The organism is Streptomyces sp. NPDC005963 (assembly GCF_040638655.1).
Classification (GTDB): Bacteria; Actinomycetota; Actinomycetes; order Streptomycetales; family Streptomycetaceae; genus Streptomyces.
Genome location: NZ_JBEXVD010000026.1, coordinates 1 through 115,343 on the forward strand (window position 1 = coordinate 1; position 115,343 = coordinate 115,343).

98 protein-coding genes, 5 tRNA genes, 3 pseudogenes and 1 riboswitch are annotated in these 115,343 nt (G+C 69.6%); of the genes and pseudogenes, 22 read left to right on the plus strand and 84 right to left on the minus strand.

Annotation, left to right across the window (positions count from 1 at the left end; translation table 11 throughout):
* Positions 1-105: 105 nt before the first annotated feature.
* The 10 genes from ABZ348_RS27570 to ABZ348_RS27615 all read right to left on the minus strand — a co-directional run bounded on the left by ABZ348_RS27570 (position 106) and on the right by ABZ348_RS27615 (position 14,029).
* On the minus strand, positions 106-1,407 hold the full coding sequence (locus ABZ348_RS27570; protein WP_358937504.1) for a site-2 protease family protein: 1,302 nt from the start codon (positions 1,405-1,407) through the stop codon (positions 106-108).
* Positions 1,404-2,654: a 1-deoxy-D-xylulose-5-phosphate reductoisomerase gene (gene dxr / locus ABZ348_RS27575; RefSeq protein ID WP_358937506.1), complete on the minus strand. Its 1,251-nt coding sequence runs from the start codon at positions 2,652-2,654 to the stop codon at positions 1,404-1,406. The genes ABZ348_RS27570 and dxr overlap by 4 nt, the downstream gene beginning before the upstream one ends.
* Before the next feature lie 52 nt (positions 2,655-2,706).
* Positions 2,707-4,653, minus strand: coding sequence for an acyl-CoA dehydrogenase family protein (locus tag ABZ348_RS27580; protein ID WP_358937507.1), 1,947 nt, complete (start codon positions 4,651-4,653; stop codon positions 2,707-2,709).
* 277 nt (positions 4,654-4,930) lie between these two features.
* Complete coding sequence (locus ABZ348_RS27585; protein WP_358937508.1) at positions 4,931-6,085, minus strand: serine hydrolase domain-containing protein; 1,155 nt, start codon at positions 6,083-6,085, stop codon at positions 4,931-4,933.
* A gap of 395 nt (positions 6,086-6,480) precedes the next feature.
* On the minus strand, positions 6,481-6,732 hold the full coding sequence (locus tag ABZ348_RS27590; RefSeq protein WP_358937510.1) for a hypothetical protein: 252 nt from the start codon (positions 6,730-6,732) through the stop codon (positions 6,481-6,483).
* Positions 6,729-6,977, minus strand: a complete 249-nt coding sequence (locus ABZ348_RS27595) for a hypothetical protein (protein ID WP_358878664.1) — start codon at positions 6,975-6,977, stop codon at positions 6,729-6,731. The genes ABZ348_RS27590 and ABZ348_RS27595 overlap by 4 nt, the downstream gene beginning before the upstream one ends.
* A 397-nt stretch (positions 6,978-7,374) precedes the next feature.
* Positions 7,375-8,820, minus strand: a complete 1,446-nt coding sequence (locus ABZ348_RS27600; protein ID WP_358937512.1) for an aldehyde dehydrogenase family protein — start codon at positions 8,818-8,820, stop codon at positions 7,375-7,377.
* A gap of 184 nt (positions 8,821-9,004) precedes the next feature.
* Entirely contained in the window at positions 9,005-10,027 is a 1,023-nt protein-coding gene (locus ABZ348_RS27605; RefSeq protein ID WP_358937514.1) for an EamA family transporter, read from the minus strand.
* 138 nt (positions 10,028-10,165) lie between these two features.
* Complete coding sequence (locus ABZ348_RS27610) at positions 10,166-11,728, minus strand: PucR family transcriptional regulator (protein WP_358937516.1); 1,563 nt, start codon at positions 11,726-11,728, stop codon at positions 10,166-10,168.
* A gap of 144 nt (positions 11,729-11,872) precedes the next feature.
* Positions 11,873-14,029 (minus strand): ATP-binding protein, encoded by a 2,157-nt coding sequence (locus ABZ348_RS27615; RefSeq protein ID WP_358937518.1) that lies wholly within the window; start codon positions 14,027-14,029, stop codon positions 11,873-11,875.
* Positions 14,030-14,376: 347 nt separating this feature from the next.
* Here ABZ348_RS27615 and gabT point away from each other — a divergent pair, with 347 nt between their 5' ends.
* Positions 14,377-15,711, plus strand: a complete 1,335-nt coding sequence (gene gabT / locus ABZ348_RS27620; RefSeq protein ID WP_358937520.1) for a 4-aminobutyrate--2-oxoglutarate transaminase — start codon at positions 14,377-14,379, stop codon at positions 15,709-15,711.
* A 385-nt stretch (positions 15,712-16,096) separates the two neighbouring features.
* Complete coding sequence (locus ABZ348_RS27625; protein ID WP_358937522.1) at positions 16,097-16,663, plus strand: phosphatase PAP2 family protein; 567 nt, start codon at positions 16,097-16,099, stop codon at positions 16,661-16,663.
* Here the strand turns inward: ABZ348_RS27625 and ABZ348_RS27630 are convergent.
* The 8 genes from ABZ348_RS27630 to ABZ348_RS27665 all read right to left on the minus strand — a co-directional run bounded on the left by ABZ348_RS27630 (position 16,632) and on the right by ABZ348_RS27665 (position 26,530).
* Positions 16,632-18,425 carry a glycoside hydrolase family 18 protein gene (locus ABZ348_RS27630; protein WP_358937524.1) on the minus strand — a complete coding sequence of 598 codons (1,794 nt, stop codon included), beginning with the start codon at positions 18,423-18,425 and terminating at the stop codon, positions 16,632-16,634. The two genes, ABZ348_RS27625 and ABZ348_RS27630, sit on opposite strands and share 32 nt — an antisense overlap.
* A 97-nt stretch (positions 18,426-18,522) precedes the next feature.
* A complete protein-coding gene (locus ABZ348_RS27635; protein ID WP_358937526.1) occupies positions 18,523-18,984 on the minus strand; it encodes a hypothetical protein in 462 nt (153 codons plus the stop codon).
* A 333-nt stretch (positions 18,985-19,317) separates the two neighbouring features.
* Positions 19,318-20,730, minus strand: coding sequence for an FAD-dependent oxidoreductase (locus ABZ348_RS27640; protein WP_358937528.1), 1,413 nt, complete (start codon positions 20,728-20,730; stop codon positions 19,318-19,320).
* Positions 20,731-20,766: 36 nt separating this feature from the next.
* A complete protein-coding gene (locus ABZ348_RS27645; protein ID WP_358937530.1) occupies positions 20,767-21,564 on the minus strand; it encodes an ABC transporter permease in 798 nt (265 codons plus the stop codon).
* Positions 21,564-22,484, minus strand: a complete 921-nt coding sequence (locus ABZ348_RS27650) for an ABC transporter permease (protein ID WP_358937532.1) — start codon at positions 22,482-22,484, stop codon at positions 21,564-21,566. Before ABZ348_RS27650 ends, ABZ348_RS27645 begins: the two co-directional genes overlap by 1 nt.
* Positions 22,481-23,632 (minus strand): ABC transporter ATP-binding protein, encoded by a 1,152-nt coding sequence (locus ABZ348_RS27655; RefSeq protein WP_358937534.1) that lies wholly within the window; start codon positions 23,630-23,632, stop codon positions 22,481-22,483. The genes ABZ348_RS27650 and ABZ348_RS27655 overlap by 4 nt, the downstream gene beginning before the upstream one ends.
* 74 nt (positions 23,633-23,706) lie before the next feature.
* A complete protein-coding gene (locus ABZ348_RS27660) occupies positions 23,707-24,963 on the minus strand; it encodes a spermidine/putrescine ABC transporter substrate-binding protein (protein WP_358937536.1) in 1,257 nt (418 codons plus the stop codon).
* A gap of 55 nt (positions 24,964-25,018) precedes the next feature.
* Complete coding sequence (locus ABZ348_RS27665; RefSeq protein WP_358937538.1) at positions 25,019-26,530, minus strand: gamma-aminobutyraldehyde dehydrogenase; 1,512 nt, start codon at positions 26,528-26,530, stop codon at positions 25,019-25,021.
* Positions 26,531-26,841: 311 nt separating this feature from the next.
* Between ABZ348_RS27665 and ABZ348_RS27670 the strand changes: the two genes are divergently transcribed.
* Positions 26,842-27,444, plus strand: coding sequence for an NADAR family protein (locus tag ABZ348_RS27670; protein ID WP_358937540.1), 603 nt, complete (start codon positions 26,842-26,844; stop codon positions 27,442-27,444).
* A gap of 221 nt (positions 27,445-27,665) precedes the next feature.
* Here the strand turns inward: ABZ348_RS27670 and ABZ348_RS27675 are convergent, their stop codons facing one another.
* A complete protein-coding gene (locus tag ABZ348_RS27675) occupies positions 27,666-28,268 on the minus strand; it encodes a DUF4190 domain-containing protein (protein ID WP_358937542.1) in 603 nt (200 codons plus the stop codon).
* Between the two features lie 113 nt (positions 28,269-28,381).
* Here ABZ348_RS27675 and ABZ348_RS27680 point away from each other — a divergent pair, with 113 nt between their 5' ends.
* Both ABZ348_RS27680 and ABZ348_RS27685 read left to right on the plus strand, forming a co-directional pair.
* Positions 28,382-29,407: an adenosine deaminase gene (locus tag ABZ348_RS27680; protein WP_358937544.1), complete on the plus strand. Its 1,026-nt coding sequence runs from the start codon at positions 28,382-28,384 to the stop codon at positions 29,405-29,407.
* Positions 29,408-29,530: 123 nt separating this feature from the next.
* Positions 29,531-30,256, plus strand: coding sequence for a glycerophosphodiester phosphodiesterase (locus tag ABZ348_RS27685; RefSeq protein WP_358937546.1), 726 nt, complete (start codon positions 29,531-29,533; stop codon positions 30,254-30,256).
* A 25-nt stretch (positions 30,257-30,281) separates the two neighbouring features.
* Here ABZ348_RS27685 and ABZ348_RS27690 read toward each other — a convergent pair whose 3' ends face one another.
* Both ABZ348_RS27690 and ABZ348_RS27695 read right to left on the minus strand, forming a co-directional pair.
* Positions 30,282-31,454, minus strand: coding sequence for a spermidine/putrescine ABC transporter substrate-binding protein (locus ABZ348_RS27690; protein WP_358937547.1), 1,173 nt, complete (start codon positions 31,452-31,454; stop codon positions 30,282-30,284).
* Between the two features lie 259 nt (positions 31,455-31,713).
* Entirely contained in the window at positions 31,714-33,153 is a 1,440-nt protein-coding gene (locus ABZ348_RS27695; RefSeq protein ID WP_358937549.1) for a gamma-aminobutyraldehyde dehydrogenase, read from the minus strand.
* Positions 33,154-33,335: 182 nt separating this feature from the next.
* On the opposite strand from ABZ348_RS27695, the gene ABZ348_RS27700 reads away from it, so the two are divergent.
* From ABZ348_RS27700 to ABZ348_RS27720, 5 genes are all read left to right on the plus strand, one after another.
* Positions 33,336-33,827, plus strand: a complete 492-nt coding sequence (locus ABZ348_RS27700) for an Lrp/AsnC family transcriptional regulator (protein ID WP_358937551.1) — start codon at positions 33,336-33,338, stop codon at positions 33,825-33,827.
* On the plus strand, positions 33,812-35,200 hold the full coding sequence (locus tag ABZ348_RS27705) for an aspartate aminotransferase family protein (RefSeq protein ID WP_358937553.1): 1,389 nt from the start codon (positions 33,812-33,814) through the stop codon (positions 35,198-35,200). The genes ABZ348_RS27700 and ABZ348_RS27705 overlap by 16 nt, the downstream gene beginning before the upstream one ends.
* 194 nt (positions 35,201-35,394) lie before the next feature.
* Positions 35,395-36,123 (plus strand): ATP-binding cassette domain-containing protein, encoded by a 729-nt coding sequence (locus tag ABZ348_RS27710; protein ID WP_358937555.1) that lies wholly within the window; start codon positions 35,395-35,397, stop codon positions 36,121-36,123.
* Complete coding sequence (locus ABZ348_RS27715; protein WP_358937557.1) at positions 36,105-37,256, plus strand: hypothetical protein; 1,152 nt, start codon at positions 36,105-36,107, stop codon at positions 37,254-37,256. The genes ABZ348_RS27710 and ABZ348_RS27715 overlap by 19 nt, the downstream gene beginning before the upstream one ends.
* 277 nt (positions 37,257-37,533) lie before the next feature.
* Positions 37,534-38,028 carry a nuclear transport factor 2 family protein gene (locus ABZ348_RS27720; RefSeq protein ID WP_358937559.1) on the plus strand — a complete coding sequence of 165 codons (495 nt, stop codon included), beginning with the start codon at positions 37,534-37,536 and terminating at the stop codon, positions 38,026-38,028.
* Between the two features lie 52 nt (positions 38,029-38,080).
* Here ABZ348_RS27720 and ABZ348_RS27725 read toward each other — a convergent pair whose 3' ends face one another.
* From ABZ348_RS27725 to rpsB, 9 genes are all read right to left on the minus strand, one after another.
* Positions 38,081-39,115, minus strand: a complete 1,035-nt coding sequence (locus ABZ348_RS27725; protein WP_358937561.1) for an ABC transporter ATP-binding protein — start codon at positions 39,113-39,115, stop codon at positions 38,081-38,083.
* Positions 39,115-40,809: an iron ABC transporter permease gene (locus ABZ348_RS27730; protein WP_358937563.1), complete on the minus strand. Its 1,695-nt coding sequence runs from the start codon at positions 40,807-40,809 to the stop codon at positions 39,115-39,117. Before ABZ348_RS27730 ends, ABZ348_RS27725 begins: the two co-directional genes overlap by 1 nt.
* Complete coding sequence (locus ABZ348_RS27735) at positions 40,785-41,882, minus strand: thiamine ABC transporter substrate-binding protein (protein ID WP_358937564.1); 1,098 nt, start codon at positions 41,880-41,882, stop codon at positions 40,785-40,787. Before ABZ348_RS27735 ends, ABZ348_RS27730 begins: the two co-directional genes overlap by 25 nt.
* A gap of 93 nt (positions 41,883-41,975) precedes the next feature.
* Positions 41,976-42,085: riboswitch (TPP riboswitch) on the minus strand.
* A 107-nt stretch (positions 42,086-42,192) separates the two neighbouring features.
* Entirely contained in the window at positions 42,193-43,302 is a 1,110-nt protein-coding gene (gene rlmN, locus ABZ348_RS27740; RefSeq protein ID WP_358937566.1) for a 23S rRNA (adenine(2503)-C(2))-methyltransferase RlmN, read from the minus strand.
* Between the two features lie 338 nt (positions 43,303-43,640).
* Positions 43,641-44,798: a phosphatidate cytidylyltransferase gene (locus ABZ348_RS27745; protein WP_358937568.1), complete on the minus strand. Its 1,158-nt coding sequence runs from the start codon at positions 44,796-44,798 to the stop codon at positions 43,641-43,643.
* Positions 44,798-45,355 carry a ribosome recycling factor gene (gene frr, locus ABZ348_RS27750; RefSeq protein WP_358937570.1) on the minus strand — a complete coding sequence of 186 codons (558 nt, stop codon included), beginning with the start codon at positions 45,353-45,355 and terminating at the stop codon, positions 44,798-44,800. The genes ABZ348_RS27745 and frr overlap by 1 nt, the downstream gene beginning before the upstream one ends.
* A gap of 151 nt (positions 45,356-45,506) precedes the next feature.
* Positions 45,507-46,301 (minus strand): UMP kinase, encoded by a 795-nt coding sequence (gene pyrH, locus ABZ348_RS27755; RefSeq protein ID WP_358937572.1) that lies wholly within the window; start codon positions 46,299-46,301, stop codon positions 45,507-45,509.
* Positions 46,302-46,493: 192 nt separating this feature from the next.
* Positions 46,494-47,339, minus strand: a complete 846-nt coding sequence (gene tsf, locus ABZ348_RS27760; protein WP_358937574.1) for a translation elongation factor Ts — start codon at positions 47,337-47,339, stop codon at positions 46,494-46,496.
* Between the two features lie 145 nt (positions 47,340-47,484).
* Positions 47,485-48,417 (minus strand): 30S ribosomal protein S2, encoded by a 933-nt coding sequence (gene rpsB / locus ABZ348_RS27765; protein ID WP_358937576.1) that lies wholly within the window; start codon positions 48,415-48,417, stop codon positions 47,485-47,487.
* Positions 48,418-48,646: 229 nt separating this feature from the next.
* On the opposite strand from rpsB, the pseudogene ABZ348_RS27770 reads away from it, so the two are divergent.
* A pseudogene (locus ABZ348_RS27770) lies at positions 48,647-49,294 on the plus strand (peptidoglycan DD-metalloendopeptidase family protein); the annotation flags it as partial.
* A gap of 384 nt (positions 49,295-49,678) precedes the next feature.
* Here the strand turns inward: ABZ348_RS27770 and ABZ348_RS27775 are convergent.
* From ABZ348_RS27775 to ABZ348_RS27885, 23 genes and pseudogenes are all read right to left on the minus strand, one after another.
* Positions 49,679-50,236, minus strand: a complete 558-nt coding sequence (locus tag ABZ348_RS27775; protein ID WP_358937678.1) for a helix-turn-helix domain-containing protein — start codon at positions 50,234-50,236, stop codon at positions 49,679-49,681.
* 71 nt (positions 50,237-50,307) lie between these two features.
* The gene (whiG, locus tag ABZ348_RS27780) at positions 50,308-51,144 is read right to left on the minus strand and encodes an RNA polymerase sigma factor WhiG (protein WP_358937578.1); all 837 of its coding nucleotides are present in this window, start codon (positions 51,142-51,144) and stop codon (positions 50,308-50,310) included.
* A 250-nt stretch (positions 51,145-51,394) separates the two neighbouring features.
* The gene (gene dprA / locus ABZ348_RS27785; protein WP_358937580.1) at positions 51,395-52,576 is read right to left on the minus strand and encodes a DNA-processing protein DprA; all 1,182 of its coding nucleotides are present in this window, start codon (positions 52,574-52,576) and stop codon (positions 51,395-51,397) included.
* Positions 52,577-53,054: 478 nt separating this feature from the next.
* On the minus strand, positions 53,055-54,671 hold the full coding sequence (locus ABZ348_RS27790; protein ID WP_358937582.1) for a YifB family Mg chelatase-like AAA ATPase: 1,617 nt from the start codon (positions 54,669-54,671) through the stop codon (positions 53,055-53,057).
* Positions 54,671-55,033, minus strand: coding sequence for a YraN family protein (locus ABZ348_RS27795; protein ID WP_358937584.1), 363 nt, complete (start codon positions 55,031-55,033; stop codon positions 54,671-54,673). The genes ABZ348_RS27790 and ABZ348_RS27795 overlap by 1 nt, the downstream gene beginning before the upstream one ends.
* 85 nt (positions 55,034-55,118) lie before the next feature.
* Complete coding sequence (locus ABZ348_RS27800) at positions 55,119-55,427, minus strand: DUF2469 domain-containing protein (protein ID WP_003965949.1); 309 nt, start codon at positions 55,425-55,427, stop codon at positions 55,119-55,121.
* 55 nt (positions 55,428-55,482) lie between these two features.
* A complete protein-coding gene (locus tag ABZ348_RS27805; protein WP_358937680.1) occupies positions 55,483-55,971 on the minus strand; it encodes an NUDIX hydrolase in 489 nt (162 codons plus the stop codon).
* A gap of 187 nt (positions 55,972-56,158) precedes the next feature.
* Positions 56,159-56,893 (minus strand): signal peptidase I, encoded by a 735-nt coding sequence (gene lepB / locus ABZ348_RS27810; RefSeq protein WP_358937586.1) that lies wholly within the window; start codon positions 56,891-56,893, stop codon positions 56,159-56,161.
* A 94-nt stretch (positions 56,894-56,987) separates the two neighbouring features.
* A complete protein-coding gene (gene lepB, locus ABZ348_RS27815; RefSeq protein ID WP_358937682.1) occupies positions 56,988-57,935 on the minus strand; it encodes a signal peptidase I in 948 nt (315 codons plus the stop codon).
* A pseudogene (gene lepB, locus ABZ348_RS27820) lies at positions 57,895-58,916 on the minus strand (signal peptidase I). Before lepB (ABZ348_RS27820) ends, lepB (ABZ348_RS27815) begins: the two are co-directional and overlap by 41 nt.
* Positions 58,909-59,817 carry a signal peptidase I gene (gene lepB / locus ABZ348_RS27825; protein ID WP_358937588.1) on the minus strand — a complete coding sequence of 303 codons (909 nt, stop codon included), beginning with the start codon at positions 59,815-59,817 and terminating at the stop codon, positions 58,909-58,911. The pseudogene lepB (ABZ348_RS27820) and the gene lepB (ABZ348_RS27825) overlap by 8 nt, the downstream one beginning before the upstream one ends.
* Positions 59,818-59,965: 148 nt before the next feature.
* On the minus strand, positions 59,966-60,316 hold the full coding sequence (rplS, locus tag ABZ348_RS27830; RefSeq protein WP_329023743.1) for a 50S ribosomal protein L19: 351 nt from the start codon (positions 60,314-60,316) through the stop codon (positions 59,966-59,968).
* Positions 60,317-60,446: 130 nt separating this feature from the next.
* Positions 60,447-61,268 carry a tRNA (guanosine(37)-N1)-methyltransferase TrmD gene (gene trmD / locus ABZ348_RS27835; protein WP_358937590.1) on the minus strand — a complete coding sequence of 274 codons (822 nt, stop codon included), beginning with the start codon at positions 61,266-61,268 and terminating at the stop codon, positions 60,447-60,449.
* Positions 61,268-61,873 carry a ribosome maturation factor RimM gene (gene rimM / locus ABZ348_RS27840; protein WP_358937592.1) on the minus strand — a complete coding sequence of 202 codons (606 nt, stop codon included), beginning with the start codon at positions 61,871-61,873 and terminating at the stop codon, positions 61,268-61,270. The genes trmD and rimM overlap by 1 nt, the downstream gene beginning before the upstream one ends.
* Positions 61,874-62,093: 220 nt before the next feature.
* Positions 62,094-62,333 carry an RNA-binding protein gene (locus ABZ348_RS27845; protein WP_005311361.1) on the minus strand — a complete coding sequence of 80 codons (240 nt, stop codon included), beginning with the start codon at positions 62,331-62,333 and terminating at the stop codon, positions 62,094-62,096.
* A 2-nt stretch (positions 62,334-62,335) separates the two neighbouring features.
* A complete protein-coding gene (gene rpsP, locus ABZ348_RS27850; protein ID WP_358937593.1) occupies positions 62,336-62,785 on the minus strand; it encodes a 30S ribosomal protein S16 in 450 nt (149 codons plus the stop codon).
* Between the two features lie 203 nt (positions 62,786-62,988).
* Positions 62,989-63,582 carry a hypothetical protein gene (locus tag ABZ348_RS27855; protein ID WP_358937595.1) on the minus strand — a complete coding sequence of 198 codons (594 nt, stop codon included), beginning with the start codon at positions 63,580-63,582 and terminating at the stop codon, positions 62,989-62,991.
* Between the two features lie 362 nt (positions 63,583-63,944).
* Positions 63,945-65,363, minus strand: a complete 1,419-nt coding sequence (proS, locus tag ABZ348_RS27860) for a proline--tRNA ligase (protein WP_358937597.1) — start codon at positions 65,361-65,363, stop codon at positions 63,945-63,947.
* Between the two features lie 159 nt (positions 65,364-65,522).
* Positions 65,523-67,070, minus strand: a complete 1,548-nt coding sequence (gene ffh / locus ABZ348_RS27865; protein ID WP_358937599.1) for a signal recognition particle protein — start codon at positions 67,068-67,070, stop codon at positions 65,523-65,525.
* A 166-nt stretch (positions 67,071-67,236) separates the two neighbouring features.
* Positions 67,237-69,699 (minus strand): [protein-PII] uridylyltransferase, encoded by a 2,463-nt coding sequence (locus tag ABZ348_RS27870; RefSeq protein WP_358937601.1) that lies wholly within the window; start codon positions 69,697-69,699, stop codon positions 67,237-67,239.
* Between the two features lie 50 nt (positions 69,700-69,749).
* On the minus strand, positions 69,750-70,088 hold the full coding sequence (locus ABZ348_RS27875; RefSeq protein ID WP_358937603.1) for a P-II family nitrogen regulator: 339 nt from the start codon (positions 70,086-70,088) through the stop codon (positions 69,750-69,752).
* On the minus strand, positions 70,085-71,440 hold the full coding sequence (locus ABZ348_RS27880; protein WP_358937605.1) for an ammonium transporter: 1,356 nt from the start codon (positions 71,438-71,440) through the stop codon (positions 70,085-70,087). The genes ABZ348_RS27875 and ABZ348_RS27880 overlap by 4 nt, the downstream gene beginning before the upstream one ends.
* A 323-nt stretch (positions 71,441-71,763) precedes the next feature.
* Positions 71,764-73,236, minus strand: coding sequence for a hypothetical protein (locus ABZ348_RS27885; RefSeq protein WP_358937684.1), 1,473 nt, complete (start codon positions 73,234-73,236; stop codon positions 71,764-71,766).
* Positions 73,237-73,712: 476 nt separating this feature from the next.
* Here ABZ348_RS27885 and ABZ348_RS27890 point away from each other — a divergent pair, with 476 nt between their 5' ends.
* Complete coding sequence (locus tag ABZ348_RS27890) at positions 73,713-74,438, plus strand: bifunctional DNA primase/polymerase (protein ID WP_358937607.1); 726 nt, start codon at positions 73,713-73,715, stop codon at positions 74,436-74,438.
* A gap of 213 nt (positions 74,439-74,651) precedes the next feature.
* Here ABZ348_RS27890 and ftsY read toward each other — a convergent pair whose 3' ends face one another.
* The gene (gene ftsY, locus ABZ348_RS27895) at positions 74,652-75,866 is read right to left on the minus strand and encodes a signal recognition particle-docking protein FtsY (RefSeq protein WP_358937609.1); all 1,215 of its coding nucleotides are present in this window, start codon (positions 75,864-75,866) and stop codon (positions 74,652-74,654) included.
* 155 nt (positions 75,867-76,021) lie between these two features.
* On the opposite strand from ftsY, the gene ABZ348_RS27900 reads away from it, so the two are divergent.
* The gene (locus ABZ348_RS27900) at positions 76,022-77,251 is read left to right on the plus strand and encodes a GNAT family N-acetyltransferase (protein ID WP_358937611.1); all 1,230 of its coding nucleotides are present in this window, start codon (positions 76,022-76,024) and stop codon (positions 77,249-77,251) included.
* A 134-nt stretch (positions 77,252-77,385) separates the two neighbouring features.
* Here ABZ348_RS27900 and ABZ348_RS27905 read toward each other — a convergent pair whose 3' ends face one another.
* The 4 genes from ABZ348_RS27905 to ABZ348_RS27920 form a co-directional block, all read right to left on the minus strand.
* Positions 77,386-78,804 (minus strand): sugar porter family MFS transporter, encoded by a 1,419-nt coding sequence (locus tag ABZ348_RS27905; RefSeq protein ID WP_358937613.1) that lies wholly within the window; start codon positions 78,802-78,804, stop codon positions 77,386-77,388.
* A 230-nt stretch (positions 78,805-79,034) separates the two neighbouring features.
* Positions 79,035-82,706 carry an AAA family ATPase gene (locus ABZ348_RS27910; protein WP_358937615.1) on the minus strand — a complete coding sequence of 1,224 codons (3,672 nt, stop codon included), beginning with the start codon at positions 82,704-82,706 and terminating at the stop codon, positions 79,035-79,037.
* Positions 82,707-82,927: 221 nt separating this feature from the next.
* Positions 82,928-83,146: a hypothetical protein gene (locus ABZ348_RS27915; protein ID WP_358937617.1), complete on the minus strand. Its 219-nt coding sequence runs from the start codon at positions 83,144-83,146 to the stop codon at positions 82,928-82,930.
* Between the two features lie 390 nt (positions 83,147-83,536).
* Positions 83,537-83,818 (minus strand): acylphosphatase, encoded by a 282-nt coding sequence (locus ABZ348_RS27920; RefSeq protein ID WP_358937619.1) that lies wholly within the window; start codon positions 83,816-83,818, stop codon positions 83,537-83,539.
* A 187-nt stretch (positions 83,819-84,005) separates the two neighbouring features.
* Between ABZ348_RS27920 and ABZ348_RS27925 the strand changes: the two genes are divergently transcribed.
* Positions 84,006-84,857 (plus strand): CAP domain-containing protein, encoded by an 852-nt coding sequence (locus tag ABZ348_RS27925; protein WP_358937621.1) that lies wholly within the window; start codon positions 84,006-84,008, stop codon positions 84,855-84,857.
* A 183-nt stretch (positions 84,858-85,040) separates the two neighbouring features.
* Here ABZ348_RS27925 and mutM read toward each other — a convergent pair whose 3' ends face one another.
* The 8 genes from mutM to recG all read right to left on the minus strand — a co-directional run bounded on the left by mutM (position 85,041) and on the right by recG (position 92,739).
* Positions 85,041-85,910, minus strand: a complete 870-nt coding sequence (mutM, locus tag ABZ348_RS27930; protein WP_358937622.1) for a bifunctional DNA-formamidopyrimidine glycosylase/DNA-(apurinic or apyrimidinic site) lyase — start codon at positions 85,908-85,910, stop codon at positions 85,041-85,043.
* 143 nt (positions 85,911-86,053) lie between these two features.
* On the minus strand, positions 86,054-86,935 hold the full coding sequence (gene rnc, locus ABZ348_RS27935; RefSeq protein WP_358937624.1) for a ribonuclease III: 882 nt from the start codon (positions 86,933-86,935) through the stop codon (positions 86,054-86,056).
* A 19-nt stretch (positions 86,936-86,954) separates the two neighbouring features.
* Positions 86,955-87,128 carry a 50S ribosomal protein L32 gene (gene rpmF / locus ABZ348_RS27940; protein WP_250923301.1) on the minus strand — a complete coding sequence of 58 codons (174 nt, stop codon included), beginning with the start codon at positions 87,126-87,128 and terminating at the stop codon, positions 86,955-86,957.
* 2 nt (positions 87,129-87,130) lie between these two features.
* A complete protein-coding gene (locus ABZ348_RS27945; RefSeq protein WP_358937686.1) occupies positions 87,131-87,769 on the minus strand; it encodes a YceD family protein in 639 nt (212 codons plus the stop codon).
* Positions 87,770-87,962: 193 nt separating this feature from the next.
* Entirely contained in the window at positions 87,963-89,099 is a 1,137-nt protein-coding gene (locus ABZ348_RS27950) for a cell division initiation protein (protein ID WP_358937626.1), read from the minus strand.
* 162 nt (positions 89,100-89,261) lie between these two features.
* On the minus strand, positions 89,262-89,753 hold the full coding sequence (gene coaD / locus ABZ348_RS27955) for a pantetheine-phosphate adenylyltransferase (protein ID WP_358937627.1): 492 nt from the start codon (positions 89,751-89,753) through the stop codon (positions 89,262-89,264).
* A gap of 26 nt (positions 89,754-89,779) precedes the next feature.
* Positions 89,780-90,382: a 16S rRNA (guanine(966)-N(2))-methyltransferase RsmD gene (gene rsmD / locus ABZ348_RS27960; RefSeq protein WP_358937629.1), complete on the minus strand. Its 603-nt coding sequence runs from the start codon at positions 90,380-90,382 to the stop codon at positions 89,780-89,782.
* 101 nt (positions 90,383-90,483) lie between these two features.
* Positions 90,484-92,739 carry an ATP-dependent DNA helicase RecG gene (gene recG, locus ABZ348_RS27965; RefSeq protein WP_358937631.1) on the minus strand — a complete coding sequence of 752 codons (2,256 nt, stop codon included), beginning with the start codon at positions 92,737-92,739 and terminating at the stop codon, positions 90,484-90,486.
* Between the two features lie 179 nt (positions 92,740-92,918).
* Here recG and ABZ348_RS27970 point away from each other — a divergent pair, with 179 nt between their 5' ends.
* Positions 92,919-94,751 carry an HSP90 family protein gene (locus ABZ348_RS27970; RefSeq protein WP_358937633.1) on the plus strand — a complete coding sequence of 611 codons (1,833 nt, stop codon included), beginning with the start codon at positions 92,919-92,921 and terminating at the stop codon, positions 94,749-94,751.
* Positions 94,748-97,708: a tetratricopeptide repeat protein gene (locus tag ABZ348_RS27975; RefSeq protein ID WP_358937635.1), complete on the plus strand. Its 2,961-nt coding sequence runs from the start codon at positions 94,748-94,750 to the stop codon at positions 97,706-97,708. Before ABZ348_RS27970 ends, ABZ348_RS27975 begins: the two co-directional genes overlap by 4 nt.
* Positions 97,709-97,840: 132 nt before the next feature.
* Here the strand turns inward: ABZ348_RS27975 and ABZ348_RS27980 are convergent, their stop codons facing one another.
* On the minus strand, positions 97,841-99,484 hold the full coding sequence (locus ABZ348_RS27980) for a DAK2 domain-containing protein (RefSeq protein ID WP_358937637.1): 1,644 nt from the start codon (positions 99,482-99,484) through the stop codon (positions 97,841-97,843).
* A 256-nt stretch (positions 99,485-99,740) separates the two neighbouring features.
* On the opposite strand from ABZ348_RS27980, the gene rpmB reads away from it, so the two are divergent.
* The gene (gene rpmB / locus ABZ348_RS27985; protein ID WP_078877327.1) at positions 99,741-99,926 is read left to right on the plus strand and encodes a 50S ribosomal protein L28; all 186 of its coding nucleotides are present in this window, start codon (positions 99,741-99,743) and stop codon (positions 99,924-99,926) included.
* A 101-nt stretch (positions 99,927-100,027) separates the two neighbouring features.
* On the opposite strand, the gene thiD is transcribed toward rpmB, so the two are convergent.
* Complete coding sequence (thiD, locus tag ABZ348_RS27990; protein WP_358937639.1) at positions 100,028-100,813, minus strand: bifunctional hydroxymethylpyrimidine kinase/phosphomethylpyrimidine kinase; 786 nt, start codon at positions 100,811-100,813, stop codon at positions 100,028-100,030.
* Entirely contained in the window at positions 100,810-101,778 is a 969-nt protein-coding gene (locus ABZ348_RS27995; RefSeq protein WP_358937641.1) for a thiamine-phosphate kinase, read from the minus strand. Before ABZ348_RS27995 ends, thiD begins: the two co-directional genes overlap by 4 nt.
* Positions 101,779-102,113: 335 nt before the next feature.
* On the opposite strand from ABZ348_RS27995, the gene ABZ348_RS28000 reads away from it, so the two are divergent.
* Together ABZ348_RS28000 and ABZ348_RS28005 are read left to right on the plus strand one after the other, a co-directional pair.
* Complete coding sequence (locus ABZ348_RS28000; RefSeq protein ID WP_250923311.1) at positions 102,114-102,347, plus strand: Lrp/AsnC ligand binding domain-containing protein; 234 nt, start codon at positions 102,114-102,116, stop codon at positions 102,345-102,347.
* Between the two features lie 205 nt (positions 102,348-102,552).
* A pseudogene (locus tag ABZ348_RS28005) lies at positions 102,553-102,630 on the plus strand (DUF3515 domain-containing protein); the annotation flags it as partial.
* A gap of 283 nt (positions 102,631-102,913) precedes the next feature.
* On the opposite strand, the gene ABZ348_RS28010 reads toward ABZ348_RS28005, so the two are convergent.
* Genes ABZ348_RS28010 through ABZ348_RS28020 form a run of 3 tightly spaced genes read right to left on the minus strand, consistent with a single transcriptional unit; the run spans position 102,914 to position 105,904 of the window.
* Positions 102,914-104,086, minus strand: coding sequence for a D-alanine--D-alanine ligase family protein (locus tag ABZ348_RS28010; RefSeq protein ID WP_358937643.1), 1,173 nt, complete (start codon positions 104,084-104,086; stop codon positions 102,914-102,916).
* A 58-nt stretch (positions 104,087-104,144) separates the two neighbouring features.
* The gene (locus ABZ348_RS28015; RefSeq protein ID WP_358937645.1) at positions 104,145-105,155 is read right to left on the minus strand and encodes an NAD(P)H-dependent glycerol-3-phosphate dehydrogenase; all 1,011 of its coding nucleotides are present in this window, start codon (positions 105,153-105,155) and stop codon (positions 104,145-104,147) included.
* Positions 105,152-105,904: a lysophospholipid acyltransferase family protein gene (locus ABZ348_RS28020; protein ID WP_358937647.1), complete on the minus strand. Its 753-nt coding sequence runs from the start codon at positions 105,902-105,904 to the stop codon at positions 105,152-105,154. The genes ABZ348_RS28015 and ABZ348_RS28020 overlap by 4 nt, the downstream gene beginning before the upstream one ends.
* 139 nt (positions 105,905-106,043) lie before the next feature.
* Here ABZ348_RS28020 and cofC point away from each other — a divergent pair, with 139 nt between their 5' ends.
* Both cofC and ABZ348_RS28030 read left to right on the plus strand, forming a co-directional pair.
* Positions 106,044-106,745 carry a 2-phospho-L-lactate guanylyltransferase gene (cofC, locus tag ABZ348_RS28025; protein ID WP_358937649.1) on the plus strand — a complete coding sequence of 234 codons (702 nt, stop codon included), beginning with the start codon at positions 106,044-106,046 and terminating at the stop codon, positions 106,743-106,745.
* A gap of 158 nt (positions 106,746-106,903) precedes the next feature.
* Positions 106,904-107,107, plus strand: a complete 204-nt coding sequence (locus ABZ348_RS28030) for a hypothetical protein (protein WP_358937651.1) — start codon at positions 106,904-106,906, stop codon at positions 107,105-107,107.
* Positions 107,108-107,261: 154 nt separating this feature from the next.
* Here the strand turns inward: ABZ348_RS28030 and ABZ348_RS28035 are convergent, their stop codons facing one another.
* From ABZ348_RS28035 to leuC, 4 genes are all read right to left on the minus strand, one after another.
* Positions 107,262-107,912 (minus strand): HU family DNA-binding protein, encoded by a 651-nt coding sequence (locus ABZ348_RS28035; protein WP_358937653.1) that lies wholly within the window; start codon positions 107,910-107,912, stop codon positions 107,262-107,264.
* 154 nt (positions 107,913-108,066) lie between these two features.
* On the minus strand, positions 108,067-108,294 hold the full coding sequence (locus tag ABZ348_RS28040; protein WP_329023673.1) for a hypothetical protein: 228 nt from the start codon (positions 108,292-108,294) through the stop codon (positions 108,067-108,069).
* Positions 108,295-108,398: 104 nt separating this feature from the next.
* A complete protein-coding gene (gene leuD, locus ABZ348_RS28045; protein WP_358937654.1) occupies positions 108,399-108,992 on the minus strand; it encodes a 3-isopropylmalate dehydratase small subunit in 594 nt (197 codons plus the stop codon).
* Between the two features lie 6 nt (positions 108,993-108,998).
* A complete protein-coding gene (gene leuC / locus ABZ348_RS28050) occupies positions 108,999-110,432 on the minus strand; it encodes a 3-isopropylmalate dehydratase large subunit (protein WP_358937656.1) in 1,434 nt (477 codons plus the stop codon).
* A 141-nt stretch (positions 110,433-110,573) separates the two neighbouring features.
* Between leuC and ndgR the strand changes: the two genes are divergently transcribed.
* Positions 110,574-111,290: an IclR family transcriptional regulator NdgR gene (gene ndgR, locus ABZ348_RS28055; RefSeq protein ID WP_358937658.1), complete on the plus strand. Its 717-nt coding sequence runs from the start codon at positions 110,574-110,576 to the stop codon at positions 111,288-111,290.
* 272 nt (positions 111,291-111,562) lie between these two features.
* On the opposite strand, the gene ABZ348_RS28060 is transcribed toward ndgR, so the two are convergent.
* The 8 genes from ABZ348_RS28060 to ABZ348_RS28095 all read right to left on the minus strand — a co-directional run bounded on the left by ABZ348_RS28060 (position 111,563) and on the right by ABZ348_RS28095 (position 115,185).
* Positions 111,563-111,635: transfer RNA gene (locus tag ABZ348_RS28060), tRNA-Glu, on the minus strand.
* A 15-nt stretch (positions 111,636-111,650) separates the two neighbouring features.
* Positions 111,651-111,722, minus strand: a tRNA-Gln gene (locus ABZ348_RS28065).
* Positions 111,723-111,734: 12 nt separating this feature from the next.
* Positions 111,735-111,807 (minus strand) — tRNA-Glu (locus tag ABZ348_RS28070).
* A gap of 85 nt (positions 111,808-111,892) precedes the next feature.
* A tRNA-Glu gene (locus ABZ348_RS28075) sits at positions 111,893-111,965 on the minus strand.
* A gap of 21 nt (positions 111,966-111,986) precedes the next feature.
* Positions 111,987-112,058: transfer RNA gene (locus ABZ348_RS28080), tRNA-Gln, on the minus strand.
* A gap of 88 nt (positions 112,059-112,146) precedes the next feature.
* On the minus strand, positions 112,147-112,866 hold the full coding sequence (locus ABZ348_RS28085; RefSeq protein WP_358937659.1) for an HAD family hydrolase: 720 nt from the start codon (positions 112,864-112,866) through the stop codon (positions 112,147-112,149).
* Between the two features lie 65 nt (positions 112,867-112,931).
* Complete coding sequence (gene gltX / locus ABZ348_RS28090; RefSeq protein ID WP_358937661.1) at positions 112,932-114,407, minus strand: glutamate--tRNA ligase; 1,476 nt, start codon at positions 114,405-114,407, stop codon at positions 112,932-112,934.
* On the minus strand, positions 114,400-115,185 hold the full coding sequence (locus tag ABZ348_RS28095) for a fumarylacetoacetate hydrolase family protein (RefSeq protein WP_358937662.1): 786 nt from the start codon (positions 115,183-115,185) through the stop codon (positions 114,400-114,402). The genes gltX and ABZ348_RS28095 overlap by 8 nt, the downstream gene beginning before the upstream one ends.
* Positions 115,186-115,343: the final 158 nt, after the last annotated feature.

Below are 115,343 nucleotides of genomic sequence, written 5' to 3' on the forward strand. Positions count from 1 at the left end.
CCTCCGCACAACTCGCCGTCGGTTCGGTCATCGGCGGACTGCTCGCCGCCGCGATCATCCTGCTGCTCTCTGCAAAGTGCACCCGGCCGCCCCACACTCACACGGTCAGCTGATCTTCACCGGGTTGACGATGTCGGCGACGAGGACCAGCAGGGTGAAGCAGATGAAGACGCCCGCGACCACATAGGCGGCCGGCATCAGCTTGGCCACGTCGAACGGTCCGGGGTCGGGGCGACGGAAGACCTTCGCCACATTGCGGCGGACGGACTCCCACAGGGCGCCCGCGATGTGTCCGCCGTCCAGCGGCAGCAGCGGCAGCATGTTGAACAGGAACAGGGAGAGGTTGAAGCCGGAGAGCAGCATCATGAACGTGGCGACGATGTTCTCGGTGGGTACATCGAGGTTCATCACCTCGCCGCTGATGCGGGCCGCACCGACCACTCCGACCGGGGAGTCGTCCTTGCGCTCGGCGTCGCCGAAGGCCGCGCCCCAGAGGTCGGGCACCTTCGCCGGCAGGGCGATGATCGACTCCACGCCGTTCTCCAGCATGTCGCCCATGCGGTCGACGGACTGGCCGAAGCCCAGCGGCAGGATCTCGGTCTGGGCGGCGAAGCCGAGGTAGCCGGCCGGAACGAAGGCGTCGGGGACGACTTCGCCGTCGGCGTCCTTCTTGGCCACCATGTTCTTGATGAGCGTGGCTTCGAGTACCTGCTCGGTGCCGTCGCGCTCGACGGTGATGCTCGCGGGGCCGATCGTCTGGCGGATGCGGTCGGAGAGCTCGGGCCAGCCGGAGACGGCCTCGCCGTTGAAGGCGACGATCTTGTCGCCCGTTTGGAGGCCGGCCTGCTTCGCGGGGGACACCGGGTCGCCCGCCGCGCAGGTGTCGCGCTCCTCGCTCTGCTTGATGACGCAGTTCTGGACCCCGGCGACCTTGGTGGTCTGGGTGGCGAAACCGAAGGTCATCGCCACCCCGAGGAAGATCGCGACGGCGAGGACCAGGTTCATGAACGGGCCGGCGAACATCACGATGACGCGCTTCCACGGCTTGCGCGTGTAGAAGAGGCGGTCTTCGTCGCCGGGCTTGAGTTCCTCGTACGCGGCGGTCCTGGCGTCCTCGATCATGCCGCGCCACGGGGAGGTCGACCGGGCCTCGATCCGTCCGTCCTTCCCCGGCGGGAACATGCCGATCATGCGGATGTAGCCGCCCATGGGGATGGCCTTGATGCCGTACTCGGTCTCGCCGCGGTGCCGGGAGAAGATCGTGGGGCCGAAGCCGACCATGTACTGCGGCACCCGGATGCCGAACAGCTTGGCCGTGGAGAGGTGGCCCAGCTCATGCCAGGCGATGGAGAACAACAACCCCACGGCGAACAGCGCAATGCCGAGAATGGTCAACAACATCGTCATGCGCGAGCCTCCGCTGTGGCCTTGACCGCGAGCTCCCGGGCCCTGGTCCGGGCCCAGCTCTCCGCTTGCAGGACGTCGGACACCGTGAGCGAAGTTCCCCGGACGGGCACTCCGTGTTCGGTGACGACACGGGTGACCGTATCCATGATGGCGTTGAAAGGCAGCCGACCGGCGAGGAACGCCTCGACGCACTCCTCGTTGGCGGCGTTGAACACGGCCGGCGCGGTGCCGCCCAGCTCCCCCACGTGACGGGCCAGACCCACCGACGGGAACGCCTCGGTGTCCAGAGGGAAGAACTCCCAGCTCGACGCCTGGGTCCAGTCGAAGGAGGGCGCCGCATCGGGCACCCGCTCGGGCCAGCCGATGCCGAGGGCGATGGGGCCGCGCATATCGGGCGGGGTCGCCTGCGCCAGTGTGGAGCCGTCGTTGAACTCCACCATCGAGTGCACGTACGACTGGGGGTGGACGACGACCTCGATGCGGTCGAAGGGGATGTCGTAGAGCAGGTGCGCCTCGATGACCTCCAGGCCCTTGTTCACGAGGGTCGCGCTATTGATGGTGATCACGGGGCCCATGGCCCAGGTGGGGTGCGCGAGCGCGTCCTCACGGGTCACGTCGGCGAGCTCGGCCCGGGTGCGGCCCCGGAACGGGCCGCCGGAGGCGGTCACGACCAGCTTGCGGACCTCGGAGCGCTTGCCCGCCGCCAGGGCTTGGAACAGCGCGGCGTGCTCGGAGTCGACGGGGATGATCTGCCCCGGCGCGGCCAGCTCCTTCACCAGGGGCCCGCCGACGATGAGCGACTCCTTGTTGGCGAGCGCGAGGGTGCGGCCGGCCCGCAGCGCGGCCAGGGTGGGCGCGAGGCCGATGGAGCCGGTGATGCCGTTGAGCACGGTGTGGCACTCGAAGGCCGCGAGTTCGGTGGCCGCGTCCGGACCGGCGAGGATCTCGGGCAGCGGTGTGGCGCCGTAGCGTGCGGACAGTTCCGCGCGCAGGGCGGGCACGACGTCCTCCCGGGCGACGGCGACGGCACGCACCCCCAGCCGGTGGGCCTGCTCGGCGAGCAGGGCGACCTTGCCGCCCGCGGCGGAGAGCGCCGTGACCCGGAAGCGGTCCGGGTTGCGCAGGACGAGGTCGATGGCCTGGGTGCCGATCGATCCGGTGCAGCCGAGGATGACGATGTCTCTACGACCGGTGGCCGGGTCGAAGACGGTGTGTGGATCGGCGAGGGGGGATGGGCTGTCGCTCATCCCCCCATTGTGGCCGTAATCGCCGGCCCGCTTAACAGGGGTGCAGCAACCGTCAGCGGATGGGCCGGTGGACGTTCTCCCGCTCGGACGGGCCGGGGGTGGCGTCCGCGATCCAGGGGCCGTCGCCGCTGGGGTCGACGATGCCCGCTTCCAGCCACTCGTACCGTCCGGCGAGGACCCCGTCCACCACCCGGCGGTCGATGTCGTCGGTGTTGGACCACAGTCGGGTGAAGAGTTCCTCGATCCGCAGTCGGGACTGGCGGCAGAACGCGTCGGCGAGCTGGTACGCCTCGCGGCCGTGGTCGCCGGAGGCTCGCAGCATCTCCGCCCGTACGCAGGCCGCGGAGATCGCGAAGAGTTCCGCACCGATGTCGACGATCCGAGCGAGGAAGCCCTGTTTGGTCTCCATCCGACCCTGCCAGCGGGACATGCCGAGGAAGGTGGAGCGGGCGAGCTTACGGGCGGAGCGCTCGGCGTAGCGCAGGTGTACGGCGAGGTCGGGATGGCCGGCGGGGTGGAACTCCCCGTACGACCGGGGGCTGTGGCCGGGGCCCGTGACGAGCTTGGGGAGCCAGCGGGCGTAGAAGGCGGTGGCCTGGGCACCGGCCCTGGCCTTGTCGCCGAGGGACTTGTCCGGATCGATGAGGTCGCCGGCGACCTTGAGGTGGGCGTCGACGGCCTCACGGGCGATCAACAGGTGCATGATCTCGGTGGAGCCCTCGAAGATGCGGTTGATCCGCAGGTCGCGCAGCATCTGTTCGGTCGGTACCGCGCGTTCGCCGCGCGCCGCGAGGGAGTCCGCGGTCTCGAAGCCCCGGCCGCCGCGGATCTGGACCAGTTCGTCGGCGATCAGACAGGCCATCTCGGAGCCGAACAGCTTGGCGAGCGCTGCTTCGATACGGATGTCGTTGCGGTCCTCGTCGGCGAGCTGGGAGGCGAGGTCGACGACCGCTTCGAGCGCGAACGTGGTCGCCGCGATGAACGAGATCTTCGCGCCCACCGCCTCGTGCCGGGCGACCGGCTTGCCCCACTGCTCACGGGCCGCCGACCACTCACGGGCGATCTTGAGGCACCACTTCCCGGCGCCCGCGCACATGGCCGGGAGGGAGAGCCGACCGGTGTTGAGGGTGGTCAACGCGATCTTGAGCCCGGCGCCCTCGGGCCCGATGCGATGGGCGGCGGGCACGCGGACCTGGTGGAAGCGCGTGACGCCGTTCTCCAGCCCGCGCAGGCCCATGAAGGCGTTGCGGTTCTCCACGGTGATGCCCGGACTGTCGGCCTCCACCACGAAGGCCGTGATGCCGCCGGGGTGCCCATCGGACTTCGGCACCCGGGCCATCACCACCAGCAGATCGGCGACGACCCCGTTGGTGGTCCACAGCTTGACTCCGTCGAGGACGTACTCGTCGCCGTCCGGGACCGCGCTCGTCGCCAGCCGTGCCGGGTCGGATCCCACATCGGGTTCGGTGAGTAGGAACGCCGAGATGTCGGTACGGGCGAGTCTCGGCAGGAACGCGTCCTTCTGCTCCTCGGTGCCGAAGATCTTGAGCGGCTGTGGCACTCCGATCGACTGGTGTGCGGAGAGCAGGGCCCCGATGGCGGGGCTGGCGGTGCCGATGAGGGCGAGGGCCCGGTTGTAGTAGAGCTGGGTGAGCCCGAGGCCGCCGTACTTGGTGTCGATCTTCATCCCGAGCGCGCCGAGTTCGCGCAGACCGTTGATGACGTCATCGGGGATCCGGGCCTCGCGCTCGATCAGCGCGCTGTCGATCCGGGTCTCGCAGAACGTGCGCAGACGGGCGAGGAACTCCTCGCCGCGCCGGGTGGCCTCCCCCGACGGCGTCGGATGGGGGTGGATCAGATCGAGCCGCAACCGGCCCAGAAACAGTTCCTTGGCGAAACTCGGCTTGCGCCAGTCCTGTTCACGCGCGGCCTCGGCGACCTGCCGGGCCTCACGCTCGGTGACCTTGGGGGTGCCGTCCTTCTCCAGTGGTGCGGTCATGAGGTCCACCTCGCCGCGAGTCGGGTTGGGGCGCCGGTCGGGGCGGGGTGCACTACCAACCGGTACTACTCGTCCGTACTACCCGATAATTGCAGTGCCCACCATCCTGGTGCCGCACCCGGGGGAACACCGGTGACGGAGGGTGAGAATGACCGGCTCGCGGAGCGTCGGCATATCCGTCCGCAGCGCCGCCCCGGTTCCGGACCATGGCCTCGACGGACCGGAAGCGGGGCGGCAAGTCGGCTGGACCGGGCCGGCGGCCTGAAAGGGCGGGGCTCTAGCGGAACGCGGGAAAGGCGAAGCGCTGGCCGACGGCCAGCCCCTGCGCACCGGCGTCGGTCCCGGTCACCGAGTAGACGACCGTACGGGAGAGCCCACGGGTGGCGGCGATCGCCGTGTTGTAGCCGGGGCGGGCACCGGTCTTGCCCCAGATCTCCACCCCGTCGACCGTGAACCGCTCAAGCCCGGCGCTTCTGGTGGCACCGGCGATGCCCTGGGGAACGGTGAACATCTCCTTCAGCTGCTGCTGCGGCACGACCTCGCCGCGGAAGAGCGCGGTCAGCAAGCGCTCCAGATCGTCCAGGGTCGAGATCATGTCCCCCGCCGCCCAGCGGTCCGCCACATTCCAGTCGGTGACGTCCACCCGCTGTCCGTCGACCAGTTGATAGCCCCTGTTGTGCGGCCCGTGGATGCGGGGATCGGTACCGGGAAACGAGGAGTTCCGCATCCCCGCCGGCCGAAAGACATGGCGTGCGGCACCCTCCTCGTACGACCGTCCGGTGACCTTCTCCACCAGCATGGCGAGGATGGTGTAGTTGACGTTCAGATAGTGCTGTCGGGTACCGGGCGCGAACTCCGGGCCCCTGGCGATCCCCGCGGCCACCACCGCTTCCGGGTCCACGGTGTCGAACCGGTGCGCGTACTGCTCCGCCCAGGACCCACCGGCGACGGCCGGGGGCTGGATCCCACTGGTGTGGTTGAGCAACTGCCGTACGGAGACGGGCTGGAACTCGGGCGTCAGCAGCCCCGGTAGGTAGCGCTGCACCGGCCGGTCGAGGTTGATCTTGCCGTCGGCGGCGAGCCGGAGCACCAGGGCCGCGGTCACCACCTTGGTCACCGATCCGGCGCGGAACCGGCCGTGGGTGAGGGCAGGGCTGTGGTGGCGCACCTCCCGCACTCCGGCGCTGCCCTCCCAACGCCCGTCCCGCCCACCGGCACGTACCACCGCGCTGGTCGCCTCACCGTCCGGTAGTCCCCGCAGGGCGGCTTGGAGCGCCTGCGCCTGCGGATGTTCGGCCGCCCGGGCCTGCGAGACTCCGGGCACCTGGCTGGCGGCCGGGCCCGCGAGGACGGGCCCGGCCGTGACCCCGAGAACGACGACGGCGGAGACGGCGGTGAGCAGGGCACGCCGGTGCAACGGACTGGGTTTCACAGGGAAGGACCCTTCCAGGAGAGGGATGGGGGATGCCTCCCATCCTGGAGACGACCGTGGAACGCCGGATCCTCATCACGGAGGACACCGCCCCCGTCGTCGACTCGGGGTCAACCCCGTTGTTCCCAGGGCTGATCGATCGCCGACCCCGATGCACGGGCCCACCAAGGGTCAGATGTCCGTCGCCCGCAGGGGGCAATGACGGTCCGCGCCCCGGCCAGCACGGCGTGATCACGGCTACGGTCGGCGACTGCGCCAAGCACAGGAGAATCCAGTGGCGGCGGTAAGAGATTCAGTAGGGAAGAGACACATGAAACGGGAGTAGCCCGGCGCTTCCGCCAACCCGATACGCCCATCGGCGAACCGGTCGAGACCGTCCAAGGCCACCAACCGTGTCAGGGCGGAGGGACCATGCGGACCACCGTGACTTGCAGAACGCTCTGTGCTACGTAGTACCGGATGAAGATCCCGACGACGGTGGCTTCCCTCCGGTCCCTCTCACGGCTCACAGCCCGCGATCCGTGGCCGTAGGGGTCTCGGCCCAACGTGCGCCCTATGGCTGCCCGAAACGCTGCTGCCGAGGGTGAGGGCATCTGCTTCAGCGTTGCTTCTGCCACCGGCGCATACGCGATCTCGTAGCGACTCATGCAGCCCCACGCCCTTCGGCCTCCAAGCGGGCGAAGACCTCCTCGTCCTCCGGACCAGAGGCGAGGTTGAGAATCCAGTGCCGCAGCACATCGGCGACGCTCTCCACCGTGGCCGCGCCCAGTTCCTCGTCAAAGCGCCGCCGTTGGTCCTCTGGCAGTGCGCTGCGGACGCCCTCGACCGTGGCGGGCACCTTTACTCGTTCCTCGTTGTGGATGGTCCATCTCGACGTGCTGTGCTCAGACATGGCGGGAACGAGTCCTCTCCTTGGGCGAGTCCTCCCAGGCTATTGCTGGAAGAGAGCACTAACGGAGGCTTAGCAGCGCCAAGAACGGTGTGTTGGGGCACCAGTTGAGTCCGGGCGCACCTCGTGCGCCGGGATGTGCAGCACCCTGCCCAGCGATTCCGCCGTTCCCGGAAACGCAAGGCGAGCGGCGAATTCCCCGTCCTTGCTGGGGAGAAGGCGCTGGCCTTCGCCCCAGCGGCCGAGTCGCTGTCGTTGACCGACGACGCCAGCGAGACGAGCGCTCTGACCCACTACCGCAAGGACGACCCGACCGCCGTCGACAGTCTGGGCCCCACGCGAAGAACGGCCGGAGCCCCCGCACAGTGGGCTCCGGCCGTTGGGTGTTACGGGCGGAAAACTACAGTGTGAGACCCGTCAGGACCAGTACTCGTTCGTAGGTGTAGTCGTCCATCGCATAGGCGACGCCCTCGCGGCCGACGCCGGACTGCTTGGCTCCGCCGTAGGGCATCTGGTCGGCACGGTACGAGGGGACGTCGCCGATGATCACGCCGCCGACCTCCAGCGCGCGGTGGGCGCGGAAGGCGGTCTGGACGTCGTGGGTGAAGACGCCCGCCTGGAGGCCGTACGGGGAGTCGTTGACGGCGGCGAACGCCTCGGCCTCGCCTTCGACCTTGCTGACGGTCAGCACCGGGCCGAAGACTTCCTCGCAGGCGATGGTGGTGTGCGGGGGCACATCGGCGAGGACGGTCGGGGCGTAGGTGGCGCCGTCGCGCTTGCCGCCGGCGAGGAGCTTGGCGCCGGCCTGGACGGCCTCGTCCACCCAGGACTCCACGCGCTTGGCAGCGTCCTCGCTGACGAGGGGGCCGACGTCGGTGGCGTCGTCGGCGGGGTCGCCGGTGACCTGGGCCTCGACCGCGGCGACGAGCTTGGGCAGCAGGCGGTCGTAGACGGAGGCGTCCGCGATCACGCGCTGCACGGAGATGCAGGACTGGCCGCCCTGGTAGTTGGAGAAGGTGGCCATGCGGGTGGCCGCCCAGTCCAGGTCCTGCTCGGACGTCCAGTCGTCAAGGACGACAGCGGCGCCGTTGCCGCCGAGTTCGAGCGTGCAGTGCTTGCGCGGCACGGAGTCCATGATCGCGTAGCCGACGGGGCCGGAGCCGGTGAAGGAGATCACGGGCAGCCGCTCGTCCTGGACCAGCGCGGGCATCCGGTCGTTGGGGACCGGGAGCACCGACCAGGAGCCGACGGGCAGTTCGGTCTCGGCGAGCAGTTCACCGAGGATCAGCGAGGAGATCGGGGTGGCCGGGGCGGGCTTGAGGATGATCGGGGCGCCGACCGCGATCGCGGGGGCGACCTTGTGGGCGCTGAGGTTCAACGGGAAGTTGAACGGCGCGATGCCGAGGACCACGCCCTTGGGGATGCGACGGGTGAGGGCGAGACGCCCCGTACCGCCGGCGTCGGTGTCGAGGCGCTGGGCCTGGCCGCCGTTGAAACGGCGGGCTTCCTCGGCGGCGAACCGGAAGACGGACACGGCACGGCCGACCTCGCCGCGGGCCCACTTGATGGGCTTGCCGTTCTCGGCGGAGATCAGCTGGGCGATCTCCTCGGTGCGCTCGGCGAGGCGCTTGGAGACGTGGTCGAGGGCCGCGGCGCGCACATAGGCCGGTGTGGCGGCGAACTCGTCGCGTACCGCGTGGGCGGCGGCGACGGCTTCTTCGACCTGGGCCTCGGTGGGTACGGAGACCCGGCCGACGAGACGTCCGTCCCACGAGTTGGTGACGTCGAAGGAGGTCTCGCCGGTGGCCTCGCGGCCGGCGAGCCAGAAGGCGTGGGTGGAGGTCATGTCCCGGCCCTTCCGAGGTGGGGTGAGTGTGACTGTTGGGCGGTGCCCGCCCCACGGTAGGGCCGCACGGCTGAATGGTGGTTTGTACGGGGTGGAGTGGTCACAGATGGTGTTCCTGCCGCTTTGGTGCGTCGGATCGGGTCCGTGCGCCGTTCGGGGGCATCTGCGCGCCGTGACCGCCTGCTCAGCGGCGACGCTCGGTGCTCACGATGAGGCAGACTCCCGCGACGACGACGGCTCCGCCCACCGCGATCGACCAGGTCAGTTCCTCCTGGAGGAAGACCGCTCCGAGCAGTACGGCCACCACCGGATTGACGTACGCATAGGTGGCCACCAGGGACAGGGGCGCGGTGTGCAGCAGCCAGGCGTACGCCGTGAACGCCACCAGCGAGCCGAAGAGCACGAGATATCCCAGGGCGATCCACGACTCGGTGGAGACGTCGCCGAACGCGAATCCCCGGTGTTCTCCGCGGCCGAAGCCGACCAGGGCGCAGCCGATGCCGCCCGCGACCATCTCGTACGCGCTCGCCGTGAACGGGTTGGCGGGCATGGGGATGCGGGCGGAGGCGAAGGAGCCCACGGACCAGCTGACGGTGGCGCCCAGGACCGCGACCACGCCCCACAGTCGGATGTCTCCGCTGAGTCCGGGCAGTGTCAGGACCACCAGTCCGACCAGGCCGAACAGGACTCCGCCGTACGCGCCGAGCCCGGGGCGTTCGCCGGAGAAGCGGCGCAGCACCACCACCCAGGCGGGTACGACGGCGACCAGGAGCGCGGCCAGGCCGGAGGGGATGGCGGTCTCGGCGAGGACGACCAGCCCATTGCCGCCGAGGAGCAGCATCAGTCCGAGCAGGGTGACGGAGCCGAGTTGGGCCGGGGTGAGTTTGAGCGCGGCGGGGCCCTGCCGCCAGGCGACCAGGGCGGCGAGGACCAGCCCTGCGAGGACGAAGCGTCCGCCGGCCGAGAGGAAGGCGGGCATGGTCTCGACGACCACGGCGATGCCGAGGTAGGTGGAGCCCCAGACGACGTACACGATGGCGAGTGCGGCCCAGACCGCGCCGGATATGCGCCGCGGGCCGGGCGGCGGTGGCTCGGTGACCGGTGGGGCGGGTGTTTCCAGCGGTCCGATCGCCGCGAGGGGCGGAAACGATTCGGCGGAGTTGGCGGTTCCGTCCGAGGGCGTGTCGGCGGGAGGGAGGTCTCTCATCTGTCCTTCTGGGGTCCCCGGACGGCGGTCCGGGCCACTCCCCTCCGCTGCGTCGACGCGACTTTAGGGATTGCGGCCCCACCTGCCAAGATTTTTGCCCGACTTCGGGCATCCCGACGGAAGGATCTGCTGCGGTGACTACTCGCCGGTGGGGCCGGTGGTCGTCTTCAGGGCGAGCCAGAGCTCCATCCGGACGTCCGGGTCGTCCAGCGAGCGTCTGAGGATCTCCTCGACCCGGCGCATGCGGTAACGCAGGGTGTGGCGGTGCACTCCGAGGTCCGCCGCCGCCGCGTCCCACTGTCCGTGGCGGGACAGCCAGGCCCGCAGGGAGGCCACGAGGTCACCGCGGCCGGTGGCGTCGTGTTCGTACAGGGCGCGGAGCATCCCGTCGGCGAAGGCGCGTACGGCGTCGTCCGCCAGCAGGGGGACGATGGACCCCGCCGCTAGGTCCTCATGCTCGACGAGGGCACGGCCTCGTCTGCGGGCGACGGAGATGGACTGTTCGGCTTCTTTGAACGCGTTCGGCGCGGCGATCGGCCCGGTGGGCGCGGAGAGGCCGATGACGAGCCCGGCGTCATCCGCCTCCTGCTCGGAGTGCAGCGCGAGGCAGTCGGCGACGACCGCTCCCCCATCGGCGGCGAGCACCACGAGTCGGCCGTCGTCGTCGGACACGGTGATGAGCGTTTCGCCCGCGCGTGAGGCCGCTGCTTCCAGGGCTTCGGCGAGTGCGTGGAGTGGCGGCTCGGGGGCATCGACCGGGGCGGACGGTTCGGCGAGCAGCACGCGGAAGGGGGCGTCGAGCAGGGTGCCGTAGAGGTCGGCGGCGACCGCTCGGGCGTGGTCGGGTTCACCGGAGAGCAGCATCCGCAGGACGGCTGCGCCCAGTCGCTGTTCGGCGCGCTGGAGCGAGCGGGAGCGTTCGGTGGAGAGGGTGAGGAGCGCGATGGCGGAGTGGACCGCATAGCGTTCGGCGGTGCCGAGGGCAGCGGCTGTGCCCACGGCGAGGGCTCCGCGCACCCGGCGGCCGGTGCCCAGGGACTGGAGTTCCACCCGGTCGTCGCCGGTGTCGGCGGCGATGGTGCTGGCCGGTGCCGAGCGTTCGCGGAGCCGTTCCACATCGGGGGTGAGCCGGCCGGCCCTGCGCACCGCCCACTCGGGTGCGGCGGCGACGACGGCGCCCGAGGCGTCGTAGAGGGCCGCCCAGCCGTTGACGTGGGCGGCGAGTCGGGCGACGACCGCGCTGGGGCCTTCGGCGAGGGCGGCGCGGGTCAGCTCCCGCTGGACTTCGAACCCGGCGGTCACCGCGCGGTACTGGTCGGCCGCGATCGCCGCCGAGACCGCTTTGCTGATCGCGAGGAAGGGGGTGCGGCGGGGTACGGCGAGCAGGGGGAAGTCCTCGGCCCGGGCGGCGTCGAGGAGGGCGTCGGGGATGTCGTCGTAGAACACGCCGATGCCGAAGCCGAGTCCGACGACGCCCGCCGCGGCGAGTCTGCGCACGTAACGGCGCATGACGTCGGGGTCCCGGGCGTCCAGGGTCATGGCGGTGACGAGGAGGAGTTCGCCGCCGTCGAGATAGGGGACGGGATCGGCCAGCTCGCTCACGTGCGCCCATCGCACCGGGGTGTCGAGCCGCTCCTCGCCCGCGCGCACGGTGAGCTTGAGCGCCGAGTGTTGGACGAGTGAGGCGAGCGTGGGCGGCATGGCACCTTCAGAACTGGTCAGGACTGTTCACGGGCCGGCCGGGGCATCCGGGGGATTTCGCCGTGCCGTATGAACTGATTACCTCAATTCTGCCAGCTCGTAGTGGTTCAGGGCGGTCGGGGTAATCCGTACAGGGGAGTTCCGCTATGTACGGAGATCGACGAGCAGGGGCGGGGTGTGCTCGCCGTTGACGTTCGCCAGGGAGAGGACCGCGTGTCCGGCGGGCACCGCATGGGCGAGGTCGGATGCGGACCAGCGGGCCCGTTCCACCTCCCGTACGGTGATCGCCTCTGCGGTGGTCGCCTTCCCGGTGACCAGGCGGCGCATGGCGTGCATCGCCTTGGTGAGGGGCTCGTCCGAGATGATCTGGCGATTGGTGACATCACGGGTCTGCACCCACTCGGTGCCCCAGGTCTCCGCGAACCGGCCGCCGTCCCAGGGGGCGAGCCCCGCGAAGGCCATCCGGCAGCCCACGGCGCCCAGGAGGGGGCCGCGCAGCGGATCGGGCACGTCCTCCAGGGTGCGCAGGGTCAGCACCACCCCGGCATGGGCGGAGCGCAGCCGTTGCACGGCCCGTACCGAATCCGCGGTCACCGTGTACGTCGCGTCGTCGAGGACGAGCGCGGCGAACAGCGAGCGGTCCGAGCGGCTGAGGGCGGCTTCGGTGAACTGGGCGAGCAGCAGGCGCGCGATGATCCGCGACGCCTCGGCGTGGCCGCGTTCGGGCAGGTCGATGCGGACCCGCAGCGGATGTTCGATGGCCTTCAGGGAGAACTGGCGGCTGTTGTCGTCGGTGCGGAAGGAGGTCGCGAACGCGGGTCGGTCCAGGAAGGCGATCCGTTCGGCGAGCAGCACCCCGATGTCATCGCCGCCGCGGGCGGACTGGCGTTCGCGCGCGTCCAGCTCGCGCAGTTGTGCCGCCGCCCTCCCGCCCTGCGACTGGAGCGCCTGGCGCAGGGCGTCGAGCGCGGCGGGGGCGCCGCTGAGGAGCTCGCGCAGTTCGGGAACGGCCGGGAAGTGGCCGTGGACGGATTGGTAGGGGCCGATCAGCTGGGCCAGTGCGGTGGCGGCGCGTCGGCCGTCACTGCCGGGCAGGGTGGCGGCCAGATCTCCGACCAGGGCTTCGGCGAGCATCCGGGCGGCTTCGTCGGGGTCGGTGGAGCCGCCGTAGAGGTCCAGGTCGTGTCGGGAGTCGCTGCGTCCGATGGCGATGACCAGGTCGAAGGCGTCGTCGGGGGCGAGCAGTGCGCCCTGGGCGGTGACGGCGACCACGGCGGCGCGATTGGCGAGGGCCAGCAGTCCGAGGGACTCGACGACCGGGCGGATCAGCCGCACGCTCTTGCCGCAGCCGGACGGGCCGACGGCCAGCAGGGAGGTGCCGAGCAGTGAGGGGTCGAGTGCGACGCCCGTGGTGCGCCGGGCGTAGGGGTTGCGCCGGTCGTCGGCGGCGGTGCCGATCCGCACCTGTGCGGTGACGAGGTCATGGGTGGCGGTGCGTACGGGCAGGTCCCGCAGGCCGGAGGGGTGGCCGCAGGCCGCGGCGCCCTGGCGACGGACGGTGTCGGTGAAGGCGGGCAGCAGTTCGGGACGGGCCTGGACGCCTTGCCAGGCCCGTCGGATGCGGGCGTAGTCCACATCGCCGAGCGCACCCGCGCGGGCTGCTTCGGTGAGGGTCTGCGCGGCGTCGACGAGACCGGCCGCGCGGAGTTCCGGCCACTCGGCGGGGTCGGGCCCGGTCTGCGAGGGCCGTGCGGTCGGGGTGCCGGGCTTCTTGGCGCGGCGGGCGTAGCGGCGCCATATCTCGGGGACGTGCCCGAGGCGGGCGAAGAACACCAGCAGTCCGCCGCCGACGAGCGCGTAGTAGGTGTAGCTGGCGGTGGCCCACAGGGGCGGGTCGGAGCGCCAGGATTCGGGGGTGAGGACGAGCAGCGGCCAGATCCAGTAGCGGCCGAGGTAGCCGTTCCACAGCAGGGACCAGAGCAGCCAGCCGGTGAGGAGGGCAATCAGTGCACCGGCGAACAATCGTCGGGCGGGGACTTCGTCGGGCTCCTCGTCGGGGCGGGCGCGGTGGCCGAACCGCCAGACGCCGGGGTCGGCGGCGGGGCGGGGGGTGCGCAGCCAGTCGGTGACGGCCGGGCGCGTGGTGGGGGCGTGCCCCGGGAGGGCGGGGATGCCGGGAGCGGGCGGGAAGCTCGGTGGCCCGGCGGGTCGGGGTACGGAAGGCGGGTGTGGCGGCGGTCCGGATCTGGGCGCGGGACCGCGCTCCGTGCCGCGTGCGTCGAATGTGCCTTCGGAATCCATGAACTGCTGCCCCCTGACCAGCCAGGCCCGCTCTGTGCACGGTCAATCTAGTGCCCTGGCGCGGGGAGTTCACCGATTCACCCCGTGGCGGAAGGGGATCGGAGGGGAGGAGTGCGCCCGGGTCCATGGCGAGGGCGGCTCGGGCCGCCCGCCCCTGCGTGTGCGGACCTGCCCGGAGGCGCTGGGCTGCTCCCCGTCCTGCTGTGGGGGCGGGGCCTGGGCGCGGTATGTCCGGGGCGGACAAGGACTCATCCCCAACACTCCCGAACGGCACATGCCGCCACGACCGGCCCGCCCCTAGCCTGCGGGGAAGAACTGAAGCGTCCACAGCACCCCCAGGAGCCCCTATGACCGCGATCCCGCAGGAGCGCCGCATCGTCACCGCCATTCCCGGACCCAAGTCGGTGGAGCTCCAGGCTCGCCGTACCGCAGTGGTCGCTGGTGGCGTGGGTTCGGTGCTGCCCGTCTTCACCGCTCGTGCGGGAGGCGGAATCATCGAGGACGTCGACGGCAACCGTCTGATCGACTTCGGTTCCGGCATCGCCGTCACAAGCGTCGGCGCCAGCGCCGAGGCCGTCGTACGCCGTGCGTCCGCCCAGCTCGCGGACTTCACCCACACCTGTTTCATGGTCACCCCGTACGAGGGCTACGTGGCCGTCGCCGAGGCGCTGGCCGAGCTCACCCCGGGTGACCACGCCAAGAAGTCCGCGCTGTTCAACTCGGGTGCCGAGGCCGTCGAGAACGCGGTGAAGATCGCCCGCAGCTACACCAAGCGCCAGGCCGTCGTCGTCTTCGACCACGGCTACCACGGCCGCACCAATCTGACGATGGCGCTGACCGCGAAGAACATGCCGTACAAGCAGGGCTTCGGGCCGTTCGCCCCCGAGGTCTACCGAGTGCCCGTCGCGTACGGCTACCGCTGGCCCACCGGTGCCGCGAACGCGGGCGCCGAGGCGTCCGCGCAGGCCATCGACCAGATCAGCAAGCAGATCGGCGCGGAGAACGTCGCGGCGATCATCATCGAGCCGGTGCTGGGCGAGGGCGGGTTCATCGAGCCGGCCAAGGGCTTCCTGCCGGCGATCGCGGAGTTCGCCAAGGAGAACGGGATCGTCTTCGTCGCCGACGAGATCCAGTCGGGCTTCTGCCGCACCGGCCAGTGGTTCGCCTGTGAGGACGAGGGCCTCGTCCCGGACCTGATCACGACCGCCAAGGGCATCGCGGGCGGTCTGCCGCTGGCCGCGGTGACCGGTCGCGCCGAGATCATGGACGCGGCGCACGCAGGTGGCCTCGGCGGCACCTACGGCGGCAACCCGGTGGCCTGTGCCGGTGCGCTCGGGTCGATCGAGACGATGAAGGAGCTGGACCTCAACGCCAAGGCGCGGCGCATCGAGGAGGTCATGAAGGGCCGTCTCGCCGCGATGCAGGAGAAGTTCGACATCATCGGCGAGATCCGCGGCCGTGGCGCGATGATCGCGATCGAGCTGGTCCAGGACCGGGACACCAAGGAGCCGCACGCGGCGGCTGCCACGGCGCTCGCCAAGGCGTGCCACGCCGAGGGCGTACTGGTGCTGACCTGCGGTACGTACGGCAACGTGCTGCGCTTCCTGCCGCCGCTGGTGATCGGCGAGGACCTGCTGAACGAGGGCCTGGACGTCATCGAGCAGGCGTTCACGCGCATCTGACGGCCGGAGGGCGACCCTCCGTGACGTCCGTGACCGGCGGTAACAACCCCGGTCTGACCAGGCGGAACGGTCGGGGCCTGTGAAGAACATGTGGGGGCCCGATGGCGGCATGGAGATGTGGCTGTCGGTCCCCCCTGTCACTGCCGTACGGTTTCTGCAGATGAGAGAAACACCCCGCCCGCAGGGGACTGCGGGCGAGTCCGATGCGGAGCCTCCCCAGCACCACATCGGCCGTGCCTTTGCGCACACCACCGGAGCCTCTGGCTCCGGAACTCCTCACCGATCGGATGGCCGCTCGCCCCAAACCCCCCGGGGCGCGCGGCGGCCCGATCAGACCGGCTGCCTCGGAACTACCCCCCCTGTTCCGAGGCGGCCGGCTTTTCTGTTGCTCGCGCTCTGTCTGCTGACGTTCGCGGCGGTGACCTGGCAGGTGGCGATCGACGGGCCGCTGCGCGCCCTGGACGAGCGCATCTCGTCACGGATCGCGGGCCACGGGCCATCCGCCTTCACCGAACTCCTCGCCGACCTGGGCAATCTCGCCGTGGCCCTGCCCGTACTGGGTGCCTCGCTGGCGTATGCGTACGGGCGTGAGCGCCTGCGGCGATGGCGGGAGGCGGTCGGCGTCGTCCTCGCCATGGCGGCGGTGCCCGCCTGTGTCGTACCGCTAAAGGCGCTGCTGGACCGTCCGGGACCACTGACGGACGCCACCGGCTACTACCCCTCCGGACACGCGGCGACGGCCCTCGTCGCCTACTGCGGCGCAGCCCTCCTCCTGGCTCCTCTCCTGCGCCGACGATGGGCGATGCCCGCCGCCCTGGTGCTCACCCTGGCGACGGGCATCGGTCTGGTCCTACGGGGCTACCACTGGCCGCTGGACGTGATCGGCAGTTGGGCCCTGTGCGGCGCGCTGCTGGTGGTGGTCACCAGGTGTACGCGTCGAAGTTCCGGCTGAACTGCCACTGGTTGTAGCGGTCCCAGTTGATCGACCAGGTCATCAGGCCGCGCAGGGCGGGCCAGGTGCCGTGGGTCTGGTATGAGCCGCAGTTGGTCTTCTTGGTGAGGCAGTCGAGCGTCTTGTTCACCTCGGCGGGCGCCGTGTGTCCGTTGCCCGCCTGGGTGGACGCCGGCATGCCGATCGCGATCTGATCGGCCCGCAGCGGCGGGAAGATCCGCGACTGGTTGCCCGCCACCGGGAAGCCGGTGAGCATCATGTCGGCCATCGCGATGTGGAAGTCGGCGTTGCCCATGGTGTGGTACTGGTTGTCGAGACCCATGATCGGCCCCGAGTTGTAGTGCTGGACGTGCAGCAGGGTGAGGTCGTCGCGCAGCGCGTGGATCACCGGGAGGTACGAGCCCGCCCGCGGGTCCTGGCCGCCCCACGGGCCCGAGCCGTAGAACTGGTAGCCCAGTTGGACGAAGAAGGTCTCCGGGGCCATCGTCAGGATGAACTTGGTGCCGTACTTGGCCTTGAGCGTCTTCACCGCCTGGATCAGGTTGGTGACCACCGGTGTGGTCGGGGAACGGAAGTCCGTGTCGCCGGTGTTCAGCGACAGGGAGTGGCCCTCGAAGTCGATGTCGAGACCGTCGAGGCCGTACTCGTCGATGATCTTCGATACGGAGGTGACGAACGCGTCCCGCGCTCCGGTGGAGGAGAGTTGGACCTGGCCGTTCTGGCCGCCGATGGAGATCAGCACCTTCTTGCCCGCCGCCTGCTTGGCCTGGATGGCGGCCTTGAACTCGGCCACCGACTCCACGTTGGGGCACTCCGTCACCGGGCAGAGGCTGAACCGGATGTCACCCGAGGTCACCGAGGTCGGTTCGCCGAACGCCAGGTTGATGACGTCCCAGGAGTCGGGCACGTCCGCCATCCGGGTGTAGCCGGAGCCGTTGGCGAAGCTGGAGTGCAGATAGCCCACCAGGGCGTGGGGGGGCAGCTGGGTTCCCGGCGTGCCGCCGCTGGTGGTTTCCGCGGTGACCGCGGCCGACTTGGCCGACTCGCCGGCGCTGTTGGTGGCCGTCACCTGGAAGCTGTAGGACGTGGAGGCCGTCAGCCCGGTCACCACGGTGGAGGTGCCGGTCACCGGGATGACCCGGGTGCCCTGGTAGACGTTGTATCCGGTGGCGCCGGACACGGCGGTCCAGCTCAGCGGGATGGAGGTGGAGGTCGGCGATCCCGCGCTGAGCCCGGTTGGGGTCGCCGGGATCTCGATCGGCGCGCCGCCGGGCCCGAAGAGCGAAAGGTCGTCGGCGTAGTAGGCGGGCGTGCCGTACCAGCCGTGGGTGTAGAGGGTGACCGAGGTGGTCGAGGGACCGGTGCGGAAGGTCGTGGACAGCTTCTGCCAGGTGCTGGCCGAAGGCGTCCAGTTGTAGGCGTCCGTGGTGCCCGTGCCCGAGACGCCCAGGTAGACGTAGCCGCCCTGCACCCAACCGCTCACGGTGTAGGCGGAGTTCGGCTTGACGGTGACCGTCTGGGTGCACTTCGCATTGTCGCTGCCCGCGGGGGTGGCCTTCAGTGCGGAGGTGCCGCCGCGGACCGGTGTGGTCACGGCGGCGCCGCTGCCCGCCGAGCAGTTCCACCCGGTGAGTCCGGCCTCGAAGCCGCCGTTGACGGCGAGTTCCTGATCCGCCGCCTGTGCGGTGGTGGCGGTGGCGACGAGTCCGCCGAGGGCTAGCACGGCCGCAGTGAGAGCGGCCGTGAGTCTGGTGCGCTTCACAACTACCTCCGGTACATGGGGGGTTGGGAGGTCAAGTCGCCGTCAATTTGGTCCAGACCAATAAGGTTGTCAAGGGTTCTCACAGACACCGGGTCCCTCACTCGCCCTCATGACGCGCCAGCGCAGCCGCCGCCTCGTGCATGGCCAGCTCCAACAGCAGAGGATCGTTGAGGTTCCCCGAACCGTTCGGCACGATCAGCCACCGGGTGCCCCCGCCACTGGCCCGCCCCGGATGGGGCACCACGATCCAGGTGCCCTGACCTGCACCGCGAATGCCGGTGCCGAGCCAGCGGCCGGCCGTACCCGCGGGGACGAAGAAGCCCATCCGCGCATCGCCGAAGTCCGCCAGCACCGGCCCGGGCCGATCAACCAGCCGCTGGAGCACGTCCAAGGTGGGATAGCCCAGCCGGGCCGGCAGGATCAGCACGTCCCACCGCACTCCCGCCGGCAGGAGCGCCACCCCGAGCGGGTGACGCTCCCACTCCCATCGACAGGCGTCCGGATTCGGCGCCACCGACGCCAGCCACTCCACCGCTGTCTTGACCCCCGAGGCAGTCATCGCCCGGCCTCCCACCCTCGATCCACGCGTGGCGTCCATCGCCTGCACACGGGGAGAGCGGGGTCGGCCCCGACTATGACGCGACTTTGGCTACTCATTGGTAGTGAACTGGGTCACGTCATGATCACGCCGATGCGCCCCGGTGCTCGGGACGGGGTCGGGACGAGGTCGGGGCGAGGTCGGGATCGGGCCGGGATCGGGCCGGGGTCCGTCGGGGTGGGCCGCGCACAAGACCGTGGCCCCGCTTCCCGGACAGCGCGATCCGGGAATCGGGGCCACGGCCCGATCAGTGGGCCGACGTCCAGCAGGTGCTCCTGGACGTCCAGCCGGTGTTCAGCTGTCGAAGCCCAGCCCCAGGCGGTCCATCGTCTTCAGCCAGACGTTCCGACGGCCGCCGTTGGCGTCCGCCTTCGCCAGCGACCACTTGGTGATGCCGATGCCCGCCCAGGCGACCGGCTCGGGCGGGAACGGCAGCGGCTTGCTGCGGACCATCTCCAACTCGGTGCGCTCGGTGCGCTCCCCTGCCAGCAGGTCGAGCATCACGTCCGCGCCGAAGCGGGTCGCGCCCACGCCCAGGCCCGTGTAGCCGGCCGCATAGGCGACCCGACCGCCGTGGGCCGTGCCGAAGAACGCCGAGAAGCGCGAACAGGTGTCGATGGCACCGCCCCAGGCATGGCTGAAACGGAGCCCTTCGAGCTGGGGGAAGTAACGGAAGAAGTGCTCCGCGAGCTTGAGGTAGGTCTCCGGGCGGTGGTCCAAGGCTGAGCTGACTTTGCCGCCGAACGGATAGATCGCGTCGTAGCCGCCCCAGAGGATGCGGTGATCGGCGGTGATCCGGAAGTAGTGGAACTGGTTGGCGACGTCACCGAGGCCCTGACGGCCGTCCCAGCCGATCTCCGCCAGTTGGGCCGGGCTGAGCGGCTCGGTCATCAGTGCGTAGTCGTAGACCGGAACGGTGTACGGGCGCACACGCTTGACCAGGGAGGGGAACACATTGGTGCCCAGCGCGACCCGGCCCGCGAAGATCCGGCCGTAGGGGGTGCGCACGGCCATGCCCGCACCGGCCGTGGCGATGTCGGTCCCGGGGGTGTTCTCGTAGATCCGCACCCCCAGCTCCCGGCAGGCGCGCTTGAGGCCCCAGGCGAGCTTGGCGGGATGGAGCATGGCCGTGCCCCGCTTGTCCCACAGCCCGCCGAGGAAGATCGGCGAGTTCACCTCGGCGCGCACGGCGTCCTGGTCGAGGAGGGTGAGTCCCTCGACGCCGAGCCGCTGGGTCTCCTCGTACATCTCGGCCAATTCGGCCACCTGGTATGGCTCGGTGGCGACGTCGAGGCTGCCGGTGCGCTCGAAGTCGCAGTCGATGGAGTACCGGGCGACGGCCTCCTCGATGCCGTCCAGATTGCGGGCGCCGAGTTCCTCCAGCCGGTCGATCTCCCCGGGCCAGCGCGCCAGCCCGTTGCTCAGGCCGTGGGTGAGCGATGCGGCACAGAAGCCGCCGTTGCGGCCCGAGGCGGCCCAGCCCACCTCGCGGCCTTCGATCAGGACCACCTCGGTCGAGGGGTCGCGCTCCTTGGCGAGCAGCGCGGTCCACAGTCCGCTGTAGCCGCCGCCGACGACCAGCAGGTCGCAGCGTTCGTCACCGGTGAGCGCGGGCAGCGCCGCCGGCTTGTCCGGGTCGTCCAGCCAGTAGGGCACCGGCTGGGCGTCGGACAGGGATGAGGCAAAGGTCATGGCAGCTGGGGCCATGGTTTCCACTCCTTCGAGGACCCGTGGGTACGGGCCTTACTTGGATCGTGCGCTGTGCTTGCGCCTGCTGCTGATCAGCTGGGCGACGACCACGATCAGTACGGCGACGATGAACATGGCCGTACCGATGACATTGATCTGAACGGGTGTGCCGCGCTGTGCCGAGCCCCATACGAACATGGGGAAGGTGACGGTGCTACCCGAGTTGAAATTGGTGATGATGAAATCGTCGAAGGACAGTGCGAAGGCGAGCATCGCGCCCGCGGCGATTCCCGGAGCCGCAATCGGGAGGGTGACCCTCAAGAAGGTCTGCACCGGTCCCGCATAGAGGTCCCGCGCGGCTTCTTCGAGGCGTGGGTCCATCGAAAGGACCCGGGCTTTCACGGCCACCACGACGAAGCTGAGGCAGAACATGGTGTGCGCGATGAGGATGGTCCAGAAACCCAGCTGGGCGCCGAGGTTCAGGAAGAGCGTGAGCAGCGAGGCCGCCATCACGACTTCGGGCATCGCCATCGGCAGGAAGATCAGCGAGTTGATCGTGCCGCGGGCCTTGAAACGATATCTGACCAGGGCGAAGGCGATCATCGCGCCGAGGACGGTCGCCCCGATCGTCGCGAAGAAGGCGATCTGGAGGGAGAGCACGAGCGAGCCGCACATATCGGCGACGCCGCAGGGGTCCCGCCACGCCTCGGTGGAGAATTCGCGCCAGGAGTAATTGAACTTGCCGGCCGGATTGTTGAACGAGAACACCATGACGACGATGTTCGGCAGGATCAGATACGCGAGCGTCAGCAGGCCCGCGATCACGACGATATTGCGCCGTAGCCAACGCATCAGACCAGGTCCTCCGTTCCAGCCCGGCGAATGTAGATCGTGACCACGATCAGGACGACCGCCATGAGGATGAATGACAGCGCCGCCGCAGTCGGATAGTCGAGCACCCGCAGGAACTGCGACTGGATGACGTTTCCGACCATCTTGGTGTCGGTGGAGCCGAGCAGTTCGGCATTGATGTAGTCACCGCTGGCCGGAATGAAGGTCAGCATGGTCCCGGAGACCACACCCGGCATGGAGAGCGGGAAGGTGACCTTGCGGAAGGCGGTCGACGGCCGCGCGTAGAGGTCCCCGGCTGCCTCGTGGAGCCTGGTGTCGATCCGTTCCAGGGAGGTGTAGAGCGGAAGGATCATGAAGGGCAGGAAGTTGTACGTCAGACCGGTGACGACGGCGAGCGGAGTGGCGAGCACCCGGCTCCCGTCGGTCATCCCGAGCCAGTTGGTGATGTCCAGGAAGCCGATGGTGTTGAGGGTCTCCACCACCGGGCCGCTGTCCGCGAGGATCGTCTTCCACGCCAGGGTGCGGATCAGGAAGCTGGTGAAGAAGGGCGCGATCACCAGGACCAGGATCAGATTGCGCCAGCGGCCGGCCTTGAAGGCGATGAGGTACGCCAGCGGATAGCCGAGCAGCAGGCACAGGATCGTGGCGGTGCCCGCGTACAGCATCGAGCGGACGAAGTGCGGCCAGTACTCGGTCAGCGCGTCCCAGTAGGTCGGGAAGTGCCAGGTGACCTTGAAGCCCTCTTCCAGCGACCCCGTCTGGACCGAGGTCGACGCCTGGTAGACCAGGGGCAGCGCGAAGAAGACGAGCAGCCAGAGGATGCCGGGGAGCAGCAGCCAGTACGGCACCAGTTTGCGGCGCAGCGACGGCTTGTGGACCACTCCCGCTTCGGCCGCGGCGGCGGTGGCGGTTGCGGTCATGAGGTCTCCCCCACCGTCTCCACGCCCGCGTCGATGTCCTGCGCCGCGTCAAGACCGAAGGTGTGGTCCGGGTTCCAGTGCAGCACCACCTGCGCGCCGGGGACCAGCCGCGGGTCGCGCTCGATGTTCTGGATGTACACCTCAAGATCCGGACAGACGGGGCTGTCGATCACGAACTGGGTGGAGACGCCGATGAAGCTGGAGTCGGCGATGGTGCCGGTGAGGCGGTTTCGGCCGGCGCCGATCCCGTCCGCCTCGTCGGCGTGGGTGAGGGAGATCTTCTCCGGGCGGATGCCGACGAGGATCTTGCCGCCGGTGCTGGGCGAGGTGGCGCAGCGGTCGGCGGACAGGCGCAGGGTGGCGTCCGCGGCGGTGACGACCACGTCGCCCGCGCCCGACGAGGCCACGGTGGCCTCGATCAGGTTGGAGGTGCCGAGGAAGTTGGCGACGAACGTGGTCTGGGGGTTCTCGTACAGCTCTGCGGGCGCGCCGAGTTGCTCCACCCGTCCGCCGTTCATCACCGCGACGGTGTCGGCCATGGTCATGGCCTCCTCCTGGTCGTGGGTGACGTGGACGAAGGTGATGCCGACCTCGGTCTGGATGCGCTTGAGCTCCAGTTGCATCTGGCGGCGCAGCTTGAGGTCGAGCGCTCCGAGGGGCTCGTCGAGCAGCAGGACCTGCGGATGGTTGATCAGGGCGCGGGCCACGGCGACGCGCTGCTGCTGGCCGCCGGAGAGCTGGTGCGGCTTGCGCTGGGCGAAGTCGCCGAGCTGGACCAGGTCCAGCATGTCGCCGACCTGCTTCTTCACGGACTTGATGCCGCGCCGGCGCAGCCCGAAGGCGACGTTCTCCGCGATGGACAGGTGCGGGAAGAGCGCGTAGCTCTGGAACACCGTGTTCACGGGCCGCTTGTACGGGGGCAGTCCGGTGACGTCGCGGTCGCCGAGGAACACGCTTCCGGTACTGGGGTCCTCCAGACCGGCGATCATCCGCAGGGTGGTGGTCTTTCCGCAGCCGGATGCGCCGAGCAGTGCGAAGAACGAACCCTGGGGAACGGTCAGATCGAGGGGATGGACGGCCTGGAAGGAGCCGTAGTTCTTGCTGATCCCGGAGAGGCGGACATCTCCGCCCGCAGTTGTGTCAGTCATGGGTCGCGTTCCCAGGGGTTGCGGTCAGACGAGGACGGGGGCGCTGGGTGGTTCGGCGCATGGGCGGGGCGGGCTCAGGCACCGATGAGCTTGGCGAACTTCTCTTCGTACGCCTTCTCTTCCTCTGCGCTCAGCGAGCGGAAGGCGTGGGACTTGGCGGCCATGGCCTTGTCCGGAATGATCAGGGTGTTGCTGGCCAGGGCGGGGTCGATCTTGGCCAGTTCGGGGGCGACGCCCTCGACGGGGCACACGTAGTTGATGTACGCGGCGAGCTGGGCCGCCACCGGCGGCTCGTAGTAGTAGTCGATGAGCCGGGTCGCGTTCTTCTGGTGCCGGGCACCGGCGGGAACCAGCAGATTGTCGCTGGAGGTGATGTATCCGGCCGCCGGGATCGCGTACTTGATGTCGGGGTTGCCCGCTTGCAGTTGGATGACGTCCCCGGCCCAGGCGAGACAGGCGGCGAGATCGCCCTTGTCCAGGTCGGACGTGTAGTCGTTGCCGGTGAAGCGACGGACCTGCTTCTTGTCGACGCCCTTCTGAAGCCGGCCGATCGCGGCGTCGTAGTCGGCGTCGGAGAACTTCCCCGGGTCCTTGCCGAGGTCGAGCAGGGTCATCCCGATGGTGTCGCGCATCTCGGTGAGGAAGCCCACGCGACCCTTGAGGGTGGGGTCGTCGAGGAGTTGCGTGACGGAGTCGACCTTCTTGCCACCGGTCGCCTTCGCGTTGTAGGCGATGACGGTGGAGATGCCGGTCCAGGGGTACGAGTACGCCCGCCCGGGGTCCCAGTCGGGGCTGCGGAACTGGGCGGAGAGGTTGGCGTACGCGTTCGGCAGCAGCGAGGCGTCCAGCTTCTGCGCCCAGCCGAGGCGGATCATCCGGCCCGCGAGCCAGTCGGTGACGCTGATCAGATCGCGGCCCGTGGGTTGGCCGGCCGCGAGCTGGGGCTGGATCTTGCCGAAGAACTCGACGTTGTCGTTGATGTCCTCGGTGTACTTGACCTTGATGCCGGTCCGCTTGGTGAACTCGACCAGCGTGGGACGGCTCTTCTCGTCCTCGCTGACGTCCATGTACTCGGTCCAGTTGGAGAAGCTGAGCGTCTTCTCCTTGTCCGAGTGGTCGTTCGACGACTGCGCCCCGCCCTCGCGTTTCGCGGGAGGGATGCCACAGCCGCTCAGCGCGGCCAGCGCGCCCACGCCGAGCGCCCCGACGCCGCCCGCACGCAGCACCGAACGGCGGGTGAGGGCACCCCGGCCGCTGGTGAGGGTGCGCCGCATCGCGGCGAGTTGGGCGCCGGACGGGTCCGTGGAACCTTCGGACTGGTATCGGTCCATGAAGCTGTGCCCTTTCGGGATGGGGGCCGCCCCCGCGCACGGGGGCGGCGATCGGCTATCTGTCCCCGAAGATCGTGCGGTGCCAGTCCTTCGCGGCCACCGCGGTGTTGTCGTACATGACGTGCTTGACCTGCGTGTACTCCTCGAAGGAGTACGTCGACATGTCCTTGCCGTATCCCGATGCCTTGTAGCCGCCGTGCGGCATCTCGCTGATGATCGGGATGTGGTCGTTCACCCAGACGCAGCCCGCCTTGATCTCACGGGTGGCGCGGCCGGCCCGGTAGACGTCGCGCGTCCAGGCGGAGGCGGCGAGTCCGTACGGGGTGTCGTTGGCGAGCGCGATGCCCTCCTCGTCCGAGTCGAAGGGCAGGATCACCAGGACCGGGCCGAAGATCTCGGACTGGACGACCTCGCTGTCCTGGGCGGCGCCCGCGATCAGGGTGGGGAGGTAGAAGGCACCCTCGGGACGGCCCTTGGGCACGGCACCGCCGGTGACGACCCTGGCGTAGGAGCGGGCGCGCTCCACGAAGCCGGCGACCCGGTCGCGGTGGGTGTGCGAGACCAGGGGGCCGAGGTCGGTGGACGGGTCGAAGGGGTCACCGACGCGCACGCTCGCCATCACATCGGCGATGCCGGCGGTGAGCTGCTCGTACAGGGGGCGCTGGACGTAGACGCGGGTGGCCGCGGTGCAGTCCTGACCGGAGTTGATCAGCGATCCGGCGACGGCGCCCTGGATGGCGGCCTCCGGGTCGGCGTCGTCGAAGACGACGAAGGGAGCCTTGCCACCGAGTTCGAGGTGCAGCCGCTTGACGGTGGAGGTGGCGATCTCGGCGACGCGCTTGCCCACGGCCGTGGAGCCGGTGAAGGAGGTCATGGCCACGTCGGGGTGGCCCACCAGATGCTCTCCCGCGCCGAGGCCGGCGCCGGAGACGATGTTGATGACACCGTCGGGAATGCCGGCTTCGGTCGCAGCCTGGGCGAACATCAGCGAGGTCAGCGGGGTGATCTCGGCGGGCTTGAGGACGATGGTGTTCCCGGCCGCGACGGCCGGGAGGATCTTCCAGGCAGCCATCTGGAGCGGGTAGTTCCAGGGGGCGATGGAGCCGATGACCCCGATCGCCTCACGGCGTACGTACGAGGTGTGGTCACCGCTGTACTCGCCGGCCGACTGGCCCTGGAGGTGGCGGGCCGCGCCCGCGAAGAAGGCGGTGTTGTCCACGGTGCCGGGCACGTCGAACTCGGTGCTGAGCTTGATGGGCTTGCCGCACTGGAGGGATTCGGCCCGTGCGAAGTCATCGGCCTGTGCGGCCAGCACGGAGGCGAAGGCGTGCAGGGCGTCGGAGCGCTCGCCGGGGGTGGCGCCGGCCCACTGGGGGAACGCCTCGCGGGCGGCGGCGACGGCTGCGTCCACATCGCCGGTGCCGGCCAGCTCGTAGCTGAGGACGGTCTCACCGGTGGCCGGGTCGACGATGTCCTGCGTACGCCCCGAGGTGCCGGGCCGTAGCTGTCCGGCGATGTACTGCGCGCCGCTGGCGAAACGGTCCTGCATCTGGTCGCGGTTGCCCATGACGTCTCCGTAGTCCCAGTTCGATGCGTATCGCCCTGGATGTTGACTGATTGGTGCCCGGACGGTGCCGGGCGGTGCCGTGATCGTGCCGGAAGGGTGGTGGGGGCCGTGGGGCTGTGGACGTCAAGATTCCGGCGCTTGACGTCGTTGTCCCAGCGTGAATGGAGTGCCGATCCTGACAGAGCACCCTTAAGCCAACAAGTGATTCCGTTGTTGCCTTTTGGTTACGCGACGGAATCGGTCGACCATCTGTCGCGTCTACGGGCAATTCCCCGTACGGAGTGTCAGTGGTGGATGCAAGACTCGCGTGCATGGCGATGGATGAGCTGATGCAGCAGGTCAGCAGGGGTGAGCGAGTCACGTACCTGCACTTCTGGGGCCACCGGCCGCGCGCAGACGGATCGATCGGCGCGGGCTGTCTCAGTCAGTGGTGGCCCTCGCCGTTCACGGTCGACGGCGTGCACTACGCGACGGCGGAGCACTGGATGATGGCGGAGAAGGCCAGGCTGTTCGATGACCCGGAGGCCGAGCGGCGGGCCCTCGACGCCGGGAGTCCGGCGGAGGCCAAGAAGGCGGGCCGGCTGGTGCGCGGCTTCGACGAGACCGTGTGGAAGCGGGAGCGGTTCGGCATTGTGCGCCGCGGCAGCGTGCACAAGTTCGGTCTGCTCCCGGAGCTCCGGGCCTTTCTGCTGGCCACCGGGGACCGCGTACTGGTGGAGGCGAGTCCACGGGACCGGATCTGGGGGATCGGGCTGACGGCCGGCGATGAGCGCGCGGCGGACCCGAGCCGTTGGCGGGGGCTGAACCTCCTGGGGTTCGCGCTGATGGAGGCCCGGGAGGAGCTTCGGCGCGAGACGGGTGCGAGAGGGCAGCCCGTGCAGGAGGAGGGCCCCGGGGGTCGAGGCGGCGGGTGATGCCTGGGGATGGTGCCCGGCGGGGTCGCGTTGAGGTGCCGCGGCCCGACCTCGCGCACCGACCCGAGAGCCGCGAAGCCGGAGCAGGCCCAGCGGTCCGGAGCGAGTCGGAGAGGCCCGACGCACGGCCGGGGCGTCTCCGACTCGGGGCCCTAGGGAGTGTCAGCAAAGTAGCGTCGTCCGCCCGGAGGGCGGGTCTGGCGGGACTTTGCGGACACGACCTAGATCTGCTCGCTGGCGATCCCCCACACGATCAGCGCCAGATAGAGCACGCCGAACACGATGCCGATCGACCCCAGGATGATCCCGGACAGCGCCATGCCGCCGTTGTTCGCCTCGCCCTGTCGTACGCGCTTGCGGCCGATGACGCCGAAGACGATGGCCATGATGCCCAGGATGATCGAGACCACGCCGTAGAGACAGAACAGCAGCGTGGCCACGATGCCGAGCACCATGGCGGTGGTGCCCAGCCCGTTCTGCTGGGGGAGCAGCGGCTGGTGTCCCGGGTGTCCGTACGCCGGATAGCCGGGGAATGGCGCATAGGCCGCCGGCCCCTGCTGCGGGGCGCTCGGAGCCGCCGGGTAGCCGTAGGGGCCGGCGGGAGCCGGGCCGCCGGGTGCCACGGGAGGCGGCGGCACCGACTCCGCGGGCGGTTGGGGCACGGCACCGGGCATGGCGGCGATCGTGGGCTGGTCGTGCACGTGCGGCGAGGGGTAGGGAGGTGTGGACTGCCCCGGTCCCGCGTGCGGCGCGGCCGGAGCTGGCGGCGCCCACGGGTCGTGCGGTTCCTGTTCGCCCATCGGCTGGGACGGGTGATTGGTCATGGTTCTCCCCCCGGTTGTCCTCCGGTCATGCTAAAGCCTCGGCCGTCCGGAGGAACCGGCCGCCTACGATGATCCCTGCCCCTACTGCGCCCGATCGCCCCGGAGGACCCTCGATGACCGATCTGCACACCTTCATCGCGGGGATGCCCAAGGCGGAGCTGCACGTGCACCACGTCGGATCGGCGTCCCCCAGGATCGTCGCCGAGCTCGCCGCGCAGCACCCGGACTCCCAGGTGCCGACCGATCCGGAGGCGCTCGCCGACTACTTCACCTTCACGGACTTCGCGCACTTCATCGACGTCTATCTGTCGGTGGTCGATCTGATCCGTACGCCCGAGGACGTCCGGCTGCTCACCTTCGAGGTGGCCCGGGACATGGCACGGCAGAACATCCGCTACGCCGAGCTGACGATCACCCCCTTCAGTTCGACCCGTCGCGGCATCGACGAGCGGGCGTTCATGGACGCGATCGAGGACGCCCGCATCGCCGCCGAGCGGGAGTTGGGCGTGGTGCTGCGGTGGTGCTTCGACATTCCTGGAGAAGCGGGGCTGGAGGCGGCCGACGAAACGACCCGGCTCGCCGTGGACCTGCGTCCGGAGGGGTTGGTCTCCTTCGGGCTGGGCGGGCCGGAGATCGGCGTGTCACGGGCCCAGTTCACCTCGCACTTCGACCGGGCGATCGCAGCCGGTCTGCGGTCGGTCCCCCACGCCGGGGAGACGACGGGTCCGCAGACGATCTGGGACGCGATCCGTCATCTGGGGGCGGAGCGCATCGGGCACGGCACCAGCGCCGTCCAGGACCCCGCACTGATCGCCCATCTCGCCGAGCACCGCATTCCGCTGGAGGTGTGCCCCACCTCGAACATCGCGACGCGTGCCGTTCTCGACCTCGAACAGCACCCCATCAGGCAGATGGTGGAGGCCGGAGTGTTGGTGACGGTCAACAGCGACGACCCGCCGATGTTCGGCACCGACCTCAACACCGAGTACGCGGTCGCGGCCCGACTCCTCGACCTCGATGAGCGCGGCGTGGCGGGACTCGCGAAGAACGCCGTGGAGGCGTCCTTCCTCGACCCTGCCGGGAAGTCCAGGATCAGCGACGAGATCGACGCCTACACCACGGCCTGGCTGGCACCCTGAGCGCAGCCGCCGCCGGGGCCGCACCCACGGGCGGGACAGGTCCGTACGACCGCGGGGCTGCGCGGGGTCCAAGCCGTGGACGTCCGCTCCGACGCGTAGGGGGCGTGCGGTGACAATGGGCCCATGCCTACCGTCACCGCCGTCGGTCACCGCGGCGATCCCTACCGCGCCCGTGAGAACACCCTCCCCTCGCTCCGCTCCGCCGTGGCCAGGGGAGCCGACGCGGTGGAGATCGATGTGCGCGTCACCCGGGACGGCGTGCCCGTCCTGCTGCACGACGCCTCGTTGAAGCGCCTGTGGAACCACGACCGCCCGCTCGCGGACCTCACGTACGACGAGGTGGCCCGGCTGACCGGGCGGGGAGTGCCCACCTTGGACGAAGCCCTGCACGCACTCGCTGACCGTCGCGTGATGATCGATCTGCCGGGCGCCACACCGGATTCGGTACGGGCGGTGGTGGGCGCGGTCGCCGAAGTCGGAGCCGCGGACCGCGCGTACTACTGTGCCGGCCCGACCACCATGCTCGCGGTGCGCACGGCCGACCCGTCCGCCGAGATCGCCCTGACCTGGACTTCGCTGGCGCCTCCCCGTCCGGTCCTGCTGGACGCCGTGCGCCCCCGTACGCTCAACTACCGCTTCGGCCTGATCAGCCGGGGGCTGGTGGACCGCGTCCACGCGGACGGGCTGTTGGTGTCGGCCTGGACCGCCGACACCCGGCGCACGATGCGCAGACTGCTCGCCGCCGGGGTCGACTCCATCACCAGCAATCGCATCGGCACCCTGCGTTCGATGGTGACGGCCGCGGACGGCGGGGCAACGCCGAACTACCCACGGCGCACGACGCCTTGATGCGGGCCTCTTGGAGCGGGGCCTCCTACAGTCCGGCGATGGTGTTCCAGCGCTGGGCCAGCCGGACGCGCTCGGCGGAGGTGATGTCCCGGGCGATGGCGAGTCTGCCGCGCATCTCGTCGTCGGGGAAGATCAGCGGGTCTTCGGCGAGGGCCGCGGTCTCCTCGTCCTTGGACGACGCAAGGACCTCGCGTGCGGCGGGCACCGGGCAGACGTAGTTGACCCAACTCGCGAGCTCGGCGGCGACCTCGGGCTGGTAGTAGTGGTCGATGAGCACCTCGGCGTTGCTCTTGTGCCGGGCGAGGTTGGGGATCATCAGGCTCTCGGCCCAGAGTTCGCCGCCCTCCTCGGGCACGACGAAGGCGATATCGGGATTGTCCGCCTGGAGTTGGATCACGTCCCCCGAGTACGCCTGGCACGCGAGCACGTCCCCGCTGTCGAGGTCCTTGATGTAGTCGTTCCCGGTGAAACGGCGGATGTGACGGCGCTTGACCATGCGTTCCACCCGGTCGCACATGGTGTGGAAGTCGTCCTCGGTCCATCGGGTGACGTCCACGCCCTCCCCCTGCATCAGGAGGGCGAAGGACTCGTCGAGCCCGGAGAGCAGGGTGACCCGCCCGCGAAGGTCATCCGCCCACAGGTCGCCCGTGCTCCGCAGTTCCCGACCGAGCTTCTTGCGGTTGTAGGCGATGCCGGTGATCCCGGACTGCCAGGGCACGCTGTGCAGCCGGCCCTTGTCGAAGGCGGGCGAGCGCAGTTGGGGGTCCAGGTACCGGGTGACGTTCGGCTGCTTCGCCCGGTCCATCTCCTGGACCCAGCCGAGGCGTACGAAGCGGGCGGCCATCCAGTCACTGATGACGACGAGGTCCCGGCCGGTCTCCTGGTGGTTCATCAGCGCCGGACTGACCTTGCCGAAGAACTCGTCGTTGTCGTTGATCTCCTCGGTGTAGCGGACCGAGATCCCGGTGCGCTCGGTGAAGGAGTCCAACGTGGGCCGACGGGACTCGTTCTTCTCGTCGGTGTCGATGTACAGCGGCCAGTTGGCGAAGTGGACCCGACGGTCCTGCGCGGATCGATCCCGACCGGCGCGCTCACCGGGCTGTACGTAGGCGGCGGGCACCCCGCATCCGGTGAGGGCAGCACCGCCGGCGAGAGCGGCACCCGCGCCGAAGGCGCGCAGCAGGGACCGCCGTGACATGGGATTCATCCGTAGCGCTGACACCTGCGCAGGATGTCCGGCCCGACCTCGGGTGGGCAATGGACGGTCCGTCGACCCTTGGCGCCGGGGCCGGACACCTTGTCGATCATTCGTACCGCCTCCGGACAGGGGATACGACCGTGCCCCGCGCCGGAGCGGTCCGGGCGGGGCACGAGAAACGGACGGCCCCTGCCCGGACGCCGGGCGTCCGGGCAGCTCAGCCGTGAGCCACTGCCGTCAGATTGTGCGATGCGTGCGATCAGCCGTCGAGGGACGTCATCACGTGCTTGATCCGCGTGTAGTCCTCGAAGCCGTAGGCGGACAGGTCCTTGCCGTAGCCCGACTTCTTGTAACCGCCGTGGGGCATCTCGGCCACGAGCGGGATGTGGGTGTTGATCCAGACGCAGCCGAAGTCGAGCGCCTTCGACATCCGCATGGCACGCGCGTGGTCCTTGGTCCACACGGAGGACGCCAGCGCGTACTCGACGTCGTTGGCCCAGGTGAGCGCCTGGGCCTCGTCGGTGAAGGACTGGACGGTGATGACGGGCCCGAAGACCTCGTTCTGGATGATCTCGTCGTCCTGCTTGAGGCCGGAGACGACGGTGGGGGCGTAGAAGTACCCCTTGTCTCCGACGCGCTGTCCGCCCGCCTCGACCTTGGCGTGGGCCGGCAGCCGGTCGATGAACCCGGAGACCTGGGCGAGCTGGTTGGCGTTGTTGAGGGGGCCGTAGAGCACGTCCTCCTCGTCGGGCGCGCCGGTCTTGGTCTCGGAGGCCGTCTTGGCGAGGGCGGCCACGAACTCGTCGTGGATGGACTCGTGGACGAGCACGCGGGTCGCGGCCGTACAGTCCTGGCCCGCGTTGAAGTAGCCGGCGACCGCGATGTCCTCGACGGCCTTGGCGATGTCGGTGTCCTCGAAGACCACGACGGGGGCCTTGCCGCCCAGCTCCAGGTGGACGCGCTTGACGTCCTTGGCCGCGGCCTCGGCCACCTGCATGCCCGCGCGTACCGAACCGGTGATGGAGGCCATCGCCGGGGTGGGGTGCTCGACCATCGCACGGCCGGTGTCGCGGTCGCCGCAGATGACGTTGAAGACGCCCTTGGGGACGATGGCGCCGATGATCTCGGCGAGGAGCACGGTGGACGCGGGGGTGGTGTCCGACGGCTTGAGGACGACGGTGTTGCCCGCGGCGAGCGCCGGGGCGAACTTCCACACGGCCATCATCATCGGGTAGTTCCAGGGGGCGACCTGCGCACAGACGCCGACCGGCTCGCGGCGGACGATGGAGGTGAAGCCCTCCATGTACTCACCGGCGGAGCGGCCTTCGAGCATCCGTGCCGCGCCGGCGAAGAAGCGGATCTGATCCACCATCGGCGGGATCTCTTCGGTGCGGACGAGCTCCAGCGGCTTGCCCGTGTTCTCGGACTCGGCCGCGATCAGGTCCTCGGCCCGCTCCTCGACCGCGTCCGCGATCTTGAGCAGGACGCGCTGCCGCTCGGCCGGGGTCGCGTCGCGCCAGGCGGGGAAGGCGGCCTCGGCGGCGTCCATGGCGGAATCGACGTCAGCCTGCCCGGAGAGCGGGGACGCGGCGTAGACGTCACCGGTGGCGGGGTTGATGACATCAATCGTCCGGCCGTCGGCAGCGTCCCGGAACTCCCCGTTGATGTAGTTGCGCAGACGTCGCAGCTCGGTGGTCACTGTTGCCACCCCTCCTGTCAGATCTCCGATGGGTGAGTCAAGCTCAGCCTAGACGCACCAGTAACGTTTTCCATAGCCCCAACGCTCCCAATCTACGGAATCGGTGAGATCGGCAGCACATATCAACGAATTTCATCGGTCGGGGCTTGCGAGAGCGACGGGTCCCGGTGCATGGTGAGCTGGTGGCCAGTCGAAGCGCAGACTCCAGGAACGGCAGCGGATCGTCCCCGACGATCGACGCCGTCTCCCTCGCGATCATCGAGCAGCTCCAAGAGGACGGGCGTCGACCGTACGCCGCGATCGGCAAGGCCGTGGGCCTTTCCGAAGCGGCCGTGCGACAGCGCGTCCAGAAACTGCTCGATCAGGGCGTGATGCAGATCGTCGCCGTGACGGACCCGCTCACCGTGGGCTTCCGTCGCCAGGCGATGGTCGGCATCCAGGTCGAGGGCGACCTCGATCCGGTGGCGGAAGCGCTGACCGGCATGGACGAATGCGAGTACGTGGTGATGACCGCGGGCTCCTTCGACCTCATGGTGGAGGTCGTCTGCGAGGACGACGACCACCTGCTCGAAGTGATCAACAAGCGGATTCGTGCACTCCCCGGTGTGCGGTCCACCGAGAGCTTCGTCTACCTCAAGCTCAAGAAGCAGACCTACATGTGGGGAACCCGATAGCCGTGAGCCAGGAACGCAGCGACCTCTCCAAGTCCGCCTACGACCACCTGTGGATGCACTTCACCCGCATGTCGTCGTACGAGAACAACCCCGTCCCCACCATCGTCCGCGGTGAGGGCACCTACATCTACGACGACCAGGGCAAGCGCTACATCGACGGGCTCGCCGGCCTCTTCGTCGTCAACGCCGGGCACGGCCGCATAGAGCTGGCCGAGACCGCGTACAAGCAGGCCCAGGAGCTGGCGTTCTTCCCGGTGTGGTCCTACGCCCACCCGAAGGCCGTCGAGCTGGCCGAGCGCCTCGCCCACGAGGCCCCCGGCGACCTGAACAAGGTCTTCTTCACCACCGGTGGCGGCGAGGCCGTCGAGACCGCCTGGAAGCTCGCCAAGCAGTACTGGAAGCTGCGCGGTCACCACACCAAGTACAAGGTCATCTCGCGTGCGGTCGCCTACCACGGCACCCCGCAGGGCGCCCTGTCCATCACCGGTCTGCCCGCGCTGAAGGCCCCCTTCGAGCCGCTGGTCCCCGGCGCGCACAAGGTTCCCAACACCAACATCTACCGCGCCCCGATCCACGGCGACGACCCCGAGGCCTTCGGCCGCTGGGCCGCCGACCAGATCGAGCAGGAGATCCTCTTCGAGGGCCCCGAGACCGTGGCCGCGGTGTTCCTGGAGCCCGTGCAGAACGCGGGCGGCTGCTTCCCGCCCCCGCCCGGATACTTCCAGCGGGTGCGCGAGATCTGCGACCAGTACGACGTGCTGCTCGTATCCGACGAGGTCATCTGTGCCTTCGGCCGGCTCGGCACCACCTTCGCCTGTGACAAGTTCGGCTATGTGCCGGACATGATCACCTGCGCCAAGGGCATGACCTCGGGCTACTCCCCGATCGGCGCCTGCATCGTCTCGGACAAGATCGCCGAGCCGTTCTACAAGGGCGACAACACCTTCCTGCACGGCTACACCTTCGGCGGCCACCCGGTCTCCGCGGCCGTCGGCATCGCCAACCTCGACATCTTCGAGCGCGAGGGCCTCAACCAGCACGTCCTCGACAACGAGGGCAACTTCAAGGCCACGCTGGAGAAGCTCTACGACCTGCCGATCGTCGGCGACGTCCGTGGAAACGGCTTCTTCTACGGCATCGAACTGGTGAAGGACAAGGCCACCAAGGAGACCTTCACCGACGAGGAGACCGAGCGCGTCCTGTACGGCTTCCTCTCGAAGGCGCTGTACGACAACGGTCTGTACTGCCGGGCCGACGACCGCGGCGACCCGGTCATCCAGCTCGCGCCGCCGCTGATCGCGGACCAGACGACGTTCGACGAGATCGAGCAGGTGCTGCGGACCGTCCTCACCGAGGCGTGGACCAAGCTCTGATCACGACCGCCACGGTCTGATCTCGGCCCAGCAACACGGCCCGGGTACGCCCATCCGAGTGGATGGCGCGCACCCGGGCCGTGTGCTTCCCACCTGCCCGCATCCGGCTGCCTAGCGTGCGAGTGACCGATCGGCCTTGGCTTCGTTCCGCCGTACGAGGGACGACAAATCTGATCAGAACCGAGGTGTACGCCATGGTGGCCCCGCCGGACAACGACGTGATCTGGGCACGCGCCCTCCACCACTCCCACAACGGATCGCCCGCGCTCACCGGTGTCTCACTCGGGGTGCGCAAGGGAGAGGTCCTCGCCGTGTGCGGTCCCCGCGGCAGCGGAAAGACCACACTGCTGCGCTGTCTGTCGGGGCAGACCCTCGCCGACGAGGGCGAGGTCTGGTTCGACGGGTCCCCCGTCCACACCCTGCCCCCGCTCCAACGGGAACGGCTGCGCCGCGACCGCTTCGCCTGGGTCGGCCCCGAACCCGGTCTCGTCCCGGAGCTGACCGTCTGGGAGAACGCCGCCCTGCCCCTGCTGCTGCGCGGCACCCCACGGCGCAGCGCCAAGGCGACCGCGCTGGAGTGGCTGGAACGCCTCGACATCGGGCAGCTGAGCCGACACCGCCCGCACGCCCTCAACCAGGCGCAACGGCAACGCGCCACGGCCGCACGCGCGCTTGCCGCCACCCCGGGCGTCCTCTTCGCCGACGAACCCACCGCGTCCCTGCACCGCACGGACCACGCCCATCTCCTGCGCACAGTGCTCGCAGCCGCCCGCTCCCACCGGATCACGGTGGTGCTCGCCACCCACGACCCCGAGGTGGCGGCACTCGCCGACCGGACCGCGCTCCTGCTGGACGGCCGCCGCGTGACCTCGCTGACCGACATCGCACCGGAAGGCCGGGCCGAGTGCTCGCTCTCCGTCTAGCCCGCGGCTCCCACCCCCTGGTACTCCTGCGGCGACTGCTGGTGGCCGCGGCGTCCGCTGGGGTCGGCTTCCTGCTGCTGTGCGCGCTGACCCATGCGCTGGCACACCCCGGGAACTCCGCGGCCTCCCTGCTGCGCCTGTCCTGGTGCGTGATCCCGCTCGCCGCCACCGTCCAGTTCGCGACGGCCGTGGCCCGCACCGACCCCGGCACCCGACCGCGCACCGGACTGTCCGCCATCGGTCTGGGTCCCGGCCGGATGGCTCTGCTCGCCGCCGCGTCCACCGCGGTCGCGGCCACCCTCGGTAGTGCGGTCGCCCTCCTGTTCTTCCTCCACCTGCGGGGCGACCTCACCGGTCTGCCCTTCGACGGCGCCGCAGCCGAACTGCTCGCCGCCGATCAACCGCTGCCGTTCGCGGCCACACTGACCCTCCTGACGCTCGCCCCGCTGACCGCCACGGCCGCGGCGGCGCTCACCCTGCGCCCCCGCGAGGACGAACCGGCACCCGATGAGCTCCCGGCACCGCCCGCCGTGCCGGGTGGACTGCCCTGGGGCTGTGCGCTGACCGCGGTGGGGCTCGCGATCGGTACATACGCCGCCCACACGGACGGCGGCGCGTCGGTCCAACTGCCCGGGGAACTCGACAGCAACCCGGTGGGCGTCCTCATCGGCTGGGCGCTGACCGCGGTGGGACTTGCGGTCTCCGGGCCGGCCCTGACCCACTTCAGCGGACGGCTGCTGCAAATCCTGCGGCCAGGCGCGGTACGACTGCTCGCGGGACGGATCCTGATGGCGGAGTCGCATCGGATCGGGCGGCCTCTGGGGGTGGTGTGCGCGGTGGCGTCGGCGGTGATCGCGGCCTGGACGCTCGCGGGTGAGGGGCCACGGCCCTTCGGCCCCCTGACCGGGCTCGGCGCCGCACTGGTGATCGCCTGTACGTCGGCGACGCTGCTCATCGCCGCGGTCGACGTCCGCCGCACCCGGACGCAGGCCATGGGCGAGTTGCGGGTGCTGGGGGCTCCTGCGGGCTCCCTGCGGCTGGCCGCCCTGCTGCGGGTGACGGCGCTGCTGGTGGTGTTCGCCCCTCTGACCTGGGCGGTGGCAACGCTGGCGGCGGCCCCGCTGACGGGCTGACAGGTGCCGGGCCGGGCGGCTGATGTCCGCATCTCCAATGAGGACCGGCCCGGGCTCCTCGGCTCGGAGCCTCGCATCGCGGGCGTACGACCGGAGCGGTGCGGGCGGTCCTGTGCCCGGGCCACAGGGGCCCTCGGGTCCCTCGTCCGGGCCGGCATTACCTCCGACGTCATCGACGTTTCACCGTGACCGCAGCAGGATTCCTGCCGTAGCCCCTCGCTGCCGTAGCTGATGCCCCCCGTATCCCGTATCCCGTATCCCGTGGAAGGACCCCGCCATGACCACCGCACCCGCTGCCCCTACCGCACCCGCGCCCGCCCGGCTCCCCGATGGCGAGGAGGAGACCCGGGCCGTCGTGTCCGCACTCTTGACCCGCCTCCAGGAAGGATCGCCGGACCGGATCGCGGAACTGTTCGCTCCGGAGGTCGACTGGGTGATCGCCGAGAACCCGGCGGTGCCCTGGATCCGACCGCGACGCACCCGGGCCGATGTCGCGGACCACTTCCGGGAGTTGGCCGATGGCCAGCAGCCCGACCCCGCGGGCACCTCCATCGACGCCATCACCGTCACCGCTGACCGGGCCCTGCTCAGCGGACGGCTCGCCGGCACGGTCCGGGCGACGGGGAAGTCGTTCCGCTCACCGTTCACGCTGGGGCTGACGGTCCGCGGCGGACTGATCACCGGCTACCGCGTGGTGGAGGACGCCCTCGCCATCGCGGAAGCCTGCACCCCGTCACCGGACACACGACGCCACGCACCGAACGCGAACTGACGGCCGCTCAAAGCCGTCCGACACCAGCGGAACCGCCCCGCCTAACGGCACCTCACCCCAGGACCACCACCTCGTCCACCGCGAAGGTGACCCCCACCTCCGCGCCCTCGTCGGGAACGTCCCGCAGCGCCACCTCCGCCTCCAACGGGGGGCCTCCCTCGGGACGCAGCCGTACCGCCACCCGGCTGCCGCGGAACGTCCGACCCTCCACACGACAGCGCACACCGTCCTCGGGCGCCCCGATGCGCACCCCCGCAGGTCGCACCAACAGCCGCTGCTCGCCCTGTGCCGAGCCGTCAGGAACGGGGACCTTCCCCCACGACGTACGGGCGACCGTGCCGCTGACGGTGGCCGGGACGACATTGTCGAAGCCGAGGAACCGGGCGACGAACTCATCGGCCGGGCGCTGCCAGACCTCCAGCGGCGCACCCGTCTGGGCGATGCGCCCTTCGTGCATGACCACCACCCGGTCGGCGAGCGCGAACGCCTCGCCCTGGTCGTGGGTGACGGCGAGGACGGTGGTGCCCAACCGCCCGAACAGCTCCCGCAGTTCGATGACGAGCCGCTCCCGCAATCCCCGGTCCAACTGCCCGAGAGGCTCGTCCAGCATCAACAGCCGCGGCTCGGGGGCGAGCGCCCTGGCCAGGGCGACCCGCTGCTGCTCACCACCGGAGAGGGAGGAGATCGCCCGCCGCTGGGCGCCGGGCAGTCCCACCAGCTCCAGCAACTCGGTGACCCGTCGCTGTTGTTCGGCCTTCGTGGCGCCGTGCATCCGCAGCCCGAAGGCCAGGTTGCCGCCGACGTCCCGTTGCGGAAAGAGCTGGTGGTCCTGGAACATCAGCCCGACACCGCGTCGGTGCACCGGGACGCCACCCTGGTCGGCTCCCGAAAGGAGCACCCGCCCGGCATCGGCGTGCTGGAGTCCGGCGACCACACGCAACAGCGTCGACTTCCCGCTGCCGCTGGGACCGAGGACACAGACGATCTCGTGCGCGACGACGTCCAGACGTACCGCGTCGAGCACGGCGCGCGAGCCGAAGCGGACGGTCACGTCATCGAGGCGGAGCAGCGGATCGGTCGGGGCCATCAGAATTCTCCGGAGGTGTTGCGGACCCGGGTCCGCTCCAGCAGTAGCAGCGCGGTCGCGCACACGGCCATCAGGATCGTGCTCAGCGCCATGGCCTGGCCGTAGTTCAGCTCTCCTGGCCGTCCGATCAGCCGTGCCACCGCGACGGGCAGGGTGGGGTGGTCGGGCCGGGCGATGAACACGGTGGCTCCGAACTCGCCCAGGGAGACGGCGAACGCGAAGCCGGCAGCGATCAGCACCGCCCGCCGCACCATGGGGAAGTCGACCTCGCGCCACACCCGGAGCGGAGAGGCACCGAGCACCGCCGCCGCCTCGCGCAGCCGCCCGTCGACGGCCCGGAGGACCGGCAGCATGATCCGTACCACGAAGGGGACTCCGACCAGGGCCTGGGCCAGCGGCACCAGGATCCAGGAAGCTCTGAGGTCCAGGGGCGGCTCGTCCAGGGTGATCAGGAAGCCGAAGCCGACGGTCACCGCGGAGACACCGAGCGGCAGCATCAGCAGTGCGTCGAAGCCCCGGACCAGCCGACCCGCCCGTCTGGTGAGCGCGGCAGCCGCGAGTCCGCCGATGAGTACGGCGATGCCGGTCGCGGCCAGCGCGTACTGGAGCGAGTTCCAGACCGCTTCGATCGGCGGAACGAGGAAGGCGGACCCGCTGTCGTCGAGGTCGCCCAACGCCCGGTAGTAGTCGAATCCATAGCCGCCCGGGGTATCGAGGGAGCGTTCCACCAGCACCGCGAGCGGGGCGATGAGCAAGAGGGCGACGGTGGTGAGCACCACGCCGAGCAGGGTCCACTGGCCCCTGCCGCGCGGCGGCCTGGCGGTGCGTGCCGGATCCACCAGCCGCAAGGTGCTCTCTCGGCGGCGCAGGGTCCGGGCGTGCACGGCGAGGACGGCACCGACCGCGACGAACTGCACCATCGTGAGCACCGCCGCCGTTCTCAGGTCCAGCAGCTGCGCGGTCTGCCGGTAGATCTCCACTTCCAGCGTGGCGTAGGAGGGTCCGCCGAGGATCTGTACGACGCCGAAGGAGGTGAAGGTGAAGAGGAAGACCATCAGGGCCGCTGCGGCCAGGGCGGGCGTCAGTGCGGGCAGGGTCACCTGCCGCCAGGCCGCGATGCGCCCGGCTCCCAGCACCCGCGCGGCCTCCTCCTGCCGGGGGTCGAGCTGGGACCAGAGCCCGCCGACGGTCCTGACGACGACGGCGTAGTTGAAGAAGACGTGGGCGAGCAGGATGGCCCAGACGGTGGCGTCCAGCCGAACGCCCCACAGTTCGTCCAGCGGTCCGCCGCGGCCCACCAGGGCGAGGAAGGCGGTGCCGACGACGACCGTGGGCAGCACGAACGGCACGGTCACCGCCGCTCGCAGCAGCCGTTTGCCGGGGAATTCCAGCCGGGCGAACACATAGGCCCCGGGCAGCGCGACGAGCAGGGTGAGCGCGGTGGAGGCGAGCGCCTGCCAGGTGGTGAACCAGAGCACCCGCTGGAGGTCGTCACGGCCGATGACCTCGCCGATCCGGGCGAACTGCCACGCTCCGCCGTCCCTGAGCCCCCGGCCGACGATGGCGGCGACCGGGTAGGCGAAGAAGACGGCGAAGAAGGTGACGGGCAGGGCCATCAGACCGAGCCGCGCGGCGGTGGCCCGCAGCTCGGTCCGACGGCCGGTCCGTGCTACTTCACGACGAGCGAGGACCACGTCTGGATCCACTGCTCCCGGTTCTTGGCGATGGTGTCGGGTGCGACGGTCTTCGGAGCGTCGATGACCTCGCCGAAGGTGGTGAACAGCTCGGGGAGCTTGGCGCCCTTGAGGACCGGATTGACGAACATGTTCAGCGGCATGTCCTCCTGGAACGTCTTGGAGACCATGAAGTCCAGCAGCGCCTTGCCGCCCGCCTCGTTCTTGGCGCCGTTCAGCAGCCCGGCGAACTCGATCTGACGGAAGCAGGTGCCGGTGGCGACACCGGTAGGGGCCGTCGTGGGCTGGGGCTTGGAGTAGAGGACCTCCACCGGCGGGCTTGAGGCGTAGGAGACGACGAGCGGACGATCGGCCTTCGCCTTCTTGCCACCGGCCGAGCCGGAGAACTCTTCGTTGTACGCCTGGTCCCAGCCGTCGACGACCTTGACGCCATTGGCCTTGAGCTTCTTCCAGTACCCGGTCCACTGGTCTTCGCCGTACTGGGCGACCGTGCCGAGGAGGAAGCCGAGGCCGGGCGACGAGGTGGCCGCGTTCTCGACGACGAGCAGGTTCTTGTACTCGGGCTTGACCAGGTCGTCGAAGGTGACCGGGGGCGCCAGCTTCTTGTCGGCGAAGTACTTCTTGTCGTAGTTGACGCAGATGTCCCCGGTGTCGACCGGGGTGACGCGGTGCTCGCCCTTGTCCAGTTGGACTTCGGCGCTCACCTGGTCCAGGCCCTTGGCCCGGTATCCGGTGAACAGCCCCTTGTCTAGGGCGCGGGAGAGCAGGGTGTTGTCGACGCCGAAGAAGACGTCGCCCTGCGGGGAGCCCTTGGTGAGGATCTCCTTGTTGAGCGCGGTACCGGCGTCCCCGCTCTTGAGGATCTTCACCTTGTATCCGGACTGCTTGGTGAAGTCGGCCAGTACGGCGTCGGACACGGCGAACGAATCGTGGGTGACCAGGGTGACCGTCTTGGACGGCTTGCCCGAGGACCCGGCGTCCTCGGTGTCCCCGTCGGTGCCGCAGGCGGCGAGCGCGGTGACGCCCAGCGCCGCGGCCAGCGCGGTGACCGTGGCCTTCTTGATGGTGTTCACTGAGAATTCCTCCTGGGGGTGGCCAGGAAGAGACGCGGCCCCACCCGCTCCCCGCGCACGAGGCGCACGAGGAATTCGGGCAGGGCGCAACAGCTTGAGTGGTGTCCGAACTCCCTACCCAGAATGACCTGGGCGAGGTTCAGAGGGTCTGCGGTCTTCTCAAACCGCACTCTCAGCGCTGTGGCGCTCCCCTGTCGGATATATGCAGATGTACGAGGCACACCTTACAAGGTCCACACCCCTCGACGGCAGGGGTCCTCGACGGCAGAGGCCCCGGGGCCGACAAAACCCCTGAACCCCCACAAGGCACTCAGCGCTCGGCTGCCGCCAGCTGACCGCACGCGCCGTCGATCTCCTGCCCCCGGGTGTCCCGGACGGTCACGGGCACCCCGTGCGCGGCGATCGCGTTGACGAAGGCCCGCTCGTCCTCGGGCCGCGAAGCGGTCCACTTGGAGCCCGGGGTCGGGTTCAGCGGGATCAGATTGACGTGGACCCGCTTGTTCTTCAGCAACCGGCCGAGGAGGTCACCGCGCCACGCCTGGTCGTTGATGTCCCGGATCAGCGCGTACTCGATGGAGACCCGACGGCCGGACTTCTCCGCGTACTCCCAAGCGGCGTCGAGGACCTCACGGACCTTCCAGCGGGTGTTGACGGGAACGAGGGTGTCGCGCAGTTCGTCGTCGGGCGCGTGCAGCGAGACGGCGAGACGGCACTTGAAGCCCTCGTCGGCGAAGCGCAGCATCGCCGGCACCAGACCGACGGTCGACACGGTGATCCCGCGCTGGGAGATGCCGAGCCCGTCCGGCTCCGGATCCGTGAGCCGACGGATCGCGCCGACGACCCGCTTGTAGTTGGCGAGCGGCTCGCCCATCCCCATGAACACGATGTTGGACAGCCGCGCCGGACCGCCGGGGACCTCCCCGTCCCGCAGGGCGCGCATTCCGTCCACGATCTGGTGGACGATCTCGGCCGTGGACAGATTGCGATCGAGGCCGGCCTGTCCTGTCGCGCAGAACGGACAGTTCATGCCACAGCCGGCCTGTGAGGAGATGCACATGGTCACCCGGTCCGGGTAGCGCATCAGCACCGACTCCACCAGCGTCCCGTCGTGCAGCCGCCACAGGGTCTTGCGGGTGGTGTCCTCGTCACAGGAGATGTGGCGCACGACGGACATCAGATCGGGCAGCAGTTCGGAGGCGAGCTTCTCCCGCGCGGCGGCGGGGATGTCGGTCCACTGGGCCGGGTCGTGCGCGTACCGGGCGAAGTAGTGCTGCGAGAGCTGCTTGGCACGGAACGGCTTCTCACCGATGGCCGCGACGGCTTCCTTCCGCTCGGCGGGCGAGAGGTCGGCGAGGTGCCGCGGGGGCTTCTTGGCTCCGCGAGGTGCAACGAAAGTGAGCTCTCCCGGGGCGGGGGCCATGAGCGGTAACTCCTCAGTGAGACGAGACCGGGCAGCCTCCGCGGGGGCGGAGCCGACAACGGTGTGGTGCGACCCGCCCAGGGGCCGCAACGGGCCGCCCCGGGGCTGCGGGGCCGAAAGGGCGCGCCGCTGCTTGAGCGGCACGCCCTTCCAGGGTAACGGGTACGCAGCCGACCGCTCCGCCGTCGCCGGATCGCCCCTCCCCGTCACTCCGCTCACTCCGCGTGGCACGGCCACGAGTGCCGCGCCCCAGGAACACAGCGGCCACGAGTCGAAGCCGTCGGCGCTGCCGTACGACCCGTCCCGTGGCCTGGGCGGTACCCCTGGAGCGCCTGGGCTCAGCCCGAGCCGACGAAGAGGACCAGGAGCAACCACACCACCGGAGCCGTCGGCAACAGCGAATCGAGCCGGTCCATGATCCCGCCGTGCCCCGGCAGGAGCGTGCCCATGTCCTTGATGCCGAGGTCCCTCTTGATCATCGACTCGCCGAGGTCACCGAGGGTGGCGCTGACCGCGACCGCGAGCCCCAGCAGCAGCCCCTGCCACCAGGCACCGCCGTCGACCAGGAACTGCATGCACAGCGCACCGGCGACCATCGCGAAGCCGACCGCGCCCAGCAGGCCCTCGCGGGTCTTGCCGGGACTGATGCGCGGCGCCAGCTTGTTCTTGCCGAACCGCCAGCCCACGGCGTACGCACCGGTGTCGCTGACGATGGTGAGCACCAGGAAGGTCAGGACCCGCTTGGCGCCGTCGTCGGCGGTGAGCATCAGCGCGACGAAGGTCGCGAGGAAGGGGACGTAGAAGGCGGCGAAGACCCCCGCGGTCACGTCCTTGAGGTAGCCGTCGGGCGGCTCGGTCATCCGCCAGACGAGGACGGCGAGCGCCGTGAGCGCCATGGCGACCCAGGCGCCCTCCGCCCCGCGCACATAGCCGGCGACGACCATCGCAGCGCCACCGATCGCAAGCGGCACCAGCGGCGCCTTGATCTGCTTGCGCTCGTCCAGGCGCGTGGTCAGCTCCCACAGCCCGACCACCACGGCGACGACGACGACCCCGACGAACACGGCCTTGACGACGAAGAGCGACGCCACGATCACGGCACCGAGCGCAACCCCGACCCCTATGGCCGCCCGCAGGTCACGGCCGGCCCGCTTCTTCTCCCTGGCGGCCTGACGACCCGCCCGCTGTGCGCGCGGTCCCTCGGGCGCCGACTCGGGCTGCGGAGTGGGCATGGGCTCCTGCGGCTTCTCCTCGCGGAACAGAGGGCCACTCAGCCGAGCGGCCCTCCGGTCGCGCTCATCGCGGGATGCGTGATCGTCGGGGTCTTCGGCGTCTCTACCTGCATCGGGAAAGTCCGGCACGATGGGCATGGGCCGAGTCTGCTGTGCGTCACGCTCATCGTATGCAGGACCCGCCGGGGCAAGGCCCTGGTCGGACGGCGGCCACTGCCCGACGTAACTGGCCCCCGCCGGGGCCCCCCAGGAAGAGTCGTTCATCAGACTTCGAGCAGCTCGGCTTCCTTGTGCTTCAGCAGCTCGTCCACCTGGGCCACGTACTTGGCGGTGGTGTCGTCGAGCTCCTTCTCCCCGCGGCGCCCCTCGTCCTCGCCGACCTCGCCGTCCTTGACGAGCTTGTCGATGGCTTCCTTGGCCTTGCGGCGCACGGAGCGGATCGAGATCTTCGAGTCCTCGGCCTTGCTCTTCGCGACCTTGATGTAGTCACGACGGCGCTCTTCGGTCAGCTCCGGGAACACCACACGGATGATGTTGCCGTCGTTGCTCGGGTTGACCCCGAGGTCGGAGTCGCGGATCGCCTGCTCGATGTTGCGCAGCGCGCTCTTGTCGAACGGGGTCACCACCGCCATGCGCGGCTCCGGCACCGAGAACGAGGCCAGCTGGTTGATCGGGGTCAGTGCACCGTAGTAGTCGGCCACGATCTTGTTGAACATCGCCGGGTGCGCACGGCCGGTACGGATCGCCGCGAAGTCCTCCTTGGCGACCACGACGGCCTTCTCCATCTTCTCCTCGGCTTCGAGGAGGGTCTCTTCGATCACCACGTGCTCCTGCGTGTCTTGAGTGGGCCCGGCGTACGGAATTTCGGGCGGGCGGAACCTGTCTGGCGTCTATCCCCTGCACGGTGTCCGACCGGCAGGGCTTTGTCTATCCCCGGACGGCCTCGGCCGGTCGTCCCCGGACACCCGCGGGTCAGGTTCGGGTGCCCTGATCGCTCACCAGCGTGCCGATCTTCTCACCCCGGACGGCCCGCGCGATATTGCCCTCGGTGAGCAGTTCGAAGACCAGGATGGGGAGGGAGTTGTCGCGGCAGAGCGTGATGGCGGTGGCGTCGGCGACCTTGAGGTCCCGGGTGATCACCTCGCCGTACTCCAGCGCGTCGAACTTCACCGCGTCGGGGTTGGCCTTGGGGTCGGAGTCATAGACCCCGTCAACCCCGTTCTTCCCCATCAGCAGGGCTTCGGCGTCGATCTCCAGAGCACGCTGCGCCGCGGTGGTGTCCGTGGAGAAGTACGGCATTCCCATACCGGCGCCGAAAATCACGACGCGGCCCTTCTCTAGGTGGCGCACGGCCCGCAGCGGGATGTAGGGCTCCGCGACCTGGCCCATGGTGATCGCGGTCTGGACCCGCGAGTCGATGCCCTCCTTCTCCAGGAAGTCCTGGAGGGCGAGGCAGTTCATCACGGTGCCGAGCATGCCCATGTAGTCGGAACGGGCCCGGTCCATCCCGCGCACCTGGAGTTCGGCGCCACGGAAGAAGTTGCCGCCACCGATCACGATGGCGATCTGGGCACCGTCACGGACGACGGCGGCGATCTCACGGGCGATGGCGTGGACGACATCGGGATCGACACCGAGCCCTCCGCCGCCCGAGAACGCTTCACCGGAGAGCTTCAGCATGAAGCGTCCGGCCTTGTTCACTTCGTGATTCCCGTCGTGATCGCTGTTGTCGCCGGCAGCCTGGTTGGCGTCCGCGCCCTTGTTCATGGAGATCTCCTCGTGCACATACGAAGAAGGCCATTGCCGCCTGGGTGCTGGTGTCCCTGTCGGCAATGGCCTCCTCGTCAGATCTGCGGTCGTCCGGCGCCTCGGCGCAGCACTGCCGCCTGACTATCGCGGCCGATGACTGCGTGAGAAACCCTAGCGGGCTCCCGGACCGATCGCGTACTCGCCGTCTGCTCAGGCGCCGACGCGAATGCGGGCGAAGCGCTTCAGCGTGACACCGGCCTCGTCCAGGATCTTCTGGACGGACTTCTTGTTGTCCTTGGCGAACGGCTGCTCAAGGAGGGTGACCTCCTTGAAGAAGCCGTTGACCCGACCCTCGACGATCTTGGGAAGGGCGGCCTCGGGCTTGCCCTCCTCACGCGAGGTGGCCTCGGCGACGCGACGCTCGTTCTCGACGACGTCGGCCGGGACCTCGTCACGGCTGAGGTACTTGGGCGAGAAGGCGGCGATGTGCTGCGCGACGTCCTTGGCGACGACGGCGGCCTCGTCACCGGCCTTGTCCAGCTCGACCAGCACGCCGACCTGCGGCGGGAGGTCGGGCATGGTGCGGTGCATGTAGACGCCCACGAACGCGCCGGTGAACTGCGCGAAACGGTCGAGGACGATCTTCTCGCCGAGGTTGGCGTTGGCCTCGTCGACGTACGCCTGAACGGTCTTGCCGGCCTCGATCTCGGAGGCGAGCAGGGCGTCGAGGTCCGCCGGGGAGGTCGCGGCGACGTGCGCGGCGAGCGTGTTGGCGACCGTCTGGAACTTGTCACCCTTGGCAACGAAGTCCGTCTCGCACTTCAGCTCAAGCAGCACGCCGGAGGTCTGGTCCTCGGAGATGAGGGAGACGACCGCGCCGTTCTCGGCGCTGCGGCTCTCGCGCTTGGCAACGCCCTTCTGCCCCTTGACGCGGAGCAGCTCGACGGCCTTGTCGACACTGCCCTCGGCCTCGTCCAGCGCCTTCTTGCAGTCCATCATGCCGGCGCCGGTCAGCTCACGGAGCTTCTTGATGTCAGCGGCGGTGTAGTTCGCCATGTCCTTGAGTCTCTTCTCGAAAGTCAAAAGTCGAAGATCTGCCGAAGATCTCACGACGATCAGTCGAAGATCTACGGGTGTACGGCGGGGGCCGGTGCACCTGGCACCGTCCCCCGCCGTCTCACCTACCGAAGCTGTTCGGCGATCAGGCCTGCTGCTCGGCGTCCGCGGCCGGAGCCTCGGCGACCGGAGCCTCAGCCTCGGCTGCCGGGGCAGCCTCGGCCTCTGCGGCCGGGGCCTCGTCGGCGGCGGGGGCCTCAGCAGCGGCCTCGGCCGGCTTCTCGGCGTCGTCGGACTTCTTGTCGCCCTCGAGCAGGTCGCGCTCCCACTCGGCGAGGGGCTCGCCGACGGCCTTGTCGCCCGGCTTGGAGTCACCGGTCGCGACGCCGGAACGGGCGATGAGACCCTCGGCGACGGCGTCGGCGATCACGCGGGTGAGCAGGGTGACGGAGCGGATCGCGTCGTCGTTGCCCGGGATCTTGTAGTCGACCTCGTCGGGGTCGCAGTTGGTGTCGAGGATCGCGACGACCGGGATGTGGAGCTTGCGCGCCTCACCGACGGCGATGTGCTCCTTCTTGGTGTCGACGATCCAGACGGCGCTGGGCACCTTCTGCATCTCGCGGATGCCGCCGAGGGTCTTCTCCAGCTTGGCCTTCTCGCGGGAGAGGACCAGCAGCTCCTTCTTGGTGAGGCCGGAGGCGGCCACATCGTCGAAGTCGATCTGCTCAAGCTCCTTGAGGCGCTGGAGCCGCTTGTAGACGGTGGAGAAGTTGGTCAGCATGCCACCGAGCCAACGCTGGTTGACGTACGGCATGCCCACGCGGGTCGCCTGCTCGGCGATCGCCTCCTGGGCCTGCTTCTTGGTGCCGACGAACATGATGGAGCCGCCGTGGGCGACGGTCTCCTTGACGAACTCGTAGGCGCGGTCGATGTACGACAGCGACTGGAGCAGGTCGATGATGTAGATGCCGTTGCGCTCGGTGAAGATGAAGCGCTTCATCTTCGGGTTCCAGCGACGGGTCTGGTGACCGAAGTGGACGCCGCTTTCCAGCAGCTCCCGCATCGTGACGACGGCCATGGCCGTATCTCCTTGATTCTCGGTTGTGTCCTGACGCCCCGACGCGCCGTGCCACAGGGACCGAGGAGCGCGGCCACCGAAACCGTGAAAGGTGAGGGGTGGCGGGGCGTGCGAAGTCGACCCGGTGACCCGGGTCGCCGATAGAAGTGTACGGGACCCGTACGGTGCCGGGTGACGTCGTTGTCCACAACCGGCGGGTACTCCACAAATGCCGTCCATGATCCACTCCATGGGGGCGTCCTGGGAGACGGTCTCGTCCATGAACCGCCGTCTGTTGGTCCCGCTGCTGACCCTCCTGCTCTCGACCGCACTGCTGCCGATCGGCCCCTGGCCTTCGTCGTCGGCCAGGGCCGCCGGGGTCACTGCCCGTGCAGCGGCCGGGGCTGCCATGGAGCAGGAGGCGGCGGGGGCGCGCTTCAGGGAGGCATCCGAGGGTGCCCGGAGCTGGCCGGTGGGCCCACCGCGTCCCCTGGTCGTACGGGGGTGGGAGCCGCCCTCCTCCCCGTACGGACCGGGCCACCGGGGCGTGGACCTCGCCGCACCGCCGGGCACGGAAGTGCGCGCGGCGGCGGCCGGTCGGATCGCGTTCGCGGGTGGGGTGGCGGGCCGGGGGGTGCTGTCGATCGTCCTGACGGGGTCGTCGGACCCTCCGCTGCGCACGACGTACGAACCGGTCGACGCACTGGTGCCGGTGGGCACGGTGGTGGCGGCCGGCCAACCGGTGGGCCGGACGGCCGGCGGTGGATCACACTGCCGAAGGGGCTGTCTGCACTGGGGTCTGCGGCGCGGGCCCCAGTACCTGGACCCGCTGGGCCTGCTGCCGCCGCATCTGCTCGGGAACCCCGGCCCGCGCCTGCTCCCCGTCATCGGCCTGCCACCACTGGGAGGGGAGGTCACCCTCCCGGCGGAACTCACCCGTCCGCGGCAGAGCTCCTCCCTGCCACCACTCGGGGTCCCGGTGCCCAGTGGTGCCGCCCTGGCCCTGTACGGGGTCGTGGGCCGGCGCTCGCATCCGCGCCCGCCCCTTGGACGACGACCGTTCGAAGGGGGCGTCCAGCGGACAGGGAGGCCCTGTGCCGGGCTCTTGCTCCTGAGACGTCCGAGCAGGGCAACGGGCACCCTCAGCCGGGGCGGCCGGGGCAGCGGGCCCAGTACGGCTCTGGGTGCGGAAGGTCGGATACGGGCGATTAGCCCTCGGCTGGGGACGCCTTCGCGCGGGCCCGACGCAGAGCGCACCAGACACGAGCAGGTCCCCGACGGATCAGGTCTGAACGCCGCGCAGGGCCATGGAAACGGCTGCATCCGCGATGACGTCCGGTTCCTCGGCAGCGCCCAACTCGATGCGCCGCACCGCCGCGTCGACCACTCCCTGGAGCAGCATCGCCGCGAGGCGCGGCTGACGGTGGCCGAGCTCGCCCAACGCCTCACCGATCATCGTGATCAAGCCCCCGTGCGCGGCGCGGATCTTCTCCCGGGCTCCGGCGTCCAGCTCACTGGCCGAAATGGCCACCACCGCCCGGTGCCGCCGATCGCCGACGAGGACGAGTTGCTGGCGTACGTACGCCTCGATCTTCCCTTCGGCCGTGTCCGCTCGGGCCATTGCGCCTTCGACCTCGGCGGCCCAGACGGGGAAGTCAACGGCACAGAGCTCTTCCACGACCGCCGCCCGGGAGCGGAAGTACTCGTACACCGATGAGCGGGCAAGGCCCGTGCGCTCGGCGAGGGCGGGGAAGGTCAGCGCCTCCGTACCGCCTTCGGACAGGAGGGAACGCGCGGCGTCGAGCAGAGCGTCGCGCTGCATGGTCCGGTGCTCGGCCACGGAGGCCGCTCGAATCCTGGGCACGTCTCCACTTTACGGATATCGCGCAAGAGGCAGGCACGATTCAGCGTTCAACGGCCCACGTCGGCGAGCTTGGCCCGCAGCTGGAGCACCGATTTGGTGTGGATCTGGCTGACCCTGCTTTCGGTCACGCCGAGGACGTTCCCGATCTCGGCGAGGGTCAGGCCCTCGTAGTAGTAGAGGGTCACCACGGTCTTCTCCCGATCGGGGAGGGTGTTGATCGCGCGGGCGAGCAGCCGCCGCAGTTCGCGGTCCTCGGCGACCTCGACGGGATTGTCAGCGGCCGTGTCCTCCAGGGTGTCCATCAGACTCAGCCGGTCGCCGCCCTCTCCGCCGACATGGAGCAGCTCTTCGAGGGCCACGACGTTCGCCAGGGACAATTGGCTGAAAACGGCATGCAGTTCCTCGACGCCGATGCCCATCTCGGTGGCCACCTCAAGCTCCGAGGGGGTCCGTCTGAACTGGGCCTCCAAGGTGGCGTAGGCGCGTTCCACGGCTCGCGCCTTCTGCCGGACCGAGCGCGGAATCCAATCCAGCGCACGGAGCTCGTCGATCATCGCCCCACGGATACGGGTGATGGCGTAGGTCTCGAACTTGATGGACCGCTCGATGTCGAACTTCTCGATCGCGTCGATCAACCCGAAGACTCCGGACGAGACGAAATCCGCCTGCTCCACATTGGACGGCAGCCCGACGCTGACCCGGCCCGCGACGTACTTCACGAGTGGCGAGTAGTGCAGGATCAACTGCTCACGCAGCCGCTCGTCCCCCGTGGACTTGTACGACCGCCACAACTCCTCCAAGGAGGAGGGAGCGGGGGGCCGGACGGCGCCACGGGCAGCGCGGGGTACTGCCGCGCGGTCAGACCCGGAGGTGTGCTGTGGCATGGCGTTGCCTTGAGCCGTTCTGCTGTGAGGGGAGTCGGTGAGGGATCGACGAGCGTCTGGGCCAGGAGGGTGAGCGTAGCGTGACTGAACGGTCGCGGTGGGCGAAGGTCTGGTGAACGACCCGCTACGGGGTATCCATCGTCGGCCACACCTTCGAACCGGCACCGAGACATCCCACACCGGCCCTCCGGCGCCACCCACGGGCCCGCAAAAGGTCCTCGACATCACCTTTTCACCCGAATGACCCAGGTCAAGAACCGCCTCGCCGCGCGTTCGACCTGCGGATCGCTTGATCCGTCAACTGCCAGCAGTCGCCATGGCGTTCGACGAAACCCAGGGCGTGAAGCCCGTAGAGCTTGCTGAGCGTCTCCTCCGGGACGGTCCCCGCGATCCGGGCGAGTCGCGCACAGTCAACCGCGCCGCGCGCCGGCAGTGCTTCGAGCACCCGAACGCTGACTGCGTCCAGCAGGTCCCGCGGAAGCACCGGCCCGCGCCGCACGGGTGCGAGCTCACCCATCTCCCCCACCAGCTCAACGATTTCATCGGCATCCGTGACCAGTACGCCCTCACCCCGTAGGAGTTCGTGCACTCCTGCCGAGAGACCACTGGTGGCAGGGCCGGGGATCCCCATGGTGTGGCGCCCCAAGCGCTGCGCGCAGCGGGCGGTGACCAGGGAGCCGCTGCGGTACTGCGCCTCGACCACCACGGTGCCTCGGGTGAGCGCCGCGATGACTCGGTTGCGCTGGATGAATCGGCCCGGGGTGGGATGATCGCCGGGCGGCAACTCGCCGACGAGCAGGCCCTGTTCTGCGATGCGTCCGAGCAACTCGGCATGGCCTCGCGGATAGACCGTGTCCACACCGCAGGCGAGGACGGCGACGGTGGCGCCGTCCGCACCCAACGCCCCCCGGTGCGCTGCACCGTCCACCCCGAAGGCAGCCCCGGAGACCACGACCCAGCCGCGCTCGGCGAGTCCGGAGCCCAGGACCGCCGCCATATGGGCGCCGTAGGGCGTGCAGGCCCTCGCCCCGACGATCGCCACCGACCGCAGCGCCCAAGCCCGCAGATCGGAAGGCCCCCGGACCCAGAGCCCCACGGGTCTGGCGTCCCCGAGATCGTCGAGCTGGGTCGGCCACTCCTGATCGCCCGGGCAGATGAACCGACCGCCGACCTCGGCGATCGCAGCCAGGTCACCGTACGGATCGGCTTCCTTTGCCCTTGTCCGGCACACGGCCAAGCGGCGCGGCGTGGCCCCCGGTAACGCCGCGGCGCCCGACTCGGGTCCGGTGAGTTTCGCCAGGACCTCGGCCGCCCCGAGGTCCCGGAGCCATCTGCCGCCCCGCTCGTCGCCGGGCTCGATCACCCGAGTGAGCGTTGCACGTGCCACCCGATCGAGTTCGCCCGCATCCGACATCGTTTGCTCTCCGTTCATCCACACGGTTCATCCACACGATTGCGCCGCGGAGGGTCCCGACCCCACGCTCCTCGGCCTTGACCTGCCCTCGGTGCGTCGCCCCCGCATCCATCGCCCCTCCGGGGCTCACCCCAGCGGGCTGCTGGGATCCCGACTGGCCCTCTGGCCGTGAGGAACGGGGAGGCGGGTCATGGACGGCGAGCGGCGGCTGCTGAGCCCTACTCCGCCGGCGATCACCCCGGAACGCCGCACGTACCGCCGGAGCTCGGCCCCTTCGTCCTCCCTTGCGCGGGCCGATCACCGGCTCGCCGCCCATACGACGGCTGGCAGCCGCCACCCCGCGGGCAGCAGGATCGCCACCGCACAGCACGGAGTTCGGTCCCATCCCCACCCCGCGACACCGGCCCCGCCCGGGTGGCGGTCCGGCTCGCGGCGCCCTCAGAGGCCCCGGTCCCAAGGCCCGACCCGCCCGGCGGATCCCACTCTCCCGGCATCCTCAGAAGCCCCCGATCCCGACCCGCTGCGGTGTTCCCCGGGCCACTCCGGTACGCAAGGCCAGCGCAAGATCGACATCGGTTCTCTCCGGCCGATCCCGACCCGCCAGATCCGCCAAGGTCCAAGCAACCCGCAGCACTCGGTCCAGCCCACGCGCCGTGAGCAAACCGCGCTCCATGTCCCTTTCGGCCGCCACCAGTGCCCCGGGATCCGCCCGCCAGCGGGTCCGCAGCTCATGCCCCGGTACCTCGCTGTTCACCCGCCAAGGGGTACCGGTCAACCGCGATCGGGCCCGTCCCCTCGCGGCGAGGACCCTGGCCGCCACCAGAGCGGTGGGCTCGCCCCCACCCCCCGGACCCAGCAGATCGCTCCGGCTGACGGGGCCGACTCCGACCCGTAGGTCGATGCGGTCGAGGAGGGGCCCCGACAGCCGAGCCTGGTAGCGGCGGACGACCGAGGGCGAGCACTCGCACCCCGCGCCGAGCACCGTATGCCGCCCGCAAGGACAAGGATTCGCCGCGAGGACGAGCAGGAAACGCGCCGGAAGCCGCACCACTCCTCCGCTGCGCGCCACCACCACATGGCCCGACTCCAGCGGCTGCCGCAGTGCGTCCAACGACTTCGCGGAGAACTCCGGCGCCTCGTCCAGGAAGAGGACTCCGCGATGCGCCAAGGAAACCGCTCCCGGCCTCGGGAGACCGTTCCCCCCGCCGACGAGGGAGGGCATGGTCGCCGAATGATGGGGCGCGCAGTAGGGGGCGGTGCGCACCAACGGTTGACCCGGCGGCAGGATGCCCGCCACCGAGTGGACCGCCGTGACCTCCAACGCCTCTTCCTGGGTCAGCGGGGGCAGCACTCCCGGCAAACGCTCGGCCAGCATCGTCTTCCCGGCGCCCGGGGGGCCATGGAGCATCAGATGGTGCCCACCCGCCGCAGCCACCTCCAGCGCCGTGCGCGCCAGGTGCTGGCCCGCCACATCAGCAAGGTCGGCGCCACCGCCAGGAGAGGCCCCGAGCCCGGTGCCCATGCCCGCCCCAGGCACCATCAGTCCGGCCAGCGAACTGTCCGGGCTCCCTTCGGGCGCCGGGGCTTCGTCCGGGACCGGCTCGTCGTTGAGAACGGCGATCAACTGGCGCAGGCTCCGCACCCCCAGTACGGACACGCCCGGCACCAGGGCGGCTTCACCTGCTGTCTGCTCCGGGACGACGACCTGCCGGTATCCCGCCGCAGCAGCCGCGAGCACCGCGGGCAGCACCCCGCGCACCGGCCGGACCCTGCCGTCCAGACCGAGTTCGCCGATCAGCACCAGATCGGCCATGGCCCCGGGATCGATGCGCCCCGAAGCCCCAAGCACGGCCGTGGCGATCGCCAGGTCGAACCCACTGCCCCCCTTGGGCACGGACGCCGGGCTCAGGCCCACCGTCAGCTTCATCTGCGGCCACTCGGCGCCCGAGTTGACCATGGCAGCACGCACCCGGTCCCGACTCTCCACCAGGCTCTTGTCGGGCAGTCCCACCAGCGCGAAGGCGGGCACGCCCCGTTCCAGATCCGCCTGGACCTCCACCAACACGCCCTCGACACCCACGAGCGCCACGGAACAGGCCCGTGCGAACGCCATCAGGCCACCCCGCGGACGTGCTCGACCAAGGGCGCGCCCTTACGGGGCACGAGCACCGCCACCACATCGATCCGCACCCCACCCGGTGGAGCGCCCCCCTGCTGCTGGAGCCAGCACTCGGCAAGGTGTTTCAGCCGCTCGCACTTCGTGGGAGTGATCGCCGCCAACGGCTGGCCGAACGGCCCGGGCCTGCGGGTCTTCACCTCGCAAATGACCAGGGCATCACCATCGTGGGCCACGATGTCGATCTCTCCGACCCGCCCACAGCGCCAGCTCCTCGCCAGCACCGTCATTCCGGCTTCCGTCAGCAGCCGCGCCGCCAACTCCTCGCCGTACCGTCCCAGCGCCCCCGTACCGTTCATGGTCGGCACCACCTCCGGCACCGACTCTGACGGTTCGCTCCCCTAGGTGTGGATCTTGGTGGACAACCGGTCCGTTGTGGATAACTCAGCCACCCGGAAGTTCGAGATCGCTCTTGTTCAGCTCCTCGATGTTGACGTCCTTGAACGTCAGGACGCGGACCTGCTTCACAAATCTCGCCGGGCGGTACATGTCCCACACCCAGGCGTCCGCCATCGACACCTCGAAGAACACCTCGCCCTGGACCGAGTGCACCTGCATCTCGTAGTCGTTGGTGAGGTAGAAGCGACGCTCGGTCTCGATCACGTATTTGAACAGTCCGACGACGTCTCGATACTCCCGGTAGAGCTTCAGCTCCATCTCGGTCTCGTACTTTTCGAGGTCCTCGGCGCTCATGGCATGTTCCCCTTCAGCCTTACGTCCCCCTATTGTGCGCCAGTCCCACGGGCCCCTAGACGATTTCGGGGGCCAGGACGACCGGCGTGGTCGGAGGACCCTCGGCGAGCAGCGTGCGCAGCAGCTCGGCGAGCTTGGTCGGGTACACCGTCTCACGCGTTGACGACAGTTCGGCGGAGGTCCACCACCTCAGACCCGCGACGCTGCGCTGCTCCAGTGCGGTGAGTGCGCGCGGGCCCGTCACCGTCTGGGCGGTGCGTGCCAGGAAGTACCACTCGTCCTGGTCCCACTGCCGGCCGTCGAAGGGGAAGGAGCAGTACCGCTGCCAGAGCTGCGGCCCCCACTGCACATCGGTGATCCCCGTCTCCTCGGCCAGTTCGCGCAGTGCGGCCTCCTCCCGGGTCTCGTCGCCTTCCAGTCCGCCGCCCGGGGTGAACCACCAGGAGTCGGAAGGGTCGTCGGGTTCACGGCCGTGCATCAGCAGGATGCGGTCCTGGGGGTCGAGCAGGACCACCCGGGCCACCTTCCTCGGGTGTGGGCCCATCGCAGGAGGCACATCGTCGCCGGTTCGGCCCTGAGCCGTCCCGGCGCTCTCGCGGCCAACGTCCGAGGGGGTGGCCAGCCGGGAGGCGCCGTCGGGCGCACCGCCCTCCTGAGTCCCCTTCCCGGGGTCGTGCGCACCATCCCCTTCCCGGGGTGACCGCCACTGTTCCCGACCTCCCCGCATCTCCTCATCGGGCATCCGTCGGCACCTTCCTCCGTCCGGAGAACGCTCGCGCCACGGGTCCCCAGGCGGCACCGGCCAGGATCAGAGCGGCGCCGACCAGGATCGATCCGACGATCAGCCGCACCGGTCCGGGGTGTGACACCCCGCCGGGCAGTTGTGCGAAGCTCTGCGGTCGCTCCAGCACTCCCCCGCCCAGGGGCCATGCCACCGCGTCCAGCCGTGCCTCCACCGCCGTGCGGGCGACCGACCCCTGACCGGGGTCCTCAAGATGGGTGCGGGAGTCCAGCGAACCCATCCGCTCGTCGCCCAGCAGGAAGAGTTGCCCCCGGGGCACCTCTGCGGTGAAGTTGGCGGGCGATGCGGGCCCGCCGGCAGACAGATACGGTTCCTCGATCGAAACGCCGTTGACGGTGAGCTTGCCCCCGTCGCCGCAGCAGGTGACCTCGTCACCGCCGACGGCAACCACTCTCTTGACCATGGGCAGATCACCCCACCCCGCGTCCCGGAAGACGACGATGTCACCGCGTCTCACCTCGTCGCCGTCGATCCGTTGCGCGAGCACCCGGTCCCCGATGTCGACCGTAGGAGCCATGGAGTCCGTGGGCACGGTGTACGGCCGGTAGACGACGGCGCCCCAGGCGAAGCCTCCGAGGAAGAGCACACAGCCGACGGCCACGGCCACGCTCGACAGCACACTGCCGAGCCGACCGCGGCCGTCTTCCGTTCGTATCGTTCCCATGCCCCTCCTCACCCCCGACCGACCACCGGATGACACAGCGGGCTGACTGCTCCCCGCGGTGATCCCTGACCGATCCGTGAACTGGGACGGAACCCTATCGGGGGGTGGACCCGGCGGTCAGCCGCTTCCTGCGCCACAACACGATCGGCACGGCACCGAGCGCTCCCATCGCAAGGGGAGCGGTCGACACGGCCACGGAAGCGGCGGCGTTCAGGCCCGGCTGATCGAAAGTGGACGGCACGGGAAGCGTCGCCCAGCGGTTGACGGGCCACGCCACGACCACGGCCCGACCGACGACCTTGTCGACGGGGACGAAGCCCTCGTTGACGTCCTCCATGTGGTACCGGGAGTCCTTGGAGTTCTGGCGGTGGTCGCCCATCACCCAGATCCGGTCCTCGGGCACCTTGAACGGCCCGAACGGCTGGTCGTCACAGGCCGTGTTGCCGGGGTAGATGTACGGCTCGTCGAGTGCCTTGCCATTGATTTTGACCGGTCCGCCCTTGCGGCACTCAATCGTGTCACCCCCGATCGCGATGGTCCGCTTGATCAGGTCCTTCTCCTCCGCCGACGGCATCAGGCCGATGAAGCTGAGGAACTTCTGCAACACGTTCGGCTCGGGCGTGGGCTCGCCCTCCAGCCAGCCGCCGGGGTCGTGGAAGACCACGACCTCGCCGCGCTCCGGCTCGGAGCCGAACCAGGGGGTGAGCTTGTCCACCAGCACCCGGTCACCGCGCTGGAGGGTGTTCTGCATCGAGTCCGAGGGAATCGAGAACGCCTGCACCAGGAAGGTCTTGATCAGCAGCGCGAGAATCAGCGCGATGCCCACCAGGAGGGGCAGTTCCTTCCAGAAGGAGCGCTGCTTCTTCTTTCCCCGGTCGTCGTCTCCGGCATCACCGGCATCACCGGGAGGATCGTCGAACGAGCCGGAGCCGTCCTGCGGGGACTCCCCGTCGGGATCGCCCGTCACCGGCGGGGATGGCTCGGCGGGCCTCCCCGGCCTGTCATCCGGCTGCTCGTGTCCGGACCGTGCGCCGACCGCCACGTCCCCCACATCCACTCCTCACTCCGTTGCCGACCGCCTGCCCCGAAGAAGGAGCAGACCTACTACTCCCATAACGAGCGGAAGTTCCGCAGGGCGCGGGAGCGGGACCATTCCCTTGTGATCCTGGGACGACACACTATTCGACGCGCGCATCGCCGCCGTCGCCCCGTCCGCCGCGTTGGGGACGGACGCGTAGGTCTCGGGCTCCTCCAGCCTGCGCCAGTGCTTGACCGGCCAGGCGATCACCACGGCTCGGCCGACCACCTCCTTCTCGGAGACCGTGCCGCTGTGCTCCTGATCGAGGTGGGCGCGCGAGTCGGCCGAATTTGATCGGTGGTCACCCATGACGAAGAGGCGCCCCGGGGGAACCTTGACCTCGAAGGTCAGCGCAGACGGCACATTGCCCGGATTGAGGTAAGGCTCGACGAGGGGTACGCCGTTCACGGTGACGCGGCCCTTCTCGTCGCAGCACAGCACGGTGTCGCCGCCGATGCCGACGACCCGCTTGATCAGGTCCTGTTCCTCGTCCGACGGCAGCAGACCGATGAAGGTGAGTCCCTGTTTGATCTGTTTGACCCCGATCGGGTCGTTCTTCTTGCTGGTGGTGTGCTCCTCCTGGAGCCAACCGCCCGGGTCCTTGAAGACGACCACGTCGCCGCGGCGGGGCTTGGATCCGAACCAGGGGGTGAGCTTGTCCACCAGCACCCGGTCCTGGATCTTGATCGTCTGTTCCATCGAACCGGAGGGGATCACGAACGCCTGCACCAGGAAGGTCTTGAGGACCAGGGCGATCACCAGGGCCACCACGATGAGGAGCGGGATCTCCTGAAGGGCGGAGCGCCGTCGTTTGCGGCGCACCTTCTTGGCCAGTTTGCGTCGCTCCGCCCGCCCCGGCCCCTGCCTGGTCTCACTGGGCGACCGCGTCCCCGTGGGCAGTCGGGTGTCGGTCCGGGGCGCCGCGTGCCGCCCCCGGTTACCCATCTATGCCGCCGGGCCGACCCGAACTGACGGGTGTCTCCGTCCGGTCGCTCAGCCCCCGGGGGCGACCGGACCCATATGACGCGGGCGCCTCCGGTACGCGGGCGAAGGCCGAGGTCCGTTCCACGGACGTCCAGTGCCCGACGGGCCAGACGATCCAGTCGGCCCGTCCCACGACCTTCTCCACCGGGACCATGCCCCCGCCCGGGCTGCCGAGATGATCACGGGAGTCACTGGAGTCGCTCCGGTGATCCCCCATCACCCAGAGGGTCCCCTCCGGGACGACGATGTCGAACGCAACCTCGGAGGCCGTATCGCCGGGATGCAGATAGTCCTCATCAACTGCCGTGCCGTTCACCTGGACCCTGCCCCCTTTGTCACAGCAGACCACCCGGTCACCACCCACACCGACCACACGCTTCACGTAGTCCGTGTCGGCCGGGTCGGCGAGGCCGATCGCCGTGAGCACGCCCCGTGCCGCGGTGCTGACCGGATTCTCTTCCAAGTCTTCCCGAACGAACGAGCCCCTACCGTCGAAGACGATCACATCTCCGCGCTCGGGTTCCGCCCCGAAACGGTACGCCAACTTGTTGGCGAGGACACGATCACCAGGGCGGAGCGTCGGCGTCATGGAACCGCTGGGGATCTGGAAGGGCTGGGCCACGAAGTGGCTGAGCAGCAGCACCACACTGACGAGGGCCACCGTCAGGAGAGCGGTTCGACGCCAGGAGAACGCGCCGAAGCGCACCCGACGGGAAGCTCCGACCTCTGATCCGTCGGCTCCAGCGGCGTCGGTCGCCCCGAGCTTCCCCTCGCCGCCCACCGACTGTGACCCCTGCGCCGACTCGCCCGTTCCGGGGTCGTGGGAGGGGTCGCGCTCGGTGTGCTTCGCTTCGGTGTCCATCGAGGGCGAAGCCTATCCGGCCCCGCTGTGGAGACGGATGGAGAGCGAGTGGGGGCACGTGAACAGCGCTGTGACCGGGGAAAACGCAAAACCGGGCCACCGCAGTGCGGTGGCCCGGTTGCCGTCGGCGCCCGGCAGGCGCGACGGCTTAGTTGTCGCGCTTCTCCTTGATCTTCGCGGCCTTGCCGCGCAGCTCACGGAGGTAGTACAGCTTGGCGCGGCGGACGTCACCGCGCGTGACCAGCTCGATCTTCTCGAAGATCGGGCTGTGCACCGGGAAGGTGCGCTCGACACCGACGGAGAAGGAGACCTTGCGAACGGTGAAGGTCTCGCTGACGCCGGCACCCTGGCGACGAATGACGACACCCTTGAACTGCTGGATACGGGAGCGGTTGCCCTCGATGACGCGAACGTGGACGTTCACGGTGTCACCGGGACGGAAGGCCGGAACGTCGGTCCGCAGCGAGGCGGAGTTGACGACGTCGAGCACGTGCGACATGTTCGTCTGCTTTCTTCGCGATGCCACAGGTCATCAGCGGGAGAGAGGATGAGATTCGGAGGGCCGCTGCGTCGAAGCGGGCGTCGTGTCCCCCTGTGGCAGGGGCGCACGCCGGACGTACGGCAGCTGCCTATTCTTCCATGGCTCCTGGCCTGCGCCAAAATCCGCCGTCGGCCACCGGCGCCCAGCCCAGGATGGAGAGGATCTCCCGGTCCTTCTTGTCGAACTCCGCCGGGTCACGGCGTTCGAGCAGATCGGGACGGTTGAGGGCGGTGCGGCGCAATGCCTCGTCCCGCCGCCAGCGGGCGATCTTGCCGTGGTGCCCACTGACCAGTACGTCCGGGATGCTGCGGTCCCGCCAGGTCGGGGGCTTGGTGTAGACGGGCCCCTCCAGCAGGTTGGCCATGGCACCGGGTGCGAAGGAGTCGTCGCGATGGGACTCGGCGTTGCCGAGGACACCCGGCAACAGCCGGGCCACCGCCTCGGTCATCACGAGCACGGCCGCTTCGCCACCCGCGAGGACGTAGTCCCCGATGGAGACCTCGTACACCGGCATCCGGGTGGCGTACTCGTCGATGACCCTGCGGTCGATTCCCTCGTAGCGCGCCGGGGTGAAGATCAACCAGGGGCGGGTGGAGAGCTCCACGGCGACTTCCTGGGTGAACGGCCGGCCGCTGGGCGTGGGGACCACCAGGACGGGTCCCTGTGCTCCGGCCTCAAAGCCGTCGGCCAGGGCGTCGTCGAGTGCCTCGCCCCAGGGCTCGGTCTTCATGACCATGCCCGGACCGCCGCCGTAGGGGGTGTCGTCGACCGTGTTGTGTCGGTCGTGGGTCCATCGGCGCAGATCGTGCACCCGGACGTCGAGCTGACCGCGGGCGCGGGCCTTGCCGACGAGGGAGACGTTCAGGGGTTCCAGGTACTCGGGAAAGATCGTGATGACGTCGAGCCGCATCAGACATCGCCCTCGGCGGCACGGTGGCCATCGCCCGGGGATTCCTCGCGGCCCGGCCCGGCGGCTGCGTCGTCACGGGCGGAGGCGATCTCCGCGCGGTCGTCGATCAACCCGGGGGGCGGGTCGATCACGGCGCGCTGCTCGTCGAGGTCGATCTCGACGACGATCTCCTCCACGAAGGGGATCATCGTCTCGCTGCCGTCCTCGCGCTCCACGATCAGCAGGTCCTGAGAAGCGAGATGGCTGATCTCCGTGATGCGGCCCACCTCGGTGCCGTCGACGGTGACCACATCGAGGTCGATGAGCTGGTGGTCGTAGAACTCGTCCGGGTCCTCGGGCTGCTCCTCGGGGTCCACGTCCGCGATCAGCAGGGTGTTCCGCAGTGCCTCGGCTCCGGTTCGATCCCGTACGCCGGCGAATCGCAGCAACAGCCGTCCGCTGTGCACCCGGCCGGTTTCGATCGTCAGCGGTCCGATACCGGCCGGCTCGGTGGCCAGTACCGCCCCGGGGGCGAGCCGCTGTTCCGGCTCGTCCGTACGCACCTCGACGGTGACCTCGCCCTTGATGCCGTGGGCGCGGCCGATCCGGGCGACTACCAACTGCACTTCGCACTCTCTCCTGTCACGGTCCTCAGAAGAGCACCAACTGACGTCTACGGACATCGACGGACACCCGTGGTGATGCGCCACTGCCCGTGGGACTGCGGTACGGCCGGGATCCAGTCGGTGGTCACCGCGTGGATCCGAACGACCGCGGGGGTCGGTACGACTACGGGCCGGGAACGGCCAGGAGGCCATCCCCGGCCCGAGCCGGTGTTTCACTGGATCAGCGGACCTGGTCCACGTCGACAAGGTCGACACGGATGCCACGGCCGCCGATGGCGCCCACGACGGTACGGAGGGCGCGGGCGGTACGGCCGTTCCGGCCGATCACCTTACCGAGATCATCGGGGTGAACCCGGACCTCAAGCACCCGTCCGCGGCGCAGGTTGCGCGAGGCGACCTGCACATCGTCGGGGTTGTCGACGATGCCCTTCACGAGGTGCTCAAGAGCCTCCTCGAGCATGCTCAGGCCTCAGTCGACTCAGCGGCGGACGCAGAGGTGTCTGCTGCCTCGTCCGCCTTCTTGTCGCTCTTCTTCGCCTTCGGCGTGATGGCCTCGCCCTTGGGCTCGCCGCCCTCAAGGGCCTTGGCGAACTCGTCGAACGCGGCGCGCTTGTTCGCCTTGGGCTCGGCCACGAGCAGCGGCGCCGGGGCCGGCAGGCCCTTGTGCTTCTGCCAGTCACCCGTGAGCTTCAGGATCGCGAGGACGGGCTCGGTCGGCTGCGCGCCGACGGAGAGCCAGTACTGCGCGCGCTCCGAGTCGACCTCGATGCGGGAGGGGTTCTGCACCGGGTGGTACAGGCCGATCTCCTCGATGGCCCGGCCGTCACGGCGGGTACGGGAGTCGGCGACGACGATGCGGTAGTGAGGCGAACGGATCTTGCCCAGACGCTTCAGCTTGATCTTGACTGCCACGGAAGTGGTGTCTCCTGGTCTTGACGTGGTTGGGCACAACAAGATGCCACGTGGGGTTGCGGCACTCAGGTGCCCGATGGACGCGTCAGCCGGAGGAGAGAGGGGTCCTGGTCGGCCGTCGAGTACAGCTGTTCATTGTGCCACACGCCGACTGCGCGCTTCCCCCGGACCTGCACCGCCCCCGTCGGACGGCCGGACCGGGGTCAGCTCGCTGCGGCGACCGGCTCGGGAATGCGGAAGGGCTTGCCGCAGCCGCCGCACACGATGGGCGCCTGGGCGAGGACCGACGGCACCACGCGGACGTTGCGACCGCAGTCGCAGACCGCCTTGACCCGCACACCGCCACCGGACGACCCGTGCCGGGCTGCCGGGCCACGGAACGAGCGCTTGGTGTCGGACGTGGTGGCGACCGTGTGCGCCTTGAGTGCGCGCTGTAGTCGCTCGATCGTCGGGCGGTAGCGGCGCTTGGCCTCGGGGTTGAGCACGACCAGCGAGAAGCCGCTGCTGGGATGCGGCTCATCCGCGTGGTCGAGGCCCATCTCCTCGGCGATCGCAAGGAATCGACGGTTGTGATACCGGCCGGCGCGTGAGGTGTCGCGGACGCCTCGCGCAGCGGCAATGCCGTGGACTGCTTCGTGAAGCAGTCGCTCGAAGGAGAGTTCGGCGCCGCAGGCGGACGAGGACTCTCCGATCAGGGACTCGGGCGCGGCAAGATCTGGCAACTCAGGGTGGTGCCGCTGAATATCGGCCCATGCCTGTGCCAGCTCTGCGGCGAGAACAGGTGGTGTCGTGCTCACGTCGTGATAACGAGCCTGACGGCCCCCGGGTTCCATTACGGGGCATCTCAAATAATTTGCACGTACCAGTCAGTTGGCGATGATGCGTCCTGACGGGGCGGGTGCGCCGAATCTACGGGGAAGCGGCACAGCTCGCCCCAAGGTGGCACGTAGCGCCTCCGTGCATGTGCCGCCCCCGGCGTACGGTTTTGGGCCGAACGCCGGGGCGCACAGGAAAATCTTTCGCCCACGGGCATCCCGGCAGGGCGGTTTCCAGCCGCCCCGCCGGCACCGGCACCGGGAGCGGCAGTGGGGACGGTACCGGGCGCCGGGCGTCCGGGAGCCGTCCACTCGGGCGAGGCAGTGCACCAACGCACGTACGGTCAGTACGCCCGCCCGACGATGGCCAGGGCGCCGGGTGCGTCGTCCTCGGTGGGCACCGACCCGTCCTCGGCGATCAGACAGCGGACCGAAACCCCCCGCTCGGCGAGGGCCGCCTCGCCGTCCGGGCCCAGCACCGCCCACGGGATCCGCGCCCACCCACCGGCCAGGGCCGCCTGCGCCGCGTCCTCGACCGCGGTGACATCGCTGGTACGGGCCTCCCTCCGCTCCCGCGACTGGCGCAGCAGCATCGCCTGGTCCTCTTCGAGCAGTGCGGGAATCCGCGCGGCCAGGGTGTCGGCATCGATACCCACCTGCTCCTTGCCGCCGGGAATGCGGCGGGCGAGCACCGCGGTTCCCGCGGCGAGATCGCGCGGCCCCACTTCGACCCGTACGGGAACGCCCTTCAGCTCCCAGTCCACCGCGCGCCGGCCGAAGGGGGTGTCGATCCGGTCGTCGACCTCGACGCGCACGCCGGCCGCCCGGAGCCGAGCGCCGATCTCATGGACCGCGGCGACCGATTCATCGCCCTTGATGGCCATGACGACGACCTGCACGGCCGCGAGCCTCGGTGGAACGCGCAGTCCGGCGTCGTCACCGTGGGACATGATCAGTCCGCCGATCATCCGGGTGGAGGCTCCCCACGACGTCTGCCAGACGAACTCCTGCTGGCCCTCCTTCGAGAGGTACCGGGTGTGGAAGGCGCGCGCGAAGTTGGTGCCGAGTTCATGGCTGGTGCCCAGTTGGAGGGCCTTTCCGTCACCCATCATCCCTTCGAGGGTGAGGGTGTTGATGGCCCCGGCGAACCGCTCCCTCGGCGTCTTGCGGCCGAGGACCACGTCGATGCCGAGGACGTTCACCATGAAGTCCGCGTACACCTCACGGTGGATGTGGGAGGCGTAGTCGCGCGCTTCCTCACGGGTGGCGTGGGCGGTGTGGCCCTCCTGCCAGAGGAACTCGGTCGTACGGAGGAAGACGCGCGGGCGCATCTCCCAGCGGACGACGTTGGCCCACTGGTTGATCAGCAACGGCAGATCGCGGTAGCTCTGCACCCACTTGGCGAAGTAGTCGTTGATGATCGTCTCGGAGGTGGGGCGGACGACGACCGGTTCGTCGAGCTCCTTGCCGCCGCCGTGGGTGACCACCGCCAGTTCGGGGGCGAAGCCTTCGACGTGCTCGGCCTCCCGGGTCAGATAGGACTGCGGGATGAAGAGGGGGAAGTAGGCGTTCTGGGCGCCGGCAGCCTTGATCCGGGCGTCGAGTTCCTGCTGCGTCCGCTCCCACAGGCCGTAGCCGTACGGTCGGATGACCATGGTGCCGCGCACCGGGCCGTTGTCCGCCAATTCGGCTTTGGTGATGAGGTCTTGGTACCAGCGCGGAAAGTCGTCCGCCTGCGGGGTGAGTACGGGTGCCTTGGCCATGGCGCGCATCGTACGGCGACGGGCGCCGCTCTGCGGTGTGCACCGCGCCCGCTCCGGGTGCCGGACGAGCCGCGGTGGGTGATCGGGGCCGGGTGCGGAAACGGCGGCGGCACCCGCTCACGGAGAGCCGGGTGCCGCCGATCGGTGCGTCGGACCGGGTCAGCCCATGAACTTCTTGAACTCGTCGGGCAGTTCGAAGTCCTGGCCGTCCGCGGCCGGCAGGCCGAAGGCGCCGCCCTGTGCGGCCTGCTCGCGCTTCACCGCGGCGGCCTCTTCATCGGCCTTGCGCTTCATCGGGTTGCCGCTGCGGCGCTTGCCCTTGGCCTGCTTCTGCTGCTTGCGCTGGCGTCCCGCGCCGCCGCCCATGCCCGGGATGCCGGGCATTCCCGGCATCCCGCCGCCCTGGGCCATGCGCGACATCATCTTGCGGGCTTCGAAGAACCGCTCGACGAGGGACTTGACCGCGCTGACCTCGACACCCGAGCCCTTGGCGATCCGGGCCCGGCGAGATCCGTTGATGATGGTCGGGTCGTGACGCTCACCCGGGGTCATCGACTTGATGATGGCGGCCGTGCGGTCCACGTCGCGCTCGTCGATGTTGTTGATCTGGTCCTTCATCTGGGCCATGCCCGGCAGCATCCCGAGCAGCTTGCTGATGCTGCCCATCTTCCTGACCTGCTCCATCTGCGCCAGGAAGTCGTCGAGCGTGAAGTCCTTGCCCTTGCTGCTCGCCAGTTTGGAGGCCATCTTGGCGGCCTCTTCCTGGCTGAAGGTCTTCTCGGCCTGCTCGATCAGGCTCAGGACGTCACCCATGCCGAGGATGCGGGACGCCATCCGGTCGGGGTGGAACGCGTCGAAGTCGTCCAGCTTCTCGCCGTTGGAGGCGAACATGATCTGGCGGCCCGTGACATGGGCGATGGAGAGCGCGGCGCCACCGCGGGCGTCGCCGTCGAGCTTGGAGAGGACGACGCCGTCGAATCCGACGCCGTCGCGGAATGCCTCGGCGGTGTTGACCGCGTCCTGGCCGATCATCGCGTCGACGACGAAGAGGATCTCATCGGGGCTGACCGCGTCCCGGATGTCCGCGGCCTGCTGCATCAGCTCCTGGTCGATGCCGAGGCGGCCTGCGGTGTCGACGATGACGACGTCGTACTGCTTGGCGCGGGCGTGCTCCAGGGAGTCCTTGGCGACCTGGACCGGGTCGCCCACCCCGTTGCCCGGCTCGGGGGCGTACACCGCGACACCGGCGCGCTCGGCGACGACCGAGAGCTGGTTCACGGCGTTCGGGCGCTGGAGGTCACAGGCGACCAGCAGCGGGGAGTGGCCCTGCTCCTTGAGCCAGCGGCCGAGCTTTCCGGCGAGGGTCGTCTTACCCGCACCCTGGAGACCGGCGAGCATGATGACCGTCGGCGCGGTCTTGGCGAAACGCAGCCGACGGGTCTCGCCACCCAGGATGGAGACCAGTTCCTGGTTGACGATCTTGATGAACTGCTGGCTCGGGTTGAGCGCCTTGGAGACGTCGGCGCCCCGGGCGCGTTCCTTGACGCTCGCGATGAAGGCCCGTACGACGGGGAGGGCGACATCCGCTTCGAGCAGGGCGATGCGGATTTCCCGGGCCGCGCCGTCGATGTCCGCCTCGCTGAGGCGACCCTTGCCCCTCAGGGTTTTGAAGGTATTCGCCAAGCGGTCGGAAAGAGTGTCGAACACGGCGCTCGTCGGTCCTCAGAGTCGGGGGCAGTGGGAATCGTCCTCCAGAGTATCCGGCCCGGCCGGATGTGTGCCCTCGCCCGTCCTCGGCTCCGGACCTCATCGGCGCGCACCCCACCGCGTCCAGGGCGACGGCCCGCTCTCCCGGCGCGACCGCCGGCCGGTCTCAGCCGAGCTTCCGCTCGATGGAACGTGCCAGGTCGGCGGCGGCCGACGACGACAGCGGCAGGCCGTCCAGGTCGGTGACGTAGAAGGCGTCCACCGCGTTGGCGCCCAGCGTCGACACATGGGCACTGCGTACCCGTACGCCTCCTGCACCCCCTTCGTCGAACGCGACGCCGATCCGGTGGAGCAGCCCCGGGGCGTCCTGGGCCCGGACCTCGATCACCGTGGCGTGGTGGGAGGCGGCGGGTGCGACCCTCACCCGCGGGGGCGGCGCCGACGCTCCCCGCCGACGGGGACGGGCCGCGGCCTCGCGTTCGGCCAGCGCGGCGGCGATGTCCAGCTGCCCCTGGAGCGCTCGTACGAGATCACTGCGCAGCCGGCTTTCCTGGGGCAGTGAGCCGTACGCCGCCGCCACCCGCCAGATGAGGACGAGCGCGCTCGCTCCGCCCCCGCCGGCCCGTGGGTCAACGGTCCTCAGCTCTGCGGATCGGACGGTGAGTCGGTGCAGGGCCAACAGTCCGGCGACCGCCGGCAGGACTCCCGGGCGGTCGGGCAGAGCGATCGACAACCGTGCACCGACAGGTTCCAACCCGCCTTCCGGGGAGGCGTGCGCGCCCGGTTCGGGCTGGGTCCGCAGGGACAGGACGGGTCCACCGCCGTGCAGGGCATCGGCGGCGAGGCGCTCATGCTCGGCCGTGGCAGCGGTGGGCGTCGGGCTCTCGCCCCCGTCCGTGCCGATGAGGGCGGCGGCCACCCGTGCCGCGAGGTCGCCGACCAGGGAACCACGCCAGTGGGACCAGGCGGCGGGACCGGTGGCCAGCGCATCCGCCTCGGTGAGCGCGTGCAGCAGTTCCAGGACGGTGGTGGAACCGACGGCCTCGGCCACCGAACGCACGGTCGCCGGGTCCGCCAGATCGCGTCGGGTGGCGGTCTGTACGAGGAGGAGGTGGTGCTCGACGAGCGTGGCGACGATCTCCGCATCGGCCCGGTCGAATCCGATCCGCAGGGCGGTGTCCCGGGCGATGGTGGCGCCGACCGTCGAGTGGTCGCCCGGCCAGCCCTTGCCGATGTCGTGGAGGAGCGCGGCGATCATCAGGAGATCGGGCCGGCTGACCTTGCGGGCGAAGGCCGAGGCCCGGACGGCGGTCTCCACGAGATGGCGGTCGACGGTCCAGGTGTGGACGGCGTTGCGCTGGGGGCGGCAGCGGACCCGCTCCCAGTCGGGCAGGAGTCGGGTGATCAGCCCCTCGGCGTCCAGCGCCTCCCAGACCGGAACAACAGCCTCCGCCGCGCCCAGCAGCGTGATGAACTCCTCGCGCGCCTCCGCGGGCCAGGGCAGCGGGAGCGGCGGGCACTCGGCGGCGAGGCGACGGACCGCATGTGGGGAGAGCGGCAGCCCGGCCTGGGCCGCCGCAGCCGCGGCCCGCAGGGGCAGTACGGGGTCGCGCTCGGGCCGGACGGTTCGGGCGAGCACCGCTTCCCCGTCCTGTTCGACGACTCCTTCGGCCAGCGGGGTGCGCTCGGGTTCCGTACGCCGCCGCGGGCGCAGCCGGGGGCGGGCTCGCCTGGCCCCCAGCACCCGGTGCACCTCCCGCCAGGTGACGTCAGACGCGTACGACATGGTCTGGGCGGCTTCGTACACCTGGCGCAGCAGCGCATCCGCATCCAGGAGGCCGAGCGCGGCGGCGACCTGGTCCTGTTCCTGGAGGGCGAGTCGGTCGGTGGCGCGCCCGGTGGTCAGATGGAGGGCGTCACGGGTGTCCAGGAGGGTGCGGCGGGCGCGGTCGAGCCCCTGTCGGGGTGCATCGGCGACCCAGGAGGCGGCAATGGCGCGCAGGACGGTGGAGTCGCGCAGTCCGCCGCGGGCCTCCTTGAGATCGGGTTCCAGGAGATAGCGCAGCTCACCCTGGCGGTCGGCGCGTTCACGGCTGAGTTCATGCAGGTCCGGCAGCCGGGACGGAGCCCGGTTGCGCCAGTCGGCGAGGACCGAAGTGCGCAGGGTGGCGACGAGTCCGACGTCACCCGCGACGGCCCGGGCGTCCAGGAGGCCGAGTTGGACCTTGAGGTCCTCGGTCGCCGTCTTCAGCGCCTGTCCGGGGGTGCGTACGGAGTGGTCCAGGGCGAGCCCGAGGTCCCACACCGGATACCAGAGGCGGTCCGCGAGGGCGGCGAGCGCGCCGGGGTCGGCGCTGCCGTCGTGGAGGAGCAGCAGATCGAGATCGCTGCGGGGGGAGAGTTCACCGCGGCCGTAGCCGCCGGTGGCCACGAGGGCGGCGGTACGAACGCCGGTGGCCCGGCGGGCAGTGTCGAACAGCGCGGAGAGCCATCGGTCGGTGAGGTCCGCGAGGGCTGCGCGGCGCACCGGCCCGGTCTGCTCCCCGTCGTTGAGGAGGTGCAGCCGGGCCGCCGCGTAGCCACGGGGTCCCGAGTCTTCCGCTTCGGTGCTCACTGCCGTGCTCGACACCCGTTCAGCCTTTCGTCCTTTTCTGGTCGGCAGCTCCGGTCAGACACTCCCTAGAGCGCGTCCGGGCCGCGTTCGCCGGTGCGCACCCTGACCGCGGTCTCGACCGGGACGCTCCACACCTTTCCGTCGCCGATCTTGTTGGTGCGGGCGGCCTTGACGATGACGTCGATGAGCTGTTCGGCGTCGTCGTCCTCGACCAGGACTTCGATGCGGATCTTGGGCACCAGGTCGACGGTGTACTCGGCGCCCCGGTAGACCTCGGTGTGGCCGCGCTGGCGTCCGTAGCCGCTGGCTTCGGTGACGGTGAGCCCCTGGACCCCGAAGGCGGAGAGCGCCTCCTTGATCTCGTCGAGCCGGTGGGGCTTCACGACGGCCGTGATGAGCTTCATGCGTCCACCTTCTTGTTCGGGGTCGCGGTGATGACCTCGGTGGGTACGGCCAGGGGCTTGCGGGAGGCGGTGCCGCCGCCGGCGCCGCTGAAGTCGTATGCGGATTCGGCGTGCTCGACCTGGTCGATTCCGGAGATCTCGGTGTCCTCGTCGACCCGCATCCCGATCGTCCGGTCGAGGAGGAAGGCGAGCAGGGCGGAGACGACCAGAGAGTAGGCCAGTACGGAGAAGACGCCGATGGCCTGCTTGCCCAACTGCTCCACGCCACCGCCGTAGAAGAGGCCCTTGGCGTCGGACTGGACGCCTCCGGTGGCGAAGAAGCCGACGAGGAGGGAGCCGACGACACCGCCGACGAGGTGCACGCCGATGACGTCGAGGGAGTCGTCGTAGCCGAGCTTGAACTTCAGTCCGACGGCCATGGCGCACAGGACTCCGGCGATGGCTCCGATGGCGATGGCGCCCAGCGGGGAGCACGAGCCGCCGGCCGGGGTGATGGCGACGAGTCCGGCGACGGCACCGGAGGCCGCGCCGAGCGTGGTGCATGCACCGTGCCGGACCTTCTCGTACGCCAGCCAGGCAAGCATCGCGGCGGCCGTGGCGACCTGGGTGTTGACGAACATCACCGCGCCGACGCCATCGTTGTTCCCGAGCCACGACCCGGCGTTGAAGCCGAACCAGCCGAACCACAGGAGGGCCACGCCCAGCATCACCAGGGGCAGGCTGTGCGGACGCATCGGGTCCTTCTTGAAGCCGATGCGCTTGCCGATGACGAGGATCACGCCGAGGGCGGCGGCTCCGGCGTTGATGTGGACGGCGGTGCCGCCCGCGAAGTCGATGACCCCCATCTCGAAGAGCCATCCGCCGGAGCCCCACACCCAGTGGGCGACGGGGAAGTAGACGACGGTGGCCCACAGGGCGATGAACAGCGCCCAGGCGCCGAACTTGACCCGGTCCGCGAGTGCACCGCTGATCAGGGCGGGGGTGATGACGGCGAACATGAGCTGGAAGACGGCGAAGACGTAGACGGGGATCGTGTAGCCGTCCCAGAGCTCGGTGAGGCCGATTCCGCTGAGTCCGACGTACTCGGACGACCATCCGATCAACGAACCGGAGTCGGTGCCGAAGGCGAGGCTGAAGCCGTAGAGCACCCACAGCAGGGTGACGATGCCGAGGCTGATGAAGCTCATCATCAGCATGTTGAGGGTGGATTTCACACGGACCATGCCTCCGTAGAAGAAGGCAAGGCCGGGGGTCATCAGCATGACCAGGGCGGAGCAGATCAGCAGGAAGCCGGTGTTGGCGGCTGACAGTGCCGGAGCTTCTGCGGCAAGCGTCGAGATGCCAGGGGGCATCGGCGTCTCCTCGTCGTCGTGCGGCCTCGTGCGGCGTGCGGGCAGCGCCGGAACGGTTCGGCGGCGGGCCGGTGGTTATGCGCCAGACAGTGGCCGGGTGCGGTTTCCACCGATGCAGCCCGATGTTTCGCCGGGGTGACGATGAGGTGGGGTGTGTTACGCCGTGGTGAACGCCTCACCACGCGCAGCGCACGTGCCCGGACGCTCACAGGCGCCACGGGCGGTTACGCAGGGGAGGGGGAAGACCGGTCGCGACGCCGCCTGATTGGCCGGGCCCGATGGGCCGACGCCGCGCTGATCCAGGCTGATCCGAAAGAAGGACCCTAGACCGCCTCCGCCGTCTCGGGCAGCTGAGCGGTGAGCAGATCGGTGAAGTGGACCACCTCGGCAACATGACCGAAATCGCGGGCCGCGGTGTCGACGGTCTTGCGCAGTCGGGTGTTGACCCGCTCCGAGCGCACCCGTTGGGCGACGGTGAGTGCTTGGGAGGCGAGGCCGGTGGCCTGCTCGGGCTCGCGCTTCAACAGATGAACGGTGGCCATGCCGATCAGGTTGAGGGCGTAGGAGCGCTGGTGGACGGAGTCATGGTGGAAGAGGTCCACGGCGCGGGCCATGATCGGTTCGGCGAGTGAGGCGTAGGTGGGGCTGCGCCCGGCCACGTACGCGAGATCCCGGAAGGAGTGCGCGTTCTCGCCGTTGAGTTCGGCTTCGGAGAAGAACTGGATCCAGTCCGGTTCGGGCTCGTGGTCGAACTCGATGTCCGCGAAGGTGTCCTCGGCCATGCGGACCGCCCGCTTGCACTTGCTGGGCTGGCCCATGTTGGCGTAGGCGCGGGCCTCCATCGCGTACAGCATGGACTGGGTACGGGGGGTGGCGCAGTCCCGGCTGCCGTACTGGGCGAGGTGGATCAGCTCCAGGGCGTCGTCGGGACGGCCGAGGTGGATCATCTGACGGCTCATCGAGGACAGGATGTAGGAGCCGAGGGGTTTGTCGCCCGCTTCCTTGGCCGCGTGCAGGGCGAGGACGAAGTACTTCTGCGCGGTGGGCTGGAGGCCCACGTCGTAGCTCATCCAGCCGGCTAGTTCGGCCAGTTCGGCGGCGCAGGTGAACAGCCTTCGCGTGGTGGCTTCGGGGTGGGATTCCTGGAGCAGGTCCGTGACCTCGTGAAGCTGGCCGACGACGGCCTTGCGTCGCAGCCCGCCGCCGCACTGGGCGTCCCACTGGCGGAACATCGCCGTGGTGGCTTCCAGTAAATCGAGTTCGGGGCCCGAGAGCCGGGAGGTCCTTGCTCCGGTGGAGGACGCGGGCGGCCTCGGCGGGTCGGAGCCGGGGGCCGGTACCAGCCAGCGCTGCATCGGCTCCACGAGGGAGGGCCCGGCTGCCAGGGCGAGGGAGGTGCCGAGGAATCCCCGGCGGGCGAGCATCAGATCGCTGCGGGAGAACTCGCTGAGCAGGGCGACCGTCTGCGGACCCGCCCAGGGCAGGTCGACACCGGAGACCGAGGGCGACTGGTGGGCCGAGCGGAGACCGAGGTCTTCGATCCCGACAACGCTGCCAAAGCGCTCCGAAAAGAGCTCGGAGAGAATGCGCGGGATCGGCTCGCGGGGCTGTTCACCGTCGAGCCAGCGCCGGACGCGCGAGGTGTCGGTACTGATGTGCAGCGCGCCGAGCTGACGGGCGCGTCGGTTCACCTGTCGCGCCAACTCCCCCTTGGACCAACCGCTTCGCACGAACCACGAGCCCAGCCGCTCGTTCGGGCGCTTGCCGGCACTTGCACCGGCGCCGCTGCCGTCCACTGGAACGCCCCCATCCGTCATGCCCCGAAGCTCTAACCCTTACCAGAATGCCGTGAGTTGAGACGGCTTACAGGGAAGAGGCACCCGCCGAACAAGGAAACGAATCCCCAGGGCGGGTCACACCACGCCCATGGGTCCGCTCGACCGGGTCCGCTCAACTGGGTCCACTCACTGGGGTCCGCACAACTCCAGGGTCAGCACACTCAAAGTAATCCTACGATCACCCCTCCCGCGAGCGCGATTCCACAAACGCCACCATTCGCCACCCCTTTGAATGAACTGCCGTGCCGTTGGGCGCGATTCACTTGACAGACAACGATCTGGAGGCGGCGGAGCGATGTGAGGGCAGGCGTGCAGCACCATCCGCACTCCCCCTCGCGCCACCACACGCCGCCCGAACGTCACTGATGGCGACGCTGTGTTACGGGGAGACTTCGGGTCGTAACCACCGGCGAGCACGACCCGTTGGAGGGGGCATGGGCTTCACGATCGGCAGCAGCCGCGGGATCCGAGACATCCGGTCCGGCTCACGACGCCGTGGCCGCACCGCAGAGTGCACCGTGGTGGCTGAGTACACAGGACTGTGGGGCTGGACCGTGGTCCCCGGGGCACGAGCGACGGACGGTGTCTGCTCCTGCGGCGCACCGGACTGCACCGCCCCCGGAGCGCACCCCCTCGCCCACGCGGCGGAGATCCCCGCGGGCGCCACCCTCGACGAGGTGTCCCGGGCCTGGTCCAGGGTGCCGGGCGCGACCCTGCTCCTCCCCGTCGGTCGAACCTTCGACGTCCTCGACGTCGCCGCCCCGGCTGGTCGGCGGGCGCTGGTGCGACTCGAACGCATGGGGCTGCCGCTCGGTCCGGTCTCGATGACCCCCGACGGGCGGTGCCAGTTCTTCGTCGCACCGGGCGCCGCGGGCGACCTGCCTGAACTGCTCTACCGCATGGGCTGGGACGATGCAGATCTGGACCTGCACTGTCTGGGTCCCGGCGATCACATCACGGCTCCCCCGTCCGATCGCGGCGGTCTCGGCCGGGTGAGCTGGCTCAGGCCGCCCACCCTGGATATGGCTGATACGGCCTACGGGACCGATGTCACGGACGGTGAGGAGAGCACGGGCACCCTCGTGACCTCCACGGCACCGCCGGAGGCACGACTACTCCTCGGCACTCTGGCGTACATCTGTCACCGCTCGACGATCTAGCGGGGCTCGGTCGGACGGCTGAGAGAGCCAGCACCACGACAAAAGCCCCGGCCCGGCGCAGTCGGTCCTGGCCCGATCAGGGTCTGCTCCACGCCCCGGGCACAGGAGTGCCCGGTCGCATGTGGTGACCCATGCGCCGGGCACTTTCCCGTCCCTCTCCACGAGCCCCCGGGGCGCTGCGCACACCCGGCCGCTCGGAGCGGTGGAGCCGGATCAGTCGCCGATCAGTGCGTCGACGAACGCCTCCGGCTCGAAGGGGGCGAGGTCGTCCGCGCCCTCGCCGAGACCGACCAGCTTGACCGGCACGCCCAGCTCGCGCTGGACCGCCACCACGATGCCGCCCTTGGCGGTGCCGTCCAGCTTGGTCAGCACGATGCCGGTGATGTCGACGACCTCTGCGAAGACACGGGCCTGGACCAGACCGTTCTGCCCGGTCGTGGCGTCGAGCACCAGCAGCACCTCGTCCAGCGGGCCGTGCTTCTCCACGACGCGCTTGACCTTGCCCAGCTCGTCCATCAGACCGGTCTTGGTGTGGAGTCGGCCCGCCGTGTCGATCAGCACCACATCGGCGCCCTCGGCGATGCCCTCCTTGACCGCGTCGAAGGCGATCGACGCCGGGTCGCCGCCCTCGGGACCGCGGACGGTCCGTGCTCCGACGCGGTCGCCCCAGGTTTGGAGCTGGTCGGCCGCCGCGGCGCGGAAGGTGTCCGCCGCCCCGAGGACGACCGAACGGCCGTCCGCGACGAGCACGCGGGCGAGCTTGCCGGTGGTCGTGGTCTTACCGGTGCCGTTGACCCCGACGACCATGACCACGCCGGGCGTGTCCAGACCGCTCTCGGTCTTGACCTGACGGTCGAAGTCGGTGCCGACGAGGGTGAGCAGTTCCTCCCGGAGCAGGGCGCGCAGTTCCTCGGGGGTACGGGTGCCCAGCACGCGGACCCGCTCGCGCAGCCGTCCGACCAGTTCCTGCGTCGGTGTGACGCCGACGTCGGCGATCAGGAGGGTCTCCTCGATCTCCTCCCACGTGTCCTCGTCCAGGTGCTCGCGGGACAGCAGGGTGAGCAGGCCCTTGCCCAGGGAGTTCTGCGAGCGGGCCAGGCGAGAACGCAGACGGATCAGTCGGCCTGCGGTGGGGGCCGGGACCTCGATTTCGGGAGCGGCGACGACCGGGTCTTCGACGGCGACCGGTGAGGTGCCGGCCTCGTCGGCTGCGGGGAGGTCGACCTCTTCGATCGTGCGGCGCGGTTCTTCCCGCGGTGTCTCCGCCTCGTCGCCGACATGCGGCTCGGCGGGCGGAGCGGTGATGGTCGGCGCGGACGGCGGGGCCGATGGCGGCAGCTGCTTCTTCTTGCGGCTGCCGATCACGAGCCCGCTGATCGCACCGACGGCGACCAGGGCGATGACTACGGCAAGGATGACGATTTCCATAACGTCCCCAGTATCGGTCACGCCCCACGGAAGGCCGTCGCCCACGCCGCCGTAGCGCGTCCCGGGGCTCTGCACGCAGCAGGAAGGCTGCTCAGGAGCGGCGCGGGCGCGGAAAATCCGGTGACTGGCCGCCCGGCGCGGGTTAGCGTCCGAGCATGACCGACTTGGAGTATCGGACCATCCCGGAGGCGCACCTCGATCGCGCCCTGGATCTCCACTACCTCGTGTTCCTGGGGAAGAACGGCGAGGACGAGGTGCGCAAGCTGCACCGGGAGATCCTGGAGCACTGCGACCGCATCGGGGCGTACGAGGGGGACGAACTCGTCGGCCTGCTCGCCGCCCACCGGCTGAACCTCTCGGTGCCGGGCTCGGAGCTGCCATGTGCGGGCGTGACCTTCGTCTCGGTGGCGCCTACGCACCGGCGTCGTGGCGTGCTGAGCGGGATGCTCGCCGAGCTGTGGCGCCGGTGTGCGGCCGAAGGGCAGCCGCTGGCCGCGCTGTGGGTGTCGGAGACGGGCATCTACGGTCGCTTCGGCTTTGAGCCGGCGACCCGTTCGTACACCGTGGAGATCGACGCGGACCTACCCCTCGAACTGCGGATCGCCCCCGACGGCAGACCGCTGCGGCTGGTCTCCCCGCAGGATGCACCGGCTGTGATCGGTGCCCGGCACACAGCGGCGCGCGCCGAGCGGGCGGGCCGGGTGGCGCGGGACGAGTTCTGGTGGCGCACGCACATCCTGCCCGAGGAGGACGAGGAGAACGACGACTTCAGTCCGCCCCGGGTGGTCACCATCGGGGATCCGGGCGAACCGCCCGCGGGATACGTCATCTACCGCACCCTCACCGACGACGAGGGCCGCGGCACGGTCCATCTGCGGGAGCTGGAGGCCCAGTCGCCTGCGGTGGCCGCCGCGCTCTGGCGGTACGTGGCTTCGATCGATCTGGCGGACAAGGTACGGGCGTGGGGGCGCCCGCTGGACGATCCCCTGCTGCGTTTCGCCGCCGACCGGGACCGGGCGAGGGTGACCCAGGAGTTCCCGGCGCTGTGGCTGCGGCTCGTGGACGTGGCGGCTGCCCTCCAGGGGCGGACGTGGTCGGCTCCCGTGGATCTGGTGGTGGAGGTGACGGACAGCGGACTGCCTGACAACGCGGGCCGGTACCGGATCGTGGTCGGGTCGGACGGCCGGGCGGTGGTCTCCCCCACCGACGCCCCCGCTGACCTCACGTTCGACGTGCGCGAACTGGCCGCTTGCTACCTCGGCGACCAGGGCGCGGGCGAGTTGGCCCGGGCCGGTCTGGTGGTCGAACACACCGCGGGCGCGGCTCGTGCCTGGGACGCGGCGGCCCGTACGGAACTGCTTCCGCACACGACGGACGAGTTCTGACGCACGGTCGGTGACCGATGGGCGCCCGCTCCGGCTGCTGCCGCGAGCGGGCGCCCATCGTCTGTGCTGTCCGTGCGCCTGTGCTGTTCTGAGCTGCCTGTGCCGTCTGAGCCGTCTGAGCCGTCTGAGCGACGTCAGCCCATCTCCTCCAGGGCCTTGCCCTTCGTCTCCTTGACGAACAGCAGCACGAAGGGGATCGAGAGGACCGCGAAGGACGCGTAGATGACGTACGTGCCCGAGAGGTTCCAGTCCGACAGGCTCGGGAAGCTCGCGGTGATGGCCCAGTTGGCGATCCACTGGGCGGAGGCGGCGACGCCGAGTGCGGCGGCCCGGATGCGGTTGGGGAACATCTCGCCCAGGAACACCCAGACCACCACGCCCCAGGAGAGCGCGAAGAAGAGGACGAAGACATGGGCGGCGACGAGCGCCACCGTGCCTTCGGTGGAGGGGAGTTTGCCGTCCACCAGATCCGCCGAGAACGCCCATGCCTCGAAGGCGAGGGCGATCGCCATGCCGGTGGATCCGATGAGGGCCAGCGGCCTGCGCCCGATCCGGTCCACGAACAGCATCGCGATCACCGTGCCGATGATGTTCACGATCGACGTGGTGAACGAGTAGAAGAAGGAGCTCGTCGGGTCGATGCCGACGGACTGCCAGAGCGTGGACGAGTAGTAGAACGCGACGTTGATGCCGACGAGTTGCTGGAAGACCGAGAGTCCGATGCCGACCCAGACGATCGGCAGGAAGCCGAAGCGCGAGCCGAGCAGGTCCTTGAAGGTGGACTTGTGTTCGCGCCGCATCGCCAGATCGATCTCGGCGACCCGGGCATCGAGGTCGATGTGTTCGCCTTCGACCTCTGCCAGCACCTTCTTGGCGCGGTCGACCTTGCCGACGGAGATCAGATAGCGCGGGGACTCGGGGATCGCGAAGGACAGCAGCCCGTACAGGACGGCCGGGACGACCATCACCCCGAGCATCCACTGCCAGGCTTCGAGTCCGCCGATCTCACCGCGCTGGTCACCGTCGGCGATCTGGAGGATGCCGAAGTTGACCAACTGTGAGATCGCGATGCCGATGACGATGGCGGCCTGCTGGAAGGAGGCGAGCCGGCCGCGGTAGGCGGGCGGTGAGACCTCGGCGATGTACGCCGGGCCGATGACGGAGGCCATGCCGATGGCGAAGCCACCGATGATGCGCCACATCGCCAGGTCCCAGAGGGCGAAAGGCAGGGCGGAACCGACAGCACTCACGGTGAAGAGGACAGCGGCGATCCGCATACACAGGATGCGACCGATGCGGTCGGCGATCCGGCCGGCGGTGGCGGCCCCGATCGCACAGCCGATCAGAGCGATGGCGATGACCTGGGCCAACTCGCCCGAACCGATTGCGTAGCGGTCGCGGATCGCTTCGACGGCGCCGTTGATGACCGAGCTGTCATAGCCGAAGAGGAATCCGCCCATGGCGGCGGACGCCGTGATGAAGATGACGTGGCCGAGGTGCTCCGGGTGGGCGTCGCGGGCCCCCGACGGCGGTGGCTGTGCGGTGCTGGTCACATGTACTCCTGGGGCGTGGGGCTCCTGGCGCTCCGCGTGTTCCCCGAAATCGGGGATGCACGGGGGCCAGATGACCGCGGGCCGTCCGACAGGGGGGCGAGCCCTTCCAGTGGGGCACGCCAGCCCCCGGCCCACCACCGGGCATGGGCCGAACGCCTGACACCCGGCAACTGCGGGCCGTGCGCCCCTCACCTGGTAGGGGCCCGTACGCCCCGCTGCCAGGCCGTCGGTCAGCGCAGCCGCTGGCTGATCACCTTGGAGACGCCGTCGCCCTGCATGGAGACCCCGTACAACGCGTCGGCGACCTCCATCGTCCGCTTCTGGTGGGTGATCACGATGAGCTGTGAGGACTCCTGGAGCTCCTGCATGATCCGGATCAGTCGCTGGAGGTTGGTGTCGTCGAGGGCCGCTTCGACCTCGTCCATCACATAGAAGGGGCTCGGGCGGGCCTTGAAGATGGCCACCAGCATGGCCACCGCGGTCAGCGACCGCTCTCCGCCGGAGAGCAGGGAGAGCCGCTTGACCTTCTTGCCCGGCGGTCTGGCCTCCACGTCCACTCCCGTGGTGAGCATGTTGTCGGGGTCGGTGAGGATCAGCCGGCCCTCACCGCCCGGGAACAGCCGGGAGAACACGCCTTCGAACTCGCGAGCGGTGTCGCGATACGCCTCGGTAAAGACCTGTTCGACCCGTTCATCGACCTCCTTCACCACCTGGAGCAGGTCGGCACGGGTCTTCTTGAGGTCTTCGAGCTGTTCGGAGAGGAACTGGTGGCGCTCCTCCAGTGCGGAGAACTCCTCCAGGGCCAGCGGGTTCACCTTGCCGAGCTGCTGATGGGCCCGTTCCGCCGACTTCAGACGCTTCTCCTGCTCACCCCGGACGAAGGCCCTCGGCTGATGACGCGGGTGCTGGGGGTCATCGGGCAGCTCCTCCCCCTCGGCCGGCAGCGAAGGCGGTACGAGCTGGTCCGGGCCGTACTCGGCGATCAGCCCGGCGGGTTCCACCCCCAGCTCCTCCAGTGCCCGGGTCTCCAACTGCTCGATCCTCAGCCGCTTCTCCGCACCGAGCACCTCACCGCGGTGGACCGAGTCCGTGAGCTTGTCGAGCTCGCCCTTGAGTTCGCGTCCCCGATGGCGGGCGGCCGTCAGCTCCCGCTCGCGCTCCGCCTTCGCCCCCTCGGCGGCGACCCGTTCCGCCTCGACCCGCACCAACGAGACCTCGGCATGGGCGAGCACCTGGCGGGCACCGGCCGCGACCGCCCGGGCCACCGCCGCTTCATGGCGCAGCCGGTTGCGTCGCTGCTCGGCCCTGGCGCGCGCCTCGCGTTCCGCACGGGCACCCCGGTCGAGTGCATCCGCCCGCCCGGCGAGTCCCTTGACCCGCTCCTCGTGGGTACGCAGTTGGAGACGGGCTTCCATCTCCGTCTGGCGGGCGTTGGCGCCGTCCGCTGCGAGCCGGTCGCGGCGCTGGGTGTCGGGCTCGGAGTCGTCCTGGTCGAAGGGTGCGCTCTCCTGCGCGACCAGCAGCCGTTCGGAGAGTTCCTCGGCTTCGGTGCGCGACCGCTCCCACGCCTCCTCGGCCCTCGCAACCGCGGCCAGGGCCCGTTCCGCCTCGCCCGCGGCGGCGCGCGCCTGCCCGGCGAGGCTCCCCAACCGGCCCGAGACCGCGGACTTCTCCCGTTCGGCGGCCCGTCGGCGCTCGCCCAGTTCGTCGACCAGCGACACGCATGCGTCACGGCGTTCGACGGCCTGCCGCTGTGCCGTGACCAGCCCGGCGCACCGCAGCGCGAGATCGCGCAGCTCCGCGTCCGCTTCGTCGACGGACGCCTGCACCTCCAACAGGCTCGGCGCCCCGGCGGAACCCCCCTGGGCAAAGTGGGCACCGAACACATCGCCCTCCGCGGTCACGGCGGTGAGCTGGGGGCGCGCCCGGATCAGGTCTTCGGCATCCGCCAGGGACGCGACGACCACCATGTCGCGCAGCAGTCGACGGACCGCGGGCATCAGTTCCTCGGGCCCCCGCACCAAATCCACGGCCCGGATGAGCACCCTGCCGTCAGACGCCGTGTCCACGGGCGGTGCTGCTTCGGTCCGTACGGGGGCACCGTCGCGGTCCGCCCCGGCCGTCGAACGCTCGTACGGGAGGTGCCCGCGGGCCGCTCCGGCCGGGTCGCTCTCGGGGTCGGGGGCGTTGCCGAGGACGATGGCGGCACGGCCGGCGTCCGTCTTGCGCAGCAGGCGCAGGGCCTCGGCGGCGGTGGCCGGGTTGGTGACGGCCACGGCGTCCGCGGCGGCACCGAGGGCCGCCGCCACCGCCACCTCATGGCCCGGGGAGACGGTGAGCAGTTCGGCGGCCGGCCCGAGCAACCCGCTGAGCTGGCCCTTCGCCATCAACAGGGCGCCGGTGCCGTCCTTGCGTCGCAGCCCGAGTGCCAGTGCCTCCCGGCGTGCGGTGATCGCTGCTCGTTCTCGTTCGGCGGCGGTGAGCTCGTCCCGGGCGGTGCTCAGTGCGGCCTCCGCGGCGGTGAGTTCCGCACGGGCGGTCTCATGGCGCCGACCGAGTTCATCGTCACCGGCAGCCCGTCCGTCAACCTCGGCCCTGAGTCCCTCGTACTCCTCCTGGGCGACGACGGCCCGCTCCCGGGCTTCGTCGCGAGCCGTGGTCAGCCGGTCGATCTCCGATTGGGCCGCCGATGCCCTGCTGCGGGCCGCGTTCACCTGGCCGTGCAGCCGCGCCAGGCCCTCGCGGTGGTCGGCGATGGCTCGGGCGGCGTCCTTGAGACGGCGTTCTTCGGCGCCCAGTTCGCGTTCCAACTCGGCGCGGTGGGCGACGGTGTCCTCCAGCGCGTGCTCGGCCGCTTCCAGGGCTGCCGACAGTTCGGCTTCCTGTTCGCGAATCCTCGCCGCCTCGCGCTCCATGTCCTCGGGGTCCCGGCCGCGCCGCTCGTCCGACGGCTGGGCGGTCGTGCTGGTGACCCGGGCATCGGCGAGGGAGACGGTGCCGCGGACGCGCTCGGCGAGCTGGGAGAGTTCGTACCAGCTCTGTTGGGCGCGCTGGAGCCGGGGGGCGAGCCGCCTCACCTCGTCCTCCAACTCCGTTTCCCTGGTGAGCGCTGACTTCAGCTCGGCCTCGGCGCTCTCCTTGCTCTTCTTGAGCGCCGCCTCGTCGGCGATCTCCGACCTCAGTGCCTCCCGGAGCGTCACGAGATCGTCGGCGAGCAACCGCAGCCGGGCATCGCGCAGATCGGCCTGGATCACCGCGGCCCGCCGGGCGACCGCGGCCTGGCGCCCGAGTGGTTTGAGCTGGCGGCGCAGTTCGTCGGTGAGGTCCTGGACCCGGGCGAGGTTGGCCCGCATGGCGTCGAGTTTCCGCAGCGCCTTTTCCTTGCGCTTGCGGTGTTTGAGCACTCCCGCGGCTTCTTCGATAAAGGCACGGCGACCCATGGGGTCGGCGTGCAGTACGGAGTCGAGTTGACCTTGTCCGACGATGACGTGCATCTCCCGGCCGATACCGGAATCGGAGAGCAGTTCCTGAATGTCGAGAAGGCGGCAGGTATCTCCATTGATCTGGTACTCGCTGCCGCCATGCCGGAACATAATCCGCGTAAGGGTGACTTCGGCGTAGTCAATGGGCAATGCACCGTCGGAATTGTCGATCGTCAGGGACACCTCGGCCCGACCGAGCGGCGGGCGGCCCGTGGTGCCGGCGAAGATGACGTCCTCCATCTTCCCGCCGCGCAGTGATTTCGCTCCCTGCTCACCCATCACCCACGAAAGCGCGTCGACCACATTGGACTTGCCGGAACCGTTCGGGCCGACCACACAGGTGATGCCGGGCTCGAACCGCAGGGTGGTCGCCGAGGCGAAGGATTTGAAACCGCGCAGGGTCATGGCCTTGAGGTGCACACAGCCGGACTCTACCTTTCGATTCGTCCGGAGCGTCGGGAAGATACCCCCTCCGGCCTGTCATCGCTCGCCCTGTTCGGTTTCACCGAGGAAGGTGAGGGGCACATCTGACGTGAGGGGGAAGGCTCTAAGGCTTGGGGACGGCTTGGGGGGAAAGAAAGAAGGGACGCCGAGGCGTCCCTTGCACATCTTGTGCGATGTTTCTCCAGCAGAACGCCGGCTCAGGTGAGCGCGGGCTCTGCCTGGGGTACGTCGATGTCGATGCCGTCAAGCAGCGACTCTGCGGGGTGCTGAGCGACGGCAGCGCTAAGTGCGTCATTCTCGGTCTGAATCCTGACCAGCTCGGATTCAAGATCCTGAACGCGCTGCTGAAGCCGTCGCATCTCGGCGAGGAGTCGCGGGTCGGAACCGCCGACGTAACCGAGAAGCGCCTTTGCCATGATGGATGGTCCTCCACACTGAGTGACCGACCGATGCGGTGTGGGTCGTGAGGGATTCGCACCCGCGGTGCTCGACAGTGCTGTGTAGTACCGATCTCGCTGTGTTTCCTACTGCCAAACAGCTAAGGTGCGCGGGGATTCCAGAGTCTCACCAAAAAGTTTGACGGTCAACACGATCACACGCCGCGGACCGGGCAGACCCGGGGACGCGCGGCACGGGAACGGCCGGCGCAGTGTCCTCTCCGGGGCCCTGGGGGCGTGGAGATCTTCCTTACCCGGGCAGCCTGGCACGAGCACCCCCATAAGGCAACCACCAGCCTGTTTCTCTTCCGGCCGGCCCGAGCGCCCCCTGTTGGAACCATGGGACGAGCGCCCCGGGAACACTCGGGATCAGCGGATCGCAAAGCCGTCGTAACCGCCGCGGGGCGTGTCCCAGATCTCAGTGACTCCGTCCACACGGCCGGGTGTGTCGTCGGATCGCAGCCACTCAAGGAGACGGTGGCAATTCTCACGCGGCCCCTCCGCGACGATCTGCACCCTGCCGTCATCGAGATTGAGGGCGAAACCACTGAGCCCGCCGATTTCCAGAGCATTTGCCCTGGTGAACCAGCGAAACCCTACTCCCTGTACTCGACCGCGTACCCAAGCGGTGAGCCGTGCCGCATCATTCATGACTGCACGGTAATCGCTGAATTGCCAGCGAAGCACTTCTCATCGACCTCTCATGGCGTACAGTCCCGTCGCAATGACGGTCACCCGTTCGGGGGAGCGTCACCACTGTCCGACGGTATCCAGACCGGCTATTGGGCAGGTTCTCCCCACCATCGAACACTTCGTTCAACGAGGAAGGCATCGCAGAATGGGACGCCATCGACGCTCCGCCGCGCGCACGGGCAGTCGGCCCGTGCGCACTGGGCTGCTCGGCGCCTCCGCTGCCATGGCAGTGGGTGCCGCGGCCGTGGCGTCCGGCCTGCTGCCGGGCGGTGACGTCTTCTCCGTGGGCGACCGTGACTCCGGCGGTCAGATCCGCGCCGACGCCTCGGCGGAGTGGCAGACGCAGGGCGACTCCGGTGCGGGGGCCACCCCGACGGAGAGCGTGCCGCAATCGCCCTCCGCCACACCGACGACCCCCTCCGCGACACCGACGTCCCCGTCAGCCACACCCCCGCGCAAACCTTCGACGACGCCGGCCAAGCCAACCGAGCAGACCAAGGCCCCGGAGCATGTCAAGGAGAAGGAGCCCTCCGCGACGCCCACGCGGCCGAAGCAGCGGGAGTCCGACCGCTCGGCCACGCGTCCGACGCCGGCACCCAGCAGTCCGTCCCCGTCCGCGGAGACCGCGGTCGAGTCCGAGGTGCTTGCACTGGTGAACGAGGAGCGGGCCAAGGTCGGCTGCAAGCCGTTGAGCTTCGATCCGGCGTTGGCGAAGCTCGCCGGGGACTTCAGTACGGACATGGCCACCCGCGGCTTCTTCGACCACACCGACCCGGACGGCGATTCGCCCTGGGACCGGGCCGAACAGGCGGGGGTCAAGAACCTGGGCGGGGAGAACATCGCCCGCGGCCAGGCTGACGCCGGTGCCGTGATGAACTCGTGGATGAACAGCGACGGCCACCGCGCGAACATCCTCAACTGCGACTACACCCGCCTGGGCGTCGGCGTTCACATGGGCGACGGCGGCCCGTGGTGGACCCAGAACTTCGGCTTCTGAGCCCGAATCCCCACCCCTGCTCTTGAGCTGCCGGACCGGAGGCACCAGCGGCCTTCGGGTCCTTCGGTGGCTGAAAGAGAACTGCACCCCGGGCAGGTCCGCCCCTCCGACAGGACTGCCACTCAGACAGAACCGATCGGTATCTGGGAGGGGCCGATCGGCATCCGGCAGGGACCGGTCGGTTCAGGCAGATGGGCGGACGGGCCTCGGAGGGCGCTGGCAGCGCGGGCAGAAGTAGCTGGATCGGTTCATCCACGGCCGACGACGCATCGCGGTCCCACAGCGCCGGCAGGCCAGACCCTCGCGACCGTACGCGTCCAATGACCGATCGAAGTAGCCGGATTCTCCGTTCACATTGACGTACAGGCTGTCGAAGCTCGTGCCGCCGACCGCCAGCGCCGCGTTCATCACATCCCGTACGTGCCCGAGCAACTCGGTCGAACGCGCCCGGCTGATTCCCGCCGTCGGGCGCTCGTAGTGCAGACGGGCCCGCCACAGCGCCTCATCCGCGTAGATGTTGCCGACCCCGCTGATCAAGGACTGATCGAGGAGGGCCCGTTTCACGGTGGTGCGGCGCAGCTTGAGCGCGGAGAGGAAGGCGTCGTCGTCGAACGCCGGATCGAGGGGGTCACGGGCGATATGGGCGATGACGTCGGGCAGACCGTCGGGGGTGTTGTCGTGGAGGGAGAGCCCGCCGAAGGTGCGCTGGTCGACGAAGCGGAGTTCCGTGCCGAGGGTGTCGGCGAAGCGGATGCGTATCCGCAGGTGCTTTTCGTCGGCGGCGTCCTCGGGCTGGACGAGCAGTTGCCCGCTCATGCCGAGATGGCCGAGCACGGAGGAATCGGTGTCGGCGAGTGGCAGCCAGAGGTACTTGCCGCGGCGCCGCGCGATTCCCACACTGTGGCCCTTGAGCTGCGAGGCGAAGTCGTCGGCGCCCGCGAGATGACGCCGTACTGCCCGGGGGTGGAGGACTCGCACCTCGGCGATCGTGCGTCCGCTGACCCAGCGCTGTAGTCCGCGGCGTACGACTTCTACCTCGGGCAGCTCGGGCACGGGGCTCCTTCGGGACATGCTCACGACCACGCGGGATGCTCACTGCTGATGTGCGCAGCGTACCGCTCAATGCCAGGTGAAAGACGCCGAGACCCCTCGCTCCTTAAGGCGCGAGGGGTCTCGAACGACCGTTGCGGGACGGGTCAGGCCGTCGCCCGGTCGGTGTCCGTGGAGGACGCGGGATCAGCGGAGCCGGTGGGCTCTGCGGACGGGTCGGAGGCCGCCTCGCCGTTGTCGGCCGGCGAGCCTTCAACGGTCGGCGTGCTTCCGGCCTTCTGATCGGCGACGCGCCGGTCGGCTGCGGCGCGGATCTCCCGCCAAGCGGATTCAGCAGCCTGCTGTTCCGCCTCCTTCTTGCTGCGGCCGGTGCCGGTGCCGTACGAGACACCACCGACGCGGGCAGCAGCAGTGAAGGTCTTCTCGTGGTCCGGCCCCGTCTCGGAGACGAGGTACTCCGGCACCCCGAGCCCCTCGGCCGCGGTGAGCTCCTGGAGACTGGTCTTCCAGTCCAGTCCGGCACCGAGGTTCGAGGACTCTTCGATCAGTGGGTCGAAGAGTCGGTGCACCAGCTCCGACGCAGCTTCGAGCCCCTGGTCGAGATAGACCGCGCCGATCACCGCTTCCAGCGTGTCGGCAAGGATGGACGCCTTGTCCCGGCCACCTGTGCCCTCTTCGCCCCGGCCGAGCCGGATGAACGCCCCGAGGTCGAGCCCGCGGCCGACGCCCGCCAGCGCGCGCGAATTGACCACCGCAGCCCGCAGCTTCGCCAGCTGGCCCTCGGGGAGGTCGGGGTGAATGCGATAGAGGGTGTCCGTGACCACCAGGCCCAGCACCGAGTCGCCGAGGAACTCCAGCCGCTCGTTGGTGGGCAGCCCGCCGTTCTCGTAGGCGTACGAGCGGTGGGTCAGTGCACGCACTAGAAGGGCGGACTCCAGCCGATAGCCGAGCCGCCCTTCCAGAAGCGTGTGGGACGAGGCTGTGTTGATGGTGTCTGCCTGCTTCTTGGCATTGGACAGCTCAGACATCGGGCCTCTCACCAGCCGCTCAGACCGCGAGGACCTGGCGCTTGTTGTAGGTGCCACAGCTGGGGCACGCGATGTGCTGCAGCTTCGGCTCCTGGCAACGCTCACACGAAACCAGGACGGGGACCGCAGCCTTCCACTGCGACCGGCGGTGGCGCGTGTTGCTGCGCGACATCTTCCGCTTCGGAACAGCCACGGCTACTTCTCCTGCTTCTCGTCGACGCCCGCATCGGCGCCGCCCATGTTGTCCTTCTCGCCGTCCGTGATGGTTTCGGCGAGTCCTTGCAGTGCCGCCCAACGAATGTCGACGGCGTCGTGATGGTGTTCCGGGTCGTCATCGAGCCTGATTCCGCACTCGACGCACAGACCGGCACAATCCTCCCGACACACCGGCTGCATGGGCAGTGCGAGCACTACCGCGTCACGCAGCACGGGCTCAAGGTCGAACAGTCCGTCCTTGAGGTAGAGGACGTCCTCGTCCTCGGCGTCGTCGCCCGGCTCCACGGCACGGCCATGGCTCCGGTCATCGGCGTCGGGGTACGTGAACATCTCCTGGAAGTCCGCCACGACATCGAGGCGCAGCGGCTCCAGACACCTTACGCACTCCCCCTGGGCGGATGCACGGCCGGTGCCTGTGACGAGCACACCATCCATGACCGACTCAAGGCGGAGGTCCATCTCCACGGAGGCGCCTTCCGGCACTCCGATGACTCCCTCCACGCCGAGGTCCTTCGGCGCGGGGACCGAGCGGGACAGCCGCTGGAGCGCGCCGGGACGCCGGCCCAGCTCGTGCGTGTCGAACACGAGGGGGTTGCGGTGGTCGAGGCGGGCGTTCAGGGCTCTTCCTGCTTTCAGATCGTGAGGGACTGTCCGGAATTCTTCGGGAAGTCTCGATGCGAGTCGAAGGACCCGAGTCGAAAAACATCTGGGAAGAAGCGGGCAGCCGAGATCGCCAAACCTGTGCGACCGAAGAGCCAGGATACTTCACCGGCCGCGATGAACCCAATCCGGTCCTGGGGAGGGGAGGGGTTCAGCGTCCTTCGTCGTACGGGCGGAGTCGGTCGAGGTCGATCATCCCGGTGTCGAAGAGGCTCGTCTCGTCGAGTGCACCGGGCTGGGAGGCCGGCCGGTCGGGGCGGTCCTGGTGGGTGTGGGGTCCGGCGGGTGCAGGGGGGTCGTGATGGATCTGCGGCTGGTACCCGGCGAGGGTGCCCGCGGGTGCGTACGGGGGCCACTCGGGCTGGCTCGGGACCGGGGCGGTCACCGCGGGCGCGGGGTCTGTCGCCTCGGGGGCAGTGCGGGGGCGGCGAACCCTGCGGGACAGTCCCGGCTCGTCGTCAGTCAGCTCCGCGAGACCGGCGAGGTAGTCGGCGTCGCTGGTGTCGCCGTTGTGCAGGGAGACGCCGGCAGCGTCCTGGGCGGCCATGTGGTCACCGAGCGCACCGTCCACGGCGGGCCCGTGGAGCTTGCGCCGGCCCCGACCCACGGCCTCCAGGGTCTTGGTGAGGACGGCCTCGAAGGCGCTGAGCTTGGCATCCACATAGGCATCGACCTGTTGGACGAGGAGGGCCGGGGCCACGTGCTGGTCGTCCGCATCGGCGGGGCGGTGCGGATCGGGATGGCCGGCCACGGTGACCATGCCGTTCACGCCGTCGCTGCCGGCCGTGCGGTTCGATCCGTCGTCGGCGGAGGCCCCGGCCAAAGTGGCCGCGTCCGCACCGGGACGCCAACCCAGCAGCTTCTCCCGGCCGCGGTCCACCGAGCCGATGGTCTTGCTCAGGACCACCTCGAAGTTGGCGAGCTTGGAATCGACGTATTCGTCGGCTTCCGCCCGGATCTCGTCGGCCTCCTGACGGGCCCGGGCGAGGATGCGGTCCGCTTCGTCCTGGGACTGGCGGGCCACCAGGGTGTCCGAGACCAGCGTGCCGCGCTCGGCATGGGCGCTCTCGATGATCCGTTGGGCTTCGCGGCGGGCCTGGGCGACCAAGTGCTCCCGGTCCCCGATCAGCTCGCGCGCCTGCGCCAGGGAGCCCGGCAGGGCCCGACGCACCTCTTCGAGCCCTGCGAGCAGGTCAGCGCGGTTGACCACGCAGGACGCCGACATGGGCAGCGATCGCGCGCTCCCGATCGCCTCGACGATGTCATCGAGCTTCTTCTGCACGTCCACCGTGGTTCGCCACTCTCTGCACTGGTACGCCTGAGCTGCGTCCGGCTCACACGAGACGGACGGGAAGACTGTACGGCGACACGGACACCACAGACAGCGACGGACGACGGTCGACGGAGTGCTCGGCGAACTACCGCAGGGGCTCCCCGGGTGCGGGGCGGGTCACTTTCCCTCGCGCCGCTCGGCAAGACGGCTGCTCAGAGCCTCGTGCACGACAGGCGGCAACAGATGGGAGACATCGCCGCCCCAGGCGGCGACCTCCTTAACCAGGCTGGAGGAGAGAAAGCTGTAGGTGGGGTTGGTGGGGACGAAGAGGGTCTCGACACCCGAGAGGCCGTTGTTCATCTGGGCCATCTGGAGTTCGTAGTCGAAATCGCTGACCGCCCGCAGTCCCTTGACGATCGCGGGGATGTCCCGCTCCTTGCAGAAGTCGACCAACAACCCGTGGTGCGACTCAACAGATACGTTTCCGTACTCGCTCGTCACCTCGCGGATCAGATCCATCCGCTCGTCGACGGTGAAGAGGCCCTTCTTGGACTGGTTGATCATCACGGCGACATGTACGACGTCGTACAACCTGGTGGCACGGGCGATGATGTCGAGGTGGCCGTTGGTGATGGGGTCGAATGACCCCGGACAGACTGCGCGGCGCACTGGAAGTCCCTCGCTCTCCGGTCCGGTCATGGGGCGTTTTCGCAGGTGGAAGCCTCTGTGCTGACAGAGGCGGCGTGACCGTACCAAAGGGTTCCCTCGCCGTAGCGACGGGCCCGCAGGGGTGCGAAGCCAGTCGGCCAGCTGAAGGGCCCGCCTCTGGTGCTGCGTTCCACGGTGACCAGCGCATCGTCAGTGAGCCACCCCTGAGTGCGGAGTGTGAGCAGGATCTCCCGAAGATCATCGTCACTGACGGCGTACGGGGGGTCGAGGAAGACCACGTCGTAGGGCTCGTCGGGCGCGGGTCCCGTCACGATCTGTTCGGCCCTGCCGGTGCGGACTTCGGCGCCCGGCAGCGCCAGTGCCCGGACGTTCTCCCGGATCGTACGGGCGGCCCGGGCATCGGCCTCCACCAGGAGCGCATGGGACGCCCCCCGGGAGAGTGCCTCCAGGCCGACCGCGCCCGAGCCCGCGTAGAGATCGGCGACCCGCAGCCCCTCGAACGAACCCAGATAGGACTCCCAACTGGAGAACAGTCCCTCACGAGCGCGGTCGGACGTGGGGCGGGTGCCGGTGCCGGGCGGGACGGCGAGGCGGCGTCCGCCGGCCGTGCCGGCGATCACGCGGGTCATCTCGGTCCTTACACAGGGGTCGTCGTCGATGGACCGCGCACGACACCTGTCGTGGGAACGATCGTCCCAGGACGCCGGCCCGGCCCTTTCGGGCCAGTCTCTCAGCCCTTGTCGAGGTACCGCTCGCGCTCCTTGTCCAAAAGGGCGTCCAGGGCGGTACGCAGGCCGGGCAGCCCCGTGAGCTCGGGGTCGGCCCGGACCACGGAGACGGCCTCCTCCCGTGCCGCGGCGATGATCTCCTCGTCGTCGATGACCGTGAGCATCCGCAGCGAGGATCGGACCCCGGACTGGGCCTGACCGAGCACATCGCCCTCCCTGCGCTGTTCGAGGTCGATGCGGGAGAGCTCGAAGCCGTCCAGCGTGGCGGCGACCGCACCGAGCCGGGCGCGAGCCGGAGCCGCCTCCGGCATCTCGGTCACCAGCAGACAGAGCCCGGGGGCGGAGCCCCGGCCGACCCGGCCCCGGAGCTGGTGGAGCTGGGAGACGCCAAAGCGGTCGGCGTCCATGATCACCATGGCGGTGGCGTTGGGCACGTTGACCCCGACCTCGATGACCGTCGTGGCCACCAGGACGTCCACCGCGCCCGCGGCGAAGCGACGCATCACGTCGTCCTTGTCGTCCGGCGGCATCCGCCCGTGCAACACCTCGATGCGCAGCCCGGCCAGCGGCCCCCGGCGCAACTGCTCGGCGACGTCGAGGACGGCCAGGGGCGGTCGCTTCTCCGCCTCGTCCTCGGCGGACTTCTTCGCGGCCTTGGCCGCACTGCCGGCGTTGTCGTCCTGCTCGTCCCCGATGCGCGGGCAGACCACGTACGCCTGGTGCCCCTTCTCCACCTCCTCGCGCACCCGCTCCCAGGCCCGCGCCAGGAAGTGCGGCTTGTCCTGGGCCGGTACGACATGACTGGCGATGGGCGAGCGGCCGGCGGGCAGCTGGTCCAGGACCGAGGTCTCCAGATCACCGAAGACGGTCATGGCCACCGTGCGCGGAATGGGCGTGGCCGTCATGACGAGCAGATGCGGAATCCGCTTCTCGCCCCGGGACGGCCCCTTGGCGCGCAGGGCGTCCCGCTGCTCCACCCCGAAGCGGTGCTGTTCGTCCACGACGACGAGCCCCAGCTCGTGGAAGTGGACCTTGTCCTCGATCAGGGCATGGGTACCGATGACCAGCCCGGCATCACCGCTGACCAGGTCGAGCAGGGCCTGACGGCGGGCGGCGACCCCCATGGAACCCGTCAGCAGCACCACCTTGGTGGCGTGCTCGGCGCCGCCGAGCATCCCGCCCTCGGCGAGGTCGCCCATCATCTCCACGATCGATCGATGGTGCTGCTGGGCGAGGACCTCGGTCGGCGCGAGCATCGCCGCCTGTCCCCCTGCGTCCACCACGGTCAGCATGGCGCGCAGCGCCACCAGGGTCTTCCCGGAGCCGACCTCGCCCTGGAGCAGCCGGTGCATCGGGTGCTCGGTGGCGAGGTCGTCGAAGATCTCTTGGGTGACCTTGAGCTGACCGTCGGTGAGGGTGAACGGCAGCCGTGCGTCGAAGGCGTCGAGCAGACCACCCGGGGTGGGTCGGCGCGCCACCGCCGGCAGTTGGGTGTCCGCGAAGCGGCGTCTGGCGAGGGCCACTTGGAGAACGAACGCCTCGTCCCACTTCAGCCGCTGCTTGGCGGACTCGACGTCCGCCTTGGTCTGCGGTCGGTGGATCTTCAGCAGTGCCTCGGGCAGCGGGACGAACCCCCGGCCGTCCCGCAGGGCGGGCGGCAGGGGGTCGATCGCCTCCTGGGCGCGCGGCAGGACGGCGTCGACCGCCTTGGCGATCTTCCAGGACTCCATCCCCTTGCAGGCGGGGTAGATCGGGATCAGCGCACCGGCCCAGGAGTCGACGTCGACGCTCTCCGTCGCGTCGGCCGCTTCCCCATCGCCGTGGCCACCGAGCTTGGCGTAGCTGGGGTGGGCGAGTTGCAACTTGCGGTTGAAGACGGAGACCCGACCGGCGAACATCGCCCGGCTCCCGGGCAGCAGTTCCTTCTGCGGGCGGTGGACGCCACGGCCGAAGAACACCAACTGGAGCCGGCCGCTGCCGTCCGTGATGGTGATTTCGAGGCGCTTGCCACGACCGCCGTTGAACGTGTGCACCCGGGCGTCCGCGACCTGCGCCACCACCGTGACGTCCTCGTCGAGCGGGAGCTCGGCGAGTCTGGTCAGCTGGCCGCGCTCCTCGTACCTGCGGGGATAGTGGTGCAGCAGGTCCCCGACGGTATGCAGGTCGAGGTGGTCGGCCAGCACCTTGGCGGTGGCGGGTCCGAGCGACTTCTTCAGCGGTTCTTGGAGTGATTCATCGAGCGCGGGCACGCGTTCCATTGCACACCACGGCACCGACAACCGCCCGCACCTGTGGAGTAAGTCCTGGTCGTGAGTGTGCGACGGACCCTAGGATGGCGCGACACCCTGCCCTCTCCCACTCGCGGTCACCACCCCACGGGATCGCCCGACCCGCGCCGACCCCGGGTAAGAAGAGTCCCCCCTCCGGCGCAGCGACGATGACTTCTGACACCACCGCACATGCGTCCGCGACCACACCTCACACCTTCCAGGTCGATCTGCGCGGCCTGGTGGACCTGCTCTCCCACCACCTCTATTCGAGCCCCAAGGTCTATCTGCGCGAACTGCTCCAGAACGCCGTGGACGCGATCACGGCCCGTCAGGTCGAGCAACCCGGTGCGCCCGGGCGGGTGAGACTGTCCGTCGACGGTGGACGGTTGCGTGTCGAGGACTCCGGCATCGGTCTGACCGAAACCGATCTGCACAGTCTGCTCGCCACCATCGGCCGCAGCTCGAAGCGCCCGGGGGCGGAGGGCATCGCCTCGGTACGGACGGAGTTCCTCGGGCAGTTCGGCATCGGTCTGCTCGCCTGCTTCGTCGTGGCGAGCGAGATCCGGGTCGTCAGCAGATCGGCGCGCGCTGCGGACGCACCGCCCGTGGAGTGGTCCGCCCGGGACGACGGCTCGTACACGGTGCGTACGCTGCCGGCCGACGCCCGGTCGGAACCGGGTACGACGGTGGAGCTGACCGCCAGGCCGGGCAGTGCCGACTGGCTCGCCGAGGAGCGCGTGTTCGCCCTCGCTCGGGACTTCGGCCGTCTGCTGCCGTACGACATCAGGGTCGGCGACCGGCCCGTCACCGAGTTGCCCGCGCCGTGGGAACGCAGCCACCCCGGCCCGTCCGCCCGCCGGGTGGCGTTGGCGGCCCACTGCCACGAGCTGTTCGGTTTCAGCCCCCTCGACTCGATCGACCTCGGAGTCCCGCTGGCCGGGGTGCGGGGCGTGGCCTACGTGCTCCCGTCGTCGGTCTCCCCCGCCCAGCGGTCCGGCCACCGGGTCCACCTCAAGGGGATGCTGCTGACCGAGAAGGCCGACGAGCTCCTGCCGGAGTGGGCGTTCTTCGTACGGTGCGTGATCGACACCGACTCGCTGCGGCCCACCGCGTCCCGCGAGTCGTTGTACGAGGACGAGACGCTCGCCATCGTGCGCGAGGCACTCGGCGAGCGCATCAGGGAGTGGCTGACCGGCCTCGCGGCGGGCGACCCCGAACGGCTGGCGCAGTTCCTCACCGTGCACCACCTCGGGGTGAAGTCGCTGGCGCGGCACGACACCGAGATGCTGCGGACGATGCTGCCCTGGTTGCCGTTCGAGACCACGGACGGCTCCGTATCGCTGGAGGAGTTCGCCCGGAGGCACCCGGTGGTGCACTTCACGCAGAGCGTGGAGGAGTTCCGTCAGGTCGCCCCGATCGCCGCGGCCCAGGGGATCGGCGTGGTCAACGGCGGCTACACCTACGACGCCGAACTGGTCGGCAAACTGCCTTCCGTCCGACCGGGCACGACCGTCAGCGAACTCGACGCCGACACCGTGACCGCGCACCTGGACCCGGTGGACCCCGCCGACGAGCTGGCACTGGCCGGCTTCCTGGCCGCCGCGCGCTCCCGGCTGGACCCGCTGGGCTGCGACGTGGTCCTGCGCGCCTTCCATCCGCTGACCGTGCCCGCGCTCCATCTCGACGATCGCGCGGCACGCCACGAACGGGCCCGCGCCGAAGCCGAGGAAGAGGCGGGCGAACTGTGGGCGGGCATCCTCGGGTCGCTGCGCGGCAGCGCCCCGCGGGCCCGGTTGGTGCTCAACCACCTCAATCCGCTGGTCCGCCGGATCATTGCGCTCCCGGATGCGGAACTGGCCGCGACGGCGACCGAGGCACTGTACGGGCAGGCCCTGCTGATGGCCCAGCGCCCGCTGCGCCCCGCCGACTCCGCACTGCTCAACCGGGCATTCGTCGGCCTGCTGGAATGGGCCACGCACGACCAGGAGAACGGCCGATGACCCTCGACCTGCCGTCCTTGCGCCAGGCGATCCAGAGCAATCACGAGGAGCCGGAGGGACCTGCGCGCAACGCCCGCGCGGAGCGGATCTTCGCCGACATCGAGCGGACCGGTGACACCGATCTCCTCATCGACGGGCTCCACCATCTGATGGTGGTCTACAACTACAGCTCCGAGGCGGACAAGATGTTCGTCCCGTTCGCACGGTTGCTGCGGCTGTGGGAGGAGCACCCCGAGGACTTCGACGCCCAGCAGACCCACAGCCTGTTCTGGATGTTCAAGTGGGTCTCCAGCGGCATGATCGACCAGCCGCACATCCCCCTCGCCTCCATTGAGAAGTGGCAGGCCGAGATGGAGCGGCGGTACCGGCTCGCGGGGCACTCCGAGCGGGCGGTACGGCAGGGGGAGTTGCGGATCGCCCGTCATCTCGGCGACCGGGAGCGGGGTGCGCGGGCGTACGCGGCCTGGCTGGCCGCCGATCGGGACGACAAGAGCGACTGCCATGCGTGCGAACTCCACAACCAGGGCGCCTGGCTCGCCCAGCTCGGTCAGGACGAGGCCGCACTGGAGAGTTGGCGGCCGGTGCTTGAGGGCGATTTCACCTGTGCCCACGAGCCCCATGCCGTGCTCGCCGAGTCCCTGCTCCCGCTGCTGCGGCTCGGGCGGACGGACGAAGCCCGGGCCCACCATCTGCGCGGCTACCGGCTGGTCCGTCCCATGGAGTCGATGCGCAGCGCGGTGGCGGAGCACGTGGAGTTCTGTGCGCTCACCGGGAACGAGGCGCGCGGGTTGGAGATCCTGGCCGAGCGTCCGGCGTACTTCACCCAGACCGGGGAGCCGGTCAGTCTGCTGAGCCATCTCGCGGTGACCGCACTCCTCTGCGATCGGCTGGTGGCGCTCGGCCACGGCACACAGCGGGTGCCGGGGCCGGGCGAGCGGGCCTGGACCGCCGACGAACTCGGCCGTCACGCCCGAGGGGAAGCCCTGGAGCTCGCGGCCCGCTTCGACGAACGCAACGCGAGCAGCCGGGTCAGCGACCGGGTGCGCCGGCGGATGGACCGGGCGCCGCTGGTCGAGCGGTTGCCGCTCGGGCTGCGGACCGGTCGTCCGGTGTCGACACGGCCGGCGGGCCCGGTCGTCGCGGCCCCCGCCGATCCGAATCCGCCCGTGTCGGCTGCCGCCCTGTTGGCACGGGCCCGGGAGCGCTCCGCGGCGCAGCGGCCGGACGCCGCCGAGGCGTGGCGGGCAGCGGCGGCTGCGGCCGAGCGGGACGGTGTCGCCCTGGAGGGGTTGGCGCGGGCCGAACTCCACGACGTCCTGGGGGCGGAAGCGGGCCGGTCGATCAGCGGGTCGGTGGAGCACCTCCGGTCGGCGGCCCGGGAGTACGAGGCGGCGGGGGAAGGAGGTCGGGCCCTGGCGGCGCGGGCGCGTGCTGCACACATCGGGTGTCTCGACGGTCCGTCCCCCGAACGGATCGATTCCGCGCTCGCCACCGTGGATGCCGCGTTCGACGAGGTCCGTGCGCTGCTCGCGAACGGCACCACGGACGCGCACCAGGCGAGTCGGGTCCTGTTGTGCCGCTGCCGCATCCTGAGCGTGCGACTGGGCGTGTCCGAAGGTGATGCGGCGGTGAGCATCGCGATCGACGCGTGGGAGGAGTCCGTACGCGAACTCCTCGCCTTCACGGGGGAGCACCGGGGGGACCCCGGGGTGGACGTCATCGTGGCGGAGGCCCTGGGCCACCTGGGCGAGATCGCCGGCATCCGACGTGACACGGCGCGGGCTGCGGAGCTCTATGCCCAGTCGGCCGCCGGGTACGAGCGGGCGGGGCGCCCTTGGTACGCGGTGGACGTGTATGCCCGGCTCGCCAGGGCGCGGCGGGCGTTGGGCGATGTCCAGGGCGCACAGGACGCGGCCCGGACCGCGCTGGAGCGCGGGCGGGACGACGCGCCCGCCGCGGGGCGGGCGCGGTTGCACCTCCAGTTGGTGGAGCACCTCTCGAACGACGGGGACGACGGGTCGGCGGACCGGTCTGCGTGGGAGGAGGCGGCCGAACACGCGCTGCAAGCGGCCCACTGGGCGGACGAGGCGGGCGAGGCCGGGGGGCTCGGCGCCTATGCCCGGCACCGGCTCGGTGGGCTGCTGCTGCGGCTGGGGCGGGTGGAGGAGGCGGCCGTGGTCCTGGAGGCGGTGCTCCCGGAGCTGTCCGCGGACGACCACGGTGACGGGATGGTCGTACAGACCCTGTGGTGGCTGGGCGAGGGCCTGATGGCGCTGAACGAGCCGCGGTCGGCGGCGGAGCACTGGTTGAAGGCGGCGGACATCGCCCGGAAGTGGCCGGAGCAGCGGGACCACGCCATGCTCGCCAATCTGGCCGGGGAGGCCCTCTACCGCGCCGGTCTGAACGACGAGGCCGAGTCCGCGTACCGGCGGGCGGGCGAGCTGTGGCACGAACTCGGTGATGTCCGTGCACTGGCCCGCAGTCTTCGTGTGCGGGCGTGGATAGCGGTACGGGAGGGCCAGGCCGGGCCGGCGGCTGCGCGTGACCTGATGGTTGCGGCGGCCTCCGGATGTGAGGCGGCCCTGCCCGGGCTGGGTGGCGAGGAGCGCGATCGGATGCGCGTCGAAGTGGCCGAGACCTATCGGCAACTCGGGGAGCTCCTGGTCAATGCGGTCGACGGAGAACCCGGCGACAAGAACCAGGTCAAGGCGGCGGCGGCACGGGCCGCGTACGGAGAAGCCCTGTGCCATGCGAAGCGGGCCATCGAGGTGTTCGGGGCCGTGGGTGAGGTCTGCGCCGAGGACCGGGCCAAGGCCGAGTTGCTGGCCGGCTGGTTGGAGGCGGACCTCGACGATGTGGAGGGAGCGCGCGGGCGGGCGCAGGGGGTGTTGGACGCGTTCTCCACGGAGGGGTTGCGGGGAGAGGCGCAGGCGCTGCTGCGCTATGTGACCCGGTAGCCGGCCGGCCGGACCCCGCCGGTCGGGACCCACCCGGGGAGCGCCGGCGGGATTCCCGCCCGCCGGGTGTGGCTGCCGCACGCCGGATCACGGCACCCTGGGCTACGCCACACCGGACCACTCCACGCTGGACTACTCCACGCCGATGAGCAGGGGGGTCGATCCCCTTCCCCCCTCGTACACAACCGTGTCCACCGCCAGATAGGCGTCTCGGACATGGCGTTCCAGTTGGTCTCCCACCTCGGCGGCGTCGGGGACGTCCTGGCCCAGGATCAGGGTCACCAGTTCGCCACCCGCGGCCAGCATCCGGTCCAGTACCGCCGTCGCGGTGGCGGTCACGTCCGTACCGATGACCGCGACGTCACCGTCTATCAGGCCGAGGACGTCCCCGGCCTGGCACACTCCGGCCGAGGTCCACGACTGCCTTTCGGCAACCGCGAGTTCGGCGTAGCGGGTCGCTCCGGCGGCGGCCGTCATCGCCACCACGTCCTCGTCGAAGCGCCGTTCCGGCTCGTGGACCGCGAGGGCGGCGATGCCCTGGACCGCCGCGCGGGTGGGGATCAGCGCCACCCTGATCCCTTCGCCGCGGGCCTGTTCCACCGCTGCCGCCGCGGTGTGCCTCAACTCGGCCGAGTTGGGCAGCAGGACCACTTCGCGGGCGTGGGCGCGGCGGATCGCATCGACGAGTTCGCCGCTCGCCGGGGGTTCCCCGGGGCGGGCCAGCACCGTGGTGGCACCTGCGGCGCCGCACAGGTCGGCGAGTCCTTCGCCGGGGAGGACGACGACGACCGCCCGTTGGGTCCGCTCGGGCGGCGCGGTGTCACGGTCGGTGCCGTGTGCGCCGTCGCCGTCGGCCACCGGATCGAAGTGGGTGATGCGAATCCGGTACGGCCGACCCGCTTCCACTCCGGCTTCGACCGCCGCGCCGGCGTCGTCGACGTGTACATGGACGTTCCACAGGCCGTCACCTCCGACGATGACGAGGGACTCGCCGAGGGCGTCCAGTCGTCCCCGCAGCCGTGCCACAGCCGTGTCATCGGCTTCCAGGAGGTAGATCACCTCGAAGGCGGGTCCGGCGTCCGCGCACGGCGCCCCGGTCGTCAGGGCCGGGGCGGCAGGGCGCACGGACGCCAACGGTGCGGGCGCCTCACCGGAGAGGGCCTTGACGAGGGCGCCCAGCACGGTGAGCAGTCCCCGGCCGCCGGCGTCCACAACTCCGGCCCTGCCGAGGACGGCGAGTTGCCCGGGGGTGGCCGCCAGTGCCGCTTTCGCCCCTTCGTACGCGGCTCGGGCGACGGCTGTGGCGTCCGCGTCGGGCGGGGTCTCCCGGGCCGTGTCGGCGGCTGCCGTGGCCACGGTGAGGATGGTCCCCTCCACCGGGTGGGCCACGGCTTCCCGGGCGAGCAGTGCTGCCCGGCGCAGTCCTCCGATGAGGTCGTCGGCCGCGGCGATGCGCTCGGCGAGGCCGCGGAGCAGTTGCGCCAGGATCGTGCCGGAGTTCCCCCGTGCACCGATCAGCGCGCCGTGTGCCATCGAACGCATCACATCGGCCACCGCCGGCCCGTCCGCACCGGCCGCCTGGGTCTCGTGGGCGACGAAGACCGCCTCGACCGCCTGGGCCGCCGATTCCACCGTGAGGTAAAGATTGGTGCCGGTGTCGCCGTCCGCGATGGGATAGACGTTGATCGCGTCGATCTCCTCGCGCTCCTGGCCGAGCGCCTCCAGCGCGAGTGCGCACCAGATCCGCACCGCTGCGGCGTCGAGGTTCTGCGGCACCTGGTGATCCTCCTTGAACCGCCGGAGCGGCCGTGGGCAGCGGGTCGCATCGCAGGGTAGACCCCGTGCGGAGGCGGAGGGCCGGGTGGGTGCGGCGAAACCCATGGTAGTTTCGTACTGCGGACGCAGTCGTTGTATGCTGCTCCGGTTGCCCGATGAGAATCGGGCGGTTCCCCGGCAAAGCCACCAATCAGCTCACTGATTTCCGGCACGCCGGAATTCACTGTAAGTGCACCTGAAGTCTTTGGAGTGACCCGTGGCTGCCAACTGCGACGTCTGCGGCAAGGGGCCGGGCTTCGGCAACAGCATTTCCCACTCGCACCGCCGTACGTCCCGTCGCTGGAACCCGAACATCCAGCGCGTGCGTGCCGTGGTCGGTAGGACGCCGAAGCGGCTCAACGTCTGCACCTCGTGCATCAAGGCCGGCAAGGTCTCGCGCTAATCGCGACGGTGACGTCGTAGCGCAGCCCCTGCGGTTGCCTTGAAAGCCGGTCCACCTCCGGGTGGGCCGGCTTTTCGCTGTCCTTCAACAGATGACGGCCGTCAGCGGTGACGCCAGCCGTGGTCGACCGGTCCGATCCCCCCGCCGAGGGCGAATCCGGCGGCTATGGCACCGGTCACGTACTCTTTGGCCGCCGCCACCGCCTCGGGCACCGGGAGGCCGTGGGCCAGCCCTGCGGCGACCGCGGAGGCGAGGGTACAGCCGGTGCCGTGGGTGTGGCGGTTGTCGTGGCGGGGTGCGCGGAACCAGTGGCTGTCCGTGCCGTCGGTGAGGAGGTCCACCGCGTCGCCCGCGAGATGACCGCCCTTGATCAGCGCCCAGCGGGGCCCCAGGGCGAGGATCGCTTCGGCGGCACGGCTCAGCCCCGCCTCGTCGGTGACCTCGACGCCGGTCAGTTGGGTCACCTCGTCCAGGTTGGGAGTGGCCACGGTCGCGATCGGCAACAGGGCGTGCCGTACGGAATCCAACGCCGAGGCGGCCAGCAGGGAGTCACCGTGCTTGGACACGCCCACCGGATCGACGACCACCGGTGCGGAGGCGTCCGCGAGGAGTTCGGCGACGGTCTCCACCAGCGGCGCGGATGCGAGCATCCCGGTTTTGATCGCCTGGAAGCCAATGTCGTCGGCGACACTGCGGTACTGGGCCCGCACCGCATCGGGCGGCAGCTCCCAGTAGCCCTGCACGCCCAACGAGTTCTGTGCGGTGACCGCCGTGAGGACGCTCATCCCGTGGGTGTTGAGTGCGAGCATCGTCTTGAGGTCCGCTTGGATGCCGGCTCCGCCGCCCGAGTCCGAACCGGCGACGGTGAGCACGCGGGGCAGGCTCATCGACCGCCCCCGGTGCCGAAGTGGTCCCAGCCGCCGTTGCTGTGCCAGGGTGCGCCGTCCACGGTGACCTGGGGTTGGACCGATGCACCGAGCACTTCGCCGATCACCTTCCAGCGCGCGGGCAGCTTCACGTCCGGTGGGAAGGTGGCGAGGATCGCATGGTCCTCTCCCCCGGTCAGCACCCACTGGATCGGGTCGACGCCCACCGCCTGTCCGATGTCGTTCATCTGGCTGGGGATGTCGATGGCTCCCGAGCGCAGGTCGATCCGCACCTTGCTCGCCTCGGCGATGTGCCCGAGGTCGGCGACCAGGCCGTCGCTGATGTCGCACATCGCGGTGGCGCCGAGACCGGCCGCTGCGGGGCCCGCGTGGTACGGCGGCTCGGGGCGGCGGTGCGCCTCGACGAAGGCGCGCGGCGAGCGGAACCCGCGGGAGAGCACGGCATGTCCCGCCGCCGACCAGCCGAGCCATCCGGTGTAGGCGACCACATCGCCCGGGCGCGCGCCGGAACGGGTGACGGGTTCGAGGTTGCGCAGGTCCCCCAGTGCGGTGATGGCCAGGGTGATCACCTCGCCCCGGACCACGTCCCCACCGACCACGGCAGCGCCGGCGACCTGGCACTCGTCGCGGATGCCGTCCATCAACTCCGTGGCCCAGGTGACGGGAAGCTCCGCCGGCACCACCAGCCCGAGCAGCAACGACGTCGGCACCGCGCCCATCGCCGCGATATCGGCCAGATTCTGGGCGGCGGCCTTGCGGCCCACGTCGTACGCCGTCGACCAATCCCGGCGGAAGTGCCGGCCTTCCAGGAGGATGTCCGTGCTCGCCACGACCCTGCGGTCGGGGGCGGCCACGACCGCGGCGTCATCTCCGGGCCCCAGCCGGACCGCGGGGGTGGAGGTGAGTCGGGAAGTGAGTTCCCTGATGAGCCCAAACTCCCCCAGCTCGCCCACAGTGCCCTTCACCCGAGTCTCACCTCTCCGTCGTCCCACCGGTGTCTCCGGCAAGACCCCGTCCGAGCCGGCCCGCCGGCCCGGAAGAACCCACCCCGCCGGACTGCCCGACGAAGCCGCAGACCCGTGTTCGGGCCCTCCGCTTGCGGTCGCGGGGCACGTGCGCCGTCGGTACCGTCAAGGGATACGTCAACTTCTGCTGTGCGCACGCCACGCTGCGGGCGCCACCCGGCGCGGAGGTCTCCCCGCGGCCCATGGCGGCGCGATACCGTGGCGTCCCTTTCTCGCCCCTGAGGTCTCCCCACCGACGGTAGGGGAATTGATCCTCGGGCCGCCCTGGAGGTTCCGTGGTACAGGCGTACATCCTGATTCAGACCGAAGTGGGCAAGGCGTCGATCGTCGCCGAGGCCATCGGGAAGCTTCAGGGAGTGATTCAGGCCGAGGACGTCACCGGCCCCTATGACGTGATCGTGCGCGCCCAGGCAGACACGGTCGATGCCCTGGGGCGTCTGGTGGTCGCCAAGGTCCAGCAAGTGGAAGGCATCACCCGCACCCTGACCTGCCCGGTCGTGCACCTGTAGCCCCCGTCTGCGCTTGGCCGGCGACATCGGTCAGCCGGTCCGCCTGATCTGTGCCCCGGTGGGGCCGCTCGCTGCCGCGGGCCACTCCACCCTCGGACGCCACGACCACGGTCGCGGTTCCCTACTGCCGTCGCCGTCAGAACCCGGCGGCTCCTGCGCCGACCGTCACGAAGAACTGCCACGGACGGCCGGTGGCTGAGGCCACAACGATCCACAGCCATCGTCCGAACGGACCGCCGGCTGGGGCGACGCCGCGATCGTACTGCGCTGCGGTGTCGCCCGGCGGGGGAAGACGAGCCGCATTTCGGTGGGACGGCCGCCGGGAAGGCGGTCGCCCCGACCGGGAACACCCGGGGCGGCGACGCCTGCGAGGACTCGCGGCACCGCCCGGTCGCACGGTGAAGTGGCGTGGAACGAGAGGTACGCACGGCGGCTGCGCCTGCGGCCGGGCCGGCCACCCACAACGCCCAACACGCCGTTCCCCGGGCTGATCACGCGACTTCGCCGGGAGCTGGGCCGTGTCTGACAAATCCGCCCGGCCTGCGACGCCCTCTGTCAGACACGACCTAGCGCAGCCCGGTGGAGCGCCGAAGTGCCGCCTGGATGAGCCGGTCGACCAACTCCTGGTAGCCGACGCCGCTCTCCTGCCACATCCGCGGGTACATCGAGATCGGGGTGAAGCCCGGCATGGTGTTGATCTCGTTGATGACGAACTCGCCGTCTTCGGTGAGGAAGAAGTCCGCACGGACGAGACCCTCGCACGAGGCCGCGTCGAAGGCGGCGACGGCGAGCCGCTGCACCTCGGCCGTCTGCTCGGGCGTCAGCGGCGCGGGCACGATGCCCTCGGCCGAGTCGATGTACTTGGCCTCGAAGTCGTAGAAGGCGTGGGACTGCGCCGGCGGGATCTCGGCCGGGACGCTCGCACGCGGACCGTCCTCGAACTCCAGCACTCCGCACTCGATCTCCCGGCCGCGCAACAGCGCCTCCACCAGGATCTTGGGGTCGTGGCGCTGCGCTTCGGCCACGGCGTCATCAAGACCGGAGAGGTCGTCGACCTTGGTGATGCCGATGGAGGACCCGGCCCTGGCGGGCTTGACGAACAGCGGCCAGCCGTGGTCACCGGCGAAGTCGACGATCTTCTTGCGGGCGGCAGCGGGGTCCACTTCCCACTCACGCGGGCGGATCACCGTGTAGGGGCCGACGGGCAGACCGAAGGAGGTGAAGACGCGCTTCATGTACTCCTTGTCCTGCCCCACCGCGGATGCGAGCACCCCGGAGCCGACGTACGGCACTCCGGCGAGCTCCAGCAACCCCTGGATGGTGCCGTCCTCGCCGTAAGGGCCGTGCAGCACGGGGAAGACGACGTCGACCTCGCCCAACGCCTTGGGCACCGCGCCCGGCTCGGTGTACACGACCTCGCGGTTGCCCGGGTCGACGGAGAGCATGACCTGTCCCTCCGGGGACTCGACCAACTGCTCGACGTGCGGGGTGCGGCGGTCCGCGATCGCCATCCGCTCCGGCTCGTCGGCGGTGAGCACCCACCGGCCGTCCGAGGTGATGCCGATGGGCAGCACCTCGTACTGGGAGCGGTCGACGGCGCGCAGCACAGCGCCAGCGGTGACCATGGAGATCCCGTGTTCGGAACTGCGACCGCCGAAGACGACGGCCACGCGCGGCTTGCGGAGCGGCTGCTCAGGGCGCTGCGGCTCAGGGCTCTGGGGGAGGTTCTCAGTGCTCATATCGGCTTGAGCGTACCTGTTGGTACCCCCGGAGTCAGCGCCGCTGCGTCCGGTCGGGTCAGCGGCGTTCGGGCTTGGCGCTGCGGGACATCAGCTCCTTGAGCGCGACCACCGGCGGCTTGCCGTCGTGCACGATGTCGACGACCGTTTCGGTGATCGGCATGTCCACTGAGTGCCGACGGGCCAGATCGAGCACGGATTCACAGGACTTGACGCCTTCGGCGGTCTGTTTGGTGACCGCGATCGTCTCCTGGAGGGTCATGCCCTTGCCGAGGTTCATCCCGAAGGTGTGGTTGCGCGAGAGCGGCGAGGAGCAGGTGGCGACCAGGTCGCCGAGGCCCGCGAGACCGGAGAACGTCAGTGGGTCCGCGCCCATGGCGAGACCGAGGCGGGTGGTCTCGGCGAGACCGCGGGTGATCAGGGATCCCTTGGCGTTGTCGCCGAGGCCCATGCCGTCCGCGATGCCGACGGCGAGACCGATGACGTTCTTCACGGCACCGCCGAGTTCGCACCCCACCACGTCGGTGTTCGTGTACGGGCGGAAGTACTGGGTGTGGCAGGCCGACTGAAGTCGTCTGGCGACGGCTTCGTCCCGGCAGGCGACGACGGCGGCTGCGGGCCGGCGCTGGGCGATCTCCTTGGCCAGGTTGGGGCCGGTGACGACCGCGACGCGCTCCGCGCCCACACCGGCCACCTCCTCGATGACCTCGCTCATCCGCTTGGCGGTGCCGAGTTCGACGCCCTTCATCAGGGAGACGAGGACGGTGTTCGCGCCCAGTTCGGGCACCCAGGCGGCGAGATTGCCGCGCAGGGTCTGTGAAGGGACCGCGAGCACCGCGAAGTCCGCGCCGTGGAGTGCCTCGGCCGGGTCGGTGGTGGCCGACAGGGAGGGCGGCAACTCGATGCCCGGGAGGTAGTCGGGGTTGGTTCGGGTGGTGTTGACCGCTTCGGCGAGCTCGGCGCGGCGACCCCACAGGGTCACGTCGCAACCCGCGTCGGCGAGCACCATGCCGAAGGCCGTCCCCCAGGAGCCCGTTCCAAAGACGGCTGCCTTCGCCGGGTGTGTCACATCGTTCCTTCCCCTGCGGCTTTGCGCCGCTGTTCTGCACGCGCCGTGCGGTGGTCGAACGGCTCGGCCGGTGCCTTGGTTCCCCGCACCTCTTCGAGGAGTGCGGTGATGTCCGCCATGATCGCCTCGGTCGCCTCGCGCAACACCTCGGGCGTGGGCTCCCGATCGTAGAACCTGGTCAGGTCGACGGGGGGTCCGGCCTGCACGATCAGGGTCTTTCGGGGGAAGAGCCGCAGCGGCCTCTCCTTGGCGTACGGGGGCACCGCGAGGTTGGCGCCCCACTGGGCGACGGGGACCACGGGTGCCCTGGTCATCAGCGCGACCCGGGCGGCTCCCGTCTTGCCCGCCATGGGCCACATCTCGGGGTCGCGCGTGATGGTGCCCTCGGGGTAGAAGGCGACGCACTCGCCCTGTTCGATGGCGTCGACGGCGGCGCGGAAGGCGTCGAGCGCGTCGGTGGTCTCCCGGTAGACGGGGATCTGTCGGGTACCGCGGAGCATCATGCCGACGAACGACACCCGGAAGAGGGCTGCCTTCGCAAGAAAACGCGGCACCCGTCCGCTGTTGTACTGGAAGTGCGCGTAGGACAGGGGGTCGAGATAGGAGTTGTGATTGACCGCGGTGATGAATCCGCCGTCGGCCGGAATGTGTTCCATTCCCCGCCAGTCCCGCTTGAACAGAACCAGTAGCGGCGGTTTTGCGATGACCGCCGCCAGGCGGTACCAGAAGCCGATTCTGCGGCGGGACACTCGGACACCCTTCTTCTTCGTCCGGGCGTTTGCCCGGATGCCGGGGGTCAAGTGTCGCCCCAGTCCCGTGGTCTGTCGAGGACACGGTACGCCCCGGCTACCGGACCGCCCCGTCGCATCAACCCCGCGGCGGGCCACAATGGGAAGCGCACACAGCCCTGCGCACTCGGACGGAGAGCCGACCACGAACACCGACACAACGGCGCACTGGTCCTTGGTGATCCCGTTGAAGCCCCTCGCCCTGGCGAAGAGTCGGCTGGCCTCCCGCGCGGGTGACCTGCTGCGACCACAGCTGGCGCTCGCCTTCGCGGAAGACACCGTCGCAGCCTCCCTGGCCTGCACGACCGTGCGAGATGTGGCAGTTGTCACGAACGACCTGCTGGCAGGTTCCCGACTGGGGGCGCTGGGGGCACGCATCGTGCCCGACGACCCGGTGGCGGGGCTCAACGCCGCGTTGGTCCACGGGGTGGGTGCCGTGCGCCAGAGCCGGCCCGAGGCTGCCGTCGCCGTCCTCAATGCCGATCTGCCCGCGCTCAGACCGGCGGAATTGGAGCGGGTGCTTGAGTTCGCCCGGAGATTTCCGCGAGCCTTTCTCGCCGATGCGGCGGGCATCGGCACCACTTTGCTGACGGCCGGCCCCGGAGTGGAATTGCAACCCGCTTTCGGCGGCCCGTCGCGAAGTCGTCATTCGATGTCCGGGGCAGTGGAAATCACGCTGAGCGATGTCGATTCCGTACGCCGGGACGTGGATACCGGGGACGACCTCAGCGCGGCACTCGCACTGGGCGTGGGCCTTCGGACGGACGAACGACTGGCCGGGGTGCAACGTACGGAGGGATAGCCCGGTCCCATTCCGTCATTTCCGTTGGAGGGCACTGCTCCACCGGAGTGGTGCGGTAACGAAACAGCCGCCGCTTTCCCCGATTTCCGTGCTCGTCACGGTTCCGCCGACCACGGGCGGCAGCGAGGCCGTGCGCAATAGGGCATAGGCTGCACCCCATGCAGGCGACCTCGTTTACCTACGATCCCGACACTCGCAGCGGGAGCGTGCTGCTCGACGACGGCACCCCGATGGAGTTCGACGCAGCGGCCTTCGACGCGGGCGGGTTGCGTCTGCTGCGGTCGGGCCAGCGGGTCCGGATCGAGACGGCCGGCGACGGCTCGGAGCGTCGCATCACCCTGGTGACGCTTCAGACCTTCTGAATCCCGGTGCGCACTCTCGCACTGAACTTCTCTGCCATCGCTCTGATCAGCCGTTTCTCAACGATGTACGGCCGGTGGCCGGCTGGAACATGCCGCGGGCCGGGCTCCCCGAAAGGAGCCCGGCCCGGCGCGTGAGCGGCCCGTTGGATGCCGCTTACCTCTTCCTGGCAGTGGCCGTCTTCTTGGCGGCGGTGGAGCGTGCCGTGGCTTTCTTCGCGGGCGCCTTCTTGGCGGTGGCCTTCTTCGCCGGCGCGGTCTTCTTCGCGGTGGCCTTCTTGGCGGCGGTCTTGGCGGTCGTCGCCTTCTTCGCCGTGGCCTTCTTGGCCGCGGAGGTCTTCTTCGCGACCGTCTTCTTCGCCGTGGCCTTCTTCGCGACCGTCTTGCGGGCGGTCGTCGCCTTCTTCGCGGCGGTCTTCTTGGCGGTGGCCTTCTTGGCCGCGGCCTTGGTGGTCGTCCGAGTGGAAGCTCCGCCCGACAGGCTGCCCTTGGGCGCCTTCTTGACCGAGACCTCGCCGCCGCGCGGCAGCTTCTTCGAGCCGCTGACCAGGTCCTTGAAGCCCTGGCCCGCACGGAATCGCGGTACGGAGGTCTTCTTGACCCGGACCCGCTCACCCGTCTGGGGGTTGCGGGCATAGCGGGCGGGACGGTCGACCTTCTCGAACGATCCGAAGCCGGTGACCGAAACCCGGTCTCCGGCGACAACCGCGCGGACGATCGCGTCAAGCACCGCGTCGACAGCGTCTGCGGCCTGCTGACGGCCGCCGAGCTTGTCGGCAATCGCTTCTACGAGCTGCGCCTTGTTCACGTCTTCCCCTTCGGAGACATTGCCGGAACGAATGTGTCCAGGCTTTTTCGCACGTTAGGCAGATATATACCGCAAATCAAACACGAAACGGTCTAATCACCCTAGTGCCGCAACGAAGTCGACTTCGGAAGTGGGTCAGCACGGAGTTCGGACGTCAGTCGCCTTCGGGAAATCGACCCTCGTCGAGGTCCTTCATCAAGCGGTCCAGACGCCGTGCTGCATCCGGGAGATCGTGCTTCGCGGCTGCCGTCACGACCAGCAGCTTCCGGGACAGCGCCTTCCTTACGCCCTCCGGGACTTGCAGTTCGCGCACTCGTGTGTGCGCTTCTTTCAGTTGGGCCGCGAGCTCGGCATAGAGCTTGAGTTGGTTGTCGCGTCCCATGCACCGATTGTGCCATCTGGGGCGAGTTGTCGCCCGGCAGGGTCTCAACAGACGACTGCGCCCCCCACCGGACGGTGGGGGGCGCAGTCAGGGAAAAGCGCTGATCAGACCTGTAGAGTGCGTGGTTTGAAGGCGGGGCGAGTGGACTCGTAAGCCGCGATGTCCGCTTCGTTCTGAAGGGTGAGGCTGATGTCGTCCAGCCCGTTCAGCAGCCGCCAGCGGGCGTTCTCGTCGAGTTCGAAAGCAGCGGTGATGCCCTCGGCCCGCACCTCGCGCGCCTCCAGGTCAACCGTGATCTCGGCGTTGGGATCGGCTTCGGTGAGCTCCCAGAGCCGCTCGACGGTCTCCTGCGGGAGAACGACGGTCAGCAACCCGTTCTTGAGGGAGTTGCCGCGGAAGATGTCGGCGAACCGGGCGGAGATGACCGTCTTGAAGCCGAAGTTCTGGAGCGCCCAGACGGCGTGCTCACGCGAGGAGCCGGTACCGAAGTCCGGCCCCGCGACCAGGACCGATGCACCCTGGCGCTCGGGCAGGTTGAGGACGAAGGAGTCGTCCTTGCGCCAGGCCTCGAAGAGCCCGTCCTCGAAGCCGTCGCGGGTGACCTTCTTCAGCCAGTGCGCCGGGATGATCTGGTCGGTGTCCACGTTGCTGCGGCGCAGCGGGACGGCCCGGCCGGTGTGTGCGGTGAATGCTTCCATGACTCCTCAGACTCCCGCGGTGGCGGCTGCTTCAGCCTGGTCGGACAGATCGGCCGGAGAGGCCAGATGGCCCAGTACCGCGGTGGCGGCGGCAACCTGCGGCGAGACGAGATGGGTACGCCCGCCCTTGCCCTGCCGCCCCTCGAAGTTGCGGTTGGAGGTGGATGCGGAGCGCTCACCGGGGGCCAGTTGGTCGGGGTTCATGCCCAGACACATCGAGCATCCCGCGTGCCGCCACTCGGCGCCGGACTGGGTGAAGACCTTGTCCAGCCCCTCCTCGACGGCCTGGAGCGCCACGCGCACCGAGCCGGGGACCACCAGCATCCGTACCCCGTCGGCGACTTTGCGCCCGTCCAGGATCGATGCCGCGGAGCGCAGATCCTCGATGCGGCCGTTGGTGCAGGAGCCTACGAAGACGGTGTCGACCTTGATCTGGCGCAGCGGCTGGCCGGCGCTCAACCCCATGTACTCCAGGGCCTTTTCCGCGGCGAGCCGCTCCGAAGCGTCCTCGTACGAAGCAGGATCGGGGACGTTGGAGGACAGCGGTGCGCCCTGGCCCGGGTTGGTGCCCCAGGTGACGAACGGGGCCAGTTCGGTGGCGTCGATGACGACCTCGGCGTCGAAGACCGCGTCGTCGTCGGTGCGCAGCGTCTTCCAGTACTCGACCGCCGCGTCCCAGTCGGCACCTTCGGGAGCGTGGTCACGACCGCGCAGGTACTCGAAGGTGGTTTCGTCGGGCGCGATCATGCCGGCGCGGGCGCCCGCCTCGATCGACATGTTGCAGATGGTCATCCGGGCTTCCATCGACAGCTTCTCGATGGCCGGGCCGCGGTACTCCAGGATGTAGCCCTGGCCGCCGCCGGTGCCGATCCGGGCGATGATCGCCAGGATCAGGTCCTTGGCGGTCACCTCGTCGGGCAGTTCGCCGTCGATGGTGATGGCCATGGTCTTGGGGCGGGCCAGCGGCAGCGTCTGGGTGGCCAGCACGTGCTCGACCTGCGAGGTGCCGATGCCGAAGGCGAGGGCGCCGAACGCACCGTGCGTGGAGGTGTGGGAATCGCCACACACCACGGTGGTGCCGGGCTGTGTCAGTCCCAGCTGGGGGCCGACGACGTGGACGACGCCCTGTTCGACGTCGCCCAGCGGGTGCAGCCGTACACCGAACTCGGCGCAGTTCTTGCGCAGCGTCTCCAACTGGGCTCGGGAGACGGGATCGGCAATGGGCTTGTCGATGTCGAGCGTCGGTGTGTTGTGGTCCTCGGTGGCGATGGTGAGGTCGAGGCGACGTACTCGCCGACCGCCCAGACGGAGTCCGTCGAAGGCCTGGGGGCTGGTCACCTCGTGCAGCAGATGCAGATCGATGTAGAGCAGGTCGGGCTCGCCCTCAGCGCGCCGGACGACGTGGTCGTCCCAGACCTTCTCCGCGAGTGTCCTACCCATCGCTTTCCCTCCGGCCGGCCACGATGCCGGCACCGCTAGAGATCCTGACGCAGCCCGTTGTCGCAGGCTGCTACTACAGACTGGCGGGTTCTCGGGAAATTTGAACTTGCGTTTCACAGTGTGAGACGTGAGTATCGTTGCATGGACAACTCTAGCGGCGTCGGCGTTCTCGACAAGGCGGCTCTGGTACTGAGCGCACTGGAGTCCGGTCCGGCCACCCTCGCCGGGCTGGTCGCGGCGACCGGGCTCGCCCGACCCACGGCCCATCGACTGGCCGTGGCATTGGAACACCACCGGATGGTGGCGAGGGACATGCAGGGCCGGTTCATCCTGGGGCCGCGGCTCTCCGAGCTGGCCGCCGCGGCCGGCGAGGACCGCTTGCTGGCCACTGCCGGTCCGGTGCTGACCCATCTGCGCGACGTGACCGGTGAGAGCGCACAGCTGTATCGCCGCCAGGGAGACATGCGGATCTGTGTGGCCGCGGCCGAGCGGCTGTCCGGATTGCGGGACACGGTCCCGGTCGGGTCCACGCTGACGATGAAGGCGGGGTCGTCCGCCCAGATCCTGATGGCCTGGGAGGAGCCCGAGCGGTTGCACCGCGGTCTCCAGGGCGCACGCTTCACCGCAACGGCCCTCTCGGGCGTACGGCGCCGGGGCTGGGCACAGTCCATCGGCGAGCGCGAGCCGGGGGTGGCCTCGGTCTCCGCTCCGGTGCGGGGGCCCTCCAACCGCGTCGTCGCCGCCGTGTCGGTCTCGGGACCCATCGAACGGCTGACCCGGCACCCCGGCCGCATGCACGCCCAGGCGGTCATCGACTCGGCCGCCCGACTGAGCGAAGCCCTGCGCCGCAGCAGCTGACCCTCTTCCGGGTCGGGAACTCCCCCACCGGAGAGGGTGGGTGACGGATGGTCAACCTGCTGGTGCACGGAGGAAGTTCCTCATAGGGGTATACGGCCGGGTCCGGTCAACGACCGCTCCAGAGCGCCTCGTTGACCGGGCACCGGCGAAGCTGCCGGCTCACTCCCACCGGCAGCCCCGGGCGGGCGGAAAAGAAGACAGAGAGACGGCAGAAAGACGACAAAGGAGAACGAAGAAGCCCTCCGCATTTCTGCGGAGGGCTTCTCCTCATGTACCCCCGACCGGATTCGAACCGGCGCTACCGCCTTGAGAGGGCGGCGTGCTAGGCCGCTACACAACGGGGGCAAGATCTGGGATCTGCTGGCCTACCAGGACTCGAACCTAGACTAACTGAACCAGAATCAGTCGTGCTGCCAATTACACCATAGGCCATGGTGATTTCCGTACCCCCGACCGGATTCGAACCGGCGCTACCGCCTTGAGAGGGCGGCGTGCTAGGCCGCTACACAACGGGGGCCCTAGCGATCCCACCCGGCCATGGGCCGGGTGATGTCACTGCGGGATCACCGGGAGCGACCCAAGTGATCAGCAGGATGGATCTGTACCCCCGACCGGATTCGAACCGGCGCTACTGCCTTGAGAGGGCAGCGTGCTAGGCCGCTACACAACGGGGGCTTTGCAGATGAGCTCTGCGAGCTGGCCTACCAGGACTCGAACCTAGACTAACTGAACCAGAATCAGTCGTGCTGCCAATTACACCATAGGCCACCAAAAAGCAACTCCCTGTGAGGAGTCTCATTTGGTTTGCGCTTTCCGGTCTGACCCCGTGGCCTTGGCGGGCGGCGCAGGAAGAACATTACCCGAAGGAGAGCGGCGCTCCAAAACGGGTATCGCCCTGCAACAGGGCGGGAAGCTGGTCGAGAGCGGTGATCCGGACGAGCTCGGGCCGGCCACCGACGCCGGTCCGGTCCAGCCAGACCGCGGAGAGTCCCGCCTCGGTCGCCCCGCGGGCGTCGATGTCCGGCTCGTCCCCCACGTACAGGACCTCGTGCGGTGGGAGCCCCATGGCCTCGCAGGCGGTGTGGAAGGCCCTGGCCGCCGGTTTGCTGAAGCCGAGCTCGGCCGCGCAGATCAGTGTTTCGAAGCGGTCCCGCACCCCCAGCACTCGCAGTTTGTGGTCTTGGACGGCGAGCGACGAGTTGGACAGGATGCCGTGCCGGTACTCCCCGAGGACGTCGAGCACCGGCACCACATCGGGGAAGAGGGCCCAGGCCGCCTCGTAGTGGGTGATGTAGCGCTCGAACCAGGCGTCCGCTTCGGGGTCCGAGAGTCCGGCCTGGTCGGTGAACATCCGGACGCGATCGCGCCGGTGCTGCTGCCAGTCCACTTCCCCGGCCGAGAAGCGCGCCCAGTGCACGGCCGTGACCTGCTGCCAACGCGAGAGGGCCTGGTCGGCGGATTCGTACCCGTCGGCCAGACCCTCTGCCTGGATGTGGTGCATGATCCCCAGGCGATCAGCGCTGTAGTAGTTGAAGATCGTGTCGTCTACGTCCCACAGGACGGCTCTGATCGTCATGATCCAACGCTACCGAGCCCTTTGGGAACCGTCACGGGATCGCGGGATCACGTGACGCGGACGGTTCAGGCCGTGAGCTTCGCCAGCGCCGCATCGATGCGGGACAGGGTCTTCTCCCGCCCCAGGATCTCCAGGGACTCGAAGAGGGGCAGGCCCACCGTACGACCGGTGACGGCGACCCGCACCGGCGCCTGCGCCTTGCCGAGCTTGAGGCCGTGGGCCTCACCGGCGGCCAGGACCGCTTCCTTCAGGGATTCGGCACTGTCCCAGTCCGCGGACTCCAGCTTCTCCCGGGCGGTGCGCAGCAGGGCGTCGGAGCCCTCCTTCATCGCCTTCGCCCAGGACGCCTCGTCATCGGCGGGCTCGTCGAGGAAGAGGAAGTCGACGTTGACCGTGATGTCGGAGAGCACCGTGAGACGGGTCTGGGCGTAGGGGGCGATCGCCTCCCAGGCCGCGCGGTCGAACTGCTCGGGAGCCCAGGTGGCGTACGGGGCCTCCAGCCAGGGGGCGCAGGCGTCGGTGAACGCCTTCACGTCGAGCCGGCGGATGTGGTCGGCGTTGATCGCCTCGGCCTTCTTCAGGTCGAAGCGCGCCGGGTTGGCGTTGACGTCCGCGATGTCGAACCGCTCGATCAGTTCGGCGATCGAGAAGATGTCCTGGTCGGCCGAGAAGGACCAGCCGAGCAGCGACAGGTAGTTCAGCAGCCCCTCCGGGAGGAAGCCGCGCTCCCGGTAGAGGTTCAGGGATGCCTGGGGGTCGCGCTTGGACAGCTTCTTGTTGCCCTCGCCCATCACGTACGGCAGATGGCCGAATGCGGGGATCTGCTGGGCGACGCCCAGTTCGATCAGTGCCTTGTAGAGCGCGATCTGACGTGGGGTCGAGGAGAGGAGGTCCTCGCCGCGCAGTACGTGCGTGATCTCCATCAGCGCGTCGTCGACCGGGTTGACCAGGGTGTACAGCGGAGCCCCATTGGCCCGGACGATGCCGTAGTCCGGCACGTTCTCGGGGGTGAAGGTCAGTTCGCCGCGCACCAGGTCGGTGAAGACGATCGGCTCGTCGGGCATCCGGAAGCGAACGATGGCGGAGCGGCCCTCCGCCTGGTAGGCGGCGATCTGCTCGGCGCTCAGTGCGCGGCAGTGGCCGTCGTAGCCGGAGGGACGACCGGCGGCGCGTGCGGCTTCGCGGCGGGCGTCGAGTTCCTCGGTGGTGCAGTAGCAGTGGTAGGCGTGTCCACCGTCGAGGAGGCGCTGGGCGATGTCCCGGTAGGTGTCCATGCGCTGCGACTGGCGGTAGGGCGCGTGGGGTCCGCCGACCTCGGGGCCCTCGTCCCAGTCGAGGCCGAGCCAGCGCATCGAGTCCAGCAGCTGCTGGTACGACTCCTCCGAGTCGCGTGCGGCGTCGGTGTCTTCGATGCGGAAGACCATGGTGCCGCCGTTGTGCCGGGCGAAGGCCCAGTTGAACAGGGCGGTGCGGACCAGACCCACATGGGGGTTTCCGGTCGGCGAAGGACAGAAACGTACGCGGACGTTCGCGTTAGCCACGCTTGATCACCTTGTTGGTGAGAGTGCCGATGCCTTGGATGGTGACGGCGACCTCGTCGCCGATGCCGAGGGGGCCGACCCCGGCGGGGGTGCCGGTGAGGATCACGTCGCCAGGGAGCAGGGTCATGGCCTCGGTGATGTTGACGATCAGATCCGCGATGGAGTGGATCATCTGTCGGGTGCTGCCGAGCTGGCGCTGTTCGCCGTTGACGGTGCACTGGACCGTCAGATCGCCCGCTTCTTCCAGGCCGATGCCCGTCTCCACCCACGGCCCGAGCGGACAGGAGGTGTCGAAGCCCTTGGCCCTGGCCCACTGGGCTTCGCGCTTTTGGACGTCGCGGGCGGTGACGTCGTTGGCGCAGGTGTAGCCGAGGATGACGTCCTGGACGCGCTCGCGCGGCACTTCGCGGCACATGCGGCCGATGACGACCGCGAGTTCGGCCTCGTAGTGCACGTCCTCGGAGAACGAGGGGTACGCGATCGCGTCGCCGGAGCCGATCACCGAGGTGGACGGCTTGAAGAAGGCGAAGGGGGCCGGTGGGACCTCGTGTCCGAGCTCCGCCGCGTGGTCCGCGTAGTTGCGGCCGAAGGCGACCACCTTGTTCGGCAGCACCGGCGGCAACAGCCGCACCTTGCTGAGCGGCACCTTGGTGCCGGAGAGCTCGAAGTCCGCGAACGGGATGCCCTTGATGATGTCGAGGACGAGTTCCCCGGGACCGTCACCCTCGACCGCGCCGAAGGCGACATTGCCGTCGATGGAGAATCTGGCGATGCGCACGGATGCGGCTGCCCCTCTACTACTGCTGACGCTGCTGAAGCCTGACGGTCCAGGCTAACGCGGTCGCGGGGAGGCTCGACGCCCACCGCCCCGCAGCCGTGGTGTCCGAGGTGCGCCGCGGTGCGGCGGTGGACGAACCGGGTGCGGGGCGGCTGGAC

Coding starts and splice junctions, on each gene's coding strand:
- ABZ348_RS27635 (WP_358937526.1), bottom strand. CDS start 18,984: ATGACTGCCTCGGGGGTCAAGACAGCGGTGGAGTGGCTGGCGTCGGTG.
- ABZ348_RS27970 (WP_358937633.1), top strand. CDS start 92,919: ATGACTTCTGACACCACCGCACATGCGTCCGCGACCACACCTCACACC.
- ABZ348_RS27690 (WP_358937547.1), bottom strand. CDS start 31,454: ATGTCACGGCGGTCCCTGCTGCGCGCCTTCGGCGCGGGTGCCGCTCTC.
- leuD (WP_358937654.1), bottom strand. CDS start 108,992: ATGGAAGCATTCACCGCACACACCGGCCGGGCCGTCCCGCTGCGCCGC.
- ABZ348_RS27590 (WP_358937510.1), bottom strand. CDS start 6,732: ATGAGTCGCTACGAGATCGCGTATGCGCCGGTGGCAGAAGCAACGCTG.
- ABZ348_RS28085 (WP_358937659.1), bottom strand. CDS start 112,866: ATGACGATCAGAGCCGTCCTGTGGGACGTAGACGACACGATCTTCAAC.
- thiD (WP_358937639.1), bottom strand. CDS start 100,813: ATGAGCCTGCCCCGCGTGCTCACCGTCGCCGGTTCGGACTCGGGCGGC.
- rlmN (WP_358937566.1), bottom strand. CDS start 43,302: ATGGCCCCCGCCCCGGGAGAGCTCACTTTCGTTGCACCTCGCGGAGCC.
- ABZ348_RS27615 (WP_358937518.1), bottom strand. CDS start 14,029: ATGGATTCCGAAGGCACATTCGACGCACGCGGCACGGAGCGCGGTCCC.
- ABZ348_RS27875 (WP_358937603.1), bottom strand. CDS start 70,088: ATGAAGCTCATCACGGCCGTCGTGAAGCCCCACCGGCTCGACGAGATC.
- ABZ348_RS27710 (WP_358937555.1), top strand. CDS start 35,395: ATGGTGGCCCCGCCGGACAACGACGTGATCTGGGCACGCGCCCTCCAC.
- proS (WP_358937597.1), bottom strand. CDS start 65,363: ATGGCCAAGGCACCCGTACTCACCCCGCAGGCGGACGACTTTCCGCGC.
- tsf (WP_358937574.1), bottom strand. CDS start 47,339: ATGGCGAACTACACCGCCGCTGACATCAAGAAGCTCCGTGAGCTGACC.
- recG (WP_358937631.1), bottom strand. CDS start 92,739: ATGGAACGCGTGCCCGCGCTCGATGAATCACTCCAAGAACCGCTGAAG.
- ABZ348_RS27675 (WP_358937542.1), bottom strand. CDS start 28,268: ATGACCAATCACCCGTCCCAGCCGATGGGCGAACAGGAACCGCACGAC.
- ABZ348_RS27610 (WP_358937516.1), bottom strand. CDS start 11,728: ATGCCGCCCACGCTCGCCTCACTCGTCCAACACTCGGCGCTCAAGCTC.
- ABZ348_RS27660 (WP_358937536.1), bottom strand. CDS start 24,963: ATGGACCGATACCAGTCCGAAGGTTCCACGGACCCGTCCGGCGCCCAA.
- ABZ348_RS27655 (WP_358937534.1), bottom strand. CDS start 23,632: ATGACTGACACAACTGCGGGCGGAGATGTCCGCCTCTCCGGGATCAGC.
- rplS (WP_329023743.1), bottom strand. CDS start 60,316: ATGTCGCACGTGCTCGACGTCGTCAACTCCGCCTCGCTGCGGACCGAC.
- ABZ348_RS27795 (WP_358937584.1), bottom strand. CDS start 55,033: ATGAACGGTACGGGGGCGCTGGGACGGTACGGCGAGGAGTTGGCGGCG.
- dxr (WP_358937506.1), bottom strand. CDS start 2,654: ATGAGCGACAGCCCATCCCCCCTCGCCGATCCACACACCGTCTTCGAC.
- ABZ348_RS27685 (WP_358937546.1), top strand. CDS start 29,531: ATGCCTACCGTCACCGCCGTCGGTCACCGCGGCGATCCCTACCGCGCC.
- ABZ348_RS27925 (WP_358937621.1), top strand. CDS start 84,006: ATGGGACGCCATCGACGCTCCGCCGCGCGCACGGGCAGTCGGCCCGTG.
- ABZ348_RS28040 (WP_329023673.1), bottom strand. CDS start 108,294: ATGGGACGCGACAACCAACTCAAGCTCTATGCCGAGCTCGCGGCCCAA.
- trmD (WP_358937590.1), bottom strand. CDS start 61,268: ATGCGGCTCGACGTCATCACGATCTTTCCCGAGTACCTGGAACCCCTG.
- ABZ348_RS27915 (WP_358937617.1), bottom strand. CDS start 83,146: ATGGCAAAGGCGCTTCTCGGTTACGTCGGCGGTTCCGACCCGCGACTC.
- ABZ348_RS27570 (WP_358937504.1), bottom strand. CDS start 1,407: ATGACGATGTTGTTGACCATTCTCGGCATTGCGCTGTTCGCCGTGGGG.
- ABZ348_RS27890 (WP_358937607.1), top strand. CDS start 73,713: ATGGGCTTCACGATCGGCAGCAGCCGCGGGATCCGAGACATCCGGTCC.
- rsmD (WP_358937629.1), bottom strand. CDS start 90,382: ATGACCCGCGTGATCGCCGGCACGGCCGGCGGACGCCGCCTCGCCGTC.
- ftsY (WP_358937609.1), bottom strand. CDS start 75,866: ATGGAAATCGTCATCCTTGCCGTAGTCATCGCCCTGGTCGCCGTCGGT.
- ABZ348_RS27975 (WP_358937635.1), top strand. CDS start 94,748: ATGACCCTCGACCTGCCGTCCTTGCGCCAGGCGATCCAGAGCAATCAC.
- ABZ348_RS27650 (WP_358937532.1), bottom strand. CDS start 22,484: ATGACCGCAACCGCCACCGCCGCCGCGGCCGAAGCGGGAGTGGTCCAC.
- rpsB (WP_358937576.1), bottom strand. CDS start 48,417: ATGGCCGTCGTCACGATGCGGGAGCTGCTGGAAAGCGGCGTCCACTTC.
- ndgR (WP_358937658.1), top strand. CDS start 110,574: ATGGACAACTCTAGCGGCGTCGGCGTTCTCGACAAGGCGGCTCTGGTA.
- ABZ348_RS27800 (WP_003965949.1), bottom strand. CDS start 55,427: ATGAGCGCCGAGGACCTCGAAAAGTACGAGACCGAGATGGAGCTGAAG.
- rnc (WP_358937624.1), bottom strand. CDS start 86,935: ATGTCTGAGCTGTCCAATGCCAAGAAGCAGGCAGACACCATCAACACA.
- ABZ348_RS27595 (WP_358878664.1), bottom strand. CDS start 6,977: ATGTCTGAGCACAGCACGTCGAGATGGACCATCCACAACGAGGAACGA.
- ABZ348_RS27670 (WP_358937540.1), top strand. CDS start 26,842: ATGGCGATGGATGAGCTGATGCAGCAGGTCAGCAGGGGTGAGCGAGTC.
- ABZ348_RS27640 (WP_358937528.1), bottom strand. CDS start 20,730: ATGGCCCCAGCTGCCATGACCTTTGCCTCATCCCTGTCCGACGCCCAG.
- ABZ348_RS27805 (WP_358937680.1), bottom strand. CDS start 55,971: ATGGGCCCACACCCGAGGAAGGTGGCCCGGGTGGTCCTGCTCGACCCC.
- ABZ348_RS27880 (WP_358937605.1), bottom strand. CDS start 71,440: ATGCCCCCTGGCATCTCGACGCTTGCCGCAGAAGCTCCGGCACTGTCA.
- ABZ348_RS27680 (WP_358937544.1), top strand. CDS start 28,382: ATGACCGATCTGCACACCTTCATCGCGGGGATGCCCAAGGCGGAGCTG.
- lepB (WP_358937588.1), bottom strand. CDS start 59,817: ATGGACACCGAAGCGAAGCACACCGAGCGCGACCCCTCCCACGACCCC.
- leuC (WP_358937656.1), bottom strand. CDS start 110,432: ATGGGTAGGACACTCGCGGAGAAGGTCTGGGACGACCACGTCGTCCGG.
- ABZ348_RS27920 (WP_358937619.1), bottom strand. CDS start 83,818: ATGAATGATGCGGCACGGCTCACCGCTTGGGTACGCGGTCGAGTACAG.
- ABZ348_RS27790 (WP_358937582.1), bottom strand. CDS start 54,671: ATGGCGTTCGCACGGGCCTGTTCCGTGGCGCTCGTGGGTGTCGAGGGC.
- ABZ348_RS27900 (WP_358937611.1), top strand. CDS start 76,022: ATGACCGACTTGGAGTATCGGACCATCCCGGAGGCGCACCTCGATCGC.
- gabT (WP_358937520.1), top strand. CDS start 14,377: ATGACCGCGATCCCGCAGGAGCGCCGCATCGTCACCGCCATTCCCGGA.
- ABZ348_RS27745 (WP_358937568.1), bottom strand. CDS start 44,798: ATGAACGACTCTTCCTGGGGGGCCCCGGCGGGGGCCAGTTACGTCGGG.
- pyrH (WP_358937572.1), bottom strand. CDS start 46,301: ATGAACAAGGGCGCGGACGCCAACCAGGCTGCCGGCGACAACAGCGAT.
- ABZ348_RS27600 (WP_358937512.1), bottom strand. CDS start 8,820: ATGACCTCCACCCACGCCTTCTGGCTCGCCGGCCGCGAGGCCACCGGC.
- ABZ348_RS27580 (WP_358937507.1), bottom strand. CDS start 4,653: ATGACCGCACCACTGGAGAAGGACGGCACCCCCAAGGTCACCGAGCGT.
- lepB (WP_358937586.1), bottom strand. CDS start 56,893: ATGGGAACGATACGAACGGAAGACGGCCGCGGTCGGCTCGGCAGTGTG.
- ABZ348_RS27725 (WP_358937561.1), bottom strand. CDS start 39,115: ATGGCCCCGACCGATCCGCTGCTCCGCCTCGATGACGTGACCGTCCGC.
- ABZ348_RS27605 (WP_358937514.1), bottom strand. CDS start 10,027: ATGAGAGACCTCCCTCCCGCCGACACGCCCTCGGACGGAACCGCCAAC.
- ABZ348_RS27720 (WP_358937559.1), top strand. CDS start 37,534: ATGACCACCGCACCCGCTGCCCCTACCGCACCCGCGCCCGCCCGGCTC.
- ABZ348_RS27645 (WP_358937530.1), bottom strand. CDS start 21,564: ATGCGTTGGCTACGGCGCAATATCGTCGTGATCGCGGGCCTGCTGACG.
- whiG (WP_358937578.1), bottom strand. CDS start 51,144: ATGCCACAGCACACCTCCGGGTCTGACCGCGCGGCAGTACCCCGCGCT.
- ABZ348_RS27665 (WP_358937538.1), bottom strand. CDS start 26,530: ATGGGCAACCGCGACCAGATGCAGGACCGTTTCGCCAGCGGCGCGCAG.
- cofC (WP_358937649.1), top strand. CDS start 106,044: ATGGGAAGCGCACACAGCCCTGCGCACTCGGACGGAGAGCCGACCACG.
- ABZ348_RS28030 (WP_358937651.1), top strand. CDS start 106,904: ATGCAGGCGACCTCGTTTACCTACGATCCCGACACTCGCAGCGGGAGC.
- dprA (WP_358937580.1), bottom strand. CDS start 52,576: ATGAACGGAGAGCAAACGATGTCGGATGCGGGCGAACTCGATCGGGTG.
- ABZ348_RS28010 (WP_358937643.1), bottom strand. CDS start 104,086: ATGAGCACTGAGAACCTCCCCCAGAGCCCTGAGCCGCAGCGCCCTGAG.
- ABZ348_RS27845 (WP_005311361.1), bottom strand. CDS start 62,333: ATGCTCGAGGAGGCTCTTGAGCACCTCGTGAAGGGCATCGTCGACAAC.